The 111,030-nt window shown below is 50.1% G+C and carries 113 protein-coding genes and 8 tRNA genes (1 of these 121 cut by a window edge); 5 read left to right on the top strand and 116 right to left on the bottom strand.

Annotated features, from left to right (window positions below; all coding sequences use genetic code 11):
- Positions 1-337 precede the first annotated feature (337 nt).
- The 33 genes from rplT to ACTQ3A_RS02800 all read right to left on the bottom strand — a co-directional run bounded on the left by rplT (position 338) and on the right by ACTQ3A_RS02800 (position 29,946).
- Positions 338-691: a 50S ribosomal protein L20 gene (rplT, locus tag ACTQ3A_RS02960; RefSeq protein WP_441493959.1), complete on the bottom strand. Its 354-nt coding sequence runs from the start codon at positions 689-691 to the stop codon at positions 338-340.
- Positions 692-833: 142 nt separating this feature from the next.
- Complete coding sequence (gene rpmI, locus ACTQ3A_RS02955) at positions 834-1,031, bottom strand: 50S ribosomal protein L35 (protein WP_441098981.1); 198 nt, start codon at positions 1,029-1,031, stop codon at positions 834-836.
- Between the two features lie 21 nt (positions 1,032-1,052).
- Positions 1,053-1,550, bottom strand: a complete 498-nt coding sequence (infC, locus tag ACTQ3A_RS02950) for a translation initiation factor IF-3 (RefSeq protein WP_441099142.1) — start codon at positions 1,548-1,550, stop codon at positions 1,053-1,055.
- 416 nt (positions 1,551-1,966) lie between these two features.
- Positions 1,967-2,914 (bottom strand): hypothetical protein, encoded by a 948-nt coding sequence (locus tag ACTQ3A_RS02945; protein WP_441495235.1) that lies wholly within the window; start codon positions 2,912-2,914, stop codon positions 1,967-1,969.
- Positions 2,915-3,121: 207 nt separating this feature from the next.
- Positions 3,122-5,911, bottom strand: a complete 2,790-nt coding sequence (locus ACTQ3A_RS02940; RefSeq protein WP_441493961.1) for an ATP-dependent DNA helicase — start codon at positions 5,909-5,911, stop codon at positions 3,122-3,124.
- An 86-nt stretch (positions 5,912-5,997) separates the two neighbouring features.
- Entirely contained in the window at positions 5,998-6,831 is an 834-nt protein-coding gene (locus tag ACTQ3A_RS02935) for a P-loop NTPase (protein WP_441493962.1), read from the bottom strand.
- 138 nt (positions 6,832-6,969) lie between these two features.
- Complete coding sequence (locus ACTQ3A_RS02930) at positions 6,970-7,197, bottom strand: hypothetical protein (protein WP_441098985.1); 228 nt, start codon at positions 7,195-7,197, stop codon at positions 6,970-6,972.
- A 230-nt stretch (positions 7,198-7,427) separates the two neighbouring features.
- Entirely contained in the window at positions 7,428-7,907 is a 480-nt protein-coding gene (locus ACTQ3A_RS02925; RefSeq protein WP_441494002.1) for a DNA-deoxyinosine glycosylase, read from the bottom strand.
- A gap of 131 nt (positions 7,908-8,038) precedes the next feature.
- The gene (locus tag ACTQ3A_RS02920) at positions 8,039-8,371 is read right to left on the bottom strand and encodes a hypothetical protein (protein ID WP_441495234.1); all 333 of its coding nucleotides are present in this window, start codon (positions 8,369-8,371) and stop codon (positions 8,039-8,041) included.
- A 367-nt stretch (positions 8,372-8,738) separates the two neighbouring features.
- Positions 8,739-9,917 carry a phosphoribosylaminoimidazolecarboxamide formyltransferase gene (locus tag ACTQ3A_RS02915; protein ID WP_441493964.1) on the bottom strand — a complete coding sequence of 393 codons (1,179 nt, stop codon included), beginning with the start codon at positions 9,915-9,917 and terminating at the stop codon, positions 8,739-8,741.
- Between the two features lie 137 nt (positions 9,918-10,054).
- A complete protein-coding gene (locus ACTQ3A_RS02910; protein WP_441098988.1) occupies positions 10,055-10,771 on the bottom strand; it encodes an IMP cyclohydrolase in 717 nt (238 codons plus the stop codon).
- Positions 10,772-11,035: 264 nt separating this feature from the next.
- Positions 11,036-12,103, bottom strand: coding sequence for a M24 family metallopeptidase (locus tag ACTQ3A_RS02905; RefSeq protein ID WP_441098989.1), 1,068 nt, complete (start codon positions 12,101-12,103; stop codon positions 11,036-11,038).
- A gap of 28 nt (positions 12,104-12,131) precedes the next feature.
- Positions 12,132-13,367, bottom strand: a complete 1,236-nt coding sequence (hflX, locus tag ACTQ3A_RS02900) for a GTPase HflX (RefSeq protein WP_441098990.1) — start codon at positions 13,365-13,367, stop codon at positions 12,132-12,134.
- A 37-nt stretch (positions 13,368-13,404) separates the two neighbouring features.
- Positions 13,405-14,829, bottom strand: a complete 1,425-nt coding sequence (locus tag ACTQ3A_RS02895) for a tetratricopeptide repeat protein (RefSeq protein ID WP_441493965.1) — start codon at positions 14,827-14,829, stop codon at positions 13,405-13,407.
- Positions 14,830-14,879: 50 nt separating this feature from the next.
- Positions 14,880-15,794 carry a nucleotidyltransferase gene (locus ACTQ3A_RS02890; protein WP_441098992.1) on the bottom strand — a complete coding sequence of 305 codons (915 nt, stop codon included), beginning with the start codon at positions 15,792-15,794 and terminating at the stop codon, positions 14,880-14,882.
- A gap of 155 nt (positions 15,795-15,949) precedes the next feature.
- On the bottom strand, positions 15,950-17,026 hold the full coding sequence (gene prfA / locus ACTQ3A_RS02885; protein WP_441493966.1) for a peptide chain release factor 1: 1,077 nt from the start codon (positions 17,024-17,026) through the stop codon (positions 15,950-15,952).
- A 16-nt stretch (positions 17,027-17,042) separates the two neighbouring features.
- Positions 17,043-17,912: a peptide chain release factor N(5)-glutamine methyltransferase gene (gene prmC / locus ACTQ3A_RS02880; protein ID WP_441493967.1), complete on the bottom strand. Its 870-nt coding sequence runs from the start codon at positions 17,910-17,912 to the stop codon at positions 17,043-17,045.
- A gap of 223 nt (positions 17,913-18,135) precedes the next feature.
- Entirely contained in the window at positions 18,136-18,336 is a 201-nt protein-coding gene (rpmE, locus tag ACTQ3A_RS02875) for a 50S ribosomal protein L31 (RefSeq protein ID WP_441098995.1), read from the bottom strand.
- 318 nt (positions 18,337-18,654) lie between these two features.
- Positions 18,655-20,502, bottom strand: coding sequence for a transcription termination factor Rho (rho, locus tag ACTQ3A_RS02870; protein ID WP_441493968.1), 1,848 nt, complete (start codon positions 20,500-20,502; stop codon positions 18,655-18,657).
- A gap of 249 nt (positions 20,503-20,751) precedes the next feature.
- Positions 20,752-20,831 (bottom strand) — tRNA-Leu (locus ACTQ3A_RS02865).
- 93 nt (positions 20,832-20,924) lie between these two features.
- Positions 20,925-20,997 (bottom strand) — tRNA-Lys (locus ACTQ3A_RS02860).
- A 7-nt stretch (positions 20,998-21,004) separates the two neighbouring features.
- A tRNA-Gln gene (locus ACTQ3A_RS02855) sits at positions 21,005-21,076 on the bottom strand.
- 20 nt (positions 21,077-21,096) lie between these two features.
- Positions 21,097-21,170: transfer RNA gene (locus ACTQ3A_RS02850), tRNA-His, on the bottom strand.
- Between the two features lie 66 nt (positions 21,171-21,236).
- Positions 21,237-21,310, bottom strand: a tRNA-Arg gene (locus tag ACTQ3A_RS02845).
- Between the two features lie 26 nt (positions 21,311-21,336).
- Positions 21,337-21,407, bottom strand: a tRNA-Gly gene (locus ACTQ3A_RS02840).
- A 4-nt stretch (positions 21,408-21,411) separates the two neighbouring features.
- Positions 21,412-21,486 (bottom strand) — tRNA-Pro (locus ACTQ3A_RS02835).
- Between the two features lie 166 nt (positions 21,487-21,652).
- Positions 21,653-22,138 (bottom strand): metallophosphoesterase family protein, encoded by a 486-nt coding sequence (locus ACTQ3A_RS02830; RefSeq protein ID WP_441493969.1) that lies wholly within the window; start codon positions 22,136-22,138, stop codon positions 21,653-21,655.
- A 73-nt stretch (positions 22,139-22,211) separates the two neighbouring features.
- On the bottom strand, positions 22,212-22,823 hold the full coding sequence (gene rdgB / locus ACTQ3A_RS02825) for an RdgB/HAM1 family non-canonical purine NTP pyrophosphatase (protein WP_441476133.1): 612 nt from the start codon (positions 22,821-22,823) through the stop codon (positions 22,212-22,214).
- Positions 22,824-22,881: 58 nt separating this feature from the next.
- Positions 22,882-24,048, bottom strand: coding sequence for a THUMP domain-containing class I SAM-dependent RNA methyltransferase (locus ACTQ3A_RS02820; RefSeq protein WP_441493970.1), 1,167 nt, complete (start codon positions 24,046-24,048; stop codon positions 22,882-22,884).
- 315 nt (positions 24,049-24,363) lie between these two features.
- A complete protein-coding gene (locus ACTQ3A_RS02815) occupies positions 24,364-25,779 on the bottom strand; it encodes a UDP-N-acetylmuramoyl-tripeptide--D-alanyl-D-alanine ligase (RefSeq protein WP_441099000.1) in 1,416 nt (471 codons plus the stop codon).
- A gap of 99 nt (positions 25,780-25,878) precedes the next feature.
- Positions 25,879-26,919 carry a D-alanine--D-alanine ligase family protein gene (locus tag ACTQ3A_RS02810; protein ID WP_441493971.1) on the bottom strand — a complete coding sequence of 347 codons (1,041 nt, stop codon included), beginning with the start codon at positions 26,917-26,919 and terminating at the stop codon, positions 25,879-25,881.
- 489 nt (positions 26,920-27,408) lie between these two features.
- The gene (locus ACTQ3A_RS02805; protein ID WP_441493972.1) at positions 27,409-28,878 is read right to left on the bottom strand and encodes a L,D-transpeptidase family protein; all 1,470 of its coding nucleotides are present in this window, start codon (positions 28,876-28,878) and stop codon (positions 27,409-27,411) included.
- A gap of 141 nt (positions 28,879-29,019) precedes the next feature.
- On the bottom strand, positions 29,020-29,946 hold the full coding sequence (locus ACTQ3A_RS02800) for a class I SAM-dependent methyltransferase (protein WP_441099003.1): 927 nt from the start codon (positions 29,944-29,946) through the stop codon (positions 29,020-29,022).
- 218 nt (positions 29,947-30,164) lie between these two features.
- On the opposite strand from ACTQ3A_RS02800, the gene ACTQ3A_RS02795 reads away from it, so the two are divergent.
- Positions 30,165-30,235: transfer RNA gene (locus tag ACTQ3A_RS02795), tRNA-Gly, on the top strand.
- 221 nt (positions 30,236-30,456) lie between these two features.
- On the opposite strand, the gene ACTQ3A_RS02790 is transcribed toward ACTQ3A_RS02795, so the two are convergent.
- The gene (locus ACTQ3A_RS02790; protein WP_441486639.1) at positions 30,457-31,029 is read right to left on the bottom strand and encodes a hypothetical protein; all 573 of its coding nucleotides are present in this window, start codon (positions 31,027-31,029) and stop codon (positions 30,457-30,459) included.
- A 486-nt stretch (positions 31,030-31,515) separates the two neighbouring features.
- Here ACTQ3A_RS02790 and ACTQ3A_RS02785 point away from each other — a divergent pair, with 486 nt between their 5' ends.
- Positions 31,516-32,295, top strand: coding sequence for a MarR family winged helix-turn-helix transcriptional regulator (locus tag ACTQ3A_RS02785; RefSeq protein WP_441486640.1), 780 nt, complete (start codon positions 31,516-31,518; stop codon positions 32,293-32,295).
- Between the two features lie 223 nt (positions 32,296-32,518).
- Positions 32,519-33,223 (top strand): helix-turn-helix domain-containing protein, encoded by a 705-nt coding sequence (locus ACTQ3A_RS02780; protein ID WP_441486641.1) that lies wholly within the window; start codon positions 32,519-32,521, stop codon positions 33,221-33,223.
- Between the two features lie 50 nt (positions 33,224-33,273).
- On the opposite strand, the gene ACTQ3A_RS02775 is transcribed toward ACTQ3A_RS02780, so the two are convergent.
- On the bottom strand, positions 33,274-34,236 hold the full coding sequence (locus ACTQ3A_RS02775; RefSeq protein ID WP_441486642.1) for a hypothetical protein: 963 nt from the start codon (positions 34,234-34,236) through the stop codon (positions 33,274-33,276).
- Between the two features lie 480 nt (positions 34,237-34,716).
- Between ACTQ3A_RS02775 and ACTQ3A_RS02770 the strand changes: the two genes are divergently transcribed.
- On the top strand, positions 34,717-35,193 hold the full coding sequence (locus ACTQ3A_RS02770; RefSeq protein WP_441099008.1) for a gamma carbonic anhydrase family protein: 477 nt from the start codon (positions 34,717-34,719) through the stop codon (positions 35,191-35,193).
- Between the two features lie 165 nt (positions 35,194-35,358).
- Here ACTQ3A_RS02770 and rny read toward each other — a convergent pair whose 3' ends face one another.
- The 50 genes from rny to ACTQ3A_RS02520 all read right to left on the bottom strand — a co-directional run bounded on the left by rny (position 35,359) and on the right by ACTQ3A_RS02520 (position 77,988).
- Entirely contained in the window at positions 35,359-36,930 is a 1,572-nt protein-coding gene (gene rny, locus ACTQ3A_RS02765) for a ribonuclease Y (RefSeq protein WP_441099009.1), read from the bottom strand.
- 165 nt (positions 36,931-37,095) lie between these two features.
- Complete coding sequence (locus ACTQ3A_RS02760; protein ID WP_441099010.1) at positions 37,096-37,632, bottom strand: regulatory protein RecX; 537 nt, start codon at positions 37,630-37,632, stop codon at positions 37,096-37,098.
- A gap of 38 nt (positions 37,633-37,670) precedes the next feature.
- The gene (recA, locus tag ACTQ3A_RS02755) at positions 37,671-38,756 is read right to left on the bottom strand and encodes a recombinase RecA (RefSeq protein WP_441099011.1); all 1,086 of its coding nucleotides are present in this window, start codon (positions 38,754-38,756) and stop codon (positions 37,671-37,673) included.
- Positions 38,757-39,387: 631 nt separating this feature from the next.
- The gene (gene glgA / locus ACTQ3A_RS02750) at positions 39,388-40,833 is read right to left on the bottom strand and encodes a glycogen synthase GlgA (RefSeq protein WP_441099012.1); all 1,446 of its coding nucleotides are present in this window, start codon (positions 40,831-40,833) and stop codon (positions 39,388-39,390) included.
- A 194-nt stretch (positions 40,834-41,027) separates the two neighbouring features.
- Positions 41,028-42,677: a phosphoenolpyruvate--protein phosphotransferase gene (ptsP, locus tag ACTQ3A_RS02745; RefSeq protein ID WP_441099013.1), complete on the bottom strand. Its 1,650-nt coding sequence runs from the start codon at positions 42,675-42,677 to the stop codon at positions 41,028-41,030.
- Between the two features lie 184 nt (positions 42,678-42,861).
- Positions 42,862-43,119 carry an HPr family phosphocarrier protein gene (locus ACTQ3A_RS02740; RefSeq protein ID WP_441099014.1) on the bottom strand — a complete coding sequence of 86 codons (258 nt, stop codon included), beginning with the start codon at positions 43,117-43,119 and terminating at the stop codon, positions 42,862-42,864.
- Between the two features lie 133 nt (positions 43,120-43,252).
- The gene (locus ACTQ3A_RS02735; protein ID WP_441099015.1) at positions 43,253-44,686 is read right to left on the bottom strand and encodes a glycoside hydrolase family 32 protein; all 1,434 of its coding nucleotides are present in this window, start codon (positions 44,684-44,686) and stop codon (positions 43,253-43,255) included.
- Positions 44,680-46,590: a glucose PTS transporter subunit IIA gene (locus ACTQ3A_RS02730; RefSeq protein WP_441099016.1), complete on the bottom strand. Its 1,911-nt coding sequence runs from the start codon at positions 46,588-46,590 to the stop codon at positions 44,680-44,682. Before ACTQ3A_RS02730 ends, ACTQ3A_RS02735 begins: the two co-directional genes overlap by 7 nt.
- Positions 46,591-46,858: 268 nt before the next feature.
- Complete coding sequence (locus ACTQ3A_RS02725; protein ID WP_441099017.1) at positions 46,859-47,860, bottom strand: LacI family DNA-binding transcriptional regulator; 1,002 nt, start codon at positions 47,858-47,860, stop codon at positions 46,859-46,861.
- Between the two features lie 162 nt (positions 47,861-48,022).
- Positions 48,023-50,005 carry an excinuclease ABC subunit UvrB gene (uvrB, locus tag ACTQ3A_RS02720; RefSeq protein ID WP_441099018.1) on the bottom strand — a complete coding sequence of 661 codons (1,983 nt, stop codon included), beginning with the start codon at positions 50,003-50,005 and terminating at the stop codon, positions 48,023-48,025.
- A 119-nt stretch (positions 50,006-50,124) separates the two neighbouring features.
- Positions 50,125-51,504 carry a S41 family peptidase gene (locus tag ACTQ3A_RS02715; RefSeq protein WP_441099019.1) on the bottom strand — a complete coding sequence of 460 codons (1,380 nt, stop codon included), beginning with the start codon at positions 51,502-51,504 and terminating at the stop codon, positions 50,125-50,127.
- A gap of 148 nt (positions 51,505-51,652) precedes the next feature.
- A complete protein-coding gene (locus ACTQ3A_RS02710; RefSeq protein ID WP_441099020.1) occupies positions 51,653-52,573 on the bottom strand; it encodes a cell division protein FtsX in 921 nt (306 codons plus the stop codon).
- Positions 52,563-53,249 carry a cell division ATP-binding protein FtsE gene (gene ftsE, locus ACTQ3A_RS02705; RefSeq protein ID WP_441099021.1) on the bottom strand — a complete coding sequence of 229 codons (687 nt, stop codon included), beginning with the start codon at positions 53,247-53,249 and terminating at the stop codon, positions 52,563-52,565. Before ftsE ends, ACTQ3A_RS02710 begins: the two co-directional genes overlap by 11 nt.
- 37 nt (positions 53,250-53,286) lie before the next feature.
- Entirely contained in the window at positions 53,287-54,378 is a 1,092-nt protein-coding gene (locus ACTQ3A_RS02700) for a PucR family transcriptional regulator (RefSeq protein ID WP_441099022.1), read from the bottom strand.
- A gap of 460 nt (positions 54,379-54,838) precedes the next feature.
- The gene (locus ACTQ3A_RS02695) at positions 54,839-56,965 is read right to left on the bottom strand and encodes a glutamine synthetase III family protein (protein WP_441099023.1); all 2,127 of its coding nucleotides are present in this window, start codon (positions 56,963-56,965) and stop codon (positions 54,839-54,841) included.
- A 220-nt stretch (positions 56,966-57,185) separates the two neighbouring features.
- Positions 57,186-58,049 (bottom strand): class II fructose-1,6-bisphosphate aldolase, encoded by an 864-nt coding sequence (gene fba, locus ACTQ3A_RS02690; RefSeq protein WP_441099024.1) that lies wholly within the window; start codon positions 58,047-58,049, stop codon positions 57,186-57,188.
- 205 nt (positions 58,050-58,254) lie between these two features.
- Positions 58,255-59,193, bottom strand: a complete 939-nt coding sequence (locus tag ACTQ3A_RS02685; RefSeq protein ID WP_441099025.1) for a diacylglycerol/lipid kinase family protein — start codon at positions 59,191-59,193, stop codon at positions 58,255-58,257.
- A gap of 391 nt (positions 59,194-59,584) precedes the next feature.
- Positions 59,585-60,121, bottom strand: coding sequence for a 50S ribosomal protein L17 (gene rplQ / locus ACTQ3A_RS02680; protein WP_441099026.1), 537 nt, complete (start codon positions 60,119-60,121; stop codon positions 59,585-59,587).
- A gap of 149 nt (positions 60,122-60,270) precedes the next feature.
- Complete coding sequence (locus tag ACTQ3A_RS02675) at positions 60,271-61,233, bottom strand: DNA-directed RNA polymerase subunit alpha (RefSeq protein ID WP_441099027.1); 963 nt, start codon at positions 61,231-61,233, stop codon at positions 60,271-60,273.
- A gap of 93 nt (positions 61,234-61,326) precedes the next feature.
- Positions 61,327-61,920 (bottom strand): 30S ribosomal protein S4, encoded by a 594-nt coding sequence (gene rpsD / locus ACTQ3A_RS02670; protein WP_441099028.1) that lies wholly within the window; start codon positions 61,918-61,920, stop codon positions 61,327-61,329.
- A gap of 24 nt (positions 61,921-61,944) precedes the next feature.
- Complete coding sequence (rpsK, locus tag ACTQ3A_RS02665) at positions 61,945-62,337, bottom strand: 30S ribosomal protein S11 (protein ID WP_441099029.1); 393 nt, start codon at positions 62,335-62,337, stop codon at positions 61,945-61,947.
- Positions 62,338-62,419: 82 nt separating this feature from the next.
- Positions 62,420-62,791, bottom strand: a complete 372-nt coding sequence (gene rpsM, locus ACTQ3A_RS02660; protein ID WP_441099030.1) for a 30S ribosomal protein S13 — start codon at positions 62,789-62,791, stop codon at positions 62,420-62,422.
- Positions 62,792-63,089: 298 nt separating this feature from the next.
- Positions 63,090-63,203 (bottom strand): 50S ribosomal protein L36, encoded by a 114-nt coding sequence (rpmJ, locus tag ACTQ3A_RS02655; protein WP_003022746.1) that lies wholly within the window; start codon positions 63,201-63,203, stop codon positions 63,090-63,092.
- A gap of 391 nt (positions 63,204-63,594) precedes the next feature.
- Positions 63,595-63,813, bottom strand: coding sequence for a translation initiation factor IF-1 (infA, locus tag ACTQ3A_RS02650; RefSeq protein ID WP_441099031.1), 219 nt, complete (start codon positions 63,811-63,813; stop codon positions 63,595-63,597).
- Positions 63,813-64,079 (bottom strand): RNA-binding protein, encoded by a 267-nt coding sequence (locus tag ACTQ3A_RS02645; RefSeq protein WP_441099032.1) that lies wholly within the window; start codon positions 64,077-64,079, stop codon positions 63,813-63,815. The genes infA and ACTQ3A_RS02645 overlap by 1 nt, the downstream gene beginning before the upstream one ends.
- Before the next feature lie 10 nt (positions 64,080-64,089).
- Positions 64,090-64,851: a type I methionyl aminopeptidase gene (gene map / locus ACTQ3A_RS02640; RefSeq protein WP_441099033.1), complete on the bottom strand. Its 762-nt coding sequence runs from the start codon at positions 64,849-64,851 to the stop codon at positions 64,090-64,092.
- A 30-nt stretch (positions 64,852-64,881) separates the two neighbouring features.
- Positions 64,882-65,523 (bottom strand): adenylate kinase, encoded by a 642-nt coding sequence (locus tag ACTQ3A_RS02635; RefSeq protein ID WP_441099034.1) that lies wholly within the window; start codon positions 65,521-65,523, stop codon positions 64,882-64,884.
- 267 nt (positions 65,524-65,790) lie between these two features.
- Positions 65,791-67,101, bottom strand: coding sequence for a preprotein translocase subunit SecY (secY, locus tag ACTQ3A_RS02630; protein WP_441099035.1), 1,311 nt, complete (start codon positions 67,099-67,101; stop codon positions 65,791-65,793).
- A complete protein-coding gene (rplO, locus tag ACTQ3A_RS02625; protein ID WP_441099036.1) occupies positions 67,101-67,541 on the bottom strand; it encodes a 50S ribosomal protein L15 in 441 nt (146 codons plus the stop codon). Before rplO ends, secY begins: the two co-directional genes overlap by 1 nt.
- Positions 67,542-67,558: 17 nt before the next feature.
- Positions 67,559-67,741 (bottom strand): 50S ribosomal protein L30, encoded by a 183-nt coding sequence (gene rpmD, locus ACTQ3A_RS02620; RefSeq protein WP_441099037.1) that lies wholly within the window; start codon positions 67,739-67,741, stop codon positions 67,559-67,561.
- A 14-nt stretch (positions 67,742-67,755) separates the two neighbouring features.
- Positions 67,756-68,265, bottom strand: coding sequence for a 30S ribosomal protein S5 (gene rpsE / locus ACTQ3A_RS02615; RefSeq protein ID WP_441099038.1), 510 nt, complete (start codon positions 68,263-68,265; stop codon positions 67,756-67,758).
- 21 nt (positions 68,266-68,286) lie between these two features.
- Complete coding sequence (rplR, locus tag ACTQ3A_RS02610; protein ID WP_441099039.1) at positions 68,287-68,655, bottom strand: 50S ribosomal protein L18; 369 nt, start codon at positions 68,653-68,655, stop codon at positions 68,287-68,289.
- Between the two features lie 18 nt (positions 68,656-68,673).
- Positions 68,674-69,213: a 50S ribosomal protein L6 gene (rplF, locus tag ACTQ3A_RS02605; RefSeq protein ID WP_441099040.1), complete on the bottom strand. Its 540-nt coding sequence runs from the start codon at positions 69,211-69,213 to the stop codon at positions 68,674-68,676.
- A gap of 133 nt (positions 69,214-69,346) precedes the next feature.
- Positions 69,347-69,748, bottom strand: coding sequence for a 30S ribosomal protein S8 (gene rpsH / locus ACTQ3A_RS02600; RefSeq protein ID WP_441099041.1), 402 nt, complete (start codon positions 69,746-69,748; stop codon positions 69,347-69,349).
- A gap of 19 nt (positions 69,749-69,767) precedes the next feature.
- Positions 69,768-69,953, bottom strand: a complete 186-nt coding sequence (locus ACTQ3A_RS02595) for a type Z 30S ribosomal protein S14 (protein ID WP_441099042.1) — start codon at positions 69,951-69,953, stop codon at positions 69,768-69,770.
- Between the two features lie 19 nt (positions 69,954-69,972).
- Positions 69,973-70,512, bottom strand: coding sequence for a 50S ribosomal protein L5 (gene rplE / locus ACTQ3A_RS02590; protein WP_441099043.1), 540 nt, complete (start codon positions 70,510-70,512; stop codon positions 69,973-69,975).
- A gap of 18 nt (positions 70,513-70,530) precedes the next feature.
- Positions 70,531-70,839: a 50S ribosomal protein L24 gene (gene rplX / locus ACTQ3A_RS02585; RefSeq protein ID WP_441099044.1), complete on the bottom strand. Its 309-nt coding sequence runs from the start codon at positions 70,837-70,839 to the stop codon at positions 70,531-70,533.
- Positions 70,840-70,850: 11 nt separating this feature from the next.
- Positions 70,851-71,219, bottom strand: coding sequence for a 50S ribosomal protein L14 (rplN, locus tag ACTQ3A_RS02580; RefSeq protein ID WP_441099045.1), 369 nt, complete (start codon positions 71,217-71,219; stop codon positions 70,851-70,853).
- A gap of 28 nt (positions 71,220-71,247) precedes the next feature.
- The gene (gene rpsQ, locus ACTQ3A_RS02575; RefSeq protein WP_441099046.1) at positions 71,248-71,505 is read right to left on the bottom strand and encodes a 30S ribosomal protein S17; all 258 of its coding nucleotides are present in this window, start codon (positions 71,503-71,505) and stop codon (positions 71,248-71,250) included.
- A gap of 44 nt (positions 71,506-71,549) precedes the next feature.
- On the bottom strand, positions 71,550-71,759 hold the full coding sequence (gene rpmC, locus ACTQ3A_RS02570; protein WP_441099047.1) for a 50S ribosomal protein L29: 210 nt from the start codon (positions 71,757-71,759) through the stop codon (positions 71,550-71,552).
- Positions 71,749-72,186, bottom strand: coding sequence for a 50S ribosomal protein L16 (gene rplP / locus ACTQ3A_RS02565; protein WP_441099048.1), 438 nt, complete (start codon positions 72,184-72,186; stop codon positions 71,749-71,751). Before rplP ends, rpmC begins: the two co-directional genes overlap by 11 nt.
- Before the next feature lie 2 nt (positions 72,187-72,188).
- A complete protein-coding gene (gene rpsC, locus ACTQ3A_RS02560; protein ID WP_441099049.1) occupies positions 72,189-72,845 on the bottom strand; it encodes a 30S ribosomal protein S3 in 657 nt (218 codons plus the stop codon).
- A gap of 12 nt (positions 72,846-72,857) precedes the next feature.
- The gene (gene rplV, locus ACTQ3A_RS02555) at positions 72,858-73,244 is read right to left on the bottom strand and encodes a 50S ribosomal protein L22 (protein WP_441099050.1); all 387 of its coding nucleotides are present in this window, start codon (positions 73,242-73,244) and stop codon (positions 72,858-72,860) included.
- A gap of 27 nt (positions 73,245-73,271) precedes the next feature.
- A complete protein-coding gene (gene rpsS, locus ACTQ3A_RS02550) occupies positions 73,272-73,550 on the bottom strand; it encodes a 30S ribosomal protein S19 (protein WP_441099051.1) in 279 nt (92 codons plus the stop codon).
- A 16-nt stretch (positions 73,551-73,566) separates the two neighbouring features.
- Positions 73,567-74,406, bottom strand: a complete 840-nt coding sequence (rplB, locus tag ACTQ3A_RS02545) for a 50S ribosomal protein L2 (protein WP_441099052.1) — start codon at positions 74,404-74,406, stop codon at positions 73,567-73,569.
- A gap of 56 nt (positions 74,407-74,462) precedes the next feature.
- Positions 74,463-74,762, bottom strand: coding sequence for a 50S ribosomal protein L23 (gene rplW, locus ACTQ3A_RS02540; protein WP_441099053.1), 300 nt, complete (start codon positions 74,760-74,762; stop codon positions 74,463-74,465).
- On the bottom strand, positions 74,762-75,382 hold the full coding sequence (rplD, locus tag ACTQ3A_RS02535) for a 50S ribosomal protein L4 (RefSeq protein ID WP_441099054.1): 621 nt from the start codon (positions 75,380-75,382) through the stop codon (positions 74,762-74,764). The genes rplW and rplD overlap by 1 nt, the downstream gene beginning before the upstream one ends.
- A gap of 28 nt (positions 75,383-75,410) precedes the next feature.
- Positions 75,411-76,046, bottom strand: a complete 636-nt coding sequence (gene rplC / locus ACTQ3A_RS02530; RefSeq protein ID WP_441099055.1) for a 50S ribosomal protein L3 — start codon at positions 76,044-76,046, stop codon at positions 75,411-75,413.
- Positions 76,047-76,149: 103 nt separating this feature from the next.
- Complete coding sequence (rpsJ, locus tag ACTQ3A_RS02525) at positions 76,150-76,467, bottom strand: 30S ribosomal protein S10 (RefSeq protein ID WP_441099056.1); 318 nt, start codon at positions 76,465-76,467, stop codon at positions 76,150-76,152.
- Positions 76,468-76,950: 483 nt separating this feature from the next.
- Positions 76,951-77,988, bottom strand: a complete 1,038-nt coding sequence (locus ACTQ3A_RS02520) for a hypothetical protein (RefSeq protein ID WP_441099057.1) — start codon at positions 77,986-77,988, stop codon at positions 76,951-76,953.
- Positions 77,989-78,405: 417 nt separating this feature from the next.
- Between ACTQ3A_RS02520 and ACTQ3A_RS02515 the strand changes: the two genes are divergently transcribed.
- Positions 78,406-79,158 carry a GNAT family N-acetyltransferase gene (locus tag ACTQ3A_RS02515; RefSeq protein ID WP_441099058.1) on the top strand — a complete coding sequence of 251 codons (753 nt, stop codon included), beginning with the start codon at positions 78,406-78,408 and terminating at the stop codon, positions 79,156-79,158.
- Between the two features lie 11 nt (positions 79,159-79,169).
- On the opposite strand, the gene ACTQ3A_RS02510 is transcribed toward ACTQ3A_RS02515, so the two are convergent.
- The 31 genes from ACTQ3A_RS02510 to ACTQ3A_RS02360 form a co-directional block, all read right to left on the bottom strand.
- A complete protein-coding gene (locus ACTQ3A_RS02510) occupies positions 79,170-79,400 on the bottom strand; it encodes a DUF1858 domain-containing protein (RefSeq protein ID WP_441099059.1) in 231 nt (76 codons plus the stop codon).
- A 198-nt stretch (positions 79,401-79,598) separates the two neighbouring features.
- Positions 79,599-79,772 (bottom strand): DUF362 domain-containing protein, encoded by a 174-nt coding sequence (locus ACTQ3A_RS02505; protein WP_441099060.1) that lies wholly within the window; start codon positions 79,770-79,772, stop codon positions 79,599-79,601.
- Positions 79,773-79,988: 216 nt separating this feature from the next.
- Positions 79,989-81,341 (bottom strand): replicative DNA helicase, encoded by a 1,353-nt coding sequence (gene dnaB / locus ACTQ3A_RS02500; protein ID WP_441099061.1) that lies wholly within the window; start codon positions 81,339-81,341, stop codon positions 79,989-79,991.
- A 46-nt stretch (positions 81,342-81,387) separates the two neighbouring features.
- Positions 81,388-81,837: a 50S ribosomal protein L9 gene (rplI, locus tag ACTQ3A_RS02495; RefSeq protein WP_441099062.1), complete on the bottom strand. Its 450-nt coding sequence runs from the start codon at positions 81,835-81,837 to the stop codon at positions 81,388-81,390.
- Entirely contained in the window at positions 81,837-83,888 is a 2,052-nt protein-coding gene (locus tag ACTQ3A_RS02490) for a DHH family phosphoesterase (RefSeq protein ID WP_441099063.1), read from the bottom strand. Before ACTQ3A_RS02490 ends, rplI begins: the two co-directional genes overlap by 1 nt.
- Before the next feature lie 85 nt (positions 83,889-83,973).
- Complete coding sequence (locus ACTQ3A_RS02485; protein WP_441099064.1) at positions 83,974-84,453, bottom strand: single-stranded DNA-binding protein; 480 nt, start codon at positions 84,451-84,453, stop codon at positions 83,974-83,976.
- A gap of 385 nt (positions 84,454-84,838) precedes the next feature.
- Entirely contained in the window at positions 84,839-85,024 is a 186-nt protein-coding gene (locus tag ACTQ3A_RS02480; RefSeq protein WP_441099065.1) for a DUF951 domain-containing protein, read from the bottom strand.
- 37 nt (positions 85,025-85,061) lie between these two features.
- A complete protein-coding gene (locus ACTQ3A_RS02475; protein WP_441493973.1) occupies positions 85,062-85,931 on the bottom strand; it encodes a class B sortase in 870 nt (289 codons plus the stop codon).
- A 182-nt stretch (positions 85,932-86,113) separates the two neighbouring features.
- Positions 86,114-86,884: a type III pantothenate kinase gene (locus tag ACTQ3A_RS02470; RefSeq protein WP_441099067.1), complete on the bottom strand. Its 771-nt coding sequence runs from the start codon at positions 86,882-86,884 to the stop codon at positions 86,114-86,116.
- 107 nt (positions 86,885-86,991) lie between these two features.
- The gene (locus tag ACTQ3A_RS02465) at positions 86,992-89,805 is read right to left on the bottom strand and encodes an AAA family ATPase (protein WP_441493974.1); all 2,814 of its coding nucleotides are present in this window, start codon (positions 89,803-89,805) and stop codon (positions 86,992-86,994) included.
- Positions 89,802-91,007, bottom strand: a complete 1,206-nt coding sequence (locus tag ACTQ3A_RS02460) for a metallophosphoesterase family protein (protein WP_441493975.1) — start codon at positions 91,005-91,007, stop codon at positions 89,802-89,804. The genes ACTQ3A_RS02465 and ACTQ3A_RS02460 overlap by 4 nt, the downstream gene beginning before the upstream one ends.
- Before the next feature lie 164 nt (positions 91,008-91,171).
- Entirely contained in the window at positions 91,172-92,389 is a 1,218-nt protein-coding gene (locus ACTQ3A_RS02455) for an FAD:protein FMN transferase (RefSeq protein ID WP_441495233.1), read from the bottom strand.
- A gap of 146 nt (positions 92,390-92,535) precedes the next feature.
- Positions 92,536-93,048, bottom strand: a complete 513-nt coding sequence (locus tag ACTQ3A_RS02450; protein ID WP_441487152.1) for a Gx transporter family protein — start codon at positions 93,046-93,048, stop codon at positions 92,536-92,538.
- Between the two features lie 31 nt (positions 93,049-93,079).
- Entirely contained in the window at positions 93,080-93,637 is a 558-nt protein-coding gene (locus ACTQ3A_RS02445) for a NusG domain II-containing protein (protein ID WP_441493977.1), read from the bottom strand.
- A 223-nt stretch (positions 93,638-93,860) separates the two neighbouring features.
- Positions 93,861-94,652: an RnfABCDGE type electron transport complex subunit B gene (locus tag ACTQ3A_RS02440; RefSeq protein ID WP_441487154.1), complete on the bottom strand. Its 792-nt coding sequence runs from the start codon at positions 94,650-94,652 to the stop codon at positions 93,861-93,863.
- Positions 94,653-94,673: 21 nt separating this feature from the next.
- The gene (locus ACTQ3A_RS02435) at positions 94,674-95,246 is read right to left on the bottom strand and encodes an electron transport complex protein RnfA (RefSeq protein ID WP_441493978.1); all 573 of its coding nucleotides are present in this window, start codon (positions 95,244-95,246) and stop codon (positions 94,674-94,676) included.
- A complete protein-coding gene (gene rsxE, locus ACTQ3A_RS02430) occupies positions 95,243-96,082 on the bottom strand; it encodes an electron transport complex subunit RsxE (RefSeq protein WP_441493979.1) in 840 nt (279 codons plus the stop codon). Before rsxE ends, ACTQ3A_RS02435 begins: the two co-directional genes overlap by 4 nt.
- Positions 96,079-96,723 (bottom strand): FMN-binding protein, encoded by a 645-nt coding sequence (locus ACTQ3A_RS02425; RefSeq protein ID WP_441099076.1) that lies wholly within the window; start codon positions 96,721-96,723, stop codon positions 96,079-96,081. The genes rsxE and ACTQ3A_RS02425 overlap by 4 nt, the downstream gene beginning before the upstream one ends.
- Entirely contained in the window at positions 96,720-97,727 is a 1,008-nt protein-coding gene (locus ACTQ3A_RS02420; RefSeq protein WP_441493980.1) for an RnfABCDGE type electron transport complex subunit D, read from the bottom strand. The genes ACTQ3A_RS02425 and ACTQ3A_RS02420 overlap by 4 nt, the downstream gene beginning before the upstream one ends.
- 15 nt (positions 97,728-97,742) lie before the next feature.
- Complete coding sequence (gene rsxC / locus ACTQ3A_RS02415) at positions 97,743-99,065, bottom strand: electron transport complex subunit RsxC (RefSeq protein WP_441493981.1); 1,323 nt, start codon at positions 99,063-99,065, stop codon at positions 97,743-97,745.
- Positions 99,066-99,373: 308 nt separating this feature from the next.
- Positions 99,374-100,027 (bottom strand): V-type ATP synthase subunit D, encoded by a 654-nt coding sequence (locus ACTQ3A_RS02410; protein ID WP_441475478.1) that lies wholly within the window; start codon positions 100,025-100,027, stop codon positions 99,374-99,376.
- Positions 100,028-100,213: 186 nt separating this feature from the next.
- Positions 100,214-101,608, bottom strand: coding sequence for a V-type ATP synthase subunit B (locus tag ACTQ3A_RS02405; protein ID WP_441099080.1), 1,395 nt, complete (start codon positions 101,606-101,608; stop codon positions 100,214-100,216).
- A 5-nt stretch (positions 101,609-101,613) separates the two neighbouring features.
- A complete protein-coding gene (locus ACTQ3A_RS02400; RefSeq protein WP_441493982.1) occupies positions 101,614-103,380 on the bottom strand; it encodes a V-type ATP synthase subunit A in 1,767 nt (588 codons plus the stop codon).
- Between the two features lie 99 nt (positions 103,381-103,479).
- On the bottom strand, positions 103,480-103,803 hold the full coding sequence (locus ACTQ3A_RS02395; protein WP_441099082.1) for a V-type ATP synthase subunit F: 324 nt from the start codon (positions 103,801-103,803) through the stop codon (positions 103,480-103,482).
- Positions 103,796-104,770: a V-type ATPase subunit gene (locus ACTQ3A_RS02390; RefSeq protein ID WP_441493983.1), complete on the bottom strand. Its 975-nt coding sequence runs from the start codon at positions 104,768-104,770 to the stop codon at positions 103,796-103,798. Before ACTQ3A_RS02390 ends, ACTQ3A_RS02395 begins: the two co-directional genes overlap by 8 nt.
- Entirely contained in the window at positions 104,763-105,374 is a 612-nt protein-coding gene (locus ACTQ3A_RS02385) for a V-type ATP synthase subunit E (protein WP_441099084.1), read from the bottom strand. The genes ACTQ3A_RS02390 and ACTQ3A_RS02385 overlap by 8 nt, the downstream gene beginning before the upstream one ends.
- A gap of 153 nt (positions 105,375-105,527) precedes the next feature.
- Positions 105,528-105,992 (bottom strand): V-type ATP synthase subunit K, encoded by a 465-nt coding sequence (locus tag ACTQ3A_RS02380; RefSeq protein WP_441475483.1) that lies wholly within the window; start codon positions 105,990-105,992, stop codon positions 105,528-105,530.
- A 2-nt stretch (positions 105,993-105,994) separates the two neighbouring features.
- Entirely contained in the window at positions 105,995-108,016 is a 2,022-nt protein-coding gene (locus ACTQ3A_RS02375) for a V-type ATP synthase subunit I (RefSeq protein ID WP_441493984.1), read from the bottom strand.
- Between the two features lie 17 nt (positions 108,017-108,033).
- A complete protein-coding gene (locus tag ACTQ3A_RS02370; protein ID WP_441475485.1) occupies positions 108,034-108,348 on the bottom strand; it encodes a hypothetical protein in 315 nt (104 codons plus the stop codon).
- Between the two features lie 1,381 nt (positions 108,349-109,729).
- The gene (locus ACTQ3A_RS02365; RefSeq protein WP_441099088.1) at positions 109,730-110,761 is read right to left on the bottom strand and encodes an aldo/keto reductase; all 1,032 of its coding nucleotides are present in this window, start codon (positions 110,759-110,761) and stop codon (positions 109,730-109,732) included.
- 48 nt (positions 110,762-110,809) lie between these two features.
- On the bottom strand, positions 110,810-111,030 hold the 3' portion of the coding sequence (locus ACTQ3A_RS02360; RefSeq protein WP_441099089.1) for a LysR family transcriptional regulator. The gene runs 655 nt beyond the window's last position; the window shows 221 of its 876 coding nt (coding positions 656-876); its start codon lies beyond the right edge, outside the window; it ends in the stop codon at positions 110,810-110,812.

Genomic DNA, 111,030 nt, shown 5'->3' with positions numbered 1-111,030 from the left:
CGGCGCGGCCATTGGTTTACCACGCATACAGTCGCAGTCAATATGGCTATGACAAAAGAAAGACTGATAAACAGTGGCTTTTATGATTTAGCCACGGCCTATCAGTCTGTGCATGTCAACTATTGAAAGCGCCGTATACCGAACGGTACGTACGGTGTTGTGAGAGGACGGCGGTTAGTCACCGCCTCCTACTCGATTGCTATACAATATATGATTGCCGTGTCCCTTCTTCTCCGGGACGGCATGTGACGGCTGCGAAAGCTGAAAAGCAACTCTGGCAGCTGTCTTCATACATATTCATACATATTGCGACGCCCCGTCTGCGGGGCATGGAAGCTTACTGAGCGCTCTTTGCAAGCTCGGCGAGCTTGGTGAAGCCTTCCTTATCGGTAACCGCCATGTCAGCCAGTACCTTGCGGTTCAGATCTACGCCTGATTTCTTCAGTCCGTACATGAACTTGCTGTAGGAAAGTCCGTTCAGTCTTGCTGCGGCATTGATACGCGCGATCCACAGCTGACGGAACTGACGCTTTCTCTGCTTGCGTCCCGCGTAGGAAGAGGTCAGCGCGCGCATAACAGACTGCTTTGCGATACGATACTGTTTGCTTCTGGCTCCTCTGTAGCCCTTAGCCAGCTTTAATACTCTGTTATGTTTTTTCTTAGCGTTTAAACCGCCTTTAATTCTTGCCATTTTCGATTATCCTCCTTAACCAAATGAACCAAAATGAATCAGATTCGATGGAATCTGTCGTATATCGGCAGAATGCACTGTCTGCCTCTCGTCTGTCCTCCGAAACTTTAAATCTCGGAAAATTTCTGCGATGGAAGCCACATTACATGTAAGGCAGGCATCTCTTCATCTGACGAACGTTTGTCGCATCCAGAACGGCTGCTTTTCTCAGATTTCTTTTTCTCTTTGTGGTCTTCTTGGTCAGGATGTGGCTCTTGTAAGCCTTATGTCTTACAATCTTTCCGGTTCCTGTAACTTCAAAACGTTTTGCCGCTGCACGGCGTGTTTTCATCTTTGGCATTTCTAAAATCCTCCTTGTGTGTTATTTCCTTTTCTGTCCCAGCACGATGCTCATGTTGCGGCCTTCGATCTTGGCCGGCTTCTCGAGAACAGCAATATCCTCCACCTGTTTCGCAAAGTTGTCCAGAACAGGTCTGCTTGCGTTCATGTGAGCCATCTCACGGCCTCTGAAACGGATGGTGACTTTTACCTTGTCGCCTTTTGTAAGGAACTTGCGGGCTGCACCAACCTTGGTGTTCAGATCGTTTGCGTCGATATTCGGGGACATACGAATCTCCTTGATATCTACAATATGCTGTTTTTTGCGGGCTTCCTTCTCGCGGCGTGCCTGCTCATAACGGTATTTGCCGTAATCTACAATCTTACATACCGGCGGCTTTGCCATTGGGGCTACCTTTACCAGATCCAGTCCTGCGTCCTGAGCTTTCTGAAAAGCCTCTCTAGAGGACATGATGCCTAACTGCTCCCCGTTTTCACCGATCAGACGAACCTCGCGGTCGCGGATCTGCTCGTTGATCATCGCTTCGTTATTAATTTCCTTACCCTCCTTCATGAGATCCTACCGTTCAACTCCGGAAAAGAAAAAAGTGAATAACCAGACGGCTATCCACTCTATACGCTGAGAAAAACATCGGACTGCTCACAATCCTGCTTTCTCGTACGATATAAACCTGAGACACGCCTCCGTGATCAGGTGAGAGTGGAAGCTCTTCTTTCTTTTCAACTTCACTACCATATCATGATCATGAGGCGATGTCAATATTTATTTGCAGGATTCTTCAAAACCAATTTTCCAAAACCATTCTTCAAAACCGGAATCCTTCGAAAAATGGCGCCCCTCCTGCGGGGCATGACGGTTTCCTGTCCATGCAGCATGTATGAATGCCGGACCTTTGAAACCAGCTGTCATCGGTAACACAGGCGATGGGTATTCTGTTACTGTGCCTCGGAGGCAGATGCGACCGCGTTGCTGTCAGCGCTTTCTGCGGAGGTCTGTGCCTTCAGATAGCCGAGACTGTTCAGCTTGTCGTAAATTGCCTGCGCGATCTCCTGGTGACCGGCGTCATCAAAGGCCGGCTGATCGAGAATGTCTGAGGTCAGCGCGAGGTAATGATCGCCGAAAGCGTCCGTCATGGCCTGATCGTAGGAGGCAGTGTCGACTTCGTTGTACGGATACATGCCGACAACGACGTAGTCGTTTTTCTGTGTGTACGTATCAAGGATCTTCTGAATCTGCTCGGCAAGCTCGTTCGGATCATTGTTCCATCCGCCGTAATAGCCCATGCAGATCACCGGAATGGCGTCAAGATCATCGCGGTCCTTCTTATACTGGCTGAGATCATCGCGCACGATGTATTCGGTCGCGTCCAGTTCTGCTCCGTTCGCGTTGTTCTGATGCGCGGTGATGTAGGTATTGATGTCATTCTCGCTTACGCCGGCAAGTGCCATCTGTGAAAGGGTTCCGGAGTTGTCCCAGGTGTTGTTTTCTACCGTGTAATTGGTGTAACCGTTCTTCTCAAGCAGCTGTGACAGATAATCCGGATAGCTGGTATCTGTAGAGCCGTCTTCATCCAGAATATCTCCGCGGATACTGATCATGGTCTTTGCCGCAGGCGTCGGTGTCGGCGTCGCGGTTGCTTTCGCGACGACACTAGATCCGGTGCTGGATGACGATACGGAGGATTCTCTGACCGATTCGGCCGGAGCCACAGAGGAATCCGATTTCACGGCTTCTGCCGAGGTATCTGCCTGTGATGCGCGATACGTGGATGCTTCCTGCTGGACCCGTACGATCCGGAATCCGATGTAACCGGCTACGCCGATTGTGAGCAGAAGGCTGATTACAAATAATACGAAACGTCCCTTTTTACCCAATTTTTTCACACTCCCTTATTAAATTCTGAAACGGATATCGGTTCCGCTGCAATTCAAGGCGCAGAAGAACAAGCCTATGATAACACAATCATTCCGGATTTTTCAATATATACCCGTCAGGAAAGCGCATGTCTTCGACCGGGTGCCCTGCTGTTCCCGCACAGCGGAAAATAGTCCGGGATCATGGTTTTTCCTGCGCGGGAGAAACGCAGATGATCAGCGCATATCCAGAGAGCGCCAGAAGGTTTCGACCTTTTCTCCCGCGGTCCTGAGGGTGACTCTCTGTACATCGCTCCATTCGCGAGGAAAAAGCCTGCGGTACTCTTCCGTCAGAAACCGGTCATCGAGAAGTGCGATGATTCCGCAGTCGCGGGTGGTCCGGATCACGCGCCCGGCAGCCTGGAGGACCTTGTTCATTCCGGGATAACGGTAAGCAATATCAAAGCCGGCTTCCCTCTGCGTGCCGTCACGCTTCCGGTCGTAGTATTGCCGGAGCAGCTCTCTTTCTGTCCCGATCTGAGGAAGACCGGTTCCGACAATTATCGCGCCGATCAGCTGCTCTCCCGTGAGGTCGATTCCCTCAGAGAAGATTCCACCCAGAACGCAGAACCCGAGCAGCGTTCCGCTCCGCTGCTCCGCGAATTTTATCAGAAACTCCTCGCGCTCCTGTTCGGACATCTGCGGGGTCTGGCTGACGCAGGAGACGCCGGTTCCGCCCGTGCCGGAATTATTTCTGTCCCCTTCGCCACCTGCGCTCGAAGCAGGTTCATCTCCGATATCTGCAAATGATGTCATATAGATCTCACGAACTTCGGTCATCATCTGATAGGAAGGGAAAAAGATCATATAATTGCCGGCTTTTTTCTCGGTGATGATCCGAATGTAGGAGGCGATGCGTACATACTCATCGTGACCTCTTCGCCGGTACCGGCTGCTTACATCGGCCCCTGCGAGGATCAGGCGCTTTCGGCGGTCAAAGGGAGAAGGTATGTATACGGCATAGGTGTCATCCCTGGTGGTCAGAAGATTCCGGTAATAATTGACCGGGATCATCGTCGCAGAAAAAAAGACAGCTGAGCGGCCTCTGTCCAGGCAACGCTGCAGGTTCGAAGCCGGATTCACGCACAGGAGCTTCAGATGCAGATCCTTCGGGGCAGTGACCTCGTCATAGATCAGATAATTTTCGTCTGTCAGATCCGCGATATTGAGAAAGGAGTATATCTGAAAATAAAACTCCAGAGTATCCTTTCTTGGGCCGTCCTCGCGAAGATCCTCGAGGAGATCCTCGAGTCTTCCGGTCAGATTTATCAGCTGATTGAGAAAATCCCCCGGAAGGGAGAGAATCTCAAGATTTTCACAGGATTTTTGATATTTGAGAAGTGTTCTGATACAGGAGGACAGGCTGCGGACAGACTGCTTCAGCTTTAACGGGAGATCCTCGGAGACGCCCTTCCCGGCGGGCATAGAGGGAAGGGTATCCGCGAAATCCTTCAATTTCTTTCGCATTCCCCGGAAATCGCTCAGAAAAAGACCGGCGCTGAACATTTCTCTTCCGCGTTCTACCAGGTTGTGAGCTTCATCAATCAGAAACAGATATTCGCCTTTCCGGCTCCCGTCGCCGAAGAAGCGTTTCAGTCTGGCGTTCGGGTCGAAGACGTAGTTGTAATCACAGATCACAGCATCTGCAAAAAGTGCCAGGTCCAGCTGAAATTCGTGGGGGCAGACTGACCATTTTTCTGCCTGCTTCTCTATGTCGGAGCGCCTGTATTCCGTTTCCCTGGTCAGCATCTCAAAAATCGCGTCATTGACGCGGTCAAAGTGCCCTCTTGCGCGGGGACAGATCTCGGGTCTGCAGTCCGGCTCGTCAAGGACACAGATTTTTTCCTTCGCCGTAAGAGTCAGGGATTTGATGCGGAGACCACCGGCCTTCAGCCGCGAAAATGCATCTTCTGCGACAGTCCGGGTGATGGTCTTGGCTGTCAGATAGAAGATTTTGTCGGCAAGATGTTCTCCCAGTGCATGGACCGCGGGAAAAACCGAAGATATGGTCTTACCGATTCCGGTCGGTGCCTGAACAAAGAGCTCTTTTTTTCGGAGAATGGTGCGGTAGATATCTACAGCAAGCTCACGCTGGCCAGGGCGATATGTGTAGGGAAATTCCAGACCGTGGATGGAACCATTTCGTTCACTTTCCCATGAGATCTGAAAATCTGCCCATCTGTAATATCGTGAGAGAAGATCCTGAAACCAGTCTGCAAGATCCTGGATGGTGTATGCAAAAAGAAACTGACGGAGTTTGTCCGTTTCCAGCCGGACATAAGACATGCACACGTAGAGAACAGGCTGGGCGGAGAGATCGCGGGACTCTGGAAATAATTCCGGGTGATGAAGCGCATACAGGAAGGCATAGCATTTTGCCTGTGCCAGATGTACCGGCACAGGCCGGGTCAGATGTGCGGGATCCTGCGAGATTCCCTTGATTTCCTCAACGATAGTGATCGGTTTTGCGCCTGTCCTGGGCTTGCGCCTGCACCGGTGAGCAACCGCTTGCGCAGATCCTCCCTGTCCTGTCTCGGCCTGGGGCGCAAGGTCCTGCGCTGCGGCAGACGAAGGACTGCCATTTTGCCCTGCCCCGGATGTCAGGATTGACGCGTCGCTTTCTCTGCCGCAGAACTCAGCTCCCTGGAAATCTGCCCATCCGGAACCGTGATAGATACCATCCGCGCGGCCCTCCACGATGAGTGTGAATTTTTCGTACTCCTTCTGATAGGACAGGGGGACCTCCGCCTGATAACCGCTCCGGCGCTGCTTCTGCAGTCTGCGGTGAATCCTGCTTCCCTCCTGCATGGCTTCGCGGTCAGCAAAGCCCTCCCGTGCACCTTGAAGGTCTCCGCTTCGAAGAAGGAATTCCACGAGATTACGCACGGAGATCCGCAGAATTTTTTTCTCCGGGGCGGTTTTCTCTTCCTGTTCAGTTGTGCTGTTTTCCCTGCTTTTCTGTTTCATCTGCCGCGGATTCCATTCACAAACTTCAGCAATTCTGTTCAAAGACGGGTTTCATTATTTATCGTTTAAGGTACGCTCTGAAACGCTCAGGCCTTCTTCCCTGCGCTGCGCAGAGCAACGGCAGCTTCATCGATGCTGGTATTGTTTATAGCAGCAAAATCCCCTGCGTCAGATGCCTTTGCGTATTCCGGATTCATCGGTATCTTTCCGAGAACCGGTACGCCGAGCTCCTTCGCGATCTCATCAATGTGGCTTTCGCCGAACGGGTAGATCTTTTCTCCGCAGTGCGGGCAGTTCATATAGCTGTAGTTCTCGACGATGCCCAGAACCGGAATGTTCATCATTTTGGCCATGTTGTATGCCTTAGTGACGATCATGCGCACGAGATCCTGAGGAGAGGTCACGATGATGACGCCGTCAACAGGGAGTGACTGGAATACAGTGAGCGGCACATCGCCGGTCCCCGGAGGCATATCCACGAACAGGTAGTCGAGCTGACCCCAGACCACATCGGTATAGAATTGTTTTACAACTCCCGCAATGACCGGACCTCTCCAGATCACCGGATCCTCCTCATTGGGAAGAAGAAGGTTTGTGGACATGATTTCGATGCCGTTCGCGGCCATCTTCGGATAGATGCCGTTGCCGTCTGATTCGGCACTTCCCTTGATTCCATACATTTTCGGGATGGAGGGGCCTGTGATGTCTGCGTCGAGAATTCCTGTGCTGAATCCCTGCAGCGTCATCGCGTTTGCGAGGGATGCGGTAACCATAGATTTTCCGACACCGCCCTTTCCGCTGACAACGCCGATGATGTGATCAATGTTGGAAAATGCATTTTCCTCAATGCGGAAATCCGGCTTCTGCTCATCCCCGGAGGGCCGGGCGGATTCTGTGGATTTTACGTTTTCTTCTGCCATACTAATCTCCTTTTTTTATATTGTTTCGGTTACTATCGGGACTCCGATGCAGCTATTATATACCATGATACGCGAACGACAAAGCACACAGGTTACGGATTGCTCCGCGCCGTATATTTCGGCTGCGCTTCCGGTTTTTCAGATTTCCGTAAAGCTGTAGCGCTGCCGTATGCCGGAGGTGACGATGTCAAAGATGATGGTACCGTCTTCCTGCACGGTTTTCTCATAGGTAAAGACCTTATCCTTAAATTTGTTGCGTATGAATTCCTCCGGGTCGTCGGTCCGCACTTCATCGATGAAAACATCCCTCATCTGGTTGTTCGGGCATTTATTAAATATTTCCCAAACGGTCTCATACTCTTTCATAAATTATATCCTTTCGGCTGTTGTGGGCGGAAACCCACCTGCCCCTGGGCGGTGGGAGGAGCCTTGTAAATTCGTAGCCATTAACCCTGGTTCTTGATTTGCTTAACATCGCTGCTGTCGTTTAGAGGGGATACAGGTAATCCGCGAAACCCCGGTCGGTCCTGGTCTGCGCGGCATCCGGCTGTGTCCGTTTCGTTATGTTTTTGTATAATAATCAGATAACAATCAGGTCACACATCCTTCAGAATCTGCCATGCGTCAATCAGTCGGGGTAACGACCACGCTGCATTTGCCGGGCTGGTTGAAGGCATTTTCAAAGCTTCTCTTCCCGTCTTCGGGTAGATGTATTTCATATACAGGTTATAGGAGGCGGTCCCGTTGCAGAAGATTCTGCGGATTGGTGCAGTCTTCAGGATGCGGTCGAGATCATTCGGGACAACATCACGAATACTGCTGTCGCTGGACCCGGTAATCGTGCAGGATTGAATTGTGTCCCACATGGCAATGTGATTTTTCCGGAGAAAGACCTTTTTTTCTTCTATGGTTGTCAGGGGTTCTGAGCCGAAGATGGCGGCAACAACCATCCAGTAGCGGTTCCTGGGATGGCCGTAGAAAAAACCGGCTTCGCGGGATTTTACGGACGGAAAACTCCCGAGAACAAGCACGGTGGATTTATTGTCAAAAAATGGCGGGATCGGATGCACCTGCATCTGCGGCTGCTGCCGTCTGGTCTGCGGCTTCTGTTTTCCGGTCTGGGGCTGCTGACGCCTGGTCTGGGGCTGCTGTCGTCCGGTCTGCATTTCCTTCCGAGAATTTACAGAATGGCCGGATTTTTCTGCACTCATGAGACTTCTCCTGTCTTGCCGTCTGCCTGTTCGGCCGGTACACCGGCTGTCGATTTGTTATCTTCTCTGTCTCTCGCGAGCATCTTCTGAAAGTCCTCCTCGGTCTCGCCTTCGATGCCATCCTCATCAAAGGCGGTCACGACGTAGAAGCCGCGCGGGGTATCGCGGATGTCAACGACTCTTCCGCTTCTGGAATGAATCCGCTCATAGGGAGCATAGTTTCTGCTCATCGCGATCGCAGGGATGATTGTGTAGTAATACGAGGATGGAAGCTGACTCTCAGTGATGGTTACCTCATCGCCAACCCGGACAAGATTTTCCCGTTCCATTTTAAATTCTGAATAACGCATGTGCATGTCCTTCCCTGAATAAATCCTGTTTCAAAGAAATCCAGTTTTCTGCACGACAGACTCCCGGAATTACGGGGTAACGAGATAAAACACGCTGCGCGAGTTTTATCTCGCTATCGCGACGTTCGCCGCACACGAATACTTCGCATTCGGCTGCGGCTCACTGTTCGCGTAAACGAGATAAAACACGCTGCGCGAGTTTTATCTCGCTATCGCGACGTTCGCCGCACACGAATACTTCGCATTCGGCTGCGGCTCACTGTTCGCGTAAATACAGAACGTCTCCCGGAACTATGCAGAAGCTCCGGGAGACGTTTTTCAGAGATTCCGGAAACAGCCCCGGATATCAGTGATGGAAGAGGCGGATTCCGGTGAATGCCATCACCATATTGTACTTGTCGCAGCACTCGATGACAGCGTCGTCGCGGATGGAACCGCCGGGCTCGGCGATGTACTGAACGCCGGATTTTTTCGCTCTCTCAATGTTGTCGGAGAACGGGAAGAAGGCGTCCGAACCGAGGGTTACGCCCTCCATTTTGTCAAGCCATGCTCTCTTCTCTTCTGCGGTGAATACCGGCGGCTTTTCTGTGAATACCTTCTGCCACTCACCATCCCGAAGTACGTCCATGTATTCGTCACCGATATAGACGTCGATGGCATTGTCCCGGTCCGCCCGGCGGATGTCATCTTTGAATGGGAGGCTGAGAACCTGCGGGCTCTGCCGTTTCCACCAGTTGTCCGCCTTCTGACCGGCCAGACGGACGCAATGTACACGGGACTGCTGTCCGGCACCGACGCCGATGGCCTGTCCGTCCTTTACGAAGCAGACGGAATTGGACTGTGTGTATTTCAGCGTAATCAGCGAAATCTTCAGATCGCGAAGGGCGGATTCCGGAAGATCCTTGTTCTTTGTCACGATGTTCGAGAGAAGTTCATCGTTGATATCCAGCTCCTGACGGCCCTGCTCAAAGGTGACGCCGAAGATCTGGCGTTTCTCCAGGGGCGCCGGAACGTATTCAGGATCGATCTGAATGACAACATAATTCCCCTTCTTCTTCTGATGAAGAATCTCAAGTGCCTCGTCGGTGTAGCCCGGGGCGATGACGCCGTCGGAAACTTCACGCTTGATGACAGAAGCAGTGCTTGCGTCGCAGATATCCGACAGGGAAATGAAATCGCCAAAGGATGACATGCGGTCTGCTCCCCTTGCGCGGACATAGGCACAGGCAAGCGGAGAAAGCTCCGGCATATCATCGACAAAATAGATCTTCTTCAGCGTGTCGGAAAGCGGGAGGCCTACCGCGGCGCCGGCAGGAGATACATGCTTGAAGGAGGCTGCTGCCGGAAGACCGGTGTTCTTCTTCAGATCACGAACGAGCTGGTAGCCGTTGAAGGCATCCATGAAGTTAATGTATCCGGGTCTGCCGGAAATTACCTTGATCGGGAGCTCACTGCCGTCCTCCATATAGATGCGGGAAGGCTTCTGATTCGGGTTGCATCCGTATTTTAACTGTAATTCTTTCATCTGCTTCACCTCGTATTAATATTTGAAGATCGTGAATATGTTTCGGAAAACATCAATTCCTGCGGAAACATGTATGCGGCCTTCTGTACCGGCCGCATATGCGGTGCTCCTGTGTGTTTTCTAAAGAACGTACACGGTTACTGATTTTTGTTTACAATCCGGGTCTCGAAGCTTCCGCTCTGAATGTCAATGTAGCGCACGAAGAGAGATACCTTATTATCCTCGTTCAGGCTGCTCCAGATCATGCTGGTCCAGGCATCGATATCGTCCGGGACATCGACAGGCTTCGGCTCGCCCTCAAAGCTTGGAAGCGGATTACCGTCCGTTATATAGGTGGAAATAAAGTGGCCTTCTCCTGCCGGCGCATTCGGATAATCGAAGGTATATCGCAGACATTGGTCCGGATTTCCGCTGTCACTTTTCAGAATAGACATCGTGTAGCCAAAGACACCGTTCTCCACGGTCAGAAGTCCTGAGATCCGCGGGGTGTAGTTCGGCCCGTCAGGCTCAAATTCACGGGAACGAAGGCTCTGCTCGAAGGTAAGTCCCTTTTTCATGCCGTCGAAAATGGTGTCGGTCTGGTCACCGTTGGTAACAATGGTGTGTGCTTTGTCGAGCACGCGGACCGGCGCATAGATGATCAGACTCGGATCCTCCATTTTGGAAGGATCAAATGCCTGAGTACGGATGCCGTCCTCCTCTTTGACAAATACTCGGTTGCGGCTGTTTGCGCTTCTGCCCATGATAAAATAAGCCGTGGCTGCATATCTTCCGTTGGCTGAACGTCCGATTACAATTCCACGGCCGGGGTAGGCGTTGCTTTTCAATTCGTCTGACAGATTGATCTTCTGCATCAATAGCTTCCTCCTGTGATTCCTTGACACGACATGAATCCGCGGGATTCCGGAGGATAGCCGGGGAGCGTATGGATAACATGATGTGCCGCCTGCGTCATTTCTGACCACTATATATAGTTTTCAAGAGTCACTTTTTATATTACGTAGCAGAAAGAGAATTGTCAAGCTTTTCCGTATAAGTGCATGGCGCCTTTCCGTATAAGCACCTGACAGCCTTTCCCGCATTTGTGACACTGACACCTGCGGCACGTCTTCACGATATCAGAGCTCAATCAGTTCTCTCGGGGAATGCGAGAGATCGTCAATGCCGTCCTTTTTGATGACAACCAGATCTTCAATCCGCACGCCGCCGAATCCCGGAACATAGATGCCGGGCTCCACGGAAATCACCATGTTCTCCTGGATGATGGAGCTGTCAAGCGGAGAAAAGCGGGGCTCCTCGTGGATGTAGAGGCCGACGCCGTGCCCCAGTCCGTGTCCGAAGTTGTCTCCGTAACCGGCATTCCGGATCACGCTTCTGGCAAGCTCGTCACACTGCTGTCCGGTAAGTCCTGCGTGGATTCCGTTGAGGGCGGCGTTCTGCGCCTCAAGAACCGTTGTATAGATTTCCTTCTGCTTTTCATTTGCCTTTCCGACAACAACGGTACGTGTCATGTCTGAGCAGTAACCTTCGTAGGTGCAGCCGAAGTCCATGGTTACAAAATCTCCGCTTTCGATCTTCTTCGAGGAAGGAACTGCATGCGGCATGGAGGAGTTGATTCCGGATGCCGTGATGGTATTGAAGGAGAAGCCCTGTGCGCCGTGACGCTTCATCTGATACTCCAGCTCTGCCGCGGTTTCCAGTTCGGTGACACCGGGCTTCAGGAACTTCAGAATTTCGGTAAAGGCAGCGTCTCCGATGGATTCTGCGCGGGCAATCAGACGGAGCTCCTCGGGAGTTTTGATCTGCCGGATCAGATCGATGCTTTCATCGAGCGGAAGCCACTGCTGAATTTCCGGGAGAGCGTTCGTGAGACGGCTGAATTCATAACAGCGCATGAATTTATCTTCGTACCCGACAATTTCAGCACCATCAACCGCCAGCAGCTCACGCAGAATCTGCGTTCTCTTGTGTGTGCGGTTCTCCTCGATGATGGTGAAGCTGCTCTCCTTTCCTGCCGCTTCGGTATATCTGGAATCGGTGATCACCACCTGCTGTTTCGGAGATATGTAGACCATACCCTCGCCCCCGCGGAATCCGGATATATACATCATATTGTGAGGATCCGTGATGAAAAGAGCCTGCGCTCCGGTTTTCTTGAAAATGTCCTGTATCATTTCTCTGCTCATGTCAGAGCCTCCTTTGGATGAAATACTGTTATAGTTTTCCGTAGATTTCCTGCGGAACATATGCTTCGATACGGATCCCCTCTGGAAGATATTTTTCTTCCAGAAGTGTTCCGGACTGACGGATCAGCGCAATTTTTCCGGCGTCACCGTAAGAAAAAGTTCTCTCTATGTGAATCTGGTCCTCCCGGATGATTTTTTCCAGAATCTGTCTGAGGGAATCCAGTCCGTCCCCGAACTTGGCGGAGACCGGTATGACATAATCGGCGTGGTGATCATGCATGTGGACGCCGGGAGAGACCATGTCCTGCTTGTTGAAGAGGGTGATGATCTTTTTCCGGTCCGCGTCCAGCTCATGCAGGGTCTGGTAGACGACCTGCATCTGCTGTTCCAGATGCGGACTGGAAGCATCTGCCACATGGATGATGTAGTCGGCAAGGGCGGCTTCCTCCAATGTGCTGTGGAAGGCGTCAATAAGGGTATGCGGGAGCTTTCGGATAAATCCTACCGTATCCGTCAGGAGAATCTGTCCGCCCTCGGGCAGGCTCAGGAGTCTTGTTGTGGGGTCGAGAGTCGCAAACAGCGCGTCTTCTTCCAGTACACCTGCATTCGTGAGGGTATTGAGCAGGGTGGATTTTCCTGCGTTGGTATAGCCGACAATCGCCGCAGTCTTGATATTGGCCTTTTTTCTTCCCTGCCGGAGCACGTCCCGATGCTCCTCGACCTTCTTCAGTTCTGCCCTAAGGGCACTGATTCGCTCCGCGATCAGACGTCGGTCGATTTCCAACTTCTTTTCGCCGGGTCCACGGGTTCCGATACCGCCGCCAAGGCGGGAAAGGTAGGAACGCATTCCTACCAGATGCTGCTGACGGTAGCGGAGCTGTGCCAGCTCGACCTGAATTTTGCCTTCGCTTGTCCGGGCTCTTTGGGCAAAAATGTCCAGAATGAGCATTGTGCGGTCGTATACTCTGCAGTTTAATTCCTCTGCCAGGTTGTTCATCTGTGCTGGGGAAAGCTCGTCGTCTGTAATAATGGCGTCTGCCTGAAGCATTTCCAGCATGCCGGCGATTTCCTCGATTTTTCCCTTCCCGATGTAGGTCCCGGGATCCGGGTTTTCCCGGTTCTGGAGAACCATAGTCACCGTTTCGACGCCCGCCGTCTCTGCAAGTGCCTTAAGTTCGTTCAGGGAATCACGGGTCTCTGTCTCATCGCCGGTGTTGACGGCAACCAGGATGACTCGTTCCCTTGTCTCTGCATTGTCAAACATATCTGCTGTCCATCCATCTGTTCATTCAGGCTGCCGTTTAATACCCGGTGCTTCCGTCGTAGTAGCCGGCAGAATCGTAATTGCCATAGGTGCTGGTATCTGTGCCGTAGACCGTGCCATAGTAGACGCCGGTATTATCGTCGTAACCATCGTTGTCCGCATCGACAGTTCCCTGGTATGAACCGGAATCATCGCCGTTGCTCTGACCTTCACCTGCGGAATTGTATGACGCATTGGATTGATCCGTATCGGCGGTATCTGTCGTTTTGGATTGTGTGCTGCCGGATGCTTCGCTCTGTGTATTGCTGACGTCGGACGGGGAGGAAGAGCTGCCGGAGGAACTCGTAACGTTCTCGGACGCCGTTGCCTCTGTCTCCGTTACGCGGCTCTGCAGGAACAGATTCTCCTGTACAGCTTTCTGGTTCGTCGGATAGGATTTGAGAAAACTTTCCATCTTCGAGGCCGCGGTTTTGAAATCAAGCTTCTTCTCATAGGCGATGATTTCGTTATAGAGCAGCTCTTCCTTGTATTCCGCCTCATCGGTGTCGAGTCCTGCCTGAATCTTCTGAAGTGCATCGTCATAATTGCCTTTCATGATGGCAATCAGAGCCAGGCCGTTGTATCCCAGGGAAACGGAGGTGTCATTGTCGATACAGCTCTGATACAAATCTTCTGCGCTGTCGTAGTCTCCGGTGTCGGAGTAGACTCTTCCGAGCAGCATGACGGCACCGGGGATATTTTTTTCTATGGCTTTCTTGAGATATTTTTCTGCCTTGCCGTAATCCTTGAGTTCATAGCAGATCCGACCGAGCTGATAGTAATCATCAGATCCGGACGGCTTCTGATTTAAGGCGTCCTTTAAAAATGCGGCTCCGTCTGCCTGCCGGTTATTCTGCACATAGATGTCATAGATTTCCAGATAAATCTCATAAGAGTTATCCAGCTCCAATGCCTTCTGAAAATCCTGGCCGGCCTGGCCAAATTTGTTCTCGAGGGCGTAAAGCTTTCCCCGCAGCAGAAAGGCCTGTCCGGCGTGTTCCTCTGACTGGATCAATTCATTGTAAATCGTCATGGCATTGTCGTACTGCTGCTCCTCCACATAAGCCTGCGCCTGGTAAAAGAGAACATCTTCGCGGAAGGACTTATTCTGACGCGGATATTTTATTGCTGCCAGTGATTTGGAGAAAGCATTCACGGCATTTTCATAGTCCCCGAGGTTGAGATAAGCGATGCCCAGCCCGCGGTATCCTTCTGCCTCTCTCCCCTCGGAATCAACAGCCGACTGAAAATTCGTAATAGCGGTGTTGTAATCTTCGGATTTCAGAGCTGACATTCCGCTGGCATAGGCACTGTCAGAGGCGTTCCCGCAGCCCGGAAACAGCAGCACGGCGCCAAGCAGCAGCACAGGCAATGATATCCGGGCTTTTCTGAAAGATTTTTCTGATTTTTTATCCTTGATCATGATGTGGTTACCTCTGATTATATGGTCACCTCTGGATTGCGCAAGTGCACTCAGATAAGCTTTCCGTAAACACCCCTGCTGCAAAGGTCGGAGAAAGCCTTGCGGACGCTGTCCTTGTCTTCCTGATAGGTAACGCCAAACCAGGTGTCGTCTGTGTCCAGAACCTTTACGACAGCCTTTCCCTGGTGAAGCAGCTGATCAATATAGGTTGGAAGAAGGAATTCCTTCTTCAGATCACCATCGGGAATCTGCGCAAGGAATTCACGGAACGCGCTGTCCAGAAGATCGATGAAATCTGCCTGCAGTCCCCACATATTCATGGAAACCATAGAATTGACATCGATGGGAACGTCTCCGTCAGGAGAATGAACCGCAGCGCCACCGGGAGTACGGACAATGTTCTGGGTTTCATTGACACCGATCAGATTCCGGTCGGAGTCAAGGACGCATACTCCGCGGGTAACACCTCCGTTATCGCTGAGGGTGTTTCCAAGACGGAAACCGGCCATGCAGATCTGATGAATGCCGTTCTGTGTCGGATGATCCGCAACGAGATAGTCGTGCAAAAGAGTAAAGGCTTTTTTGCCGTAGTAGTCATCTGCGTTAATAACCGCAAACGGTGTGTCAATGAGTCCGCGACAGGCGAGAATCGCCTGGCCGGTGCCCCACGGTTTCGTCCTTCCCTCAGGCTTTGTAAATCCTGACGGAAGAGCATCCAGCTCCTGAAAAGCGTATTCGCAGGGAATCTTCTTCTCCATACGGCTGCCGATGATCTCGCGGAAATCCTTCTCCAGATCCTTCCGGATGATGAACACAACTTTGTCAAAGCCGGCCTCTATTGCATCATGAATGGAGTAATCCATGATGATTTCTCCGTTCGGGCCGAGAGGCTCCAGCTGTTTGATTCCCTTTCCAAAGCGGCTGCCGATTCCTGCCGCCATAACTGCCAGTGTAGTTTGTTTCATACTTACTCCTCCCATGATTTTCCTGTTGTTTCATGTATTTGAATGATTTGAAAAGCGGTGTCCTGCAATGCGTCGTGCCACGCACTATATAAGTTCGCACGTCACTTTGCTGCCTTCGTGCTTTAACAGGCATGAGCGTTCTCGCGCTGTTTATTTTATTGCTCCTGTAATTTCGCAAGCTTTGCCGCCTGGTCGGCAGCAATGAGGCTGTCGATCAGCTCGTCGAGGTCTCCATCCATTATGCTGTCAATTTGATGCAGGGTGAGATGTATTCTGTGGTCTGTCACACGGCCCTGAGGAAAATTATAGGTCCGGATTTTCTCGGAGCGGTCTCCGGTTCCGATCTGGCTTCTGCGCATCTCGGCTTCTTCATCGTGCCGTTTCTGCTGTTCGAGGAAGTACAGCTTGGCTCGGAGCAGAGCCCATGCCTTGGCCTTGTTCTGAAGCTGGCTTTTCTCTGTCTGTGAATAAATGACGATTCCGGTAGGCAAATGGGTGAGACGCACGGCGGAGTCTGTCGTGTTGACACACTGTCCGCCATTCCCGGACGCGCGCATGACATCGATACGGACATCCTTGTCCGGAATATCTATGCTGATGTCATCGGTGACCTCGGGCATGACCGCAACCGTGCAGGTCGATGTATGAATTCTTCCTCCGGATTCGGTTGCCGGAACCCGCTGCACCCGGTGTACACCGCTCTCGTATTTCAGGCGGGAATAGGCGCCGCGGCCGATGATCTTGAAGGTGCACTCCTTGCATCCGCCAAGACCGGTCTCTTCCAGATTGACCAGATCAGTCTTCCATCCCCTGCTGTCTGCGTACTTCATGTACATGCGGTAAATTTCTGATGCGAAAAGAGCGGCTTCCTCACCGCCCGCTCCGGCGCGGATCTCAAAGATAACATTTTTCTCGTCGTTCGGATCCTTCGGCAGGAGCAGAAGCTTCAGCTGCTGTTCGAGATCTGATTTCTGACTGCGAGCGCTTTGTAGTTCTTCCTTGAGCATCTCGCGCATTTCCGGATCGTTTTCAGATTCCAGGAGCTCAAGGCTTTCGGAGATGGCGGCCTCATTTTTCTTGTAAGCCGCATAGGTATCCGCGACCGGCTGCAGTTCTGCCTGCTCTCGCATCAGGCTTTGCAGACTTGCCGGATCGCCGGCAGTATCCGGGTCGCTGAGCCGGTTCAAAACCTCTTCCAGCCGGAGCTGCACATCTTCCAGCTTCTCAAACATAGCTTCCACCTTTCTGTCAGCGGAGGTAACAGCCGGAGGCGACACGATCGTTTCCTCCGAGATCTTTCGTGATGCAGACGTCATGATATCCGAGGCGCTGCAGAATCCTCCGCATATCCTTTCCCTGATTATATCCGATTTCCAGAAAAAGATATCCTTTCTGTCCCTTTCGGAAATGCTTCCGGGCCTCCTCTGCGATTTTTTCTTCGAAATAGAGCCCGTCTTCATGTCCGTCAAGGGCCTGATATGGCTCGTGGTCCCGCACTTCGGGATCCAGTCCGTCGATGACCCCGGTTGGAATATAAGGCGGGTTGGAGAGAATTACGTCATATTCCTCTCCGGCGGGAAGTGCCTCAAAAAGATCTCCGCAATAAAAAACAGCGCGGTCTTCCTGCACGCCCAGAGCTCTTCTGTTTTTTCGAGCGATATCGAGCGCTTCGGGCGAAAGATCGGTGCCACTTCCCGTTATCCCGGGACAGCTTTTCAGAAGGGACAGCAGGATGCATCCGCTGCCGGTGCACATGTCCAGAATATGCCAGCCACTCTCCAGAATCTTCTCTGCCTCTTCTACCAGAGTCTCGGTATCCTGTCTCGGGATCAGAACAGCCGGGCTGACGGAAAAACAATTGCCATAGAACCAGGCCTGACCGGTCAGGTACTGGAGCGGAATGCGGCGGCTGCGCTCCGTCAGAAGCCGGGAGTATTCCGCCGCAGCATCCGCGGGCATAGGCTCCTCGGCGTGCAGCAGGTACCAGCTGCGCGTAATGCCGGTTACATGCTCCATCAGAAGCCATACATCGGTTTTGGCGTCGGCAATTCCGGAAGCGGACAGCAGACGAATCCCGTAGTGATACCAATCATGGAAAGATTGTAAACGATCGGTCATTATAGATTCCCTCGCGTATATCCGCATTCTTGCAATCCGGATATTTAGTGGTCATTTTTATACAGCAGAATTATACGATAACATGACGATGGGTGCAAGAGAACTGTCTGAGACGAACCCTGCAGTTCGGCACGGACGATCTTCCGCTCGATATGTGAAAAAACGAGCCGGAACGAATGTTCCGACTCGTTTCTGTTTTCTGATAAGTGCCGCAAATTCTACGTTACTTAAGACCGTATTTCTTGTTGAATGCATCAATACGACCACGAGCCTTTGCTGCCTTCTGCTGTCCGGTGTAGAACGGATGGCATTTGGAGCAGATCTCGACGTGGATCTCCTTCTTTGTAGAACCTACCTTGAAGGTGTTCCCGCAGTTGCAGGTAACGGTAGCTTCATAATACTCTGGATGAATGCCCTGTTTCATGTTTTCACCTCTTCCAATTCATATCTGGTAAATTTATTGGTATGCTGTGTCTCAACTTTCGTATCAGATTAACAGCCTTATCATCATACCACGGGAATATCTGTTTTGCAACTGATTTTTGACATGTGTTCTGCATTTTTGACCCATTTTTGACATCTATTCTGCAACTGGTTTTTGACGTGTATTCTGATACCCACGTATTCTGATACGGTTCACGATCATCAAAGCGGCTGTTGAAAAAACGGTTGAAAAACTGTTTAGGTCCCACTGTCCATCACACGGTCTGTGACGGATGCAGTCCGCTGCCATCAGACGAGATCAGACAATTCGCTGTTTTTTCAGCATCTGAACAAGTTCCCGGTTGTTTCTCGTATGGGTGAACATGTTCAGTACATTTTCGCCTGCTTCTTCGGCGCGAAGACCGTTCAGCGCACGGCGCATGTTGTTTACCGCCTCGAGTTCATCCGAATCCAGAAGCAGGTCCTCTCTTCTGGTTCCGGACCTTGCGAGATCGATGGCCGGGAAGACACGTCGCTCCTGCAGCTTCCGGTCAAGGATCAGCTCCATGTTGCCGGTGCCCTTGAACTCCTCATATACAACGTCATCCATTTTGCTTCCGGTGTCTACGAGTGCAGTCGCGAGAATGGTGAGGCTTCCGCCCTCACGCATGTTCCGGGCGGCACCGAAGAACCGTTTCGGCATGTGAAGGGCTGCGGGATCAAGACCTCCGGAGAGGGTTCTTCCGCTCGGCGGAACGACCTGATTGTACGCTCTCGCAAGACGGGTGATGCTGTCGATAAAGATGATGACATCCTGTCTGTTCTCAACCAGGCGTTTGGCACGTTCGATTACCATTTCCGAGACTCTCTTGTGATGCTCCGGAAGCTCGTCGAAGGTGGAATAGATAACTTCGACGTTCTTTCCACGGACAGTTTCCCTGATATCAGTAACTTCCTCCGGACGTTCGTCGATCAGGAGAATGATGACATGCATCTCTGGATTATTGCGGAGGATCGATTTTGCAGCTTCCTTCAACAGTGTCGTTTTTCCGGCCTTTGGCGGAGAGACGATCATTCCTCGCTGTCCTTTGCCAATGGGGCTGACCAGGTCTACAATCCGCATCGCAACCGGTCCGCCCGGCCGCTCCAGATGAATGCGTTTATTTGGAAAAATGGGCGTCATATCTTCAAAATTCATCCGGCGCGCATTGACATAGGGGTCAAGACCGTTCACGCTTTTAACAAACAGAAGGGCGGAAAATTTCTCGTTCTGTGATTTTATTCTTGTGTTGCCGGAGAGAACATCTCCGGTTTTTAAGTGGAATTTCCGGATCTGAGAAGGAGAAACGTAAACATCGTCATCTCCCGGAAGGAAATTTTCCGAGCGGATAAAGCCGTATCCGTCAGACATGACTTCCAGTATGCCATGGGCTTCTGACCCGCTGTCGAGCTGCCCGAGTTCCTGACGCATCTGTTCGTTTTCGTTTTCGTCAAAAGCGTCATTCTGACGTTCGTCACTATTTTGAGATTCGTATCCGCTCTGGCGGTCGCTGCTGTTCGGGCGTTCATATCCGCTCTGGCGGTCGCTGTTGTTCGGGCGTTCATATCCGTTCTGGCGGTCACTGCTGTTCGGGCGCTCATATCCGCTCTGGCGGTCACTGCTGTTCGGGCGCTCATATCCGCTCTGATGCTCGCTGTTGTTCTGACGCTCGCGGGATTCGCTATGCCGGAAATCTCTCCGGCCGCCATAATCGTTTTCGCTTCCGCGGGAGGAGCTTCTCCGGCTGCCGTTCTCGTTTCTGGAATGACCGGTTTTTACTGTCTCCGTTTTCTGAGACTCTGGTTTTGAGAATTCTGGCTTCGAGGAATCTATTCTCGAGGAATCTGTTCTCTGAGAGCCTGCTCTTAAGGAACCTGCTCTCGAAGAAGATGTTCTCGAAGAATCTTTTCGAGTGTAGCCTGATCTTACGTGATCTGTTTCTGAGGCTTCTGCCCCGGAAGATTCTGTCCCCGGGACTTCTGCTTTTGCAGATTCCTTTGCGTCTTCCTCGAGCATGCGGTTAATCAGCTGTTCCTTCCGCATCGCCGTTGTTCCTTTGAGCTTTCTGGATTTCGCGATTTCCCGAAGCTCTTTTAATTGTAATGATTCGTACTGTTCTCTGGTCATATCGTCCTCTCTTTTAAAACACTCCGGGAATGTAATCCGGAATTGCTGGTGCGCTGTTATAACGCTCCGGGGATTTAACCCGGAATAATTGATGCGCTGTGCATACAGGGTACGGCCGTTTCCCTGATAAGATGCGATCTGGCGTGCCGCTCAGAAATATGCCGCGTAATCCGTTTTTTGAAGAATAAAATCAGGTCACATGGATTTATATAATCTCAAATGGGAAAAAAGATGAACGGATGTGAATGCTGCGGCTAACAGGACTCGAACCTGCATGGTTTCCCAACGGGACCTAAACCCGCCGCGTCTGCCAATTCCGCCATAGCCGCATGGTGTACAGCTTTTCATATCCGTCTGATGTAGAAACTGAATGATATAGAAAAAGAGATGACAGAACGTCATCTCTTCTGGTCATCACAAAATGAAGCATCGGGGACTCGAACCCCGGACAACTTGATTAAAAGTCAAGTGCTCTACCACCTGAGCTAATGCTCCGAATGATCTGGGCCAGCCGGATTCGAACCGGCGGATGCAGCAGTCAAAGTGCTGTGCCTTACCGCTTGGCGATAGCCCATTATGTCGCCATCACGGCAGGGTGGATAGAGGGATTCGAACCCACGATCTCCAGAGCCACAATCTGGCGCGTTAACCAACTACGCTATATCCACCATAGTAATTAAATTGAAACCGGAACCTGCGGTGCTGAATGATCCAGCGCTATATCTGGCTCCGAGCGTGCCTGAAGGGATTCGAACCCCCGACCCACGGCTTAGAAGGCCGTTGCTCTATCCAGCTGAGCTACAGACACGTATGTATTCTGATTGAGAATACAAGAGCAGGTGATGGGAATCGAACCCACGTATCCAGCTTGGAAGGCTGGTGTTCTACCATTGAACTACACCTGCGCAGTCGGGGTGACAAGATTCGAACTTGCGGCCTCCTGGTCCCAAACCAGGCGCTCTAGCCAAACTGAGCCACACCCCGAGAGACACAGGACGTACAGATCCCACAGATCCGAACTATCCGAACTCGCTCAACGCAAAAACTAGTATATTATAAGATTTTGCGGTTGTCAACAAAAATATTAATTAAATGTGTCGGAATTTTAAGGCAAATTCAGGTAAATTCCGAGAAAATTCCCTGCGGTAAGTTAATCCTCCAGCTCTTTTATGGCAAAGTGAATATCATGGTGTCTGTCTATCTCAATTACACCGAAGGTAGGTTTTCTGCCGATCTGTCTGGGATAACTGAGGGATCCGGGGTTCATCAGCGTCAGTCCGCGGCTTGTCTCAAGATAGGGCTTATGCGTATGCCCGAAGAGACAGACATCAACATTCCTGCTTTCGGCTTCCTCGCGGATCGCCGAGGGGCTTAGGGAGACTCCGTACCGGTGGCCGTGACATACCCAGAATCTGTAATCGTCGATTGTCACATTGAGATCCGCCGGCAGGCTGCTGTCCCAGTCATTATTGCCGGAAACCATATATGTCGGGCAGTCCGCGTATTCCTGAATCGTGTGTTCCTGTCCTTCAATATCGCCACAGTGGAAGACAGCGTCATAAGGTCCGGTTGTGTTCAATATTGCCTGCAGACGATCTATATTCCCATGTGTATCACTGATTACAAGTACTTTCATTCTGTGCCCCTCCGTATTTCTGATCTAGGGTTTGCCGCACTTCCGACCGGGTGGTCCGGTTCAGATTGGATGGTCAGTCCAGCTCATTTCTGAGAAGACGTTCCATTTCACGAAGAGCTTTTCCTCTATGGCTGATTTTGTTCTTTTCTTCCGGGGGAAGCTCCGCTGTGCTGCAGCTCATGTCGGGAAGCATGAAAATAGGATCATATCCGAAGCCGTTGGTTCCACGTTCCTCATAGCCGATTTTTCCTTCGATGACCCCCCGGGTCGACAGAGTCCTGCCGTCCGGGAGTACCGCTGCCATCGCACATACAAATCGGGCGGTTCTTTCCGGAACGGGAACGTCTTTCAGGTTTTCGATGATTTTTGCGTTCTTGATTCGGTAAGAAGTGTCATGACCCATCCAGCGGGCGGAATAAACGCCGGGAAGCTTATCCATGGCGTCCACCTCAAGACCGGAATCATCTGCCATCACAATAGCGCTGCGATATCTGTCCGGGAGAACCGCCGCAATGGCTCTGGCCTTGATGAGAGCATTTTCAGTGAAGGTTTTCCCGTTTTCCTCGATGTCGCAGGAGATTCCTGCATCGGCCATGGACAGAATGGTGACCGGCAAACTGCTCATGATCTCCCGGATTTCTGCCAGTTTGTCCTTATTGCCTGTTGCAAAAATGATTGTATGCATTCGTATTTCCTTTCGCTTCTCTTCTGTATCTGGAGATTCCCGCCTGCTGAGAACCGTATCAGCCTTCTGATTCCGGGTGAGGCTTGCGGCGCGGAGGCTTCGGCCCCGGGTACTGGTAAAAATATGTCTTCATCATTCCGTTGTAAATCTTCCGATTCTTTGGTGCGGTTCTGCCGATGTATCGCTCTGCGTCCGGATAGCCGCTGATGACGTACAGAGACCAGGTGTCCAGTTTCGCAAAGCGTTCCCCGAGGGTTCTGTAAAGCGCCGGAAGCGCGCTTTTCTCTTCCAGACGTTCGCCGTAAGGCGGATTCGTCACAATAAAACCGTATTTTCCCGGATGAGAAAGCTCGGAAACCGGACGCTGCTGAAAATGGATCATGTGATCGACACCGGCCAGCTTTGCATTCTCACGCGCAAATCCGACTACCTCGCGGTCAATATCATAGCCTTGAATATCGGTCTGCACATCTGTGCGTACCCTGTCCTCCGCCTCTTCTCTCACATCTGACCAGCTTCTTTCCGGAATCAGATGTTTCCATTCCTCAGACAGAAAGGACCTGTGGATACCGGGAGCCATATCCGCGGCCATCATGGCAGCCTCTATGCAGAAAGTTCCGCTTCCGCAGAACGGATCCACGAGAATTCTGTCGGCCTTCCATGGCGTCAGCATCAGAAGGGCAGATGCGAGAGTTTCTGTGATCGGGGCTTTTGCGGTGAACTGGCGGTATCCTCTTTTGTGAAGAGAGGTACCGGTCGTGTCCAGTCCGACTGTGACCACATCTTTCAGAAGGGAAACCCGAATCGGGTACGGCTCTCCGTCTTCCGGGAACCATTCGACCTTGTATTTCTCCTTCAGACGCTCCACGATCGCTTTCTTCATAATGGATTGTATGTCAGACGGGCTGAAGAGTTTGCTCTTAATGGAGTTTGCCTTGGCAACCCAGAATTTTCCATGCTGCGGGATATAGCGTTCCCACGGCAGTGACTTCGTGGCCTCGAAGAGCTCATCATAGGTTACGGCCTTGAACTGGCCCACTTTAAGAAGAACCCGTTCGGTTGTACGGAGAAACATGTTGGCATAGGCAACAGCTTCCGCGTCTCCTTCAAAGGTAACCTTTCCGTCTTCTACTTCCGTTATCTCATAACCGAGATCGATGATCTCCCGTTTCATCACTGCTTCCAGCCCGAAATGACAGGGCGCGATCAGCTCATATCTCTCCATGTAATTCTCCTGTGTAATACTGCCGGATATGTTCTCCCCATACGAATGGATTTCACGGCAACTTCCGGGTGCGGATCCATAAGCTGTGTTATCTGACGATTTTTGCGTCTGGTAAGAGAAACGCCCCGGTAGGGGAGCTACCGAGGCATTTCGAGGGGAGTATAAATAATTAATAAGGGGTTATTAATTGTAAAAAAAATTTTTTGAAGGGTAAATTCTTTTTACGTATAGAATTATATAACAGGCTTAATAAAAATGCAACAGAAATTTTCCAAATAGACGTATTATTCGTGCAATGAGGCAAATAGCTGTTGCTCATTTCTGGAGGTCGGTTACAATTCTGCCAAATTCCATATAGTGGGATGCCTTTACGAGAATCGTGTCTCCGTCCCTGAAAAGCCCTGGAACTTCTTCTAAAAATTTGTCGATGGTCTTGAAGTGCCGGATATCGGTCCTTCCGGCCGAAGTCTTACGTGCGCCCCTGCAGATTGCCTTGGAAAGCGGTCCAACGCAATATATTGCATCGAGCTTTAGTCTGCCGGCATGTGCACCGACTTCCTCATGCAGCTGCTCGGATTCATTGCCCAGTTCTCCCATATCTCCCAGAACCGCTATTCTCCTGCCGGAGCCCTCCTGCAGAATATCAAGCGAAGCCTTCATGGAGGCGGGGTTTGCGTTATAACAGTCATCTACGAGAGTAAAACGTCCGGTGTGGATGATATGAAACCTTCCGCTTAAAGACTCACAGCTTTCGATTCCGCTGCGAATCTGATCAAGGGTTAGGCCATAGGTGAGACCTGCCGCGGCGCCTGCAAGCGCGTTATAGATCATATGGGTGCCGGGAAGGGGAATCAGTACCAGGAAGCTTCCGGCCGGAGTGATAATCCTGCATTTGGTGCCGTCAAGTCCCTGCGGTTCAATCTCATCGGCGTAGAAATCATTCGGATGTGAATAACCTTCCTTCGAAAGACCAAAACGAACCGGTCTGACACCGGATTTTTCCTCAATGGTCGAAAGCTTGTCATCATCGCCGTTGAGGATGATGTGGCCGTCAGAGCTGAAGAAATCAAAGACCTCTGACTTTGCCTTCAGGATACCGTCTCGGCTTTTCAAAAATTCCAGGTGCGCCGTTCCGATATTTGTCATGATCACGGTATTTGGATGAACGATGGATGCAAGGCGGTGCATCTCACCGAAATGATTGATGCCCATCTCGATGACGCCGATTTCGTCCTCTTCTCTCATCCGGAAAACGGTCATGGGGACGCCCAGCTCATTATTGAAGTTTCCCTCTGTTTTCAGTACGCGATATTTCTGGCTGAGTACAGCGGCTGTCATCTCCTTGGTACTTGTCTTCCCGACGCTTCCTACGATGCCGACAATCGGCTTATTGAGCTGTCTGAGATAAAATTCCGCGATGTCCTTTACCGCCTGCAGCGTGGAAGAAACTGTGACAGATGTGATCTCCAGGTTTTCAGGAATTTCATATTCCTTACGGAGCGTTTCCGGATCCTTTTCAGTGAGGACCGCTGCGGCGCCTGCTTCTATAACCTGTCGGATAAACCGGTGACCGTCTGTCCGTTCGCCGCGGATCGCGACGAAAAGGCAACCCTTGGTAACCTTTCTGCTGTCTGTGACAATATCGGTCACGGTAAATTCTCTTTTATCCTCGGGTCCGTCGTATTTTCCGTCTGTTACCAGTGCAATATTGGACAGAGTAAGATTTTTCATGAATGCGCCTCCGAACAGCTTCCGGATTGAGGAAGTCTGCCGCACAGGGACAATCCGGATTTAATATTAGTGTACGCCCCGCCTGCGGGGTTGGAGTGGTTATTGCTCATATCTTTTCAGAGATACGTCGATCAGTTTCTGACAGAGATGATCAAAATCGATTCCGACAGCCGCTGCCTCCTGTGGTACGAGACTGGTTGGCGTCATGCCGGGAAGTGTGTTGACTTCCAGACAGAACACCTTCTGATCAGATTTCCGCACGAGGAAGTCCATGCGGCCGTAGCCGATCAGGCCTATGGCGTCTGCTGCCTTTATGGCCTCTTCCTGTATCTTTTTTGTGAGATCATCTGAGATGGGAGCGGGACAGAGCTCCTCGGTCGCTCCTGCGGTATATTTATTCCGGAAGTCATAGTAACCAGTTTTCGGAGTAATCATAACTACCGGATAGGCTTTGCCGTCGATGACACAGCAGGTGAATTCACCGCCCTCAATGAACTCTTCGATGACAGCAGAGCTTTCAAGGCTGAAAGCAAGATCAATCCCATTGCGTACATCCTCTTCCGTGCGGCAGATTGTGATCCCCACTGAAGAACCTCCGCAACAGGGCTTGACAATGACAGGGAGTTCCATGCCGAACTCCGATGCGCTTCTGCGGGAATCTCCGCGATATATCGTGATGCCTGACGGTGTATTTACACCGGAGGCCTGAAATACCTGCTTGGTTCTGGATTTGTCCATTGCGATTGCGCTGCTGATATAATCCGTGCCAGTGTACCTGATGCCGAGCAGGTCAAATGCTGCCTGTACTCTTCCGTCTTCGCCGTTTGATCCGTGAAGCGCAAGGAAAACAATATCAGCTTCTTCACAAAGCGCAATTACATTGGGGCCGAAAAAGCTCCGGCGGCTCTTTCTGGCTTCTTCCAGCTGCGGATTGAAGCCTTTGATGTATTCTGCGGCTGCGTCCGTGTCGTATTCACCATCGAATGCTGTAGCCGGGTCTGCCTCCTTCCAGCCGAAAAAAACATCCAGAAGGATGGACTGGTGGCCAAGCCTGCGTAAAGCCTTGCAGATTCCGGTTCCCGATACGATGGAAACTTCTCTTTCGGTACTTGTTCCTGCTGCGAGCACTACAATTTTCATATTCGACTTCCTTTTTTCTTAATTTAAGACTTGTATTTTGTCTTCTGTAGTAAAACATGTATTTTGTCTTCTGTGTAGGACTTGTGTTTTGCCTTCTGTAGTAAGACCTGTATTTTGTCTTCTGTGTAGGACTTGTGTTTTGTTTTCTGTGTAAAACTTTGTTGTCTATGTTAGACTTTTTATCTTCTCGCCTGGTATACGACGGATATTATGCTTGTTTTTCTTCCCCGCTGCGACCGGAAAAGGGCATCCGCCGGACGCGCATGTTAATCGCATATCACGCGCGGATGTCATGCGGAACTTTTTGCGTGGACAGGACACATGCGCTGGTCAGACCAACAGGTTCATTGTAGCAGTATCCGGAAAATTTGCAATCCCGAAATCAGAGACCGCCTGAAGTTCCGAGATCAGAAATCAGAGACCGCCTGAAGTTCCCACTGGGAAATAAGCGGTCTGTGCGGTCATTGTCCGGAATCCGGGGTATCCCGGTTACTGATTCGAAAGCGCAACGTTTGCGGATGCATCGGCACTGGTGGGCTGCGGGCCTACCGGCTGGTCCTCCGAATAGTACACGACAACGGGATATCCGACATCCATCACATCGAAGATCTTTGCCGCGGCATCCTTCGGTGTGTTGATGCAGCCGTTTGATCCGTTGGTCAGATAGGTATTCTTGTTCTCAAACTGGGCTTCGGTTCTCCAGTAGGCATCGTGAATTCCACAGGAGTCGACAAAGGGAAGCCAGTAGCTGATCTTTACGTTGTGAGCCTCGGGGAAGGTGGTGTTGCTCTCTTTTCCGTCGATGGCATATACACTTCCGGACGGAGTATCCTGGCCCAGCGAATGGTTTCCGGTGATCACCGGGGTGTCTACGATCAGGGTGCCGTCCTTATAGCACCACATCTCCTGTTTGGTGATGCAGATTTCCACATAGGTGCCTCCGATATCATTGGCACCGCGGTCGAGTGCGCTGTACAGATAGATGGGATCACGCTGCCCGCTGTCACCGTTCAGGATGGCGTTATATAGATCGTTGGTGGTTTCTTCCTGATAAATACACCAGCCGTAGTCCCCGCCGCCCTCGAGCTGAATCTCCTTGCCGCTCGTTGTGCGGAATTTGCGGGAGAGACCGTAGGTATCGGTCTCATAGGCCATGTTTTTTACCCATTCGGCAAGCTTGTCCTTGCTGAGGGTATATCCCTCCTTGTCATCCTCGACCAGAAAATCACGGATGTTGGAGCTGTTAATGGTAAATTCCTGATCGGCCAGGTTATAGGTGATATTGATGTTCAGCAGCTTGTTGATGTCAGCTGCCTTCTCCTGGATATCCGAAGAGCTCTCATTTTCGGTTGGCTTCTCATAGAGGTCCAGATCCTCAAAATTAATTTCCGTTTTGTGATTTTCAATTGCGTTGATAATGGCTGCCTTTGTCTTTTCGTAATTCAGAGTGTTGCCCTGAACGCTTTCGGAAACGGTAAAGTCACTGCCATTATCGACAATTTTCGCATTTTCCGGCGCCTGAATATCGGGAGCGGAGAAGGCGTTCATCTTATTCATTACATCTTCGATAGAACTGGAATCATAGGTGTACCCAAGAGGAATGTGGTATTTTTTTCCGAGAGTGATGTGGAAAATCCAGAATCTGGAATCTTGATCATCCAGGAGTTTATCTACAGTGCCGTCGTCCTGATACGTCAGGTAGATCTGATCTCCGGTGATCTTGTCTGTGACATTGTTTCGCTCTTTGCAGGTAAGCGTGTACTTGCGCATCTGATTCTGGATGGCATACCGCGCCTGGTCAGCGGTCATCTCGCCGACATTGATGCCGTTTATGGTTGAATTGTTGTAAAAGTGTGTCTTGAAATGGTAGATGCCAAAGGCATAAATACCAATCAGAATAAGAATCAGAAGTACCAGAAGAAACAGCATACTTACCAGATTCTTGGAAAGTTTCTTCATATATCTAAAGTCCTTTCTGCAGTTTTTCTTTTATAAAATTCTTTATTCGCTGACCTTTCGGTAATTCTTCTCTAAAGAATCCCTTGTGGAATGATCTCCCTGCTGCCTTTTATAAGGCCCGCGTTGGGTTTTCTGAAATTATTACATTCCGTCAGGTTCGCCTGTTCGCATCCAACGTCCTGTTGATCCGCACGGAAGTACGAGGCCGGTGGAGGTGACCGGAAGCCCGATTTCCGAGGATTCGATCTTTCCCCCACGGTCCGCAAGTGCGACAGAGAGCATATAGGTGAGTACGGAGGGCGCCAGGCCGGTTGTATAGGAATTGATCAGGCAGAAAATCGCATCGTCGCTTAGAAGCTTTGCGCAGAGTTCAAGAAACGGATAGATGTTTTCCTCCATCTTCCAGATCTCTCCTTTCGGACCTCTTCCGTACGAGGGGGGATCCATAATGATCCCGTCATAATGATGGCCTCTCCGGATCTCCCGTTCGATGAACTTCGTACAATCATCCACGAGCCAGCGGATCGGGCGGCCTGACAGACCGGATGATTCCGCGTTTTCCCTTGCCCATGTTACCATTCCTTTGGAAGCATCGACGTGTGTGACCTGCGCACCGGCTGCCGCTGCCGAAAGTGTTGCGCCTCCGGTATAGGCAAAGAGATTCAGGATACGGACCGGTCTTGTCATCCCGGTCTCAGGATCCAGGTCACCGGAATTTTCGCGCCGTTTTATTTCATCTCTTATCTTTGCCGAGCACCAATCCCAGTTGACAGCCTGCTCCGGAAACAGTCCGGTGTGCTTAAAACTGAATGGCTTGAGATTAAAGGTGAGATTGCGATAGCGGATCTGCCATTGTTTCGGAAGATCGAAGAACTCCCATTCGCCGCCGCCCCTTGTGCTTCTATGATAATGGCCACTGCACTTTCTCCAGCCGCGCGCCTTCTTTTCTGTATTCCAGATGACCTGAGGATCCGGGCGGATCAGAAGATAATCACCCCATCGTTCCAGCTTTTCACCGGATGAGGTATCCAGTACTTCATAATCGTTCCAGTTATCTGCTAACCACATTTTTATAACCTCACATATTAGAAATGTATCAGAATGGGCTTATTATACGTTATTTCATTTATTAATTCAATGTGTAACCCTACGTATAAGATCAACGGTAAGGGCGAAACGGTAAAAGCACCGGAAAGATCAAGTAAGGGCGAAACGGTAAAAGCACCGGTCAAAAAACAACATTGATTTTGACATCGGGTTGTGTTATAGTAATCTTTGTAGTTGATGCAGGTGTAGTTCATCGGTAGAACACCAGCTTCCCAAGCTGGGGAGGCGGGTTCGATTCCCGTCACTTGCTTTTGAAAGCCCCTGAGACCTTTGTTTATTTCATGGTTTCAGGGGCTTCGTCTGTTATTGTGTTATGGAAGCGGGCGAACTTCCGGGCTCAGATGTCTCGGCATCGAAGATCACCGCGTCCGAAAGCGTATCAAGTATCTGAAGGAGTATTTCGCGTCCGAAGGCGTATCGTATACGGGTCGTGTGCACAATGAAAAAGCGGATTTGTGAAAGACCCGATTTTCATAAACGAATCGTCTGCATAGACGCAGACAGCAGAGTCTGATACTCTTTCACCAGATGATAAAATGTACCTTTGCGTACCCCTGCTTCTTTCATGAATTCGACGGCAGTGATCCTTTTCGCTGTCCACTTCGGGTATAGTTCATACCAGTTTTCAGGGAAGCTGATCTTTTTTCTCCCTCCCTTAGCGTTGGAACCGGATCGAATCTCGAATGCAGGATCATTCATCAGATCTTCAAAGACATTGATCAGCGTCTTCAATGCGATCGTGTTTGTCATGCTGTCGATCTGACAGGTGACGGGATATCGGGCAATGGCGAGCGTGACGTGATGACGCAGCATCCATTTCAGTTCTTTCAGAATCTCTGCCTTGTTCCTTCCGAAATTGCTGACGGTTGAGGTGATCACCAGTCCCTTTTCTGCGGAAAGATTCTGCTTCATCATCCGGTAAGCCAGATTATCTCTTTCGGAGTCCCGGTAAAGATCATAGGAGTCGTAGATTCCGCCGCAGATCCGTCGAATCAGATCCTCGTCTGTTGTTTCATCGCCGTAATTATATACACAAACCGCCATATATATTGCTCCCTCAATTCCGGTGCTCTTCTGCTGTCTCGATTCGTTTCTTGTTCAAGATTACCACAAATCTAAAAAATCTGAAATATGATCCTGTTTTCTTTTTTCATATATCGTCATTGATGTTCCGGTGAATAGCTGGTCTGATCGTTGATATGGTGAACTACTTGGCAAGAAGCTGCCAGGCAGCTCACCATGCCAGGTTTCATTTACGCGAACAGTGAGCCGCAGCCGAATGCGAAGTATTCGTGTGCGGCGAGCGTCGCGATAGCGAGATAAAACTCGCACAGCGTGTTTTATCTCGTTGTGAACAATTTATGAAATTGGTTATGTACCTTGACAGTTCGTCGAATATCAGATATTATTTAGGCACCTAATTAAAAGAAACCAAAACAATGTGTCCTCCAAGTGGGGCACCACATAGTGTATAAGCTACGGATTGCTCCGTGCTTCGCACTCTCGCGATCCTGAAAGAGGGAATATAATATGAATAATCAGATTAATGCAGATACAAATACAATATTAAGAAACCAAGATGTGGCAGATACCATCCCGGATGCTAATGTTTGCAGCGGATGCGGAAAACACTGCTCTCTAAAGAATCCGTCCTGTGGGAAGGGAGCGGCACTCGCCAGGGAGCGCGGAATAACAGTGAGTGGGGGCGAGACCGGATTTTCCGGTCGCCCGAGCCAATCTGTGCATTCCGTCCGTACCGGTCATCCCGGTCAGTCCCGCCATTTCGATTCTTCTGGCCGTACCGGTCATCCCGGTCATTTCAGCCATCTTGATCGCTCCGGTCATTTTGACCACGAAGGGTCAGATGGCAGAGATGGTCATAAGAATTATCACAGACATTCCCGTCACGAGAATTATGATTTCGAGAACTGTGAGGATCTTGATCTTCTCTTTCGAAGCTGCGCGCATATGCTTCACCACAAGGAACGGCGAAGCGGTTCGCGGGAGCAGATTCTGACATATCTCATGGAGAATGGCAGTGCTTTTCAGAAAGATATTCAGGAAGAGCTTCGGGTTCAGCCTGGATCGGTTTCAGAGCTTCTGTCGAAACTTGAGAAGAATGATTTGATTGTCAGAAAAAAAAGCAGGTTGGATAAACGTGCTGTCATTATCAGTCTTACCCAAAAAGGAGCAGCGGAGACGAAGGTACGGCTGCAGAAAGAAGAGAATTCTCCGTTTGATGTGCTGACTGACGAGGAACAGGAGACACTTCGAACTATTCTCAGAAAGTTATTGTCCCCTGAAGACTGAAAATGTATTGTAAAGGCAGTCTCGGCATGGTTCTCTTTTCTGATATTATCGGGTATAATAATAAAGAAAAATAATCAGGTTATAAATTTCAGACGACAAGCCTCTCTTCAGTATGTTCGAACGGTTGAAAGCGGAAACGATGATAAGATCCGTGTGCTATGAACCCGCACGGCCGTGTGAAAACAGTCAGGTCGGGCAATCTGAGCAGGTATCGGAGGATTCAATGGATTTAGATAAAGCAATTGATCTGCTGATAAAGAATAAATACCTGTTTTGGGTATCGGAAAACCATACTGACAGTGAATTCAGTATCATCAGATATAAGGTTCTGCGTGGAGAACATCGCGGTATGATTCAGATTCATTACCGCTCGGGAAAGGTATTTATGATAGACGCCGACGCGGAAATGATGGAAAAAAATTCGGACCTTTCCGGGATCAGTCGTAATCTGTCCGGATGCGGCAGGACCATTAAAGATGAACTCCTTCGTGAGCTTTTTATTCAGGGAAACGTGATGGAGTTTCTTGCCAGAGTTCTGAGCGGTTCATCTGAGGACGAAAGCGTCGGCGAAAAAACGGTTATCCGTTCGATCCCGAAATATGATCGCGAAGTTGTGGACCGCTTTATCAGGTACCTTGAGGAAAACCCTGATGATAATTCCAATATCCGGGAACTGGCACAGCAATTCGCGATGAGTGCCGGAAAATTGCAGAATCTCTTCCACTATTACACCGGTATCACAGTTAAGGATTACCGTGACAGGGTTCGAATTGAAAAAGCCATTCACCTGCTGAGCGAGACCGATCTTCCGCTCTTTGCCATTGCAAAAGAAGTCGGTTTTCGCAATTCCAGCAGCTTCAGTGTTTTTTTTAAGAATAATACAGGAAAAACGCCCGGGGAAATACGCACAGCGGCTGCATATCAGTGATATGCAGCCGCTGTTCACGCCTGTGCATGTTGAAAAACAAATTCAAATAGTTATTCCGGCTGCCAGAAGGTTGCCGTGACAGATGTCCAGTCATCGTTACAGGTGTACATGATGATACCTCCTGCATTGATATTGCTTGCGCTTCTGCCGTCGGCGGTAACGAGATCATAGCCTGTATTAGTCGCCTGAGCTGTTTCTGTGCAGATATAGGTGGTGATTGTCCCGTCGGTGTTCTTGATATAAGCTTCCGTTCCCGGCACCACGGATTTGATGGCGTCAAACCCCTGAAAATTGTGGTCGCCAATCCATACTTCATCAGAATTGGAGAAGACCATGTATGCTGCACTGTCCTCTGCGTCACAGATGGCCTGGGCTGCCTCGTCTCCGGTATTGTCATCGACATAATTCAACGCGACATTGATGCCTGCCGATGGGATGAACAGACGTCCGACATTCCCTGTTGTGCCGTTGAAAGAATACTCGATTCCATCCGCGTTGTAATAATTTCCGTCAATCCATCCGGTCTGCATTACGCCGTCTTCATTAAAATAATAATTTTCACCGTCAATGGAAGCATTTCCGGTTGTAAGAGTACCGTCCGAGCCAAGGTAATAGGTACTGCCGTTTTCGGAATACCATCCGGTCACCTCATTTCCTGCTGCGTCAAAACGGTAGGTGTGACCATCGATGACTTTCCAGGAATTCGTGACCGGTATATTCTCAATAAAATATTTTCCATCGGACCATCCGTTCAGGTAAACGGGTTCTTCTGCTTCTGAAGAATAACTGGTTTGTGATCCGGTTGCGGCAGAGGTAATGGTTTTGGCAGTCTTCGCGTCAGAACTGGTGCGGTCAGCGGAAGATGCAGTTGCCATTGTTTCTGGAGAAGATGTCTCCTGTATGGTCTGAGCAGCGTATGCTCTTGCCGGGGCTTGTGCCTGAAATGCTGCCGCTGCGCTGCCTGCGATGATGGTTCCTGAAATGATTCCGATTAATAATTTTGATGCTGCCATCTGAATCTGCCTTTCTTGTGTTTCGGGTTACCCTGCTGCTTTTAAAATGTGTGTGGCGAAGGCCGATCAATATGAGGACGGGTGGACAGGACCACAGCTCGTATCTCGGTTTGCGCAGTGGTATCGCAGTGCTTGTTCTGCCTTGTTCAGCGGTAGCTCCGATTATATTTTGCTTTGCTCTTATCCAGTATAGATTGTATCGCTGTTGTTACAAGAGGTCTGGAGTTTTTATGTTTGAATTCGAAAGAACCTGATTTAAATTCAAAAGATAAATAGACGGATTCGAAATAAAAATGAACAGATTCAAAATATCTGATAGATGGATCAGGCATTGTTACCGCCGGTCCGTAAGAAGATTCAAAAAAGCAGAAAGTGGTATTCCGGTCCATGCGTCCCTGTGATACTATGAGACAGGAGGCTCTCTGGAAGACGCCTTCATAGAACAGATAAATGATTTTTATCAGGGAAAGAAGGATGGGAATGAGAAAAATAGACGAATCCGTTTTTCAGGCGGACGGCAGCCGTATTGTCGGCGAAGTTGAGATCGGGAAAGACTCGGGGGTATGGTATAATGCAGTGATTCGCGGCGTCCCTTCCCAGATTAAGATTGGTGAGAGAACAAATGTGCAGGACAATGTAGTTATTCACGGTGATCCGGAGTGCCCGGTTGAAATCGGAGATAATGTTACGATCGGACATTCTGCGATCGTGCACGGGTGCACGGTCCGGGACAATACACTGATCGGAATGGGAGCAATTATTCTGAACAGAGCAGTGATCGGAAGTAACTGTATCATTGGCGCCGGGGCTCTTGTAACGCAGGGATGTGTGATACCGGATAATTCGCTTGCATTCGGAAGTCCGGCGAGAGTAATCCGCATGCTGACGGATGAGGAAATCGAGGGAAATCGTATCAGTGCACAGCATTATGTGGACTTTGCGAAAGAATTGATGTAACTGGTCTTTGCGACGCAAAAAGATATGTATGAATGATGTAATCGTTCGATATCGGAGAAACAGTTCAGGGCTTGCTTCGCAGCATTCAGAAAAGGCTGCCGTATCATTCTCTATTTGAGAACAATACGACAGCCTTAAGTTTTCACTGGCTGAATTTGTGCCGGGTTATTTCGCGTAATCGGTTACGCGGCTTTCACGAATTACATTGACCTTGATCTGCCCCGGATACTGCATACTGTCCTCAATCTTCTTGGCAATATCGCGAGCAAGCAATACCATGTCGGCATCGCTTACCTGATCCGGAACAACCATAACACGTACTTCTCTTCCTGCCTGAATTGCAAAAGACTTCTCTACACCCTTGAAGGAATTGGTAATATCCTCCAGGTCCTTTAATCTGTTGGTATAAGCCTCCAGGGTCTCGCGGCGAGCTCCTGGTCTGGCTGCGGAAATAGCGTCTGCTGCCTGAACGATGCAGGCGATCAAAGACTGCGGCTCGACATCTCCATGGTGAGATTCTACCGCATTAACGACAATGGCGGGTTCCTTGTATTTCCGGCAAAGATCCGCCCCGATCTGTACATGAGATCCTTCGACCTCATGGTCTATGGATTTGCCGATGTCGTGAAGAAGACCGGCTCTCTTGGCCATACGGATATCCAATCCGATCTCGCCGGCGAGAAGGCCGGAAAGCTGAGCAACTTCAATTGAATGCTTCAGGGCATTCTGCCCATAGCTTGTACGGAAAGTCATGCGGCCGAGGAGCTTTACAAGCTCCGGATGGATGCCGTGAACTCCAACCTCAAGGAGCGCGGCTTCACCCTCCTCACGGATCCGGTTGTCAACTTCTTTCTTGGCTTTTTCGACGGTCTCTTCGATGCGTGCCGGATGAATGCGTCCGTCAACGATCAGCTTTTCCAGAGCGATCCGGGCTACTTCCCTCCGGATCGGATCAAAGGATGAAAGCACGACAGCCTCCGGGGTATCGTCGATAATGAGATCTACACCGGTAGCCTGTTCGAGGGCACGGATGTTTCTTCCCTCACGGCCTATGATACGTCCCTTCATTTCATCGCTAGGAAGCTCAACCACAGAAATCGTAGATTCAGATACATGATCCACAGCGCATTTTTCAATCGCTGTCACTACATATTCCTGTGCTTTCCTGTCCGCGTCTTCCTTCGCTTTGTCTACATAATCCTTGTAGAGCTTTGCCGCATCAATCTTTACTTCGTCTTCAACAGATTTTAACAGAAATTCTTTTGCTTCTTCGGAGGTCATGCCGGAGATTCTCTCCAGCTCCTGTACGCGTTGGTTCTGTAATTCATCAACCCTTTTCTCTTTTTCGAGTAATTTCGCTTCCTTTGCTGAAAGATTTCCCTCGCGCCGCTCAAGATTGTCTGCCTTTTTCTCGACAGATTCCTCTTTCGCGAGCACTCGTTTTTCATACTTCTGCAATTCCGCGCGGCGTTCGCGATTTTCCTTCTCTCTTTCGTTTTTCAGCTTCAGGTTTTCCTCCTGAGCTTCGAGAAGGGCTTCGCGTTTTTTGGTTTCAGCAGTTTTCAGTGCCTCATCTATGATGCCTCGAGCCTGTTCCTCGGCAGTGCCTATTTTGGTCTGATCTTCGCGGACCTTTTTTGCGACTGCCAGCTTGCTGACTAGCGGAACTGCAATAAGCAGAGTAACAATCACAGCAATGACCGCGACAATCACATGGATGATTATCGGGTTAATCATTACAAATGTACCTCCTTATTTTGTTGTCACAGTTCAATACCAGTATTCATTTTATACATTTTTCACAATATTGTCAACGCTGTGATAGACGAATTGTCAAAAACTGACTGAATGGAATTGTCAGAAAGACGCGCGGTGAGACTTGAAACTGATGAGTAATTGAAGCTATCTTTCGGCTGCTTCCTGAAAGGTTCGGAGAGACTTCCAGATTTCAGACGAAGAAAATCCCTTCCGTGCCAGAAAACCATAGGTCCTGCGGAGCTCTTTATCATCCATTTCATGAGGCTCGCCAGCCTTTTTCCGGATGAGCTGTTCTATCAGCTCTTGCTCATCGTATGGCACTTCCTCAAATGCCTGACGGATCTCCTCTTCCGTGACGCCTCTGTCCTCAAGTTCGCGCCGGATCATATTCCGGCTTTTGCGAAATTTCATGGATGAGATATAATTCTCCGCGTATTTCTCATCATTAACATATCCGAATGACTGACAGTATTCGATCGCTTTGCTGGTCTGCTCCTCCGGAAAGCCTTCTTCCAGCAGCCGGTTTCGAAGCTCCTGCCTGGTTCTGCCCTTATAAAGCAGAAGCTTCATTGCTCTTGCTGCTGCTTTTCTGGAATCATCGGTCAGCACAGGAGGCTTCGGGGAGTCCGGAAACTCTCCATTTCGATTGCTCGCAAATGATGCAGCATTCCATTCTTTCATAAGTCCTCTCTGCCTCCTGACAATGCGATTGGATCGGCTTACTGTTCTTCAGTATCGGTCGTTGCCGGCGCAATGTCGGCGGGAGCTGCCTCTGAGGCTGCCCTGTCTGTCGGAAGACCATATGCCTCACGAACCTTGCTCTCGACTTCTGACATTACCTCGGGGTTCTGAGCCAGAAATTGCTTCGCATTTTCACGTCCCTGCCCGATCTTTTCACCAAGATAAGAATACCATGCTCCACTCTTGTTGATAATTCCGAGATTGGCGGCAAGATCCAGGATATCTGCCTCTCTGGATATGCCCTTTCCGAACATGATATCGAACTCTGCTTCCTTGAAAGGCGGAGCCACCTTATTCTTCACCACTCTGACACGGGTATGGTTGCCGATTACCTCGCCGCCCTGCTTCAGAGATTCAATTCTGCGCACATCAAGACGAACCGAAGCATAAAACTTCAGCGCGCGGCCGCCGGTGGTTGTCTCTGGGTTTCCGAACATAACGCCGACCTTTTCGCGCAGCTGGTTGATAAACACAACGACACAGTTTGTCTTGCTGATCGCCGCCGTAAGCTTACGGCACGCCTGAGACATCATTCTCGCCTGCAGACCCACGTGAGAGTCGCCCATTTCCCCGTCGATCTCAGCCTTCGGGACGAGGGCGGCAACCGAATCGACGATGATAATGTCGATGGCGCCGGAACGAACCATTGTCTCGGTGATCTCAAGTGCCTGCTCGCCGGAATCCGGCTGAGAAATGTACAGATTATCGATATCTACGCCGATGTTCTTCGCGTAAACAGGGTCGAGGGCATGCTCAGCATCGATAAATCCTGCGATCCCGCCCCTCTTCTGCACCTCTGCGACCATATGAAGAGCTACCGTGGTCTTACCGGAAGATTCCGGCCCGTAGATCTCCACGATTCTTCCTCTCGGAATACCGCCGACGCCGAGAGCGATATCAAGGCTCAGGGACCCTGTCGGAATCGCTTCGATATTCAGATTCGCGCCCTGGTCGCCGAGCTTCATAACCGCACCCTTTCCAAACTGCTTTTCGATCTGACCGAGAGCGGCGTCAAGCGCACGCTGCTTGTCCTGATTCTGATTTGAACTATTATTAGATGCCATGATAAAATCGTCACTGATAACGCAGAAAAAGGATGAATCCCGGGTCAGCCGGGCCGTCCTGTATCTGCCGTTTTCGAGTGGACTCTCCTTTCCTGTGAGATCATGTCCTGAGGGAATCAAACGTCAAAAACGAACATTTGTTCGCAAACCGGTTATTATACTACACTACTTTCAAAACGTTGTCAATGCATTTAATTGTACAATGGAGTGCTAACGGGGCGTTAATAATACTAAGAAGAGAAAATGAAAGGTATGGACAGCTTAAGAGAAACAGGGATGCTGGATAACAAATGGAGATGAAGAAAAGAAAGCATAAATAAGATCATGCGGTTCGAGATGTGATTTTATTATATCTTTAGAAAACAACTTCGTCAATGTAAAAAATAAGCTCTTCGAAAACGCTTTCCAGGCTCGTCGCACGCGAAGCGCGCGAAAGAGCCTGGAAGCGATTTCGAAGGCAACAAGTATGAGGACGAAGTGACGCGAAAGCGGCACGGGAGTACTCATACTTGTTGAGGATTGCGGGAGTGCGAAGCACGGAGCAATCCGGAGCTTATGGAGCGAACAAGAAGGAAAACGCTTTCCAGGCTCGTCGCACGCGAAGCGCGCGAAAGAGCCTGGAAGCGATTTATCAGTAGCCGATCAGCCAGTCATAGAGCTCCTGATACTCCAGTGCGGAACGATACCAGGAGAAATCAGCAGCCATTGCCCGGTCGATGATTTTGTTCCACTCTCTTCTCTTATCATAGTAGATCCGTTCTGCATACCGGATAGTTCCCAGCATTTCATGTGCATTGTAGTTTGCGAAGGAAAAGCCGGTTCCTGTGCCTTCATATTCATTATACGGCTCTACGGTGTCCTTGAGACCTCCTGTCTCGCGGACGATCGGTACCGTTCCGTAGCGCAGAGCCATCAGCTGGCTGAGACCGCACGGCTCAAAGAGCGACGGCATGAGAAAGGCATCACAGGAAGCATAGATCTTGTGTGAGAGGTCATTCGAATAATAAATGTTCGCGGATACCTTCTTGTCATACTTCCATGCAAAATGACGGAACATGTTCTCATATTTCGGATCACCGGTTCCGAGAACGACAAGCTGAATGGCATCCTGGCAGATCTCGTCCATCATGTAAGCGATCAGGTCGAGACCCTTCTGGTCGGTCAGGCGGGATACAATTCCGATCATCATCACCTTCGGATCAATCTCGAGTCCAAGCTCTTCCTGAAGCGCGGTTTTATTCTTCTGTTTTTCCTTTCGGAAATTCTTTGCGTTATAATTCTGAACGATAAGCGAATCTGTTTCCGGGTTGTAAACGTCATAATCAATGCCGTTGACGATACCCCGCAGATCGTGCGCGCGGGCGCGCATCAGGCCGTCAAGGCCCTCTCCGTAAAACGGTGTCTTGATTTCCTCTGCGTAGGTCTTGCTCACGGTGGTGATGGCGTCTGCATAGACGAGCCCGCCCTTCAGATAGCTTCCGTCCTTGTTGTATTCCATCTTGTCCGGTGTGAAATAGTAGTCCGAAAGGCCCGTGATGCTCTTCATCGTCGCGGTATCCCAGATGCCCTGGAACTTCAGGTTGTGAATGGTCATCACGCTCTTTATCCCACGGAAAAATTCGTTGCCCTGGAACCGTTCATGCAGATAGACGGGAATCAGTCCGGTCTGCCAGTCATGACAGTGAATAACATCCGGGCGGAAATCGATGATCGGGAGGATTGACAGAACAGCCTTGGAAAAAAACGCAAACTTTTCAAGATCCCAGGGCATGCCACCATAGATCTGATCACCTGCAAAATGCTCCTCATTATCAATGAAATAATAGGTGATGCCCTCGTATTCCATCTTGAAGATACCTACGTACTGCTGTCTCCAGTTGAGATCCATGTAGAAATTGGTGACATATTCCATCTGGCTGGAATATTTCTCGGCGATCTTTGTGTATTTCGGGATTACCACCCTGCAGTCGTAATATTCCTTGTTCAGACATTTCGGAAGAGAACCGACAACGTCCGCAAGTCCTCCGGTTTTGATAAACGGGACACACTCAGATGCTGCAAATAGTATTTTCTTCATCGCTTCTGAAAAACCTCCTCGGGCAAATTGAATAATTTCCGGAATTCTCCTCTCGTCTGAGGGAAAATTCCGGATTCTGGGACGCGGCTATAAACAAAAAATGCGTCTGAACCAGAGCCTGCAGGAAAAATCATCATTATGCATGATATAATGCCGTGCAGTATAAAAAGATTTGTATATTTTTATTATATCTGTTATTCCTGTGAAAAACAACAGGACTTTGTGTCCTTTCCGGCATAGCTCTTCCGAATGGCTTCTCTTACGGGAAGTATCATGGACGGAGATACCGAAAGTTCATCGACGCCCATCTGCAGGAATGTTTCGGTCAGGGAGGTGTCTGCACCGAGTTCACCGCAGATGCCGACCCAGGCGCCGCCGGCATGACCATTCTCGATGACCTTCTGGATCAGCCTGAGTACTGCCGGATGATGCGGGTTATAGAAGCGGTCCAGTTTGTCATTCTGACGGTCCATGGCAAGTGTATACTGTGTGAGGTCATTGGTTCCGATGCTGAAGAAGTCCACCATCCTGCCGAGCTCATCGGAGATAATCGCCGCGGCAGGGGTCTCAATCATGATGCCTTCCTCCACATTGCCGAAGGGAACTCCATCTGCGGACAGCTCTGCGCGTACAGCTGCCGAGATTTTCTTGATCTCTTCAACCTCCTCCGTGGAGGTGATCATCGGATACATCACGGAGATGGTTCCGTAGGCGCTCGCCCGATAGATGGCACGGAGCTGAGTCTTAAAAATCTCCGGACGGGTCAGGCAGATGCGAATAGCACGGAAGCCGAGCGCGGGGTTGTCTTCCTTGTCGAGATGGAGATAATCCGCCTGCTTGTCGGCACCAATGTCGAGCGTGCGGATAATAACCTTTTTGCCTGCCAGTGTCTGCGCAACGGCCTTGTAGGCCTGAAACTGCTCTTCTTCCGTGGGTATGCTGTCTCGTCCGATGTAGAGGAATTCGCTTCGGAACAGGCCGACACCGCCTCCGTCATTTGCCAGAACAGAGGCAAGATCCTTAAGACCACCGATATTGGCGTACAGGTTGATCTTCCTGCCGTCAACAGATACGTTATCCTTTCCCTTCAGTTCCTGGAGAAGACGCCGTTCCTCCAGATCCTTGTCCTGTTTTGCTGTCATCTCATGGATAATTTCCTCATCCGGATCCAGGTAGAAGGTACCAGTATGTCCGTCAACGACGGCCATTCTTCCGTCCCAGGAAGGATCAACCGGAATATTGATGAGCGCGGGAATATTCATGGTCCTTGCAAGGATTGCAGTGTGGGAGTTCGCGGAGCCGAATTTTGTTACAAACGCGAGAACCTTATCCTTGTCCAGCTGAACGGTTTCACTGGGCATGAGATCGTCGGCGGCTATGATCACAGGCTGATCGAAGGTGGCCGTCGTATCCTTGCCGGAAAGCACGGAGATCACCCGTTCGGAGATGTCCTTCATATCTGCGGAGCGAGCCTTGAAGTATTCATCTTCCATTTCAGCAAACATTTTGGAGAAATTCTCGCCGGTAACTGCGGTCGCGTATTCGGCATTTACTTCTTCGTTTTCTATCATGTTGTGCACGGAATCGTTGAAGTCATCATCCTCAAGCAGCATCGCGTGAACTTCAAAAATAGCGGCATTCTCTTCTCCAACTTTCTTCACTGCGTCATCGTGAAGCTTTTTGAGCTGCTCGATGGCTTCCTTTCTCGCCTTATCATATCGCTCAATTTCCGCTGCGGTGTCCTCGATTTTGAAGCGTTTCACGATATTTTCCTTTTTTCCGTAAAACATGATTCTTCCGATTGCGACACCCTTGAAAATGGCTTTTCCCTCAAATTTTTCCATATGCCCCTATATCCTTTCTAAAACAAACCGGTCTTATGTCTGTTGAAGGTCATACCACACCACAGGCTGTATTCGTCTGTGACACAATATGGATAAAGCCAGCTGCACTCGTTGCATGGCAACTCTCGCAGCTGGCTTTATACATACTTATGAATTCCCGGGCAGACCTCTGCGAAGAGGAAGATTAAAGATTGTCCTTAAGGAATGCTTCCAGTCCGGAAGCAGCAGTTTCTTCATCCGCGCCTTCAACGATCACTTCGATTTCATCACCCTGCTTCACACCGAGCCCCATCAGCTGGATCAGTTTCTTTGCTCCTGCCTGTTTTCCGTGTGCTTTGATGGTGATATCAGAGCTGTATTTCTTTGCTGCGGCAACCAGATCACCTGCCGGTCTCGCGTGAATTCCAACAGGATCCGTGATGACATATTTAAAACTTTTCATGGTATTTGAACCTCCTGAACGAATAATGAATAATAAAAATATGAAACAGCCTCGGGTAATTTCTTTCATTATAACCTAAGACAGGATTATCGTTAAGCACTTTATTAAAAGATTATCGGGCAACTTAAGGCAGTTATACCAGATTCATATTGGTTTCCATCGTTTTCATCTTCCACCCGGTGACTGCGGCAAGATCGCAGCTGAACCTTACCTCGAGATTCTGATTGTCTCCCGTGTATGCAGGGTAGAATCTCGATGTAATGACATACTCGCCATCGTTGACGTAGATTTCAAGCAGTGAGGAATCTACAAGAATTCTCAGGAATTCAATGTCCGGAATGATCACCTTGCGTTCCTTCCGCCCGAATCCTGCGGAATCGCTGATAGTGAGACGCAGCACATCCTCCTGGTATGACAGCACTGCTCCGTCCCCGAAACAGATGCTCCAGTCCAGATCCCCGGTTCCTTCGAGAAAAGAAATCTCGAAATCTCCGGCTCCGTCAGGAAGAATCATGCTTCCGTGCGGCATTACCGGCGTCTCATCATACCGCAGATCCTTCAGCTCTTCGACGGGGTTCTGGTGAATGATTCCATTCTCAAGGTAGAGCTCTCTTGGAACGGTGAGGCAGTTCTCCCATCCTTTGCCCGCCGGCTCGGCGGTCGGATTGGTGTAAGGAGCATCCGGCATTCCTACCCAGCCGATAAAGAGGCGGCGTCCCCGTTCATCGACAAAGCTCTGGGGCGCATAGAAGTCAAAGCCATAATCCCATTCACGGAAATCATGAAGGTATTGGGCGTCATTGAGGGAACCTTCTACGGTGAAGTAACCGGACTGATAAATGTTCTGATACCGGTATTCTTCTTCCGGAAGCCCCTGGGGACAGAGTGAGAGGAAGGTCTTGCCGCCGAGTCGGAAGTAATCCGGACATTCCCACATGTATCCAAAACGCTTCTCCGATGTGAGCGCTTTCAGAAAGTTCCAGTGCACACCGTCGTCACTCTGATAGAACAGCACCTCTCCGAAGTCGGTGTCGGCGGAGAGATCCGGCCCCTTGACTCTGGCGCCGAGGATCATATAGTATGTGTCCCCCTCTTTCCAGACCTTGGGGTCACGTACGTGACAGCTGCAGTTTTTCGGGTAGTCACGATTCGTCAGCAGACAGTTCTTCTCGCCGAAATTATTGCCGTCGGTTTCAACCAGAATCTCGTTGGCCTGTCTTCCGCTGTATGTATAATCGTGATCTCCCGGTTCTTTTACATTACCCGTGTAGTAGAGGCGGATGTGATCTCCTTCCGTGAGAGCGGATCCGGAATAACATCCGTTGCGGTCTATCGGGTCAGTCGGCCAGAACGGAACTCCTGCGTATTTCAGATGAAGCAGATCTCTTCCGGCATAATGCCCCCAAGTTCTGGCAAATCTGCCATCCGGTCCGGGGGTATTTGGTGAATACTGGAAGAAAATGTGATAAATTCCCTGAAACTGACACAGGCCGTTCGGATCATTCAGCCAGCCGTCCGGAGGCATCAGGTGATACTGAAGCCTCCAGCCTTTTCTGTCTTTCAGCATACCTTGAGGACCTCATCTCCAGGCTTTACGGGACCGGTCTTCATAGCCTTCACATCATTGTAATCGTCGCTGTTTGTGACAATAACAGGAATTGTGGTCTTGTATCCGGCAGCGCGGATCTTGTCCATGTCAAATTCGAGAAGAAGGTCGCCTTTCTTCACGGAATCTCCGGAGTTCACATGAGCTGTGAAGCCCTCTCCTTTCATATTCACGGTGTCGATGCCGACGTGAATCAGAACCTCGACGCCGCTATCAGACGAAACGGCAACGGCATGTTTTGTGTCGAATACCATATCGACGGTTCCATCAAAGGGCGCAAAGATTTTACCGGAAGACGGGCGGATCGCCATGCCCTTTCCGAGAGCCTCAGATGCAAAAGTCGGATCCTCTACCTCTGAGGATGGAATGGCTTCGCCTTCTGCTGGAGCATAGATAATGGTCTCCTTGACCGGAGATTCTACTGCCTGCTGCACATCCTTTTCCAGCGGATCGGCAGCCTTTGCGGCTTCAGGAGCAGCTTTTGCAACCGTCTCCGGGTCTTTATACAGAATGAAGGATATAATGAACGCTACCGCAAAGGATGCGATCATGACAATGGCATACTGCAGCCAGAAATCCGTGGTGATCAGGAACCCGAACAGACCTGTGATTCCGTATGCGGTTGCCTTGATTCCGAACAGAGATGCAATCATGCCTCCGATCGCGCCTCCGAAGCAGCCGGCAATAAATGGTGTGCGGTAACGGATGTTTACACCGAAGATTGCAGGCTCTGTAATTCCCAGAAACGCGGAAAGAGAAGCCGGGAGTGCCAGCGATTTTGTTTTTTCGCTTTTGGTCTTGAATGCGACAGCCATGGCTGCTGCTCCCTGTCCGACGTTAGCGGCGGTGGCAACGGGCATCCAGATATTTGCCGGAGGATCCTGGCTGACCATCTGTGCCTCAATCATATTGTACATATGATGGAAGCCGGCTACAACGGTGAACGCGTAGAAGAAGCCGATCAGCAGGCCGCCGATTCCGAACGGAAGGCCAATCAGTGTCTGCGCTGCAAGAAGGATCCAGTCCTCGACCACCTTGAAGATCGGTCCGATGATTGTCATGGTCAGAACGCCGGTAACCAGTACGGTAACAAGCGGGGTTACGAAGAGATCGATGATCTCGGGCACATGCTTGTGAAGCCACTTCTCAAGCGTACTCATGAACAGGATGGCGATGATGACGGGGATGACATGTCCCTGATATCCGGTCTGCTGTATAGTCAGGCCAAATACCTTCCACACCGGGATATCAGCGGCCTTCATTGTAGCAACGCTCCATGCGTTAATCAGATTCGGGTGAATCATGATGAAGCCGATAACTGCGGCAAGATACGGATTGCCGCCGAACTTCTTCGCCGCGCTGACAGCAATCAGGATCGGAAGCATGGACAGAGCCGCGCCTGCGAACAGGTTGATCATGTTGTAATAATCGCTGCCCGCAAGGTTCGGGAATGCATTCGCGAGGCCGCCGAGAATACCGTTCAGAAGTCCGGATGCAACGATTGCGGGAATGATCGGAACGAAGACATCACCGAGAGTCTTGATCGCGCGCATGAACGGGTTCTGCTTCTGAGCAGCTGCCTCCTTCGCGGTCTCCTTCGTTCCTGCTTCAACGCCGGAGATGCTGATAAATTCATCGAATACCTTGTTTACGGTTCCTGTGCCGAAAATGACCTGAAGCTGACCGGACGCCTCAAAGCATCCCTTCACGCCTTCTACATTCTCAACGGCTTCCTTGTTGACCTTGCTGTTGTCCTTGATGACAAGTCTCAGCCTCGTAGCACAATGAGCGGCGGAGGCGACGTTGGATGCGCCGCCGATATTGTCCAGAACGCCCTGCGCTGCTTTTCTGTAATCCAGTGCCATTCTTCTTTCCTCCTTCTTGGTAGTGTGCGCCAGATCTGAGGCGGTGCAGCCGGCTAAACGTGTGTCCGGTTGGGTAATCTCCTGACATATTCTGCCGCCGTTAACAGACAGAATACCGAAAGCGAAGCGCCCTGCCGCAGAGACTGTGCACAAATGTGGAATCGTTCTCACATTCTTTCATTATATGGCTTTCTAAATTTTTTGTAAACTAAAACGGGAAAGAATTAATACATGAAAATCAAGGGACATTTTGGTGCAACTTTCACAGTCAGCAGCCGGTATTCGGGAGGCGAATGGATTCTCCGCTGGTGAGCTTGCATCCCATCCGGACAGCTCTGTTGTCCTTTCTGCTGCCTGAGAGAAGACCCAGGAGGAGTCGGGCGGTCTCCTTTCCGCTTGTCTTATAGTAATAGTGGACGGTGGAAAGGCGTGGTGTGACGACCTGTCCCTTCTCTGAATCGCCGATTCCGGTGATTTGAATATCTTCTGGAATGCGGTATCCTCTTTCACGGAGCCAGACCATGGCGCCGACCGCTATGCTGTCCGTGGCGCAGAAGATGGAATCCGGGTTCGGATAACGGCTGAGCAGTTCCTCGGCAGCCTCATAGCCGGATTGAATACGAAAGCCGGTTACAACCATCGCTTCAGGCGGAACAGCGATTCCAGCCTCGCTCATGGCGTCGAGAAATCCCGCTTTGCGGTTGTGTCCCGCTGCCTCATCCAGTTCGGTTACCCCGATGTATCCGATCCGTTTTCCCGTTCTGGCCAGAATCTCCGCCTGCTGCTTTGCGGCTTTGTAATCATCAAAATAGACACACGAGCATGTGCTGCAGTGCTGTCCGAGAACAACTACGGGGAGCGGATACTCCCTGAGGATGTCGTCATGCTCCTTTGTTAATATCGTACCGATGAGTATGACCGCATCGACACTGCCGTTAGCGGCAAAAAGCTTCAGATATTTGATCTCCTCTTGTTCCTGGTTATTCGTATTGGCCAGAAGTACCTCATAACCTGCTTTTGCGAGGACAGTCGTAATGCCGTCGATTTCCCGGCTGATCGAATCGGAATTCAGTTTTGGGAGAATCACACCGATCAGATTTGTGCGCTTGGTTCTGAGCATCTGAGCCTGTCTGGAAGGCTGATATCCGGTCGATTCGATGACGGCCCGGATCCGGTCTGCCTTCTCCTGGCTTACATATCCGTCATTCAGGTATCTTGATACAGTGGTTCTTGAAACACCGGCCATTTTTGCAATTTCATTGATTGTCATAAGCTTCATCCTTTAGGTAAGAGTAAGACGTGGAATCCATTCCACAGAAAGATTATACCTTTAACTGCGTGTGGTATGCAATCGGGAAGCGAATAAATCTGAAATTCTTCTGCCTGCTGCATGTCCGGACAGTGCAGGGATCAGGAATTCTGCTGGATATGATTATTCGCCATTCAGAAGTTTTCGGAGTTCAACAATCCGGTCGCGCAGCTCTGCAGCCATTTCAAAGTTGAGCTCCGCTGCTGCCGCCTTCATCTGCTTCTCCAGTTTCCGGATGAGTTTCTCGATTTCAGAAGGAGACATGGATTCCGGATCCTTCTCCAGCTTTTTCTCATCGGCGGCTACATCTCTGGCAATGCTGATCAGGTCGCTTACCTTTTTGTGAATGGTCTTCGGCGTAATGTGATGTTCTTCGTTGTACTTCTGCTGAATTGCTCTTCTTCGTCTGGTTTCATCGATGGCACTTCGCATGGAATCGGTGATCGTGTCGGCATACATGATGACATGTCCATCTGCGTTGCGGGCCGCGCGGCCGATCGTCTGAATCAGGGAGGTTTCCGAGCGAAGGAACCCCTCCTTATCGGCGTCCAGGATTGCGACCAGTGTGATTTCTGGGATGTCAAGCCCCTCGCGAAGAAGATTGATGCCGACGAGAACGTCAAAAACATCCAGACGCATGTCACGGATTATCTTGGTCCGCTCCAGGGCATCGATGTCAGAGTGCAGGTAGTTTGCCCGTATGCCTGCCTCCTTCAGGTAAGTCGTCAGATCTTCCGCCATCCGTTTGGTAAGAGCGGTTACCAGGACCTTGTGGTGGCCGCTGACCTCTTTTTTGACCTCGCTGATCAGATCATCGATCTGTCCCTCAACCGGCCGTACCTCGACCTCGGGATCCAGAAGACCGGTGGGACGGATGATCTGTTCCGCACGCAGCATCTCATGATTTGCTTCATATTCTCCGGGGGTTGCGGAGACAAACAGGATCTGATCAATTTTATTCTCAAATTCTTCAAAACTGAGAGGACGGTTGTCCAGGGCAGACGGAAGCCGGAATCCGTAATCGACGAGTGTTGTCTTCCTGGAACGGTCTCCGGCATACATGGCTCCGATCTGGGGGATGGTCCGGTGGGACTCATCGATGATGATCAGAAAATCATCCGGGAAGAAATCCATGAGTGTATAGGGCGGTTCTCCCGGCTTCAGATTCGACATATGGCGGGAGTAATTCTCGATTCCAGAGCAGACACCGGTTTCACGAAGCATTTCAATGTCGAAATTTGTCCGCTCCTCGATCCTCTGTGCTTCCAGGAGCTTATCCTCGCTCTTAAAATAGCGGACCCTTTCTTCGAGCTCCTTCTCGATCGCCTTTGTCGCGCGGTTGATTGTCTCCTGGGGCATCACGTAGTGAGAGGCCGGAGCTATTGAGACAAAATTGAGCTCCTGCTTTACCTGTCCGGTGAGCAGGTCAAAACGTTTGATCGAATCAATTTCATCACCGAAGAATTCGACGCGGATACCGATATCGCTTTCGTCTGCGGGGACAATGTCAAGGACGTCCCCATGTACCCGGAAGGTGCCGCGGTGAAAATCGATTTCATTTCGTTCATACTGAATGTCGATCAGTTTCCGGATGACGTCATCGCGGTCGATTTCCATGCCCGGGCGAAGGGGAATAATCATCTTCTCATAATCCGCAGGGCTTCCCAGACCGTATATACAGGAAACGGAAGAAACCACAATGACATCTCTGCGCTCGATCAGTGAGGAGGTAGCGGAGAGACGCAGCTTATCGATCTCCTCATTTCGGGAGGAATCTTTCGCGATATAGGTGTCAGAGGACGGGACGTAGGCTTCCGGCTGATAATAGTCGTAATAGGATACAAAGTATTCCACGGCGTTTTCAGGGAAAAATTCTTTGAACTCGCTGTAAAGCTGCGCGGCAAGTGTCTTGTTGTGCGCAATGATCAGTGTCGGTTTCTGAAGCTTTTCGATGACATTTGCCATCGTGAAGGTTTTTCCGGATCCGGTGGCGCCAAGAAGCGTCTCGCACTGATTTCCCTCCCGGAATCCTTTCACCAGCTCGTCAATCGCCTGCGGCTGGTCACCGGTGGGCTTGTATTCAGAATGTAGCTTGAACTCGGGCATACGTATTTCCTTTCTGCAGTTCCTGCTTTCTTAATTCTTTTCAAAATACTGTGCTATTTTCGCATATTTAGCCGGGAGTCGAATATTTTTCATGCCTCTGCTATATTTTCAAGACCTCTTTATGAGCGGGATGAGGTATCCGGGGCATTCCCGTCCGCCGTACCGGATACGGAGGAGACATCTCCCGCCTCCGCGTTTTCCGAATCGGAGCTGCTGTAGTTGTCACTTGTTCCTCCGTTTTCCTTTATGACCTGATCTGCTGTCTTTCCGGAGAGCTCTTCTCTGATTACGGCGGATGCCTTCTCGAGCTGAATATCTGAGGAGTTGTCTTTATCCGCTTCAACGGTGATGTTCGGCGTGATGCCGCTGCCGTTGACGTCATGGTGGTCCGGCGTGTAGTAATGAGTTGTCGTGATTTTCAAAACGCTTCCGTCAGAGAGGGTATAGGAATCCTGTTCGATTCCCTTTCCATAGGTGACGGTGCCGACGGCAATGCCGACATTGTAATCCAGTACGGCTCCGGCAAACATTTCGGATGCGCTGGCGGTGTTTCCGTTGACCAGAAGAACAACGGGAAGACTCGTCCGGTGGTCCGTGTCATTGTCCCGCTGCCGCTCTTCTCCATTGCGATCCTGTTCATAGACCAGCGGTCCCTCCGGCATGAAGATTCGAAGTGTGTCGCAGCACGCGCTGACCAGTCCGCCGAGATTGTCCCGAAGATCGATGATCAGTCCCTTCATGCCCTGCTGATTGAGGCTGTCGAAGACATTCTGAAACTGGTCGGAAGTAAGGCGGTTAAAGCTTGTGATCTGAATGTATCCGATATCGCCGTCCAGCATGCTGCCGGTCACGACATCGCGGGTCAGCGTTTCCTTCGTCAGAGTGACTTCTCTGGGATCCCCGCCTGAGGCAGATACGACGGTCATAGTGACCTGATCGCTGTCACTGTTCTGGATCAGCGAGACCGCGTCCGATGAGGTCATATCCTCCGTGCCTTTTCCGTTCAGCACGGTGATAAGATCTCCCTCTTGAAGTCCTGCCTTTTCAGCAGGAGAATTTTTCATCACAGATTCAATCTTTAAAGCTTTGTCCTCTTCACTTTTTGAAATTGTAATTCCGATTCCTTCCATCTTGCCATCATTCGACATTTTTATTTTGCTGTATTGCTCCGCCGTGTAGTAGGTGGAGTATTTATCTCCGAGTCCGGTTACGAGCCCGAGATACATGGTGTCTGTCTCAGCCTGCTCGTCAATATCATTCAGATAATATCGCCGGATGATGTCCTGGATCTGACGCGTTTTCCGGTAGGCGGAAAGGCTCGTGGGACTGGAAGGAGCGGCAAGTGGTCCGAGATTGAGATAAACGGAAAAGAAGACTGCTCCCGAGAGGACCGTTACCAGGACGCCTGCGAGGAAAGGCTTCCAATTTCTGTATAATTTTTTTAGAAGACGAGTTAAAAAAGAATTTGTATCCGAATGATTGCTGTTATTTTCTGCCATTTGTAAACCTGCCTGAATTTTTGGATTGCGTGTGATAGGAAAACCCCGTCTTTTTCCGTCCGGATTAATGAAAAATCAGATGGAAAAAGGCGGGGTGATATTGTGGCGGTCCGACTCTGCCTGAGATAGCGGCAGGGTCCGGGCATGATTATACCTTCAGATGCTTGTGGATCGCTGCCAGGGATCCGATCAGGGCGATTCCGACGCCCAGGATAATTCCGACCGGAAGGAGAATGCGGTAAACGGAATTAACCGGAAGCAGTCCGTTCATAAAGCTGCTCAGTACGCTGAAACGTGAGAGTATGTAGCTCACCGCCTTATTGTATACAAAATATATAATCACAAGCGGAATGGCAGCGCCGATCAGCCCGATCAGGATACCTTCAAGAATAAACGGAAGCCGGACAAACGCGTTCGTCGCTCCGATCAGCTTCTGTATGGCGATCTCCTCTTTTCTGACATTGATACCGACGGTGACGGTATTATTAATCAGGAATGCAGAGACAACAAGAAGCACAAGGATGATGATGATGGATATTGTAGCAATGAGACGGTTCATCGTTGACAAGGTCGTGGATGCCTGCTCACTCTGGTTGACCTGACGGACACCGTCCAGTCCCTTGATGTAGCTGACCAGCTTGTCCTGCTGCTCGATATTATTCGGGTAAACCTCGAAATGAGCGGAGTTCGCCAGAGGATTGTCGTTATTATTTCTCCATCCCTCTGCAGCCTCCTCGTTGCCGCTGAAGTATCTGGCGGAAAAGCTTTCCCAGGCTTCATCCGCGGATACATAGCGCATTTCCTTGATCATATCTGTCTGGCTGCTGATCTCGGCGCCGATACGGTCAATTCCTGCCTGGTCCACATCCTCATTAAAGAAGACGGTGATGCCGACATTTGTCTCTACATTCCGGAGAATATAGGAGAAGTTCAGGACGATCGAGAAAAATACGCCGAATATGAATATACATGCTGCCATAGTTGCAATGGAGGCCAGGGAGAACATTTTGTTCCTGACAATGTTCTTGGCACCCTGTCCTGCATTGTAAAAGATACTTCTAATCTTCAATATAACCACCTTCCTGTTCGTCGCTTACAATGACGCCTTTTCTCAATCGGATTACTCGTTTCTTCATTTTGTTAACGATTTCCCGGTTATGAGTAACTACTACAACGGTGGTTCCGCGCATGTTAATTTCTTCAAGAAGCTCCATAATCTCAGCGGAATTCTTCGGATCAAGGTTACCGGTCGGTTCGTCCGCGAGAAGGATATCAGGACGATTGACAAGAGCCCGGGCGAGCGCAACTCTCTGCTGCTCTCCTCCGGAGAGCTCATTTGGATAGGAACGGTACTTGGTGGCAAGACCGACCAGAGTGAGAACCTCTGGCACACGCTTCTTGATGATGCGGTTCGGTTTCTCGATCACACGCTGGGCAAAAGCGACATTCTCATATACATTTCTGTCCTTGAGAAGACGGAAATCCTGGAATACAACGCCGATCCCGCGGCGATATTTCGCAATTCTGCTGCTTCTCATCCGGTTCAGATTGTGTCCGTTAATGGTAATCTTTCCGGATGTCGGACTGAGTTCCTTCAGCATCAGCTCGATCAGGGTTGTTTTTCCGGATCCGCTGTTGCCGACAATGAATACGAACTCTCCCTTTTCGATGTTCAGAGATATATGATCAATCGCAGGGTTTTGTCCTTTTTCATATATCTTTGTAACATTATCGAATGTTATCATTTATACTCCTCCTGCTGTGTGGCCGGAGAGCCGGGCATTAATAGTCCAGTGTCTCCATATACTTCATATACTTCACGACCATGAGAGCAATCTTGAATGTGATGGCATCCTCAAATACTCTCAGGTCAAGACCGGTGCTCTTCTGCAGCTTGTCCAGCCGGTATACAAGGGTGTTTCTGTGAATATAAAGCTGTCTGGATGTCTCTGACACATTCAGATTGTTCTCAAAGAACTTATTGATCGTGGTCAGGGTCTCCTCATCAAAATCATCCGGGGATTTATTCGCGAAGATCTCCCGAATAAACATCTTGCACAGAGGGATGGGAAGCTGATAGATCAGACGCCCGATTCCAAGCTGATTATATGCGTATACATCCTTTCCATCGGAGAAGATCTTTCCCACATCCATGGCCATCTTGGCTTCCTTGTAGGATCTGGATACTTCCTTCAGTTCTCTGACGATGGTGCCAAACGCGATATGAACCTCTCCATCCGGATCCCTTCCCACAGCGTCCAGAATGGAATTCGCGAACTTCTCCGCCTCCGAATAGTCATCATCCTCTTCCAGCTCCTTGACGATAATGATGCTCTTCTCATCGATAGCCGTGATAAAATCAGAATTTTTGCCATTTATGGTGTTCCTGATATTTTCAAGATTTCCCGGATGGTCTTTCTCCTGAGAAGCCTCAAGAATGTATACCACTCTTCTGGCGTCCGGGGTGATGTGCAGCTTTTTGGCGCGGTTATAGATATCGACAAGGAGAAGATTGTCCAGAAGAAGATTCTTGATGAAGTTGTCCTTGTCGAAGCGCTCTTTATATGCGGTCAGCAGACTTTGAAGCTGAAATACGGCCATTTTTCCGACCAGAAGGTTCTCGTCGCCGGATCCCTGGGCAAGCAGAATATATTCGAGCTGATGTTCATCGTACACCTTGAAAAACTGTACGCCGCGGATCGTCTGGGAATCTGCCTGTGACTGGGCAAAATCAAGCAGATCATCTTTTGCCGCGTCCGCCTGGGAGGATGTAGAGACCAAGAGCTTTCCGGCAGTATCATATACACCGAAATCCATCTTGGAGATGTTTTTGAGTCCCTCAATCGTGCTCTGCAGAATTTGGTTCGAAATCATTTTGCTACCCTCTTTCATTTTAAGCTGCCGGAAACCGCGCTTCTACTCATTTAATCTGATCAAAACGCAATTAAACAAGTACATTCTATAATAAATGACACAAAAATGGAAGCATATTTGTGCATTATTTTGGATAACGCGATTTTCAAGGTCCGACGGCCTAAAACCAACGCTCGAATTGTAACACTTTCGTAAATATATTGCAACCTTTACATGCAGAAGACAAAATATAGCGGGGCTGATGGTTCGCACAGATGGTCATGCGTGATTTCCCCGCCTCGCAACAGGTATAAAGCCAGCTGCTGCCGCGCGGTTATGCGGAGGCAGCAGCTTTTATCCTGACAGTCATATGAAATTCAAATTCAGACTTATGTCGGAAAGAAATCATAAAATTTCAGACAAATATCTGAAACAATAATGGATGCAGGCTTACTCCTCGAAAATTTTATGATAGTCCTGCTCAAACCTCGAAGAGCAGGTCTCCGTAAGAGGGCATCGGCCAGAGAGACTTATCAACAATCTGTTCCAACTCATCGATGGGCCTGCGGAGCGCATCCATTGCCGGAGTCACCTTGTCATGGCAGAACTTCGCCTGCTCTCTTCCTCTTGCCATTGTATTCGCCTGTCCGTCCACTTCAGAAAGAGCCCGGAGCGCATTCATGCTCTCCCGAAGAAGAGTGCTGGTCTTCTGAAGCAGTTCGGTCTGCACAGAAACCTCATCGACACCGGCAGCACGCACTGCATTGATGGAATCCGCAAGGACGGTGGTATACCGTACGACAGCCGGAATCAGACGCTTGCTGGCGATGTTGATCATTGCCTTCGCCTCGATATTGATTGTCTTTGCGTAGTTCTCGTATTTGATTTCAGCACGGGACTCAAGTTCGGTCCTGGTGAAGACATGGAACTTTTCGTACATGCGGATCGTCTGCTCTGTGACGAGCTCCGGTATCGCGTCTACTTCGCAGGTGATATTGGGAAGACCTCTTCTGGCAGCTTCCTTCACCCACTCGTCAGAGTAGCCGTCGCCGTTGAAGATGATGCGCTCGTGCTCCGTGAAATTCTTCTTGATCAGATCGTGAACCGCCAGCTGGAACTGATCCGCTTTCTCCAGGATATCACAGGCGTCGGAAAAAGCCTCCGCTACGATCGTATTCAGTACGACATTCGGCTCTGCAATGGAATCCTGAGAACCAACCATGCGGAATTCAAATTTATTTCCGGTAAAGGCGAAGGGTGAGGTGCGGTTCCGGTCGGTCGCGTCTTTGTACAGGTCCGGCAGACTGGATACGCCTGTGGAGAGCCGTTCGCCTTTCAGACTTCGTTTTGCGTCTCCGGTGCTGATCAGCTGCTCCACGACATCCTCGAGCTGTTCACCGAGGAAAATAGACAGAATAGCCGGCGGTGCTTCATTCGCGCCGAGTCTGTGGTCGTTTCCGGGATCTGCCGCGGATTCTCTGAGAAGACCTGCATGTTCGTCTACAGCCTTTACGATACAGGAAAGAATCAACAGAAACTGGATGTTTTCATGAGGGGTTTTGCCCGGATCCAGCAGGTTGATTCCGTCATCGGTGGTCAGAGACCAGTTGTCGTGCTTTCCGGATCCGTTGACTCCCTCAAAAGGCTTCTCGTGCAGAAGACATTTCAGACCATGTTTTCTGGCAACCCGTTTCAGCGTCTGCATCACAAGGTGGTTGTCGTCCGTCGCTACGTTAGCCTCGGAATAAATGACGGCAAGTTCATGCTGTCCCGGCGCTACCTCATTATGTTCTGTTTTTGCTGTCACGCCCATTTTCCAGAGTTCAATATCGACGTCCTTCATGAAAGAAGCGATTCGGGGCTGAATGATTCCGAAATAATGATCATCCATCTCCTGCCCCTTCGCAGGCATGGTTCCGAACAGAGTGCGGCCGGTATAGATCAGATCTTTTCTCTGCAGATATTTTTTCTCATCGACAATGAAATACTCCTGCTCTGCGCCGATGGAAGGAGTCACCTTTTTGGAGGTCGTATTGCCGAACAGTTTCAGCAGACGGAGCGATTCCCGATTGATCACTTCCATGGATCGAAGCAGCGGCGTCTTCTGATCCAGAGCTTCTCCGGTATAGGAACAGAATGCGGTCGGAATGCAAAGAGTGGCTCCACCTGCATCCTGACGGATAAAGGCCGGAGAGGTGCAGTCCCACGCCGTATATCCCCTTGCCTCGAAGGTCGCGCGCAGTCCTCCGGAAGGGAAGGAGGAAGCATCCGGCTCTCCCTTAATCAGCTCCTTTCCGGAGAAGCTCATCAGGGTTTTCCCGGAAGGAAGCGGCGAAGTGATAAAAGAATCATGTTTTTCGGCAGTGAGTCCGTTCAGGGGCTGGAACCAGTGGGTGTAGTGTGTAGCGCCCTTCTCGATCGCCCACTCTTTCATTTCGTGTGCGATGACATCTGCGGTATCCAGATCCAGATCGCCACCCTCATTGATGATTTTCTTCAGTTTTGCGTAAACCTTTTTCGGCAGACGCTCCTGCATGGTTTCATCATTGAATACGAGTTCGCCGAAGATGTCGGCCGGGTTTACATAGGGATTATAATCGTCTGTCATGACTTCCTCCTGCTTGTCTGGAAATTGTTTCTGTCAGCTGCAGCCCGGGCAGTTACAGAAAATGATGACTGCAAAAAGACTGCCGCACTAATGCGGCTAGTGCGGCAGTCTTCATATTTACGCGAACAGTGAGCCGCAGCCGGCCGCAAAGCGGTCGGGTGAGTCAGATATCGCGATAAAGAGAGAAAAACCCGTGCAGCGAGCTTTTCTCTCATTTTACTCAGGCTTTGTCTACGGAACCGAAGAGTCTGATCTTTTCTTCTACCTTTGCGCAGATTGCTTCAGCGCCAGGCTTCAGGAGCTTTCTGGGATCGAATCCCTTACCCTGCTGATCCTTGCCGGCCTCAATGTATTTGCGGGTTGCTTCTGCGAATACAATCTGGCACTCGGTATTTACATTGATCTTGGAAACACCAAGAGAGATTGCCTTTGTGATCTGGTCATCCGGAATACCTGTGCCTCCGTGAAGTACAAGCGGCATATCACCGGTCTTGGCCTTGATCGCTGCCAGAGTGTCGAAGGAAAGTCCCGGCCAGTTTGCGGGATATACGCCGTGGATGTTGCCGATGCCTGCAGCCAGGAAGTCTACGCCGAGATCCGCGATTTTCTTGCACTCTTCAGGATCTGCGCATTCGCCCATACCTACGACACCATCTTCCTCTCCGCCGATTGCTCCGACCTCAGCCTCAATGGAAAGTCCGAGCTTATGAGATACAGATACCAGCTCGGTTGTCTTCGCGTAGTTCTCGTCAAACGGAAGGTGAGAGCCATCAAACATGATGGAAGTAAATCCGGCCTTGATGCAGGCGTAGCAGGCATCATAGTCGCCGTGATCCAGATGAAGCGCAACCGGAACCGTAATTCCGAGAGATTCATCCATTGCCTTAACCATAGCAGCAACTGTCTTATAGCCTGTCATGTACTTTCCGGCTCCCATGGAGACACCGAGAATAACCGGGGAGTTCAGCTTCTGCGCTGTCTCGAGGATTGACTTTGTCCATTCCAGATTGTTGATATTGAACTGGCCTACTGCGTAGTGACCGGCCTGTGCCTTTTTAAGCATCTCAGCTGCGTTAACTAACATATCTTATCCTCCTTAGGATTACTGCGTACATTGTTACCGTGTACCGTTTTGATAGAAGAAGTACCGCCGTGCCGACTCTGATTCTGTATGAGATTCGTATTACCGACGGAAACTGATCTTCTGACGCACCCATTATATACTAAATAGTTTGGCTATTGCAATAGCTTGTGAATTATATGTCAAAAAATGGCGACAGTTTTGCGGTTCAATGCTTCTCCACCGAATTGTTCTGGTCCGGATAGCTCTTGTTTCTGCGGTTCAGGAACAGGTTTAGCTTTTTATAGCAGTTTTCAATGTTGACATGGTTATGAGCGTCTCCGTATTCACCGTCCAGTGTCCACGCGATCTCCTCGGATGAATCAATCACAATCCGGTGTGCCTTAAGCTTGTCCACAAGGGGCGAGCTGTTCTCATTGATATTCAGAAGGTTCTGGACGATCTCATTGACCTCGATGGGGTTTGTCGGTGTGCGCACAAGTGTCACCTCGAAGAGGCCGTCATTCATGTCGACCGATGTGCCGGTCAGATTCCGCATGCCGCCGACGACACGTGTGTTTGTGATCATTCCGTAGGTGTAGTTGCCCTCGATCCGGCGCCCATCTGCCTGAATGACCAGGTGATAGCTGGGAATGCGGAAAACCTCCTTCCCTGCCTGCAGAAGATATGCGAGGTGGCCGAGATTGTTCTTCAGCGTCTGATCGGTCTCGTAGGATACATTTGTAAACATACCGAAAGCCGCGACATAAGTGAAAAACTTGTCGTTGAAGGCCCCAACGTCGCATTGATACAAGTCGCCGAGAACAATGTCGCGGGCGGCCTGGAGCATGTCACGCGGAATGGCAAGGCTGTTGGCAAAGTCATTTGTGCTGCCGGCCGGGATATATCCCACGGGGAGTTCAGGAATGGTGTCCATTACACCGTCTACCACCTCGTCAAGCGTTCCGTCTCCGCCACTGCAGACCACACAGTCACTCATAGCGGCGTAATCCCTCACAAATCGTGTGGCGTCCCCCACCGCCTGCGTGGGGTGAGCAATTACATCATAACCACCCTGCGTGAAAATATCGATGATATCCGCAAGTCGGTCCTTGATCATTCCTTTACCGGAATGCATATTGTAAACGAACAGGAGTTTCTTACCCATAAATAGTCCTTCAATAAAATATTCCTTGATAAATGATAACAGCAGGTTTTTAGTGACAGAACAATAGACAGCAGATCCATAAGAAGCGGAACGGAAACAGAAAGCTGACTGTAATGATCAGAACAAAACTGACAGCTGTATAGATCAGAATAATACTGACTGCTGTAAAGATCAGAATAAAACTGACAGCTGTAATGATCAGAATTAAGCAGACATTTAAACAGACATCTGTAATTTTCTGGGAGAGATATTACTGTAAATTATGATAATAGGTATTTTACATCAAGAGGATTTCTGTTTCAATCAGTCATAAACAGGGAAAAATTAAAAAACTATAAAAAGACCGCATTCACAAGGAATGCGGTCAAAACAGCTGTTACGACGCAGCGTATTATACAAGCTCGATCAAAACTTCCATTGCTCCGTCGCCCTTGCGCTGACCGATCTTGATGATTCTGGTATAACCACCATTGCGGTCTGCATACTTCGGAGCGATTTCATCGAACATTTTTGCTGCCATGTCGACAGTCTTTGTATTGGCCTTTCTGCCCTTCGCCTCTGCCGGAACTTCAGTAATCGGATAGAATACCTTGTTCATCTGACGACGTGCATGAAGTCTGGAAGGAAGATCTTTCTTGAGTTCTTTCTGAACCTCAGTATAAACGGTAACCTTCTTTCCGTTCTCTACCTTCTTCACACGCTTGCCATCGGCGTCCTTCTGCGGAACCTTTGCGGTGACGGTAACGGTCTCAAAATTGTCCTTCTCACGAACTGCAAGAGCGATGAGGCTCTCCGCGATCTTGCGGATCTCACCGGCCTTGGTCTCAGTTGTGCGGATCTTTCCGTGATAAAGCAGGTTTGTAACCTGGTTTCTGAGAAGAGCTTTTCTCTGAGATGATGTTCTGCCAAGCTTTCTGTATTTAGCCATTTCTGTAATTCCTCCGTTATTTGTGGAACGGATGCTCACGCTGCTTTGGACTTACTGAACATCCGCTTTAATCTACAAATAGAACACGTTCACCCTGCACTTCCGGTCTTACGGGTTAACTGTATATCTGTAAAATAATAAATTGATTCTTACTGTTCTTCACTCGGGGCAAGGGACAGTCCGAGCTCATTCAGCTTCGCGAGAACCTCTTCAAGGGATTTACGTCCAAGATTCCGGACCTTCATCATATCCTCTGAGGTCTTGCTGCAGAGCTCCTCTACGGTATTGATACCGGCACGTTTCAGACAGTTATAGGAACGAACGGAAAGCTCAAGCTCGTCGATGTTCATCTCAAGAACTTTCTCTTTCTCGTTGCTCTCTTTTTCAATCATGACTTCTGCCGTCTTTGCATTCTCAGAGAGGTCGATGAAAAGCTTCAGGTGCTCACTGAGAACCTTTGCGGCAAGACTGACAGCCTCATCCGGACCGAGTGTTCCATCCGTGTAAACATCCAGTGTCAGCTTGTCATAATCGGTCACCTGCCCGACACGGGTATTTTCAACCGTCATGTTGACACGCTCAACCGGTGTGTAAATCGCGTCAACCGCAATTACTCCGATCGGCATATCATCGGTCTTGCCCTTGTCAGCGCCTACATATCCGCGGCCGTTTGTGATTGTGAGCTCCATGTAGAGCTTGCAGTCAGCACCGCCATTGAGATGCGCAATCACCTGATCCGGGTTCATGATCTCAATATCCTGGTCAACCTGAATATCAGAAGCGCGTACGACGCCTTCGCCTTCATACTCGATGTATGCGACCTTCGGCTCGTCGGAACTGCTGTTATTCTTGATGGAAAGGCTCTTAAGGTTCATGATGATTTCAGTTACATCCTCTTTTACGCCCGGAATGGAACTAAACTCATGCAGTACACCTTCGATCTTTACCTGGCTGACAGCAGCTCCCGGCAGGGACGAAAGCATGATTCTGCGAAGAGAGTTTCCAAGGGTCGTGCCGTATCCGCGCTCCAGAGGTTCAACGACAAATCTGCCGAATTTCTTATCTTCTGAAATCTCGCTAATTTCAATTTTGGGTTTGTTAAAATCAAACACCTTCAAGTCCCTCCTTCTTATACACGGTCGTCCGATTTCCTGCAAATAACTCTGTATTCATCAAGTGCATGTGTGATCAGTGAATTTCAGAGATTACTTGGAGTACAGCTCGACGATCTGCATCTCGTTAACCGGAACATCGATCAGATCACGTGCCGGAACCTGAGCGACTGTGCCCTGCAGAGACTCTGCATTTACAGTCAGCCAGGACGGTACAACGCGTCCGGATGTCGCATCAGCGATATCTTTCATCCGCTGGGTGGATTTCTTGCTTTCCTTGATTTCGATAACGTCTCCCGGCTTTACCTCATAAGAAGGGATATTTACAACCTTGCCGTTAACGGTTACGAACTTGTGATCTACCATCTGTCTTGCTTCTTTTCTTGTTCTTGCGAATGCAAGACGGAAAAGAACGTTGTCAAGACGAAGCTCAAGCAGAGCCATCAGGTTCTCACCTGTCTGACCCTTCATGCGGTCAGCCTTTGCATAGTAGTTACGGAAAGGCTTCTCAAGCACTCCGTAAATGAATTTTGCTTTCTGCTTTTCACGCAGCTGTGCGCCGTACTCGGAAATCTTGCGGCGGTTATTTCTCAGCTGACGATTGGATTTCTTATCAATTCCAAGATATGTCGGATCAAGTCCAAGGGATCTGCATCTCTTCAGGACCGGTGTTCTATCTACTGCCATTTATATATGACCTCCTGTTGTCAATCAGACTCTTCTACGTTTCGGCGGACGGCATCCGTTGTGCGGTACCGGGGTAACATCACAGATACTTGTAACTTCAAGTCCTGCTGCAGCCAGTGCGCGGATTGCCGCCTCACGGCCTGAACCAGGTCCCTTTACGAATACGTCAACACTCTTTAATCCATGAATAAGAGCTGCCTTTGTGGCAGTCTCTGCAGCCATCTGTGCCGCATATGGAGTAGATTTCCTTGAACCTTTAAAGCCAAGCCCGCCGGCACTTGCCCAAGACAGCGCGTTACCTGCAGTATCGGTCAGAGTAACGATTGTGTTGTTGAAAGATGCCTGAATATGAGCCTGTCCACGTTCAACGTTTTTCTTAACGCGACGCTTTGTCGCTTTCTTTACTGCTTTTGGCATAATAAAAACTAACCTACCTTTTCCAAATTAATCGCTTTATCTTCTGATTGTCAAAATGTTCTATCGGAACTGTCAGCAACAATTATTTCTTCTTGTTGGCAACTGTTCTTCTCGGACCCTTGCGTGTTCTTGCATTGGTCTTTGTCTTCTGTCCGCGAACAGGAAGTCCCTGTCTGTGACGTTTTCCACGATAGCAGCCGATCTCCTGAAGACGCTTGATATCCATTGCTGTCTGACGTCTCAGATCACCCTCAACGGTAACCTGAAGCTCTTCGATTGCTGCAGCAAGGTTCTTGACTTCTTCGTCTGTCAGATCTCTTACACGTGTATCCGGATTAACTCCAGCCTGCGCAAGGATACGATTGGAAGTTGTTCTTCCAATTCCATAGATATAGGTAAGACCTATCTCTACACGTTTGTCTCTTGGTAAATCTACACCAGCTATACGAGCCATGTGCGTTTTCCTCCTTTGATTCTGACCAGTCATGATTTGCTGAATATCAGCTGGTCTGGTTAATACCATCTTAAATGGGATGTCGGTATGATACATCCAGCTGCCCAGACGTCGGCAGCCTTTCCTTTCCCGGTCACGACGGCGCCGGCAAGGTTTTAAGCGATATTATAAGGGATCAGTCCCGGAGCAAATACCATGTTCCGGTGATGTCCGCCGGAGGTATCCTGACGCAGCCAGTCAGGTCTCACTTTATAATATCAGTTCCGCATAAGCAGAAGGTCAGATTGATTAAAGGGAATCAACCCTGTCTCTGCTTATGCTTTGGATTCTCACAAATGATACGAATACTGCCTTTTCTCTTGATAACCTTGCATTTCTCGCAGATCGGTTTCACAGAAGATCTTACCTTCATGAGTATCCTCCTTTCCTTTGATGAAAGCATAATTGATATTGCCTGTACCTCTTCAGCCGTCTTATGGTGGGTTAGTCCTTATTACGGCACAAAAAGATACGTATAGCATTGTATCATTGAGGTTCGATTTATGCAAGAGAAAATTACTGAAATTTAAAGGATTTTTTCGTATGAAATGACAATAGACAGGAAGCTGATGGAGTACTTTGCAATGCTGCTGAAAAAGGCAATCGTAATGGCACAGCGCAAATAAATGGGATAACAGGGGTACTGCAGATAAGAAGATATTCCGAATCGAGGGTGTAAGCTGAAGCTGTCTTGAACGAAAAGCAGGGCTTTCTGCCGTGACATCCATTTGGACTGCTCCGGAAGAAAAGCCCCGCGGGGTCAATTATTTATCTCTCCAGATAATTCTGCCCTTATCAAGATCATAAGGGGACAGTTCCAGTGTCACCTTGTCACCGGGAAGGATACGGATAAAATTCATCCGCAGCTTGCCGCTGATATGAGCAAGTACTACATGCTTGTTCTCAAGTTCAACACGGAACATCGCGTTCGGAAGTTTTTCGAGCACGACGCCTTCTACTTCAATTACATCTGCTTTTGACATTAAAGTTCCTCCTTGCATTTAAGTGCATCTCTGATATCGGTGTCGGTCAGGGTCTGCTGTCTCAGGATCATGGACTCCAGAGACGTCGCGGTTTGAAAACATGGCTGGATGTGTATCCGTTTCTTCTTTTTCGGATGAGCCAGATTCCTGCACGCTCCGTCCGTCAGCCAGATGTCGCCGCCTGATACTTTTGCTACGATGTACAGCTTTCCCTTGTCGTGTCCTGCAAGGCTTCTGGCATACATTCCTTCCTTCAGCTGTCTCATAAATTACCCCTTACTCATTTGATGAGAGAGTCAGAATCTCAGGCTCCCCCTCTGTAATGAGGATAGTATTCTCGTAGTGAGCCGCAAGTGATCTGTCTTTTGTTACAACGGTCCAGCCATCGTCGAGCCATTCAACCTCATAAGACCCGGTGGAAATCATCGGCTCGATCGCGAGAGTCATGCCCGGCTGAAGACGAATTCCACGTGTCTTCTGTGCAAAGTTCGGAATCTGAGGATCTTCATGCATCTCTCTGCCGATGCCGTGTCCGCAGAGATCCCTGATGACTCCGTATCCTTTGCTCTCCGCATAAGCTCCGATGGCAGTACAGATATCATTCAGGTGAAGACCTGCTCTGGCATAACGGATGCCCTCGAAAAAAGATTGTCGTGTGACATCTATCAGATCCCTGGCCTCCCTGCTGATTTCTCCGACCGCGTATGTTCTGGCTGCATCCGAATGGTATCCGTCATAGATCAGACCGGCATCCAGACTGATAATATCTCCCTCCCTGAGGATTCGTTCTCTGCTTGGTATCCCGTGAACAACCTCTTCGTTGATTGAGGTGCAGACGGATGCCGGATAGCCGGAATAATTCAGAAAGTTCGGAACTCCTCCCAGATCCCGGATCAGTTTCTCACCTGCCTCGTTGATCTCCCAGGTAGAAACGCCCGGCCGGATCATCTCCCTCAGCCCTGCGAAGACGTCCTGCAAAAGACGGTTTGACTTGCGCATTGCCTTAATTTCAATTGAATTCTTGATGGTTACTGACATAATCTGCCTCAACTGCTTTATTATACAGAATCAGCCCAGTTTTGCAACGATATCGGCAAAAACTTTGTCAATATCCTGTGTGCCGTCTACAGAGAACAGAACGCCGGTTTTTGAATAGTAATCAATCAGGGGCTGTGTCTGTGCATGATAGACGTTCAGACGTTTCTGAACCGTTTCCGGTTTGTCGTCGTCGCGAAGTACGAGTTCTGCTCCGCAGTTGTCACAGACCCCTTCCTTCTTCGGCGGATTGTAGACAAGATGATAGGTGGCTCCGCACTTCAGGCATGCACGTCTTCCCGACATACGGCTGACGATGTTCTCATCCGGCACAGTGACATCAATTGCATAATCGATTTTCTCTCCGCGGGCCTCCAGAGCCTTGGTGAGAGCTTCTGCCTGAGGAATAGTCCTCGGGAAACCATCCAGAACGTATCCATTGGAAGCATCCGGCTGTGAGATTCTGTCCACAACGAGATCGCAGGTGAGCTCATCCGGTACCAGAAGTCCCTGATCCATGTACTCCTTTGCTTTTCTGCCCAGCTCTGTTCCCTCTTTGATGTTCGCACGGAAGATATCTCCCGTGGAAATATGCGGAATTCCATATTTTGCGGCGATTTTCTTGGCTTGTGTTCCCTTACCTGCGCCAGGTGCGCCCAACATGATGATTTTCATTACGTGTACCTCCCGGATATGATGGTTTTATCTGAATTCTGTCTTTCTGCGCAGAAATCAGCGCAGACCGACCATTATTTTATTATTGTATACATTTTGCGAGAAGGCGTCAAGACAACGAGATAAAACACGCTGCGCGAGTTTTAACTCGCTATCGCGACGCTCGCCGCACACGAGTACTTCGCATTCGGCTGCGGCTCACTGTTCGCGTAAGTAAAAGGAGCCGCAGATATCTGCAGCTCCTCCGAAAACTATTTTATGATTTCATTATTCTGAAAGGAATCCCTTGTAATTGCGAACAAGCATCATAGATTCCACCTGTGTCAGTGTCTCCAGAATGACGGATACAATAATGATCAGAGAAGTTCCGCCGAAAGATACATCTGCGTTGAACAGGCCATTAAATACGTAAGGAATCACACAAACGATAATCAGACCGACAGCGCCGATGAAGATTACATATTTAAGAACGGAATTCAGATAGTCTTCGGTAGCCTTTCCCGGCCGGATACCCGGGATGAAACCGCCCTGTTTCTTCATGTTGTCTGCAACTTCAATCGGATTAAAGGTAATTGAAGTATAGAAGTAGGCAAAGAAGATGACAAGCAGGACATAGAGCACAAGCCCCAGAGTAGAGAACCAGTCTGAAGTATCAAACCAGTTGCTTGAACTGAGCATCTTTATGATTTTTCCGCCCCATCCTGCAGGGGATTTTCCAGTAAAGGCAACGATGATTCCCGGGAAAGACATAATGGATGATGCAAAGATAATCGGAATTACACCACCAGTGTTTACTTTCAGGGGAATACTTGAAGACTGACCGCCAATAAGACGCCGACCGACCATTTTCTGAGAATACTGTACCGGTATTCTCCTTTCTGCCCCGTTCAGGATAAGCGTAAGAACGACAATTGCCAGGATAATAACCGCAATTACTACCCAGGCAACCGCTGCTTTCGCAATGGTCTTGCCCTTTACAAAGTTATCGTAAAGAGTGATCATATCCTGCGGAACGCGGGACAGGATGTTGATCAGAAGTACGATGGAGATACCATTTCCAACGCCTTTGTCATTGATCTGTTCACCGATCCACATCAGGAAACAGGAGCCTGCCGTAAGGCTGGCAACAACGACAATGACGTTTACGGCATTAAGATCGAGGATCAGCTCATTGCCGAATCCGATACACATTGCGACAGATTCAAATAAGGAAAGAGCCACGGTAAGGTATCTGGTGATGCGGTCAAGCTTTTTCCTGCCCTCTTCGCCGTCCCTTGTCATCTCCTCCAGCGCGGGAAACGCGATGGTCAGAAGCTGTACAATAATGGAAGCAGTGATGTAAGGCGTAATACTTAACGCGAGGATGGAAAAGTTGGTAAATCCACCACCCGTGAATGCGTTCAGAAAGTTGAACGCATCCGTCGAGTTGCTGCTGAAATAGTTTGCAAAAAACTTGGTGTCCACACCGGGAACCGGAACCTGAGAAGCCAATCGTATGATGACAAGCATGAGAAACACATAAAAAAGTCTCCGCCGTATTTCCTTGATTCGGAATGCATCACGCAATGTCTTTAACATCAGATCACCTCAATTGTTCCACCGGCTGCTTCGATTTTTTCTTTTGCACTTGCGCTGGCTGCGGTAACCTTGACATTGAGCTTCTTTGTAAGCTCGCCGTTTCCAAGGATCTTAACACCATCGCGCGGATTGGAGACAATACCGCTCTCAACGAGTGAGGAGATTGTCACTTCTGAACCGTCTTCGAATCTGTTGAGAACATCTACATTAACGGCAACGATATCCTTGCTGTTTCTGCAGGTGAAGCCTCTCTTCGGGAGACGTCTGTATAAAGGCATCTGACCGCCTTCAAAACCCGGTCTCGGTGCTCCGGAACGAGCCTTCTGTCCCTTGTGTCCCTTACCGGCAGTTTTACCATTTCCTGAACCATGTCCACGGCCTCTGCGGAAGTTGTCGCTCTGTCTGGAGCCCTCAGCAGGGCTTAAATTTGATAAGTCCATTTGGTACCTCCTTCCAATTACTCTTCAACCTTGAGCAGATAGCCGACCTGACGAATGATGCCGCGAGTGGACTCGTTGTCAGGCAGCTCTACTGAGTGGTTTAATTTTCTGAGTCCGATTCCCTCTACGATCTTTCTGTGTTTCGGAACACAACCGATTGTAGAGCGAACCAGTGTAACTTTGATTTTCTTATCCGCCATCTTAACTGTCCTCCTTATGCCTGAATCTCATCAACAGATTTTCCGCGGAGTCTTGCAACTTCTTCAGGAGTCTTCAGAGCCTTCAGTCCCTCAAGCGTAGCAAGAACTACGTTCTGCTTGTTGTTGGAACCAAGACATTTGGTACGGATGTTCTGAATTCCGGCAAGCTCAACGACAGCACGGGCTGTGCCGCCTGCGATGATACCGGTACCTTCGGGAGCTCTCTTCAGAAGAACGGAAGCGCTTCCGTAATTTCCGATAAAGTCATGAGTGATACTGTTGTTCTCATCTCTTGCGACAGAGATCAGATGCTTTACAGCGTCCTCTCTTCCCTTGCGGATTGCCTCGGGAATCTCAACTGCTTTTCCAAGGCCTGCACCTACATGACCATTGCGATCACCTACGATTACAAGTGCGGTAAAGCGGGAGTTACGACCACCTTTTACAGTCTTGGAGACTCTCTTGATGGATACTACATTATCTTCCAGCTCGAGCTGGCTGGGATCAATGATTACGTGTCTCATATTCTGTGTTCTTCTCCTTCCTTAGAATTTCAGTCCTGCTTCTCTTGCACCGTCAGCAAGGGCCTGTACTTTACCGTGATAAATATAACCGCCACGATCAAATACTACCTCGGTGATGCCGGCTTCGATTGCCTTCTTGCCGATCACTGTACCAAGATATTTTGCTGCAGCTACATCGTTTGTCTTCTCAAGCTCGCTCTTGACATCCTTCTGAAGTGTAGAAGCAGATACAAGAGTTTTGCCCTGACTATCGTCAATGATCTGTGCATACATGTTCTCATTGCTGCGGAAGACAGAAAGACGCGGTCTCTCGGAGGTTCCTGCGATGTGATTGCGCAATCTTCTATGTTTTTTCTGGCGAACCTGTGCTCTGGATACTTTACTAATCATAATCACACTCTCCTTTAATTATTTCTTACCGGTCTTGCCGACTTTACGTCTGATTACTTCATCCGCATATTTGATTCCCTTGCCCTTGTAAGGTTCAGGTGCTCTCTTGCCTCTGATCTCAGCAGCGTACTGTCCGACTTTCTCTTTGGAGATACCCTTAACGGTGATATTGTTGCCGTCAACAACGGTCTCAATACCATCCGGGTCTTCCATCTCTACCGGGTGAGAGTAACCCAGGTTCAGAACCAGTTTCTTACCCTGTTTTGCAGCACGATAACCAACACCGTTAATCTCAAGCTTCTTCTCAAATCCTTCGCTGACGCCAACAACCATATTGTGGATCAGGGAACGGGTCAGTCCGTGAAGAGCCTTTGTTGATTTCTCATCGTTAGGTCTTGTTACTACAACTGCATCATCTTTTACTTCAATTGTCAGAATCGGTGCCATAGTTCTTACAAGCTCACCCTTAGCGCCCTTGACTGTAACTACATTGCCCTCTCCGACATTTACCGTTACCCCTGCAGGTACCGGCACTGGCATTCTACCAATACGTGACATTGCCAATTTCCTCCATTAACTTAGATTTTCGGGAAGCTCTGTGCGAGCCCCCTGTTTTCAGTTACATTTCGTAAAAGGTGTGTATAACCTGCTTACAAACATAATTCAATGCGGCAGAATGCCGCGTCCTGCATTACCATACGAATGCAAGAACCTCACCGCCGACTTTAAGCTTTCTGGCTTCCTTGTCGGTGATCACTCCCTGGTTGGTGGAAAGGATTGCAATACCCAGTCCGCCGAGAACCTTCGGAAGCTCATCCTTATTGACGTAAACACGAAGACCTGGTTTGGAGATTCTCTTCATACCAGTGATGATCTTCTCGTTCTTATCAGCACCGTATTTCAGTGTAATGTGGATGTTTTTGAACGCACCCTCGTCAACAAGATCATATTTCTCGATATATCCTTCGTTAACAAGAATATCAGCGATGGAAATCTTCATTTTAGATGCAGGAACATCAACAGTATCATGTTTTGCTGCGTTTGCGTTACGAATTCTCGTAAGCATATCTGCAATCGGATCGCTTATTGACATTTTACATTTCCTCCTTTCTTTACCAGCTTGCTTTCTTTACGCCCGGGATCTCTCCCTTATATGCTAACTCACGGAAACAGATACGGCAGATGCCGTATTTTCTTAATACAGAGTGCGGACGTCCGCAGATTCTGCAGCGTGTGTATGCTCTTGTGGAGAATTTCGGTTTCCGTGCCTGTTTGATTTTCATTGACTTTTTAGCCATGAATTCGATTCCTCCTCAATTACTTTGCGAATGGCATGCCAAACTGTGCCAGTAACTCACGTGCTTCTTCATCTGTCTTTGCGGTAGTAACAAAGATGATGTCCATTCCTCTTACCTTATCGATCTTGTCATAATCGATTTCAGGGAAGATCAGCTGCTCTTTGATTCCCAGAGCGTAGTTTCCTCTGCCGTCAAAGGCATTCGGATTTACGCCGCGGAAGTCACGTACACGGGGAAGTGAGAGGTTGATCAGACGATCAGCGAACTCATACATACGCTCTCCGCGAAGAGTAACCTTGCATCCGATCGGCATTCCCTCACGGATCTTGAAGTTTGCAACGGATTTTTTCGCTTTTGTAACAACAGGTTTCTGGCCGGAAATCTTCTCCAGATCGGATACGGCAGAGTCAAGGAGCTTAGCGTTCTCCTTGGCCTCACCGACACCCATGTTGATGACGATTTTGGCGAGTTTCGGCACTTCCATGACGTTCTTGTAACCGAACTTCTTTGTCATGGCATCAACAATCGTATTACTGTATAACTCTTTATATCTGCTCATGTTTTATGCCTCCTCTCCTTAATCAATCACTTCGCCGGTCTTCTTGGCTACGCGTACCTTCTTGTCTCCGTCGAACTTATATCCGATACGTGTTGTCTTGCCGTCTTTCAGGTAAGCAACGTTGGAAATATCGATCGGAGCCTCTTTGTTGATGATGCCGCCCTGCTGGTTTGCAGCATTCGGTTTTACGCTCTTTGTGATCATGTTGATGCCTTCAACAAGCACGCGATGATTCTTTGCGTCAACAGAGAGAACTTTTCCTTCTTTGTCTTTATCTTTTCCGGCGATTACGCGGACGGTATCGCCTTTTCTAATCTTAACTGACATCGACGTCCTCCTTATAATACTTCCGGAGCTAAGGAAACAATCTTCATAAACTGTTTTTCACGAAGCTCTCTGGCAACCGGTCCGAAAATACGTGTACCTGTTGGAGTTTTGTCATCCTTGATAATTACTGCAGCGTTCTCATCGAACTTGATGTAGGAACCGTCCTTGCGGTGTACGCCCTTTACGGTACGTACGACAACGGCTTTCACTACATCACCCTTTTTAACAACGCCGCCTGGTGTTGCATCTTTGACCGAAGCAACGATGATATCACCAATATTTGCATATCTTCTGGTAGAACCGCCCATAACACGGATGCAAAGGATCTCTTTGGCACCGGTATTATCAGCAACTCTTAATCTGGTTTCCTGCTGAACCATTCTGGTAAACCTCCTTTAGCAATCCTGATTATTTCGCTCTCTCAATAATTTCAACCAGTCTCCATCTCTTGTCCTTGGACAGCGGTCTGGTCTCCATTACACGCACGGTATCGCCGATTTTGCACTCGTTATTCTCGTCGTGTGCTTTCAGCTTGTATGTCTTTTTTACAATCTTGTGGTAAAGCGGATGCTCAACGTGATCCTCGATTGCAACTGTGATGGTCTTGTCCATCTTATCGCTGACAACCTTGCCGACACGTGTTTTTCTTAAATTACGTTCTTCCACGATCTGTCTCCTTTCAATCGTTACGAATTTCTGACCTGAAAAAATCAGTCAGCGGACTTCGCATTCTGCGCGATGATAGTTGAAATTCTGGCAATGTTTCTGCGAACTTCGGTAATACGTGCGGTATTATCGAGCTGATTTGTAGCATTCTGGAATCTCAGGTTGAAAAGCTCTTTCTTCGCTGCAACAAGCTCGTCATTCAGCTCGGCTGCGGATTTTGTTCTTAAATCTTCTACGTACTTTTTACTCTTCACTTGTTTCACCGCCTTCTACTTTCTCACGGGCAACAATCTTGCAGGTGCAAGGTAATTTATGCATAGCAAGACGAAGCGCCTCACGAGCAGCTTCTTCCGGAACACCAGCAATCTCGAAGATAACGCGACCCGGCTTAACAACAGCTACCCAGTACTCTACAGAACCTTTTCCGGATCCCATTCGGGTTTCAGCAGGTTTTGCTGTGACTGGCTTATCCGGGAATACCTTGATCCAAACCTTACCGCCACGTTTTACGTATCTGGTCATAGCTACACGGGCAGCCTCAATCTGATTTGACTTAATCCAGCAGGGCTCGGTAGCGACAAGTCCATACTCACCCTGTGTTACAGCATTGCCTCTCAGGGCTTTGCCTTTCATAGAACCACGGAACTGCTTTCTATGTTTTACTCTCTTTGGCATTAACATAATTATTTATCGCTCCCTTCCTTATGATTCTTGGTTGGAAGTACTTCACCGTTGTAGATCCATGCTTTTACGCCGACTTTTCCGTATGTGGTATCTGCCTCAGCAAAACCGTAATCAATGTCTGCGCGAAGGGTCTGAAGCGGGATCGTTCCATCACTGTAGAACTCTCTGCGGGCGATATCAGCGCCGCCGATACGTCCGGAGATGCTGGTTTTGATTCCCTTTGCTCCTGCGCGCATTGTTCTCTGCATAGCGGATTTCATCGCGCGTCTGTAGGACATACGGTTCTCAAGCTGAAGAGCAATGTTCTCAGCAACGAGCTGAGCGTCGCGGTCCGGTCTCTTTACCTCTTTGATATCAACGACAAGCTTCTTGTCTGTGAACTGCTTGAGCTCTTTCTTAACTTTCTCGATCTCAGCGCCGCCTTTTCCGATTACCACACCAGGCTTGGAGGTGTAAACGGTGATTTTAACGCGGTCAGATGCTCTTTCGATCTCGATCTTGGACACACCGGAGGTGTACAGTCTCTTCTTCAGGTATGTGCGGATCTTGTAATCCTCTGCCAGGTTGTCTGCAAAATCAGCTTCTGCATACCACTTGGAATTCCAGTCTCTAATAATTCCGACTCTTAATCCGTTTGGATTTACTTTCTGTCCCATGCTTTCCTCCTCTTATCGCTCATCAAGGATAACAGAGATATGGCTTGTACGTTTTTCAATTCTGTACGCACGTCCCTGTGCTCTTGGCTGAATTCTCTTCATTGTCGGTGCCTTGTTTGCATAGCACTCAGCTACATAAAGATTTGTTCTGGAAAGACCGTTGTTGTTCTCTGCGTTCGCAACAGCGGACTCCAGCAGTTTCTTGATAACAGAGGAAGCGTATCTCGGGCTGTAAGTCAGAATGCCAAGAGCGGTCTCGACATCCTTGCCGCGGATTGCGTCCAGTACGAAGCAGGCCTTCTGAACAGACATTCTTGCGTAAGAAAGCTTTGCGGACGGTCTGGTTTCTTTATTTTCATTTCTTTCACGTTTAATCTGGCTTCTATGTCCCTTTGCCATTTCAAATAACCTCCTTTCGATCTACAATTACGCGCCGGTTCTCTTCTCAGTCTTCTCATGTCCTCTGTAGGTTCTGGTTGCTACGAACTCTCCGAGCTTGTGGCCTACCATATCCTCGGTGATATATACCGGAACATGCTTTCTTCCGTCGTGAACCGCAATTGTAAGTCCAACGAAGTTAGGGAATATTGTAGAGCGACGAGACCATGTTTTAATGACTGTTTTGTCGCCGGACTCGACAGCCTTATTAACGGCTTTCAGTAAGCTCTCATCAGCAAACGGGCCTTTTTTTAATGAACGAGCCATCGTTTATCCTCCTTAATTATAACGTCTTACCGTTTCTTCTGCGAACGATCAGTTTGTTAGATGCTTTGTTTTTCTTTCTGGTCTTAAGACCCATAGCAGGCTTGCCCCAAGGTGTGCAGGGACCCGGACGTCCGACCGGAGCCTTACCTTCACCACCACCGTGCGGATGGTCGTTCGGGTTCATGACAGATCCACGGACATGAGGACGAATGCCCATGTGGCGGGATCTTCCGGCTTTACCGATATTTACCAGGTTGTGGTCACCGTTTCCGATGATACCGATTGTTGCACGGCACTCAAGGGATACCATACGCATCTCACCTGACGGAAGTCGAAGGGTGGCATAGCCGCCTTCCTTTGCCATCAGCTGCGCTCCTACTCCGGCAGAACGAACAAGCTGTCCGCCTTTGCCTTTGTGCAGCTCAACGTTATGTACCATAGTACCAACCGGGATGTCCTTCAGCGGCAGGCAGTTTCCGGGACGAACTTCAGCGTTGCTTCCGTTCATGACCTTCATGCCGACCTTAAGGCCTTCCGGTGCGAGGATATATGCTTTTTCACCGTCTGCATAGCAGATCAGAGCGATGTTTGCGGTACGGTTCGGATCGTACTCGATCGCTTTTACAACTGCGGGAACATCATCCTTGAATCTCTTGAAATCGATGATTCTGTATTTTCTTCTGTTTCCGCCGCCGTGATGTCTTACGGTGATTTTTCCCTGATTGTTACGGCCAGAAGTCTTCTTCAGTGATACGGTGAGGGATTTCTCCGGGACGGTCTTTGTGATCTCCGCGAAATCCGATCCGGTCATATGTCTTCTGGAAGGTGTATATGGGTTATAAGATTTGATTCCCATTACAGTATCTCCTTTCGATGTTTGTTATCGCGCGTCGCCGCGCATAAACTGTATATTTACAGGCCCTCGAAGATCTCTATTTCCTTGCTGTCTTCGGTGAGTGTCACAACGGCCTTCTTGGTGGCAGCTGTCTTGCCGACATTCGCGCCGCGGCGTTTTGTCTTGCCCGCGTAGTTAACGGTGTTGACCTTCGCAACCTTAACTCCGTCGAACATTTTCTCAACAGCTTCCTTAACCTGAGATTTTGTAGCGTCCGGATGAACAAGGAAGGAATATCTCTTGTCACTCATCTGGCTCATGCTCTTCTCGGTGATTACCGGACGGATGATAACGTCATAGTACTGAACGGATGCCATTATGCGTACACCTCCTCAATTGCTGCTACACTGCTCTTTGTAGCAATTACGGTGCTGTATTTCAGAAGATCGAATACGTTGATGGTCTCAGGTGAAGCGGTAGCAACGCCTGCAATGTTTCTTGCGGAGATAACTGCGTTATCACTGTCATTTCCGACGATGATGAGAGCCTTCTCAACTTTGAGAGCATCCAGAACCTTCTTCATATCTTTGGTCTTCGGAGCGTCAAACTTCAGCTCATCCAGAACCAGGAATTTGTTCTCCTGAACTTTATCGGTAAGAACGGACTTCAGAGCCGCTCTCTTCTCCTTCTTGTTCATCTTGAAGGAATAGTCACGCGGAACCGGAGCGAATACCATTCCGCCGCCAGTCCACTGCGGAGCTCTTGTGGATCCCTGTCTTGCATGACCGGTTCCCTTCTGTCTCCAGGGCTTTGCGCCGCCGCCGCTTACCTCTGAGCGGGTCTTCGCTTTCTGTGTTCCCTGACGGTTGTTTGCAAGATACTGAACAACTGCCTGATGAACAAGATTTTCTTTTATTTCAACGCCGAAAACGGCATCGGAAAGCTCAAGTGTTCCCACTTCGCTGCCTTCCATATTGTAAACAGATACGTTTGCCATCTGTAAGTTCCTCCTTTCTCGTTAGAGATTACTGAACTGTCTTGACAGACTCTTTGATTGTTACAAGAGACTTCTTCGGTCCCGGAACAGAGCCCTTGATAAGAAGCAGATTGTTTTCAGCATCTACCTTTACGACTTCCAGATTCTGAACGGTAACCTTTACATGTCCCATATGTCCGGGCATGTGTTTTCCCTTGAATACCCTTGACGGATCAGAAGAGGTACCGTTGGAACCTGCATGACGATGATATTTGGAACCATGAGCCATGGGTCCTCTGGACTGTCCATGTCTTCTGATGGCACCCTGGAATCCTTTACCTTTGCTGATTGCGGACGCATCAATATGGTCTCCCGCAGCAAAGATATCGGCTTTGATTTCCTGCTTTACTTCGTAGTCTTCCGCATTGTCAAAACGGAACTCCTGAAGATATCTCTTTACCGGAGTCTCGGCCTTGTCAAACAGACCTTTTTTCGGCTTGTTGACGAGTTTCTCGCGAATATCGCCGAATCCTACCTGTACGGCACTGTAGCCGTCGTTCTCCCGGGTCTTTACCTGTGTGACAACACAGGGGCCTGCCTGAAGAACAGTTACCGGAATAGCCAGACCATTCTCATCGAAGATCTGAGTCATTCCAACTTTTGTAGCCAAAATAGCCTTCTTCATGATAAACCTCATTTCTACAGCGGAGCCTGATTCCTGTTCAAGCTCATGTCAGCCTACAGCGGAGCATCCTGTATGGGGAAGCTCATTATAGAGTTACGTGGTGTTACTTTGTCTTCATCTTGATATCGATGTAGACACCAGCCGGCATTTCAAGACGAGACAGCGCATCTACTGTCTTCTGTGTCGGTGTTATGATATCAATCAGTCTCTTGTGGGTTCTCTGCTCAAACTGCTCACGGGAGTCTTTGTACTTATGTACGGCTCTCAGGATGGTTACTACTTCCTTCTTGGTTGGAAGCGGAACCGGTCCGCTGACAACTGCTCCGGTTTTCTTCACAGTGTCGATGATTTTTGCGGCAGATGCATCAACCAACTGATGATCATACGCTTTCAGGGTGATTCTCATTACTTGACTTGCCATAAAAAAAGTCGCCTCCTTATCGTACTTTTGATAGCACGGCGGTGGTGACTGTACACATTTCCGGGTGTGTCCTTAAACTGACATCCGGCGTTTCCGCTCTATGGCGGACTTTTCGATTGTACAGTGACGTTTCGCCTGTATCATGACTAGACATTTGCTCCGCATAAGTTACCAGCCGGGAATGCTGCAATCTTATGTTTCATCGCTTTTATGTCACAACAATGATGATTATACGAGCATGTAAGAAAAAATGCAAGAACTTTCTTTTGAAATTTTGTATAAATCTACCTGTGGGCAATATGAGTCGGGCAAAAGTGTACAGCGCAGATAAGAAGCTGTGTGCAGTCTGTATCCGGAAGCTGTGTACTGTTTTTATTAGAAGGGAATATCTAGGCACCAACCGTCCGGATAAAGACAAAAAAACCGTCTTACGGTGATTCTGTTATAAAATCACCGTAAGACGGAACAAATTCATCTCCGTTCTTACAGACAATCGGAGTAGTCAACAAGAGTCACCCCGGTAATCTCATCATCCCTTACCTTCGGATCGAGACCGTCACTGTACGCTTTGGAGAGAAGCTCATCTGCCGTGTGAACAGGCATTGCAAGTTCGATCTCTCCTGTCGGCGCTGTTCCTGTGGCATCGGAATCCGAAGCGGTTTCCTCAACCGGAATATTGATTCTGGATGTTTCCGCTGTGTGATTCAAGGGCTGGCTTTCCAGCGCAGCTTCCAGTGCAGCCTGAACATCCGGGAGAGAATCTGTTCCGAGATCTTTTTCCTCCGGAACTGCACGCGGAATATCGTATGATGGTTCTGTGTCGGAACCGGAGATCTCGGTCATCCCATTCGTGTTGTCGAAAGAGGAGGATGCAGGCTCTTCCTTTGCCGAACCACTTTTTGCCTGCTGCTTTTTCATCTGTGCAGCCTGACGATGTGCTGCGTTTCTGTTTAACTCCGCAGACACATCGGATTCTGCGTCACGCTTCTTCTTACGTGCTGCGAGTGTCTGGTAGAATTCGTCTTCCTCCGGATCCTGGTCTTCCTCATCTTCCTCCATTTCCTCTCCCCTCCGTATGGCCTCGGCTGAGATGAAAAGGAATATGACAAGCGCAAGAACAAGTGCCAGAGCAATGATTCCACCAAGTGACTGTGTGGCGATCATCAGAAATCCAATAAGCGGAACGGTAAACATTACCTTGAGGTATTTCGCTGACACCTGGAAGGTCTGCTCATTCGTGCCATCGCTCACAAGAACTGTCCCGTCTGAGGAACTGTATTTCTCAACCGTGTAGATATTCAGTGAGTCCGTGCCGATTCCCAGAATTTTCTCGCCGGCTGAAATAGAGGAGGAATCGAGTTCCTTCGAGTAAACAGCACTTCCGACGGGAATATTCCCTGTCGTCTGCTGCTGTACAACTCTCATGTCATATCCGGCGAACGGAGGAATAATAAGAGCCGCTCCAGATGCTATAAATAGCGCAAGAATAATTCCCACAATGATCTTAAGTGTTTTTGACATATTGTACTCCCCTTGTAACATGCATACAAAACATGCTTTTTCTGCTCCGTAACGGGATAAAAGGTTGATAGTCCCGTACATACAGCGTAATTATAACCCAACAGAATTTTGAATGCAAGAAATTGTATATTATATAGAAGAAATGCCGGACAGATCATTGAAGTCCGTGCATCATCTATGCTATGCTCATATGGATGAAGCCGCAGGTGCGCGGTATAAGGCCATCCCGCAGCGTGTTTTCGCATGGGGCTTATTGTGATCTCTGCGGGACCGCAGATGCGCACAGTGAAAGGCGGGTTTTCGATGATAATGCAGGATGAATATCGTAAATTTCGCTATGTAAATGCTTACAGGATCATCGCGCGGGAAAGGTGCGGAAAAGATCGGGCGCGTTTACACTGATTCCGGAGGTTGCAAATGAATCCGTTGGTCAAAACTATTGAAGATTTATCACTGAACGCCTGGCCGTCTCATCAGATTGAGATCTATGACGGCTGGCTTCTGCGATTTTCCTATTTTTATACTCACAGAACAAACTGCGTGGAACAGATCGGCATATCGGAAATTCCGCTGGAAGAGAAGCTCCGATATACCGAAAGTGTTTACCGGAAGTGGGGAACCCCCTGTATCTTCAAGATCTCACCGCTTCTTGACGCCTCGTTTGACTCATTTCTGGAAGATAACGGATATGTGAGGGAACACGTAAACTATAACATGGTGATGAACTTTCCGGAACGGATGAATCTGAAGCCGGGCATCCGGGCGGATGTCTCGCGCTTTATTCCTTCCTCCTGGATAGAAGGACTCTTTGCCCTGAAGGGAACGACAAACGTCATGCACCGGCAGGTCGTTCCCTCCATGTACCGCGCAATCCCGAAGGAGACGGTATGCGTTTCGATTCATGACGGTGAATCTATCATCGGAACGGGGCTTGGGATTCTGGACAGAGACTATATCGGGGTCTACGCTATTCATGTCCGCCAGGATTTTCGAAGAAGGGGACTTGCTCGCGCCATTGTGAGCACGATTCTGATGAACGGGAAGGAAATGGGCGCGTCTCACGCATATCTGCAGGTAGTGGAAGGAAACACGGCAGCAATTCGCCTGTATGAGTCCCTTGGATTCCGTTATCTCTATACCGATTCGTTTCGGGTGAAAAAGTTATGCTGACCCTCCGCTGATCAGCAGGGTTCATCTGCGTTTTCCGGTCCGCCGATAAAATCATTGATCTGCGCGACCATAAGATCCACCTGATCTGCAGGGATTCCGTGAACACGGCAGGCCTGTTCCAGGGTCTCATGGACGGCGGCGCCGCAAAAGAGACAGCTCATGCCGTGTCCGGTAAGAATGTTGCTGATCATCGGGTCTACGTTCAGAATTTCAGTAACGGTCATATTCTTATTTATCTTCATTTCTGTCCTCCACAGCCTGTGCGGCTTATGATCATGTATAAAGCCAGCTGCTCTATAACTCTCGCAGCTTTTGAACCGCTAATGATCCTGGTCCACCGGCGGGCAGACTCCCCCCGAGGGCGAGGAACATGCGGCCGGATTTATACAGAAAAACGCCGACGCAGGAGCGCCGGCGTTTCTCGTCATGTGTTATCCGGATTATTCAGCTTCGCTGATTGCTCCGGTCGGGCATGCAGCTTCGCAGGCACCGCAGTCAACGCAGGTATCTGCATCGATTACATAATGCTCATCGCCCTGAGAAATTGCTCCAACCGGGCACTCACCCTCACATGTTCCACAGGATACACAATCATCAGAAATAACACGTGCCATCTTAAAAATCCTCCTTAAATGAAAACTTTAATATCAAATAGAGAACTCGGCGGAACCCATCATCCGCCTTGTCAAGTTGTATTCTATACTATCTTCTCATTTAAAACAAGTACAAAATCAAGAACATCCGATGACCCATCTGACACATATGCTCACACGCTGATGTGCCTGACTGTCCAAATCATGCGAATAAATTTAACCTTTGCGCGGCGGCAATCAGTTTCCATATTGATCCCGCGGCGCCGCATTTTCGAACTTTGTGAAATCCGGCAGCCAGACCAGATTGATTGTTCCGATCGGGCCGTTTCGCTGCTTCGCGATGATTATTTCGCAGATGCCTTTGTTCTCTGAATCTTTATGATAGTAGTCATCCCGGTAAAGGAACATGACGACGTCGGCGTCCTGCTCAATCGCTCCGGATTCCCGGAGGTCCGACAGCATGGGCCGGTGATCCGGGCGGCTCTCAACGGCACGGCTGAGCTGGGAAAGAGCAACGACCGGTACATTTAGTTCACGGGCAAGTGCCTTCAGTGACCGGGAAATATCGGAAATTTCCTGCTGGCGGGAATCGGATTTTCTGACACCGCTTCCGCTCATAAGCTGCAGGTAATCGATCATTACTATATCGAGCCCGTGCTCCAGCTTATATTTTCTGCATTTGGTGCGAAGCTCGCGGACGGTAATACCGGGCGTGTCATCGATGATGAGATTTGACTTGCCGATCACATTCGCGCTCTCGATCAGTTTTTTCCATTCATCGTCCTTCAGATTTCCGTTCCGGATGTTCTGTGATCCGACATGAGATTCCATCGACAGAAGACGGTTCACAAGCTGTTCCTTTGACATCTCGAGAGAAAAAATTGCAACGTGCTTGTCATGACGGAAAGCCATGTACTCTGCGATATTCAGTACAAAGGCTGTTTTTCCCATGGAAGGCCGGGCGGCCACAAGAATGAGATCCGAGTTCTGGAGGCCGGAGGTCTTGTAGTCCAGATCGGTAAAGCCGGTCGCGAGACCGGTGACATTTCCTGTCGTCCGTGATGCCTTTTCTATTGTATTCAGAGCGTTCAGCACAACCTGTTTGATGGGGACAAAATCCGATGCGGTTTTCTGCTGAAACAGCTGAAACATCTTCTTTTCGGACTCGTCCAGGAGCTGCTCTATGGGAAGATCGTCCTGATAGCAGCTGTTTTCCACTTCCTCTGAGGCGCGGATGAGCCGCCGCAGGAGTGCCTTCTCGGCTACGATTCCTGCGTAGTGCCGGATATTTGCGGATGTTGGAACTGCCTTCAGGAGATCTCTCACATATTCCATATCCGAGATCTCCGGGGGAACTTTTTTCTCCCGCAGGCGGTTCTGCAGGGTGACGACATCAACGGCGACGCCCTCGTTATTCAGTTCTACCATTGTGTCAAAAATAATGCCGTACTGCTGCTGGTAAAAATCGGCACCGGTCAATGTCTCCGATGCCGCGGCGATCGCCTCCCGGCTCATGAGCATGGAGCCGATGACCGATTGTTCCGCTTCTTCGCTGTGCGGCAGTATTCTTTTAATTACGGATTCATCCATAAATCGTCACCCATTCTGTTCCAAATCACATATCAGGGAAAAATGCTTACTTCTCTTCTGTTACATTGACGGCAAGCTTTGCGATTACCTGCGGATGGAGGCGGACATCAACCTTAGTGGTCCCAAGCTCTTTCAGCGGTCCGTCCATGGAGATTTTCTTCTTGTCAATCTCATATCCCAACTGGTCTTTTGCGGCGTCCGCGATTTCCTTGGCAGAGATGGAGCCGAAAACCCGTCCGCCTTCTCCGGTGCGGATTTTCAGGGAAATGGATTTCTTTTCGATCTGTTCCTTCAGCTCTTTGGCAGCCTCAAGAGCCTCCGCGGCGAGCTTTTCCGCGTGTTTGTTCTGCAGCTTCAGGGTGTTGAGATTGGCGGGTGTCGCCTCAACGCCCTTCTTCTTCGGAAGCAGCATGTTGCGCGCGTAGCCGTCGCTTACATTTACAAGGTCGCCCTTTTTTCCAAGGGATTTTACGTCTTCAAGCAAAATAACTTTCATCAGATTTCTCCTCCGTCAAGCATGTTGTCCAGAACGTTCTTCAGTCTTGTCTTCGCCTCATCAACAGTCACCCTCGGTATCTGGGCTCCGGCCATGTTCAGATGGCCGCCTCCGCCGAGACGTTCCATGATGATCTGAACATTGACCTCATCAATCGCTCTGGCACTGATATAGACAATATTTTTGTAGCTTGTGAGGACAAAGGATGCCCTCACGTTTTTGATATTCAGCAGCTGGTTTGCAGCCTGAGAACCGACAATTGTCGGACTCTCAACATTTTCACTCGGACATTCTGCGATTACGAAGTGCTCGCGGTAAATCTCCGCGTTGCTAAAGGTCTCTCCCTTTGCACGGTAATCACCGAGATCCTCGCGGAACATCTTCCTTACGCGGGTGACATCAGCGCCGCTTCGACGCAGATAGGCAGCGGCCTCAAAGGTCCGCACGCCAGTCTTCGACATAAAGTTGTCGGTATCCACCATAATTCCGGCATAAAGAGAATCCGCCTCGATATTTTTCAGTTTTACGCCTTCTGCGAAATACTGTAGAATCTCTGCAACCATTTCGCAGGTCGAGGACGCATACGGTTCTATATATGAAAGAACTGCGTTCCGGATATAATTGTTGCCCTGGCGATGATGATCGAGCACGACGATGGTTTTTGTCTGGTGGAGCAGTTCTTCGCATTCGGTGTAATCCGGCTTATTGGTATCCACCACGACGAGAAGGGTATTTTCGTCGACCATTTCCTTTGCGTCATGTATATTCAGGAGCATTTTCGGATCATAATCCGGATTGTCCTCGAATTCCTGAATAAAAGGACTTGTGGAAGAAGTGGGACTGTCGATGACCACATAAGCCTTCTTGTTCAGAGTGCGGCAGGCGCGGTAAATACCGATCGAGGCGCCAAAGGAATCGATGTCCAGCAGCTTGTGGCCCATAACGACGACCTTTTCCTTGCTCTCGATAAATTCCTGAAGCGCGTGCGCCTTTACACGGGCCTTCACGCGTGTGCTCTTCTCTACTGCCTGCGACTTTCCGCCGAAATAGGTAATGCTGTCACCGTCCTTCAGCACGACCTGGTCTCCTCCTCTTCCGAGGGCGAGATCAATCGCCATCCTGGCGCAGTCGGCGTTTCGGTTGTAGGAACCGTTATTGGCGCCGATGCCGATGCTGAGGGTTACGGCCATGTCATTTCCGATATTTACGGTCTTCACATCTTCAAGGATGTTGAATTTCATGGCCTTGAGCTCGCTGAGCGTGCTGCTTCGCATCAGGACGATATATTTGTCCTTTTCATATTTCTTTACGATTCCGTCGAGATCCTGAAAATATTTGTTGATTTTCCGGTCGATCAGAGCCGTCAGAAGGGAACGGCGGACCTCCTCGACACTTTCGAGCGCCTCATCGTAGTTGTCCAGATAGATCATGCCGCAGACCATCGTCTCATCTTCGTATTTCTGGATATACTCGTTCAGCTCCGTATCATCGTACAAAAGGAATGCGTAAATATAGCTGCTTTTTTCCCTGGTCTCCCTGTCAATGAGACCGGAATCGTCGATCAGAGAATCGAGTACAACGCTTTTGATCTGGATTCGATAGTCACGTTTATTGTAAATGATCTCATAATCAGCTTCCTGATCTCTCGCCGGAAACTTGTCCGGGGAAAGGCCGTTGAAGATGCTGGCAATGGATTTGTAGAAATTCTTCCGGCTCTTCCCGGTCAGATCAGCAAAGGCGTCGTTGAACCACAGCAGCCTTCCGTGGTCATCGGTGATGGCATAGGGAAGAGAGAGATCCATCATCAGCTGGCGCTGGATCTGTCCGTACTGGGTGGCAAAGGTGACAAGTTCATTTGTGATCCCTGAACGCTGTCTCGCGTACACAACAGCGACAAAAACCACATAAATTGCGAGCCCGGCACTTGCCAGAAGACCGGCTTTCACATTGATGAAATAGATGGCAATGTTGAAGACGGCCAGAAGAATCAGCAGCACCTGAGGGAAAAACAGAAATCTTCTCAGCTGGCCGGTCATTTTTACTCTGCTCATATTTGATCCTCTTTACATACAGGGGCGGCCAGTGAAGAAGTTCAAAGGCCGCCCTTCCGGAATGCTGGTTTGTAACGATGTCCGATTACTTGAACGGAAGCTCCTCGTCAATTCCGTCCGGAATATTCATGAATCCGTCACCGGCCGCTTCGCTTCCCGCGTCTGAGCCGGCCTGCGGAGCAGCAGGAGCCGCGGATCTGTTGTACTGCTGAGAAGCAGCTGCCGCATTCTGCTGGCTTGCCGCCTTGCTCTCGGCAAATTCCTGCTCTTCCACGACGACGTCTGTCGTATAAACCTTGGTTCCGTCCTGTCTTGTGTAGCTTCCGGTCTGAATCCGGCCGGTGATGGCAATCTTGATTCCCTGATGGAGATACTTCTCCGCGAATTCCGCCTGGCGGCCGAAGGCAACACAGCCGATAAAGTCGGCAGTCTGCTCGCTCCCTTCTCTTCTGAACCGCCGGTCTACTGCCAGCGTATATCTCGCGATCGCCTGTGAGTTCTCGCCCTGTGAATAACGAATATCGGGATCTCTTGTTAATCTTCCCATTAGAATGACTTTGTTCATCTCTTTACCTCTTGTTCTGAAAAAAATGTGTCTGTACTGTCTGTGATGCCCCGTCACGGGAGCATAACCTGTACTGCGGCAGCATTTCCCGCGAAGGGAAACAGCCTGTATGCCCCGTCATCGCCGGCAACAGATGAGGAGCACGGCCGGAGGCCGTCTGAACATAATATTTCGACCCATTTATTTTAGCATATCTGCTAATTAAAGGGAACACCGGATTCTCTCACAGTTTCCGATGGAAACCGCAGATGCTTCTGGTTTATCGCCTGCATCGTAAGGTAACCTGGATCTAAATGACGCCTGGATCTAAATGACGTCTGGATCTAAATGATGCCTGGACCGGAATTCGGATGGAATCATTGCAAGCGTCAGACAGCAGGGATGTTTATTTACCGGGATCTCTGAGGCCGCGTGTATTTTTCTCTACCATCTTTCGGGGAACCATAATCTGATGCCCGCAGCCCAAGCATTTCAGCCGGAAATCTGCGCCGACCCTGAGAATCTCCCACTCTTCGGAACCGCAGGGATGTTTTTTTCTGAGTCTGACAATCTGACCGACCTTATATTCCATAGTCAAATCCTCCTGTGTCGTGGCCTTCTGTGATCTGTTAAGATCCGCTGCGATCTGTGTCCGCTATACGCTGCGCCTGAACAACAAAACGATGTCCACTGTCTGTCGTGCAGGTGGAAAGGGTCAGGATTTTGCTTTCTGTTGTAAAGGAAAAATCACCGGTATCGATATCTGAAGATGATTTCATCTTATTACACCAGTCCGTGAAGGTGTCGTCTGTTCCCATGAAAAGTGTATATGTCTCATCCGAGATTGCAGCCTTTTTCATGCTGAAGATGCGGTAACAGTAATTTCCGTTTGGAGTCAGCATCCAGATATAGGGATCCTCTGCATATTTTTCCTCCAGATGAGAAAGTGTTCCAAACATAGACCCGTTTTTCATGTTGTGGCCGTAGATGATGGTATTCGGATCGCTGAAATCCGTGCTGTTCTGATACTCTTCAAAGATGGAGCCCGCAAAATTGTCATTCTTTTCAAAGGTCCGGTGCAGATAGAAATCGTTATCTGTGTAATGCGTTACCGGATAGCTCAGTTTGAGCGCACCGATGTAGATCCAGCCGACAATGTCCTGGTTAATGGATTTCAGAGAATTCCAGTCGACAGAGATCGGTGCCTTGAGCGTTTCCTCTTCCGGGTCACCGGAGACAGAGACTGCGCTCAAACTTTTCGCAACTGTGGGAGCCGAAGATCCGGAGACGCTTTCCCCGCCGTCTCCGCCGGAATCCTGCTGTGCGGTGGTGTATTGCCGCAGCTGGTTGTATTCTTCCTCTCCCTCACGGTACGCCATGGCTGTTTTTATGATCTGATAAAGGGAAAATGCCATTACTGCAAGACAGAGAACAATGCCGAAAATCAGCACCTTGTCGCTTATTTTTTTCTTTTTCTTATCAGGCTGTATCTGTGCCATTTCTGATTCTCCGTATCCTTATTATTCGAACTGCCGGCTGCGTCCGGCAACGCGCGCGTATGATCTTGTGAGATCACCTGTAAAAAACCTGGACATTGGCGTCCGGTAATGCGCGTGTATGATCTTGTGATTCCGCTGCCGGCTTTGCCTGCCGCAGATGATCATCGTATGCGAGAATGCTCTCAGCGGCGATTTTTCAGGTAGATGATGCGAAGGCCCTTCAGCAGCAGGTATTTGTCCAGAATGATCTTCTGCCTGCAGTAGGGAATGATAGCCTCGGAGAGGCTTCCGGTCGCGATCACAGACGGCTTTTCTCCGAGTTCCTCTGTGATGCGGTCAATGACCCCGTCAAGCATCGCCGCTGTGCCGAAGATGACGCCGCTTCTCATGCAGTCAACCGTATTCGTTCCGATCAGATGTTCCGGATGCTCCGTCAGGTCAATCTGCGGCAGCTGACTTGTTCTTTCGGTCAGCGCGTCCAGACTGATCAGGGTGCCCGGCATGATCATGCCTCCGATGTAATTGCCGTCGCGGCTGATGACCGAGAAGGTGTTCGCCGTTCCCATGTCAAAAATAACGATCGGAGCCGGATACAGATTAATGGCAGCGACGCCCTCTGCGACCCTGTCGCTGCCGAGCTGAGCGGGGTTGTCGATACGGATTTTCAGGCCATTTTTCAGGCCGGGTCCGACGATCCTGCATTTTCTTCCGGTAATTGCGAGAACTGCGTCATACAGTTTTTTCTTAAGGGACGGGACGACGGTAGAGATGATTCCGCCTTCTACATCGCCGGTAGAAATGTGGTGGATGTGCAGAAGCTCCCGAAAGAAAACCGCGTACTCATCACTCGTCTTGTGGCGGTCGGCTCTGAGCTGGCTGGCGAAGCAGACCGTTTCCTCATCCATTACGCTGAAGACGATATTGGTATTTCCTGCGTCAATTGCAATAAACATCTGTGTCCTCTCTATCTGTTGTTTCGGTATGTCTCTGTCTGATACGGATCCCGGGACTCGGACGGAAGAGATCACGGACGAATGGCTTCCTTATAATTCCGGGCAGATCACGGACGAATAGTTTCACTGTAGTTCCGGGCATTCTGACAGGTCAGGTAGATGATCTGATAATTTTCGGCAATCCTTGTCAGAAAATCCCGGGCGCCGGTCAGTTTCTGGTCGTCCAGGTTGACAAAGGGATCATCGAAGAGCAGGAACGGCTTCTCGTTCCTGTACATGATATCGATCATTGCCATTCTTCGGCAGAGTCCGATCAGGTCCTGATAGCCTTCGCTCAGATAACCGACATCCCTCGAGGCACCTGCCTCCCGTACCCGGATGTTCAGGTCCGCATCGAGGGTGTATTCCTTTCCGTCGCCCGGTGAAAGAAGCTGGTAGTATTTCATGTATTCCTTACGGACCGGCTCCATGAATTTCGCGGAAAAACGGGCTCTGGCCTCTTCAAGGTACCGGCGAGTTGCCATGAGAACCTGATAACGGTGCTCAAGCTTTTTCAGCTTTTGTTCGCCGAGGTCATGTGCATTTTCTGCGTCCGCGATTTCCTCGAGCCGGCCGTTGATTCGTTCGGAATCTCTCTGACAGGACTGGATTTTCGATTCCAGATCTGAGATTCTTTCGTGAATTTCCTCCTGACGGGCAGAAATGGCTTCCAGCGTCTGTCCCTGCCTTCCGGAATTATAGCCTACGCCTGTTCCGGAGGCTCCCGCCAGAATCTGTCCCATGTTGTGACGATCCTCGAACTGCTCGCGCGCTGTCTTACGGTTCTGATAGATTTCCTCGAGAGAGGAAAGCCGTCTCAGCTGATCCCGAATGCGGCTGAGCTGCTTCGCCATATCGCGTTCCGGCAGATAGCCGATGCTCCGCAGATATTCCCGAAGATCATTTTCCTTCCGGCTTCTGCGGTCGTCCGCGAGCCGCTGTTTTTCCCTGCGGTCGAGGAATTCACGGTATCGCCTGACATCATACTTCAGTTCCTGAAGCGACTGGCTCATGTCGGTGTCCTCATCGAGAGCGGGATAAAAGGCGGTCAGGAACTGGTACAGCTGATCTTCCATCTCTTTGATGTTCCGGTTTTCCTCGCCGGACCGGAACCTCTCGTCCCGGCGCTCAAGTTCCTGATACTCTCTCACCTTTCCGCGAAGGTCATAGAGCGTCTGATAGGTGTCTTCAGGCGGCACATCGATGCCGATTCGGTCAAAAACAGCCCGGGTCGTCTGTTCGATCTCGTCGATTTCTGCTTCATCTGCCCGGATTTCATAGGAAAGCTGTCGAAGCTCTTCCTCTGATGATTCCGTAAGAGAACTGTGCTGCGCACCGGAAGATACGGACGGGGAAGCAGAAGAGGCAGTGTCATCGGAATCTGTGGCTGTCTGTCGGGCAGGACGTCCTTTGGATCTCCCGCCTCCGCCGTTTACGAATTCCAGACCAGAGCCGATGAGCAGACTGAGAATTCCGGCGCCCATCAGCGCGACAACAGGGATTCCGAAGCCTCCGGACGGACTGCGGCTGATGAAAAATCCCGCAGCAATCATCGCGATACCGCAGAAAATCAGAAAGATACCGGCAAAGGAATGCGCAGGCCGTCGCGGCGATTCTTCTCCGGAGTTACGGTCCAGCATATTTTTCAGAAGACGCGCGTTTGCTTTTTTCTGCGGCAGCGCGCTCACAATGGCATTTCTCCGGTTCCAGCTCCGGATTGCCTCCGAGAGCTCATCACTTTCCGGAAGGTAACTTGAGAAAAAGTCCGCGTCCTCCTGACGCTTTTTCTCCTCTTCCGGGGAGAGACGGCTTCTGGACGCGCGATGAACAGCGATCTGAAGATTGCGGTTCAGCTCCTCCGCACGGGCAATCGCGGATTCCCCGGGAACCTCATTCCGGAAGGTGGAACGCAGATGGATATATTCCTGCTGCTGCTCCGGGGAAAGATCATCGTTTGGATCCGAAGCTGTAACACGGTCCAGCGAACTGGCAGTCTCCAGCCACTCATCAACATCCGCGGGATCCGGAACCTCATCCGGAAACTGATTCCGCATGTCATCGCGATCCTTCAGTGCCGCAGCCTCCTCACGCCGGAAATTTTCATAGATTTCTCTTCTGGCGCCCAGATCCTTATCACGACTCAGCGCACGCTGATCATTCTGCAGCTGCTCCAGCTGAGAGAGGAGATCCCGCTTCTCTTCCTGAAGAGAAGCGATCCGGAGATTATTCTGGTGATAAGCGGCTTCTTCTCCGGATTTTCCGGAAATTGTGGCGGAAAGCTCCGCCAGATGAGTCTTCAGCTGATGAATTTCACCCGTTTTTCTGGAGGGAGTCAGCCGGTCGGTCTCTGTCTTAAGGCGTTTCTGCACTTCATCGTACATGCTCATATCGGCCTGTTCTCCGGTCAGATCTCCGATTTTCGCATGAATGCCGGCGGTTACATCTGTGTGAACGGACTGCTGTCCGATAAAGATCGTTCGTTCAAAGGATGGCCTGTCGAGAGAAAAAATATCCTCGCCGGGAACGGCAGAGAAGTCGCGGCAGACAAGGCCTGTGTCTGCATCGTACTGTGCCAGAGCGTCTTCTTTTCCGTCCCTCGGACCGAAGGTCCGCTCCAGACGGTATTTCCGGTCGCGCCAGATGAAGGTGATGCTTCCTCCGTACACACCGTTCTGCCACGGAGCAAACCGCCTTCTTTCGTTCTCCAGGTCATTTTTCTTGCGCTCGTTTGCAAATCCATAGAACATGACCAGCAGAAAATGCGCAAAAGTGCTTTTTCCCCAGCCGTTTTCCCGGAGAATCGGATTGAGTCCGTCGTGAAATTCAAGGTCAAGATTATTGAGGCGGCCGAAATTTTCAATGTGGCAGCTGATTAATTTCATAGATCTGTATCCTCCCCCGCAAGCGCAAGGATTCCGCAGCGGATGATTTCTGCCTTTCTCTCCTCCGGGAGGTCCGGGTCCTCTTCTACGGTCCGCACGAATTCTCCCTTCAGTGAAGCGTCGAGCGCATAGGCGTTATAGTCCACCGCGGGTCTGGTCTGGTCCTCCAGGCGGAAGACAAAAAATCTGGCGTTAAAATAATTCTGAATCTGTACCAGATTTTTCTCACCGCTCACATCGGGAGTTCCGGTCAATATTGCCTTTACCAGATCTTCTGCCGGAAAATCAAGCTGCCGCTCCATCTTCGAGATGATCACCGGCGTGCTGGCGCAGTCCGTAATGTCTACGGATTCCTCATGAAAATGACGCTGGGGCACCGGCACAAAGCTTCCATTCAGGACAAATCCGTTCCCGGAAGGTTTGCGGCTGTGCGGTTCCGGAACCTCCTGCTGCCGTGAATCGCTCCTGTCCTCAATATCAAGAAGAACATAGCCGTGTTCCCCGCACTCATCAAAGCCTCTTCCCTCAAGGCAGCCGGGGTAGCACCATGCGCCGCCGGGAGGAAGGACATCCTGATGATACCGGTGAACATGCCCAAGAGCCAGATAATCGATATTTCTGTTTGCGTACTGATGCAGGCCAATGATTTCCGGTCTTCCCTTAACGGGATAATCTGCCACCTGACCGTGCAGCATGACAATATTGAAATCCTCCGGAGAGAGATGAAGACCTGCTGCAGCGACCGGCGCATTTGCCTCATTCAGTTCCAGACCACTGATCGTAATCCTTCCCCCGGCAGGATCCTCCTCCTCTGCGGGCTCCGCGTGCGGTCTTCCGGCGCGGTCTAAACGGATCGTATAGGTTCTCCATCCCGGTCCGAACGTGAGCAGATTGTCCGGCCGGCGCGAAAGCCTGTTGAGAAAACCGTCGCGCTCATGGTTGCCCGTGAGATAGAAGAAAAGAATTCCGGGATGCGTAAGGATCGTCTCGAATACCGTGTTTCTCGCGTTCGCGGATATATGCTCGGAGTCAAACAGATCTCCGCTGATCAGAATTGCCTTTACGGAGCTTTCGCTTGCGCTCCGGACCATGTTCATAAACGTCTTCAACAGATCCGCTCTTCTCTCCCGCGCCTCTGACGCGCTTAAAATAGAGGTCATTCTGGAATCAAGATGCAGATCCGCACAATGTATGATCTTCAATACTTTTTATCTCCTGTGATTATCCATGGACGCAGCCGTCCGGCATAAAGAAATGCCGAATAAGTGAGTGTCTTTTCTGTCAAATGCTGACATCGGAAAAGGGTGCGTCAGGAGCGTCAGCCTGTCCGCTGATGACGGAGGATATCCTTTCATTCATCGGTCTGTCAGGGTGATGAGACGGATGAAGCCGAGTCAGACGCGTCAGAGAGCGGCTCCGGATACCAGCTCATCTGATTGTCGGTATCTGTAAACAGTACGGTGACATCCAGGCTGTTTTTGCGGATCAGTTCTTCCGCCCTGTCCCGGCCGAGCAGGATGCAGATGGTGGAAAGAGCGTCCCCGAGTACATCATCGGTTCCGATGATCGTGGCCTGGTTCAGGCCGGTATCTGCCGGATACCCGGTTTTCGGATCCAGAATGTGATGATAGAGCCTGCCGTTTTTCCGGAAATATCTCTCATACACGCCGGAGGATATCACACTGTCATCTGTGGCATTAATGGTGGTCAGAACACTTCCCCGGTCAGCGAACGGCTTCTGGATTCCGACGACGAACGGGCTGCCATCCGGCTTTTCGCCGAGGACGCTCACGTTGCCGCCCAGATTGATCAGAGCGGAGGTACAGCCGTTATTCTTCAGATAGTTCTTTAATTTCAGTGAGATGTACCCTTTGGCGATTCCGCCGAGGTCGATCTTCGTATCTGGAGAATCAAAGGTTACCGTATTGCCATCGATGTGAACCTTTCGATAGTCCACAAACTTAAGAGCCTTCTGAATATCTGCGTCGTCCGGAACCTCCGGATCATCGGTGTCTCCCTCAAAATCCCACAGCTCTTTTACCGGATAGATCGTGATGTCAAACGCGCCGTCGGACATCTCACCGTACTGGAGTCCTCTGCGGATGCATTCCGCAAGGTCGTCCGAGACCTCAACGGTGGTGGCAGAGCGGTGGTTCAGCTTGTACAGCTCACTGGTCTCCTTCTGTGCGGAAAGGGTATTCTCCATCTCTTCACAGATGGAAAAGCAGCCCTTCAGCAGCTTTTCAGCCTGTTTCCCGTATACCCGGATGTCAATTACCGTGTCAAAGTATGTCCCGGCATCCTCAGCCATCTCCGCATCCGCGGAAGTTCCCCGGGCCGCTGAAGCTCCGGAGGGTATGCCGCATCCGGCGGATAAGCTGCCCAGAATGAGCGCGGCGCAGAGGACACAGGGGACGATCCGGGGATATAGCCGCCGACGTCGTTTCGCATGCGCGGTATATGACTGAATGCTCTGAAATTTTCTCATAATCGGTTTCTCCGTTGCCTTCATCTTCTGTCCGAATCGGAAGTCCGCGCGAACAGCGAGTTGCCGGTATCCGTGGAACTGATAAAAATGTTCCATCGAAGGCCCGCGCAAACAGCGGGCTGCTTTTTCATAAGTTCAGGGCTTTATTATACACTCTCTTATAATCAAGCGCAAATCTGCGCATCCGGGAGCCTTTCACACGGCGGCTTTAAACGAGTCCGGGAAATAAACGCAGCAGAATCTCAGATTTGCTTTGGAAAAGACGGAACTCTCAGGAGAACTGCCCAGACCGCAATGCCTATCAGGATTCCGGTAATGAGGCCGGCAATCATCAGAATCGGGAGATACCAGAGAAGGGGAAGATCGGGGGTGACAAGATATGCGACCAGAATCTGGCCGATGTTGTGAGCGGCTCCGCCGGCTGCGCTGATGCCGGTTTCGTGAAATTTTCCAGTGCGGATGAGCAGAACCATGACGAGAATGCTGAGCATGGCTCCGCCCATGCTGTACGCGATACTGAACAGATTACCGAAGAGAAAACCGATCACCACGACTCTGGCAGCGGATACGAGCACGGCTTCCCTCCAGCCGAACAGCAAAAGCACGATCAGGATGACCACGTTGCAGAGCCCGAGCTTGATGCCGGGTATTCCGAAGCTGAAGGGAATAAGGCTTTCGATGTATCCGCAGAGAATGGCAAGTGCGGTCATAAGGCCAAGATATGCTGCTCTTTTCGATTTGTTTCTCTGATCCATGATGCGTTCTGCCTTTCTTGTCCCGACGTGGTTATTCTGCCAGTGTATCAATTTCCGGAGAGGACGGCTCAGAATCTGTATCTTCTGTGGAAGAATCGGAGTGATCGGTCTCCTGTCCGGATACAGAGCTGTTTTTATCTGTTCCCTGACCGGATGAGGAATGGATGCCGGCGGTATCCTGCCCGGAGGAGATGTCTTTGCCTTCGGTGCCCGTACTCCGGGAAGCGTGCGAAGAGCCGGAACTATCAGCGTTTATAATTTTAAGAACCACTCGGTTCGGGAGGCAGACAATGCTGCCTCCATTCGCGGTGATCGGCACGGAATGGACACAGATCTGATCCGGACAGTCTGCAGAGATCATTCGCACGGCACCATCTCTGATTTCGCAGACATTTGTGTCATTAATTTTTATGACAGTGTCATGCTTCAGATCGTAAGTGCCGAATACTCTGTTGTCAACGGTGATCTCGAGCATAGGGGTATCGGCATGACTCATATACCGGGAATATGCAGCAAGCATCAGAACCGCGGCGGTGAAAATGCAGAGAATCAGGAGTAAATCATTTCGTCCGAAGTTTTTTCTGTTCATAAATAAACCTCTTGTCTGCACCGGAACAGGGGGATTGATGTGTCTCACTGTTCGGGTAAAAAGAGGCCGCCGTATGTGCGGCGGCCTCTGAAAGATATCTGAATATCACAAATATTTACAGATGCAACGGTTCTGTGCGAAATTTACGGTACAATCGCAACGATTCTACCCGAAATTTACGGTACAGCACAATGGTTCTGTTCGAAATTCCGGAGCGGACGTATCAGACAATGCACTTGCGCGGGCAGTTTGCTTTGCATTCTCCGCAGTTTGTGCATTTGCCGTAATCGATGACCGGGAATCCGCCTGCCATCTCGATTGCCTGCTGCGGGCATGTCTTCACACATTTCTGGCAGGAGATACAGCCGATCTTGCAGTTGTTCATGACCGGCTTTCCCTTCTCCGGATTGACGCATCCGATATGCGATACGTAATGATACGGAACCTCTATGATCAGTCCCTTCGGGCAGGCTGCCATACATTTTTTGCAGTCCTTGCAGAGCTCCTCGTCCACATGGGCGACTCCCTTCTGAATGGAGAGCGCGCCAAATTCACACGCCTGGACGCATTCGCCGAACCCCGTGCAGCCGAACCGGCAGGACTTCGGGCCTCCCGTGGGCGCAAATTTTACGACATTACAGGACTTTGGTCCCGTGTAAACATAGTTCTCCGTTGTTTTCTCGCAGTCCCCGACACAGCGGACAAAGGCGACCTTCCGCTCATCGCTTCCGGCAGAAGTTCCCATGATCTCCGCGATCTTATCGGCAACGGGTTTCTGTCCCACCACGCAGGAATTGACAGGCGCGTTTCCTGACGCGATTGCAGCCGCCAGAGCGGCGCAACCCGAAAATCCGCAGCCGCCGCAGTTCGCCCCGGGCAGGACCTCTGCGATTGCCTGTTCCTTCTCATCAACAGGAACGGCAAAGACCTTACTGGCAAAGCTGAGGAAGATGCCGACGAATAAACCGACGCCGCCGACCATCAGCGTTGCCGCCAGTATAGTACTTACGCTCATAACCATAACCTCCTTTACGCTTTACTTCAGTGCTGAGAATCCGAAGAATGCGATCGACATCAGAGCGGCAGTGATCATTACGATCGGGAATCCACGGAAGGATTCGGGAACATCGTTGTTTACCATCTTATCACGGATGTTTGCGAGAATAATGATTGCAATCGTGTAGCCGATCGCTGTGGCAAAGCCGTAAACGGTACCTGTGAGGATGCTGTAATCCTTCTGCACATTGATCAGCGCGACTCCCAGTACCGCACAGTTTGTGGTGATCAGCGGAAGATAAATCCCGAGTGCGTCATAGAGTGCCTTTGCGAATTTTTTCAGGAACATCTCCACGAACTGAACCAGGGCCGCAACAATCAGTATAAATACAATGGTCTTCAGATATTCCAGCCCGAAGGGAACCAGAAGAAAATGGTACAGAATTCCGCAGACGAGACTGGAAAGAGTCAGTACGAAGGTCAGCGCCATTCCCATGCCGGCCGCGGTATCGGGCTTCTTGGACACGCCAAGGAACGAACAGATGCCGAGGAACTGGCTGAGGACGACGTTATTGATCAGGCAGGCATTTACAGCCAGCAGAAGTAATGTCATGACTTAGTCGCCTCCTTTTTCTCAGATGAGGGAGCTGCCGTCTGTGCGGCAGACTTTTCGGCGGCAGGTGCCGCAATTGCATCCGCGACGGTTCCCTTGCTGCGCGCGATGGTCTGTGCGGGTGTTTCGGAGCAGGACTCCGGTTTTTCGTCACAGATTCCGAGCTTCATGCAGCTCAGACAATCGCCGCAGATTTTCTCGGTGGGATCCCAGTCCTTTTTCGGACGGCGGCCTGCGCCGATCTTCAGCTTGTTCATCACGGCGACAAGGAAGGCGTAAACCAGAAATGCGCCGGGAGCGAGGACGAAGATATTTACCGGAACGTATCCGGAAGGCATAACCTGCATGCCGAACCAGGTGCCGGCACCGATGATCTCACGGATCGAGGCAATACAGAAAATTGCCACGGTGAAACCGATTCCCATTCCGAGACCGTCGAAGAAGGATGGGATCATTGGCTCCTTGCCGGCATACGCTTCGGCACGGCCCATGATAATGCAGTTCACGACGATCAGAGGGATATAGATGCCCAGTGATGCGTAAAGCGCAGGTGTGAATCCCTCCATCAGGAAGTCGACCATGGTTACAAAGGAAGCAATTACGACGATATACGCCGGCATCCGCATCCGCTCGGGAATGATCTTGCGGAGCGCAGAAATAATCAGGTTTGACAGCGCCAGAATCACGGTGGTAGAAAGTCCCATGCCGATCGCGTTCATTGCGGAAGTCGTCGTCGCAAGGGTCGGGCAGGTTCCGAGAACCAGAACAAATACCGGATTTTCGACGAACAGTCCGTTCCAGAGCCGTTCTGCCGGAGAGTTTTTCTTCAATTTCATGATGCACTGCCTCCCTCCAGATATTCCACTGCAGCCAGAGCACCGTTGACGGCCTTGGTTACAGCGTTTGTCGTTACTGTGCAGCCGCTGATCGCATCGATCTGGTTGTCCGCACTTTTTCCGGTCTTGGTATATTCAATCTCCGTGTTGTCGCCAAGGCTCAGATTGTTGAACTGATTTTTGAACTCGTCGTTTTTCGCTTTCATGCCCATGCCGGCGGTCTCTGAGATGGAGAGGAAGGAGATTCCGTTTATGGTAAGGCTTCCGGATTCATCTGTTGTGATGCCTACCATCAGCTCAATCGCGCCGCCGTAGCCCTCATTATTGGTCGCGTCTACAACATATCCGAGCTTGTTTCCGTTCTGATCATCGGCCTCGCTGATGTCGCTGACCGAGGTCTTGTCCAGTCCGGCCTTGTCGAGATATGACTGGAAATCGCTCTGGTCAAAATCCGATATGGTCTTGAAGCTGTCCGCGTTTTCAAAAACTTCTTTCTGGGAAGCGGCTTTCTCGGATGCCTCCTGGGCAGCAATCGGTCCCGCAGTCACTCCGTGTACAGCGCCGAGGAGAAGACCTGCTGCCACGGTGATCACAGTAATGATGATTGTGTCATGAACGACAGATGTCTGTTTCTTGCTCATGCCTTTCCTGCCTCCTTCTGTTTCTTGTCTTTCTGGATGCCGAAGGCTCTCGGACGTGTATAACGCTCAATGAGCGGAACAATGCAGTTCGCGAGGATGATCGCGTAGGAAACACCTTCGGAGCTGTTGCCGATCATGCGATAGAGCCAGGTCATGACACCAAGGAACACCGCGTAAATTGCCTGGCCTTTCGGCGTGATCGGTGATGTGACATAATCCGTCGCCATAAACCATGCGCCAAGCATAATGCCTCCGGCGCAGAGCTCTTCCGCAGTGAATTCAAGCGGATTGCTGTAGCCTCTGGCTGCCGCTGTAATCAGCACCAGAACCGCAAAGCTGCCCAGATAGATGACCGGAATCTTCCAGTCAATGATCTGCATCACCAGAAGGAAAATTCCTCCGGCGAGAAGGGCAATTGCGGAGGTCTCACCGATAACACCCTGAACATTTCCCAGGAAAAGTGCGCTGAGATCAAAATGAGCGCCGGTCTTGAGGTACGCAAGCGGGGTTGCTCCGGAGAGCGCGTCCGTGGTGGAAGCCACCTTTGTCACCAGCGAGGTGATTCCGTGGCCGGCTGCATAGTTCGTCATTTCACTGGAGAAGGAAATGAGAAGAAAGCATCTGGCTCCGAGTGCGGGATTCATGAAGTTCTGTCCAAGTCCTCCGAAAACCTGCTTTACAACAATAATCGCGAATACTGATCCGATGACCGGGATCCACCACGGAATCTGCGGCGGCATATTCATACCGATCAGAAGCCCGGTGACGACTGCGGAGAGATCTCCGGTGGTGACAGGTTTCTTCAGGATCCGTTCGTAGCAGTACTCGGCAGCGACCGAGGACGCCACGGAAAGGCACAGAATCAACAGGGCATACGGCCCGAAATTCAGGACTCCCACGATGCTGGCGGGGAGCAGTGCAATGATCACGAAAAGCATGATCTTCCGTGTAGAAATACTGTCTCTTACATGAGGTGAGACAGAAACCTGATATTTTTCATTCATTCTCCTGAACCTCCCTCATTTTTTCTTCCTTTTATTGGCAAGTACCGTCTGGCGCATCATATTGATCTCCGCGGCAAGCGGGCGCTTTGCCGGGCAGGAATAGCTGCAGGAACCGCAGTTCACACATTCCAGTCCGTAGTATTCTTCAAAGGATTTTGCGTCATTATGCTCCGCAAAGTCTGCCAGCCTGCAGGGAAGCAGTCTTGCGGGACAGCCCTTTACACAGCGGCCGCAGTTGATACAGGCGGAAGGCGTCGAACGCGAAACCTCATCCTGCAGGAAAGCGGTAATCGCGCCTGAGGTCTTCGTAACCGGGATGTTCAGGTCGTAGAGAGCGAATCCCATCATGGGACCGCCGGAAATTACCTTTTCGGGCGTGGACTTGAAACCGCCCTCCGCCTCAATGATTTCCGCGTAATTCATGCCGACAGGAACGCGGAAATTCCTCGGATTCACAGGCGCATCGCCAGAGACGGTGAAGACGCGGTCGATGACAGGCCTTCCGTATTTTACCGCCTCATACACGGCAATGACGGTATCGATGTTATCGACGACACATCCGGCGTCTGCCGGGAGCATTCTGGAATTGACATAGCGGCCGGTAATCGCGTTGATCAGGCATCGCTCCGCTCCCTCCGGATATTTTGTCTTCATGACGGCAACGCTGATCCGGCTTTTGCCCGCTGCTGCCTTTCGCATGACCTCTATTGCCTTCGGCTTGTTGTCCTCAATGCAGATGACTCCCTTGCATTCCGGCTTGAACAGCTTCAGAATGATCTCCAGGCCTCCGACAATTTTCTCCGGGAACTCGAGCATGCATCTGTAATCCGAGGTCAGGTAAGGCTCACATTCCGAACCGTTCACGAGGATATGATCCACGACGGACGGATCCTTCGGAGAGAGCTTAACGGCTGTCGGGAAGCCTGCGCCGCCCATCCCGACGACTCCTCCCTCCCGGATTCTGTTCAGGATTTCTTCCCTGGACAAAGCTTCCGGGTCAGCCTCCTCAAAGCTGACGCTTTCGTACAGGTCATCATTTTCGATGACGATAGCATCGACATAACCGCCGGTGGCATTCTTCCTCTTTTCGATTCTGCTTACCGTACCGGATACGGATGCATGAATCGGCGCAGAGACGAAGCCGCCCGCCTCGGCGATTTTCTGCCCGACAAGAACCCGGTCTCCCTTTGCAACGATCGGTTTCGCCGGAGCACCAATGTGCTGTGACAGCAGATAGACTAATTCTTTTCCGGGTTTTATGGCTTCAACCGGTTTCTCCGCTGACAATTCCTTGCCTTCATACGGATGAACGCCACCCTTAAAGGTAAATAATCCCATCTACCCATCCTCCTTCCTTTGCTTACAAATAACATAGATATTATAATACACCGTTTCGAAAAGTGACATTCAATTTCCTGCTAAATCGATATATGTTTCAAAAAAAATGCATGGCGGAAGCCCGTTATATTGAAATTTTCCGGGATCAAACGAGATAAAACACGCTGCGCGAGTTTTATCTCGCTATCGCGACGCTCGCCGCACACGAATACTTCGCATTCGGCTGCGGCTCACTGTTCGCGTAAAAAAGACAGGCTCCCTTGTCGCCGGGCGGCCTGTCTGAAATATCGTCAAAATCTTTTGCTTTCTTATTTCTCGTAATGATGTGCTTCCTCGAGCATCATATCCTTAACCTTCATCAGGCGGACTTGCGTGCTCCTCTCGTTCTCGTCGAGTTTCATCGTAATGTACCGGATCCCCTCTCTGGTTTCCGGGATAATCACATGCTCCAGAGCGTTCACTCTCCGCCGTGTCTTTTCGATCTCCGATGCCATCAGCTGACAGGATTTTTCAACCTCCGCAAGGCGCAGCATGTCCGGCAGTATATCAGAAAGCGACTGCACGGCTCCATCCAGGTCACTGGAGGTATAAGCAAATCCGTAGGAGAAAATGTCGTTCTGATCGGCGGTGCGTGTACGGGCACTGAAAACCGGAAGGTTCACACTCATGACATTTCTGGTGGTTTCTTCGAGAAAAACCTCCTGACGCGGAACCAGCATGGCTGTACGGAGTGTCTGTTCGGACATACCGGCCTTCGCCAGAACAAATTCGGCATTTGCGTTTCGGATGCCTTTTTCCACCTTTATGCGAAGATCCATATCCTCGCGGACCAGGTCAAGAAACTGACGCATCAGTTCATCCCGTTTATCCTTCAGGAGACGGTGTCCCTTCGTTGCAGTCACCAGCTTCTTCTTCAGGCGGGTCAGCTCCATTCTTGTTGGATTTACATGTGCTCCGGACAATCCGCATCCTCCTCTCAGATTAATATTCGAACGGCGGCGGGCCAGAAACTGTTTCTGACAACGATCGATTCGACGCTCCAGACAACCGTTTCTATCCGGACAGCGGCGGGGCAGAAACCGCTGCCTGCAAGCTGCGGGTACCCGTCAGGCTTCGCGCACGGATTCCCTGCAGCCGGGCAGTTTTCGTCAGGCAAGGTTTTCAGAACCCGTTTCACCCTTGTAATATTCGTCAAGCACAGCATCGGGAATCCGCTTCAGCTCGGATCTCGGGAGCAGGCGAAGCAGCTTCCAGCCAATTTCAAGTGTTTCCTCGATGCTGCGGTTTGTGGTGTATCCCTGGGATACATATTGCTTTTCAAACGCATCCGCAAATTGTGCGTAGAGCAGATCAATATCCGTGAGCGCTGCGGCTCCGAGAATGGTCATCAGCTCTTTGGCGTCCTTACCGCGCGCATAAGCGGCGAACAGCTGGTTCATGGTGGCAGCGTGATCCCCTCGGGTCTTTCCCTCTCCGATTCCCTTGTCCTTCAGACGGGACAGGGACGGTAGAACGTCAACGGGAGGTTTGATGCCTTTCCGGTACAGCTCCCTGGACAGGATGATCTGCCCCTCTGTGATATATCCCGTAAGGTCGGGGATGGGATGTGTCTTGTCATCCTCGGGCATTGTCAGGATCGGAATCAGGGTGATGGATCCGCTCTTCCCTCTCTGACGTCCGGCGCGCTCGTAAAGCTGGGCGAGGTCGGTGTACATATAACCGGGATACCCGCGGCGGCCCGGGACCTCCTTTCTTGCCGCAGATACCTCACGCAGTGCATCCGCGTAGTTTGTGATATCGGTCATGATCACGAGGACATGCATGTCTTTTTCAAAGGCAAGGTATTCCGCAGCAGTCAGAGCCATTCGTGGTGTGGAAATCCGCTCTACCGCGGGATCATTCGCAAGGTTGATGAAAAGGACGGTCCGGTCAATGGCGCCGGTTTCCCGGAAGGATTCCTCGAAAAAATGCGCCTCCTCGAAGGTGATTCCCATTGCGGCGAAAACAACGGCGAATGGCTCGCCGGTTCCGCGGACCTTTGCCTGTCTGGCAATCTGTGCGGCAAGCTGCGAATGCGGAAGACCTGAGGCGGAAAAAATAGGGAGCTTCTGTCCCCTGACCAGCGTGTTCAGCCCGTCGATGGCAGATACGCCGGTCTGTATGAATTCTGACGGATAGGCACGGGCTGCCGGATTCATGGGAAGCCCGTTGATATCCATCCGCCTGTCGGGCAGAATCTCAGGACCGTCATCGATGGTGCGGCCCATCCCGTCAAATACTCTTCCCAGCATATCTTCAGAGACACCGAGTTCCATTGATCTTCCGAGGAATCGCACCTTGCTGTTCGAGAGATTGATTCCGGTTGAATTCTCAAAGAGCTGTACCAGTACATTCGGGCCGTCCACCTCCAGAACACGGCATCTCCGCGTTTCTCCGTCCGCAAGGATGATTTCGCCCATTTCGTTGTATTTTACGCCTTCGACACCCTTTACCAGCATCAGAGGACCGGCAACTTCCTGAATTGTGCGATATTCTACTGCCATTCCGATCACTCCTCCTTTGCTGCCGCTTCCGCGGTTTCGGAAGCAAGTTCCGCAAGTGTGTCTTCGTACGCGCGGCCGATGGCCTTCTCGTCGATGTATTTGTAACGGCCGATCTGTTCCCGGACAGGCATACGGACAAGGTCATTGATATCCGCGCCCTCCTTCAGGGCTCTGACGCTGTAGTCATAGTAGGCATATACCAGTTTCATCATGTAGTACTGTTTTTTCAGAGAGGTATAAGTATCTGTCTCATCAAAGGAATTCTGATGCAGGAAGTCCTCACGGATAGATCTCGCCGCCTCCATTTTCAGGCGGTCTTCCGGAGAGAGCGCATCCATGCCCACCATTTTTACAATTTCATTCAGAGATGCCTCATCCTGAAGCAGGCTCATCAGGTTCTGCCGGATATCCATCCAGTCCGGTTCTACCTTGCGATCGAACCATTTTCCCATGGTTTCGAGGTAGAGACTGTAACTCGTCAGCCAGTTGATGGCCGGAAAATGGCGCTGGTATGCGAGATCCGCGTCCAGTGCCCAGAACACCTTGACAATCCGCAGCGTGGCCTGTGACACCGGCTCGGAAATATCGCCGCCTGGCGGAGAAACGGCGCCGATTGCGGAAAGCGCGCCCTCTCTTCCGTCCTTTCCGAGTGCGATGACGTGGCCCGCGCGCTCATAGAACTGTGCCAGACGAGAACCGAGGTAAGCGGGGTAGCCCTCCTCACCGGGCATTTCCTCGAGCCGGCCGGACATTTCACGGAGCGCCTCTGCCCATCTGGATGTGGAATCGGCCATCAGCGCAACGGAATATCCCATGTCCCGGAAGTATTCAGCGATGGTAATTCCGGTATAGATCGACGCTTCACGCGCCGCCACCGGCATATCCGATGTATTTGCAATCAGGATAGTCCGCTGCATCAGGGACTCACCCGTCCGGGGGTCTGTAAGCTCCGGAAATTCATTCAGAACATCGGTCATTTCATTTCCGCGCTCGCCGCAGCCGATATAGACAACGATATCCGCGTCAGCCCATTTGGCCAGCTGATGCTGAATTACTGTTTTGCCGGAGCCGAAAGGGCCCGGAACTGCAGCGACGCCGCCCTTCGCGATTGGAAAGAAAGCATCGATTACGCGCTGGCCCGTGATCAGCGGCATCTCCGGCGGCAGTTTCCTGGCATAGGGGCGTTCTCTTCGCACCGGCCATTTCTGCATCAGTGTGAGGTTTACATCGCCGGAGACTGTCTCTACTGTGGCGACTGCGTCGTCGATACGGAAGGATCCGGACCGGATATCCCGTATTCTGCCGCTGATTCCATTGGGAACCATGATCCGGTGCGTGACGACCGTGGTTTCCTGAACGGTGCCGATGATGTCGCCTGCGGAAACCTCGTCCCCCGCCCTGACGGATGCAGCAAATTCCCATGTCCTTTCATGATCGAGCGCGGGGACTTCTACTCCTCTGGAAAGCAGATTGCTCCCGGTGATCTCCATGATCTTGTTCAGGGGGCGCTGAATTCCGTCGTAGATGGAACCGATCAGTCCGGGACCCAGTTCCACAGACAGCGGCTCTCCGGTAGATTCCACCGGCTCGCCCGGACCAAGGCCCTGTGTCTCCTCATAAACCTGTATGGAAGCCCTGTCACCGTGCATCTCGATAATTTCACCGATCAGTCTTTCTCTGCTTACACGCACGACATCATACATATTCGCATCACGCATGCCTTCGGCGATCACAAGAGGGCCGGCAACTTTTCTGATTGTACCTGTGCTCATTCGATATGCTCTCCTTCTGTTTCCTGTTTCATCGGTCCTGCGGGACGTGCGCGGACCATGGGCATGCGATCCGCTGAATCATCATACCGGGTAAAGACTTCAGCCGGAAAACAATATGTCGCTTCCAACCGCCTGTTCCACGGATTTCTTCACTGAGGATACGCCTTCGCCGGTATTTCCCCGGATCCCCGGTATCAGGATGATTGCGGGGAACAGTCTGTCCCGGTATCTGCTGATTTCGCCGGCGAGGACGCCGGCCAGCTCTTCTGTGATATAAATGACGCCGAAACCGTTCTCCGCGAGATTTTTCAGGATTTTTGACCCTTCTGCGGCATTGTTGTTCCGAATCGGAAATGTGGACAGCCCGATGGCCGCAAAGCCGTAGATGCTGTCATAATCGCCCATGACTGCTACTTTAACCATACATCTTCCTTATCCGTTTACGTATATTCTCTACGGAAAAGCCATTGGCCTTCGCCGTCAGAAGAATCCGTACCATTCGTATTTCATTCTCTCTGGCCAGATAATAGGCGATCAGAGGTCCGACTGACACACTGTTTCTCTTTTGTGGAAGAATAGCTTCAATAATACGGTTGTCGCACCAGCATTCAAAGGCGGAAGGGGAATCCTTCAGCGCCTCACAAGCCTCCGCGAATCCATGACTGTTGAGATAATCGTTGAGGGAAGCTTCTCCCGAGACAGCCGCTGCTGCCAGAATATCGATATTCAGAGTGCTGCACGGGGAGAGCGCCTCCTTCAGAAATTCCAGATCCTTACCGGTTCTCTGTGCGCGCACAGCTATTTTGATGTCTGTGACAGCTACTGAAGATTCTTCGTAATCCTTCAGAAGCCGGTTTTTGGACCGGCGTCCGGCTCTCCCGCAGGCATCCAGACATCCCCGATCGATGATCAGATCGCATTTCTGACCATTCTGGGTGCGGATCATCGTCTCCAGCGCCCGCTGTGCCGGCTTTCGCATATGCTCCGGGAGCGCACCGTAATCTTTTTCTCTGAGAATTCTGCGGATTTCCTCTTTTCCAAAACCCTCGATGTCATAATACAGATGATTCGGGTGATCCGTTGTGCAGAGCTCCCGGATTCCGGCCTTCAGATTGTGATACAGCCGTGGGTAGGAAAGCACCCGGAAAATACCGGGATCCGCCTTGAGCTCCTTCATCAGATCCGCAGTTTTCTTCTCTTCTGCTTCCAGTATCTGTACACCGTCATCCTCTGGGGGTGAACCGTCACCCCATCCCCGGTCAGACAGGAACTGCAGGATCTCCCTGCAGTCCTTCATTTCGGACATTCTCCGGATATCCTCGTCCGAGAGCAGAAGCTTCTCTTTCACCCGGATTCTGGCAACCGCGTATATGTAGTCCAGGTCACTCATATCGTTTCTCCTGTCGGAACAGCATCTCATGAACCGCATCCTGAAGCAGATCCATCTTCTCCTCAAAGAGCGCTTTCAGAGTACAGTTCTCGTCAATTCCTCCGTATCGAAGCAGAAATCCGTTTTCGATATCCGCCGGATTCCTGGAAATCTGAAGCGATCCACCGGCGTCCCCTGCGATCCGGTCAAGCCGGTCTTCAAAGCCGGAGGGAAGTCTGTGCAGATCTCTCTGTCCAAACAGGATCTCTCCGTTTTCCGCCCGGATATATCTGCGTACAAGGTCCTCAATCATCCTGAAATACTGGCTGTCGTCTCTGTCTGCCAGTTCATGGCAGGCTTTCTGTATGGTCTTATGGATGATTGCCTGCTTTTCCGAGAGAAGTGCCTCCCGCGTTTCTCGCGCAGCCCGGGAGGCAATCGATGCCGCATAGGTCTCCGCGTCGCGTTCTGCCTTCTGTCTGGTCCGGACAAGCAGGTCTGTGCGTTCATTCTCTGCCCTCTTCAATATTTCTTCCGCGTCGTCCTGTGCCTTTCGGAGAATGGCGGAAGCCTTCTCCCCGGCCTCCTGAAGGATACTCCCGGTAATCTTTTCTAATCCTTCCATATCTGTCTCCCTGTCATTCCTGTTTTCTGTTTATCCGCCAACATGTTTCCGGCTGTGGGCAGCGGATCTGTTCGGGGGTTCCTGCCTGTCCACATGTGTACGGCGGTTTTGCTGTCTATCCGCTGACGTATTTTTGGCAGACGCGGATGTTCATCAGATTCCGCTCACTGAAAGGATGGAAATCAGAAGCGCCAGGATAGCGTAAGTCTCAACCATCGCGGGGAACAGCATGGCTTTTCCGAACTGATCAGGCTTCTTTGCGATAAGTCCGATGGAGGCCACAGAGGTTCTTCCCTGATGATAGGCGGAGATCAACCCTACGAGGGCAATCGGCAGGCAGGCGAACAGATAAAGCATGCCGGTCGCGGTATCTGTTACAGGGCTGCCGCCGAGAATCCCGATGCTGGAGAGTGTGATAAAGGCTACCAGCAATCCGTAGATACCCTGTGTGCCCGGGAGAAGCTGAAGCAGAAGAACCTTTGCGAACTGCTCCGGATCCTCCGACACAACTCCCGCGGCAGCCTGACCGGCGATTCCGACTCCCCAGGCAGATCCGATGCCCGGCAGTGCTGTCGCCAGTGCAGCGCCCATGAGTGCAAAAACCATTCCCATATTCATAGTTACTTTTCCTCCTTGATCTGGATGTATTTTGTCATTGTATGGAAAGGAGCGAAGGGTCTGCCCCCTGCCTCATAGAACTTGCCGAAGAATTCTACGTACTGAAGCCGGTTTGTATGAACATATGCCCCAAGTGCGTTGATCGCGATATTCAGGGTATGCCCCAGCAGAAATACCACGATGAAAATGATTATTTTCGCGGGCCCTGAACCGAACATGGAGCCCATCATATTGATAACATTCGCGATGACGCCTGTTGCCAGCCCTAGAGCCAGAAGCCTTGAATAAGACAGAACATCGGACAGCCAGCTGGTTACTCCGTAGAGATCATAGGCGCCGAGCGCGATACGGATCGCCCAGTTCTTTCTGGAACGTCCCGACATCAGAAGGATCATCAGAGCGCCCGCTGCCGCACAAGCCCTTGCCGAAACGGAGACTCCGTCAGAAAACACAAAGGTCATTCCCGAGATGGAATGGAACAGATCCGTCGGCAGGAGCATCAGGATCAATCCCGTCAGAAACAGGTACCAGGACACCACATCAGAGAAAAAACCAGTAATGTCGCGATCCCTCAGCATCTCAAAACCCTTGATGCCGAGACCGGTGTACAGGTGTATGATACCGAAGAAAAGACACCAGATCAGAAGCCGCATCGGATTGTTGAGCGGGGCAAACCACAGAGGCTTAAGAACAACGGTATCCGCCGGAACTCCCATCCATGTATGAGCGACGACATCAATCACGTCCCCAAAGAATCCGCCGTACATGAACCCCCAGAAGGCTGTGGATATTCCGCAGAAGAAAAAAAGCTTCAGAAAGCGCTTCAGCCCGCGGTCCAGATTTCTGTGTTTCAAAAGAAGGATGCTGCAGATGAGTGCCATGACGATCCCGTACCCGGCGTCTGAGAGCATCATCCCGAAGAAAAACACATAAAACACGGACATGACTGCCGTCGGATCCACCTTGCCATGCTGGGGCAGGCCGTAAGATTCCAGAACTCCCTCTGCCGATTCGGCAAAACGGTTATTTTTCAGAAGTGTCGGCTCGATTTCGTCCTCCCGCTTCTCTTCGGTCTCCACAAAGGCGCCATACTTCTCGGACAGAAACTGCCCGATACGTTCAGCCTGGGCGGCAGGAACCCATCCTTCCAGAAAGAACACGTTTCTGCTCATGGGAATCTGACCGAGAAGCCGGTACTTCTCCGCGCGGGTGCGGTAATAATCCGCCATGATCCGGAAGTTTTCCCTCTCACCCGCATAGGAAGCGATCCGATCCTTCAGATTCTCAATCTGCTGCTTCTGCTCACGAATTTCGTTCTCGCATCCGGCAATCACCTCTGCCGGGATTCCGGTCACCGGAAGCGACGGACGGACAAAACCCGCTGACCGGAGGCTTTCCTCCACAGAGCGCTCCTCATCGGCAAGACAAAGCACCCAGATGCAGGTCATTTCATTTTCGGAGGACAAAATCTCACAGATGACCGCGGCTGGTTCCGAAAGGCTGCCGGAAGCGGTCGCGAGAATCTTTTCCGTGCTCCAGATTCCCGGAAGCGTCCCGATCAGAACAGATGTTTTCCTGGTTCCGGTCATGCTCATCGGTATGTCGAGATTCCTCCACGGGGTAAGACTTTCTTTCAGATTTTCGTCCTTCTGTATGATAACGCCGCATTCCTGGATTTTTCTCTCCGCTGACAGAAGGTCTGCGACCTCGACATTGAATTGATGACGGTTCCGGATGGCTTCCTGGTAGACGGAGCGTTCCAAAGCCTCCTTTCCTGAAAAAAGTCCGCCGGTCTTTCCTCCGGGGTACTGTTTCAGGAGGGTGAGTGCATCCTCAAAGCAGGCAGCGCGCTTCTCATATTTGGATCTGGCTGCCTGTGTGTCTTTCTCCGACAAATCGGAGGTTTCGCCCAGATCCTCAAGACGCATCTCCATGATCCCCATCGACTGCAATGTCTCAAGAATGGCCTTTCTGTTGCGGTTCAATGCGCAGATGCCAAGCTTCTGCATTTTTACAATTGCCATTCAGATTCCACCTTTATTTATCCGCCAAGTACAAGGCGTATCACGTTCTCTATTGCCGCCGGTTCCTGTTCCGCTGCCTTCTGCCTGAGCCTTGCGCATTCCTGCCCGGCTGCTGCAGAGGCTTCCCTCAGCAGCTGCTCTCCGGCTTCCTTCGCAGCTTCCATCGCCTCTGAATAATCTGCGGCGGCTTCCTGCTCCGCATCTTTCCGGATCCGGTCCGCATCCATGCCTGCCTGTTTTACGATGGATGCGGCGCGGTTCTTTGCTTCAATGATCCGGGCTTCGGCCTCCGCTTCCGCGTCTTTCACAGTCTGAATCGCATCGGACAGCATACTGTCACCACCTCTTTTCTGCAAAAATAAAAAATCACCGGCATTACGGTCACGAATATAGGTCAAGAATATAGGTGCGTTGTCAGTGATATACGTTTGAGATGTTATCCGGCTTCTCTCCGCCGGCCTGTGCAATTGGCTGGTATTCCACTTATGAAACGCAACGTTCTGCATATCGAAGAAGCGACAAATCGCGACGGATTGCGTGTCATAAAAGATCTGTGTGGATTCATCCGTTGTCTGAAACTGATGATAACAATATTATAGACATCTGTTCCGCGTTTTTCAATCATTTGTGTATAAAATTCGCAGGATTACGATAAAATATCTTTAGACCATGATTATTCGCAAACCATATGGCAGAAAGATATATTACGCATACATTTGCACAAAATCAGAAAATCCGGATTATGAATAATAGCGAAAGTCATCTGTGGATCCGGCTTATCGTTCGCAGGATCTGAAAATTAGATGGAAATATTGATTTAGATCGAGAAGAGAGAATAAGAACGGAGAGAAAAAAGAAGGATGGTCAACTGCACACAGCATGACATGATCGCAGAGAGCTCCCGCGTTCAGCAGACGAAAGGTTTGTATTTCAGGAAGAGAGGACAAGGAAGAGGAAAAGAGAAACAGGAAAGAGGACAAAAAAATGGGCTGTTCCGCTTTCTCGTCACGAAACAGCCCTTTTAATGAATTTCTAGAAGCTTCACTTTATAACCTCCTTTTCTATATTCTGTTATTTCATCAAGATTCCTTCCTGTCTCCTGAATTTGAAAAGCCTTTCACCCTGGGGTTCCAGATCTTATTCCTGAGATTCCGCCGTTGTTTCCGAATTCTGTATTCAGTGCTGACTTTTGAATTCTCTCTTCCTTTGAATCACTCATCTTCTGTCTTCAGAAGCATTTCGCGTTCCTGGAATCGTCATTTCTGCAACCTGCTGCGCAGGTTCACCATAAGCATCTGCTCTCTCGAATTCATTCTCTTCCGAGAACCATCCACTGACAGTTCCGGGAAGGTTTCTCTTCTGTGGAGTTTCTGCACTATCTTCTGTCAGGAACTCTTCAAAGGGAAGAAAAGAGGAAACTTCCGGTTCGGAAAGATATCTTGTTGTTACTTATATAATACTGATATATCTTCACTTTGTCAAGCGTTATTTGATAATAATTTATGAATATAATTATATTCAGAATATTGTGCAAGGCCACGAGATAAAACACTCTGCGCGAGTTTTATCTCGCTATCGCGACGCTCGCCGTACACGAATACTTCGCATTCGGCTGCGGCTCACTGTTCGCGTAAATAAAATACCGGTACAATTTTTGCGGAAGGATAAACAACTTCGTCGTATTGTACCGGTAAAAGGAAATTCTTTTTAAGGTTAGAAAGGCCTGTGGTTTTCATCGTAATTGATGCCGCAGATCTGGTCTATCCGGATCAGCTCCTCATCACTGAAATCGGTGTGACCGATAATTTTTACATTTTCCGCAATCTGCTCCGGTCTTGAGGCACCGATCAGAACTGAGCAGACATGATCATCCTTGAGGATCCACGCAAGCGCCATCTCGGCAAGCGTCTGTCCTCTCTCGCCGGCGAGCTTATCGAGTGCCCTGATCTGACGCAGCCTGTTCTCGGTGAGGTCGGAGGCATGGAGAAATCTTCCGTCCTTCGCGATCCGGCTGTCATCCGGAATCCCGTTGATGTACCGGTTCGAGAGCAACCCCTGCGCGAGAGGGCTGAAGGCGATGATGCCCATTCCGTTTTCGTAGCAGAAATCCTTCACGCCGTCTTCTTCGATGGTACGGTCAAAAATGGAATAACGCCGCTGATTAACAATCAGCGGGAGATGAATCTCTGCTGCAATCTCAATCGCGCGTTCGGTGTGCTCTCTGTCGTAATTTGAGATTCCGGCATAGAGCGCCTTGCCACTTCTGACGATCTGATTCAGCGCGTCCATTGTCTCTTCCAGAGGCGTTTCGGGATCCATTCTGTGATGATAAAAAATGTCAACATATTCCAGTCCCAGACGCTTCAGGCTCTGATCAATGCTGGCAGTAAGATATTTTTTGCTTCCCCAGTTTCCATACGGGCCTTCCCACATATCATAGCCCGCTTTAGTTGTAATGACGAGTTCATCCCGGTACGGCATGAAATCCTCGCGCAGGATTCTTCCCGCATTTGCCTCGGCGCTTCCGTACACAGGGCCGTAATTATTTGCGAGATCAAACTGGGTGATGCCAAGATCGAAGGCGGTCCGGCACATTGCCTTCATGTTGTCGTAATTGCCGTTGCTGCCGAAGTTGTGCCAGAAGCCGAGAGAAACCGCGGGGAATTTCAGCCCGCTGGCTCCGACGTGGTTGTAAGTCATACCGGAGTATCTTCCCGGATCTGCAATGTAAACGTCCTTTTCCATTCCTGTCTTCTTACCCCTTTCCTTTTGGGTGATGCATAAAATCTGCGCTCAGATATTCCGGCAGGTATCAAGAATGTACTGATACAGGGTTCGTACAGCTGGAGCCATTAACGCAGGATTCAGACACGCCAGGCCGATCTCCCGGTATGCGTCCGGATCCATGCGATATCGTCTGACATTATAGGGAATGTCGTTCATGACGAGTTCAGGCATGATACAGATTCCAAATCCCTTTGCGACCATGATGACCGTAGAAAGGTCATCCAGTA

Source organism: Bilifractor sp. LCP21S3_F8 (assembly GCF_052117805.1).
Taxonomy (GTDB): Bacteria; Bacillota; Clostridia; order Lachnospirales; family Lachnospiraceae; genus Bilifractor.
The sequence above is the reverse complement of the archived record's forward strand: the minus strand, read 5'-3'. Positions and strand labels throughout refer to the sequence as shown.

Excerpts from the sequence above, each read along its gene's own strand:
- rplT (WP_441493959.1), bottom strand. The coding sequence starts at position 691 with ATGGCAAGAATTAAAGGCGGTTTAAACGCTAAGAAAAAACATAACAGA.
- rpmI (WP_441098981.1), bottom strand. The coding sequence starts at position 1,031 with ATGCCAAAGATGAAAACACGCCGTGCAGCGGCAAAACGTTTTGAAGTT.
- infC (WP_441099142.1), bottom strand. The coding sequence starts at position 1,550 with ATGATCAACGAGCAGATCCGCGACCGCGAGGTTCGTCTGATCGGTGAA.
- ACTQ3A_RS02940 (WP_441493961.1), bottom strand. The coding sequence starts at position 5,911 with ATGAAACAGAAAAGCAGGGAAAACAGCACAACTGAACAGGAAGAGAAA.
- ACTQ3A_RS02935 (WP_441493962.1), bottom strand. The coding sequence starts at position 6,831 with ATGGCAGAAGAAAACGTAAAATCCACAGAATCCGCCCGGCCCTCCGGG.
- ACTQ3A_RS02930 (WP_441098985.1), bottom strand. The coding sequence starts at position 7,197 with ATGAAAGAGTATGAGACCGTTTGGGAAATATTTAATAAATGCCCGAAC.
- ACTQ3A_RS02925 (WP_441494002.1), bottom strand. The coding sequence starts at position 7,907 with ATGCAGGTGCATCCGATCCCGCCATTTTTTGACAATAAATCCACCGTG.
- ACTQ3A_RS02920 (WP_441495234.1), bottom strand. The coding sequence starts at position 8,371 with ATGGAACGGGAAAATCTTGTCCGGGTTGGCGATGAGGTAACCATCACT.
- ACTQ3A_RS02915 (WP_441493964.1), bottom strand. The coding sequence starts at position 9,917 with ATGAAAGAATTACAGTTAAAATACGGATGCAACCCGAATCAGAAGCCT.
- ACTQ3A_RS02910 (WP_441098988.1), bottom strand. The coding sequence starts at position 10,771 with ATGCAGAAGATCAATCTGTCAGACGAATTGAAAAGCAACGCCTACCCC.
- ACTQ3A_RS02905 (WP_441098989.1), bottom strand. The coding sequence starts at position 12,103 with ATGAGCAGAGAAATGATACAGGACATTTTCAAGAAAACCGGAGCGCAG.
- hflX (WP_441098990.1), bottom strand. The coding sequence starts at position 13,367 with ATGTTTGACAATGCAGAGACAAGGGAACGAGTCATCCTGGTTGCCGTC.
- ACTQ3A_RS02895 (WP_441493965.1), bottom strand. The coding sequence starts at position 14,829 with ATGATCAAGGATAAAAAATCAGAAAAATCTTTCAGAAAAGCCCGGATA.
- ACTQ3A_RS02890 (WP_441098992.1), bottom strand. The coding sequence starts at position 15,794 with ATGAAACAAACTACACTGGCAGTTATGGCGGCAGGAATCGGCAGCCGC.
- prfA (WP_441493966.1), bottom strand. The coding sequence starts at position 17,026 with ATGTTTGAGAAGCTGGAAGATGTGCAGCTCCGGCTGGAAGAGGTTTTG.
- prmC (WP_441493967.1), bottom strand. The coding sequence starts at position 17,912 with ATGACCGATCGTTTACAATCTTTCCATGATTGGTATCACTACGGGATT.
- rpmE (WP_441098995.1), bottom strand. The coding sequence starts at position 18,336 with ATGAAACAGGGCATTCATCCAGAGTATTATGAAGCTACCGTTACCTGC.
- rho (WP_441493968.1), bottom strand. The coding sequence starts at position 20,502 with ATGACCAGAGAACAGTACGAATCATTACAATTAAAAGAGCTTCGGGAA.
- ACTQ3A_RS02830 (WP_441493969.1), bottom strand. The coding sequence starts at position 22,138 with ATGAAAGTACTTGTAATCAGTGATACACATGGGAATATAGATCGTCTG.
- rdgB (WP_441476133.1), bottom strand. The coding sequence starts at position 22,823 with ATGCATACAATCATTTTTGCAACAGGCAATAAGGACAAACTGGCAGAA.
- ACTQ3A_RS02820 (WP_441493970.1), bottom strand. The coding sequence starts at position 24,048 with ATGGAGAGATATGAGCTGATCGCGCCCTGTCATTTCGGGCTGGAAGCA.
- ACTQ3A_RS02815 (WP_441099000.1), bottom strand. The coding sequence starts at position 25,779 with ATGAAAAATCTTACTCTGTCCAATATTGCACTGGTAACAGACGGAAAA.
- ACTQ3A_RS02810 (WP_441493971.1), bottom strand. The coding sequence starts at position 26,919 with ATGAAAATTGTAGTGCTCGCAGCAGGAACAAGTACCGAAAGAGAAGTT.
- ACTQ3A_RS02805 (WP_441493972.1), bottom strand. The coding sequence starts at position 28,878 with ATGAAGAAACTTTCCAAGAATCTGGTAAGTATGCTGTTTCTTCTGGTA.
- ACTQ3A_RS02800 (WP_441099003.1), bottom strand. The coding sequence starts at position 29,946 with ATGTGGTTAGCAGATAACTGGAACGATTATGAAGTACTGGATACCTCA.
- ACTQ3A_RS02790 (WP_441486639.1), bottom strand. The coding sequence starts at position 31,029 with ATGGCGGTTTGTGTATATAATTACGGCGATGAAACAACAGACGAGGAT.
- ACTQ3A_RS02785 (WP_441486640.1), top strand. The coding sequence starts at position 31,516 with ATGAATAATCAGATTAATGCAGATACAAATACAATATTAAGAAACCAA.
- ACTQ3A_RS02780 (WP_441486641.1), top strand. The coding sequence starts at position 32,519 with ATGGATTTAGATAAAGCAATTGATCTGCTGATAAAGAATAAATACCTG.
- ACTQ3A_RS02775 (WP_441486642.1), bottom strand. The coding sequence starts at position 34,236 with ATGGCAGCATCAAAATTATTAATCGGAATCATTTCAGGAACCATCATC.
- ACTQ3A_RS02770 (WP_441099008.1), top strand. The coding sequence starts at position 34,717 with ATGAGAAAAATAGACGAATCCGTTTTTCAGGCGGACGGCAGCCGTATT.
- rny (WP_441099009.1), bottom strand. The coding sequence starts at position 36,930 with ATGATTAACCCGATAATCATCCATGTGATTGTCGCGGTCATTGCTGTG.
- ACTQ3A_RS02760 (WP_441099010.1), bottom strand. The coding sequence starts at position 37,632 with ATGAAAGAATGGAATGCTGCATCATTTGCGAGCAATCGAAATGGAGAG.
- recA (WP_441099011.1), bottom strand. The coding sequence starts at position 38,756 with ATGGCATCTAATAATAGTTCAAATCAGAATCAGGACAAGCAGCGTGCG.
- glgA (WP_441099012.1), bottom strand. The coding sequence starts at position 40,833 with ATGAAGAAAATACTATTTGCAGCATCTGAGTGTGTCCCGTTTATCAAA.
- ptsP (WP_441099013.1), bottom strand. The coding sequence starts at position 42,677 with ATGGAAAAATTTGAGGGAAAAGCCATTTTCAAGGGTGTCGCAATCGGA.
- ACTQ3A_RS02740 (WP_441099014.1), bottom strand. The coding sequence starts at position 43,119 with ATGAAAAGTTTTAAATATGTCATCACGGATCCTGTTGGAATTCACGCG.
- ACTQ3A_RS02735 (WP_441099015.1), bottom strand. The coding sequence starts at position 44,686 with ATGCTGAAAGACAGAAAAGGCTGGAGGCTTCAGTATCACCTGATGCCT.
- ACTQ3A_RS02730 (WP_441099016.1), bottom strand. The coding sequence starts at position 46,590 with ATGGCACTGGATTACAGAAAAGCAGCGCAGGGCGTTCTGGACAATATC.
- ACTQ3A_RS02725 (WP_441099017.1), bottom strand. The coding sequence starts at position 47,860 with ATGACAATCAATGAAATTGCAAAAATGGCCGGTGTTTCAAGAACCACT.
- uvrB (WP_441099018.1), bottom strand. The coding sequence starts at position 50,005 with ATGCCCGAGTTCAAGCTACATTCTGAATACAAGCCCACCGGTGACCAG.
- ACTQ3A_RS02715 (WP_441099019.1), bottom strand. The coding sequence starts at position 51,504 with ATGGCAGAAAATAACAGCAATCATTCGGATACAAATTCTTTTTTAACT.
- ftsE (WP_441099021.1), bottom strand. The coding sequence starts at position 53,249 with ATGATAACATTCGATAATGTTACAAAGATATATGAAAAAGGACAAAAC.
- ACTQ3A_RS02700 (WP_441099022.1), bottom strand. The coding sequence starts at position 54,378 with ATGATTTCGAACCAAATTCTGCAGAGCACGATTGAGGGACTCAAAAAC.
- ACTQ3A_RS02695 (WP_441099023.1), bottom strand. The coding sequence starts at position 56,965 with ATGACAGACGATTATAATCCCTATGTAAACCCGGCCGACATCTTCGGC.
- fba (WP_441099024.1), bottom strand. The coding sequence starts at position 58,049 with ATGTTAGTTAACGCAGCTGAGATGCTTAAAAAGGCACAGGCCGGTCAC.
- ACTQ3A_RS02685 (WP_441099025.1), bottom strand. The coding sequence starts at position 59,193 with ATGGGTAAGAAACTCCTGTTCGTTTACAATATGCATTCCGGTAAAGGA.
- rplQ (WP_441099026.1), bottom strand. The coding sequence starts at position 60,121 with ATGGCTAAATACAGAAAGCTTGGCAGAACATCATCTCAGAGAAAAGCT.
- rpsD (WP_441099028.1), bottom strand. The coding sequence starts at position 61,920 with ATGGCAGTAGATAGAACACCGGTCCTGAAGAGATGCAGATCCCTTGGA.
- rpsK (WP_441099029.1), bottom strand. The coding sequence starts at position 62,337 with ATGCCAAAAGCAGTAAAGAAAGCGACAAAGCGTCGCGTTAAGAAAAAC.
- rpsM (WP_441099030.1), bottom strand. The coding sequence starts at position 62,791 with ATGGCTCGTATAGCTGGTGTAGATTTACCAAGAGACAAACGTGTAGAG.
- rpmJ (WP_003022746.1), bottom strand. The coding sequence starts at position 63,203 with ATGAAGGTAAGATCTTCTGTGAAACCGATCTGCGAGAAATGCAAGGTT.
- infA (WP_441099031.1), bottom strand. The coding sequence starts at position 63,813 with ATGTCAAAAGCAGATGTAATTGAAGTAGAAGGCGTCGTGCTCGAAAAA.
- ACTQ3A_RS02645 (WP_441099032.1), bottom strand. The coding sequence starts at position 64,079 with ATGAGACAGCTGAAGGAAGGAATGTATGCCAGAAGCCTTGCAGGACAC.
- map (WP_441099033.1), bottom strand. The coding sequence starts at position 64,851 with ATGTCAGTAACCATCAAGAATTCAATTGAAATTAAGGCAATGCGCAAG.
- ACTQ3A_RS02635 (WP_441099034.1), bottom strand. The coding sequence starts at position 65,523 with ATGAAAATCATCATGTTGGGCGCACCTGGCGCAGGTAAGGGAACACAA.
- secY (WP_441099035.1), bottom strand. The coding sequence starts at position 67,101 with ATGTTAAAGACATTGCGTGATGCATTCCGAATCAAGGAAATACGGCGG.
- rplO (WP_441099036.1), bottom strand. The coding sequence starts at position 67,541 with ATGGACTTATCAAATTTAAGCCCTGCTGAGGGCTCCAGACAGAGCGAC.
- rpmD (WP_441099037.1), bottom strand. The coding sequence starts at position 67,741 with ATGGCGGATAAGAAAATCAAAGTTACACTGGTTCGCTCTACAATCGGT.
- rpsE (WP_441099038.1), bottom strand. The coding sequence starts at position 68,265 with ATGAGACACGTAATCATTGATCCCAGCCAGCTCGAGCTGGAAGATAAT.
- rplR (WP_441099039.1), bottom strand. The coding sequence starts at position 68,655 with ATGATTAGTAAAGTATCCAGAGCACAGGTTCGCCAGAAAAAACATAGA.
- rplF (WP_441099040.1), bottom strand. The coding sequence starts at position 69,213 with ATGTCACGTATTGGTAGAATGCCAGTGCCGGTACCTGCAGGGGTAACG.
- rpsH (WP_441099041.1), bottom strand. The coding sequence starts at position 69,748 with ATGTCAATAAGCGATCCGATTGCAGATATGCTTACGAGAATTCGTAAC.
- ACTQ3A_RS02595 (WP_441099042.1), bottom strand. The coding sequence starts at position 69,953 with ATGGCTAAAAAGTCAATGAAAATCAAACAGGCACGGAAACCGAAATTC.
- rplE (WP_441099043.1), bottom strand. The coding sequence starts at position 70,512 with ATGAGCAGATATAAAGAGTTATACAGTAATACGATTGTTGATGCCATG.
- rplX (WP_441099044.1), bottom strand. The coding sequence starts at position 70,839 with ATGTCAGTTAAGATTAGAAAAGGCGATACCGTCCGCGTAATCGCCGGA.
- rplN (WP_441099045.1), bottom strand. The coding sequence starts at position 71,219 with ATGGTTCAGCAGGAAACCAGATTAAGAGTTGCTGATAATACCGGTGCC.
- rplP (WP_441099048.1), bottom strand. The coding sequence starts at position 72,186 with ATGTTAATGCCAAAGAGAGTAAAACATAGAAAGCAGTTCCGTGGTTCT.
- rpsC (WP_441099049.1), bottom strand. The coding sequence starts at position 72,845 with ATGGGACAGAAAGTAAATCCAAACGGATTAAGAGTCGGAATTATTAGA.
- rplV (WP_441099050.1), bottom strand. The coding sequence starts at position 73,244 with ATGGCAAAGGGACATAGAAGCCAGATTAAACGTGAAAGAAATGAAAAT.
- rpsS (WP_441099051.1), bottom strand. The coding sequence starts at position 73,550 with ATGGCTCGTTCATTAAAAAAAGGCCCGTTTGCTGATGAGAGCTTACTG.
- rplB (WP_441099052.1), bottom strand. The coding sequence starts at position 74,406 with ATGGGAATCAAATCTTATAACCCATATACACCTTCCAGAAGACATATG.
- rplW (WP_441099053.1), bottom strand. The coding sequence starts at position 74,762 with ATGGCATCCGTTCAGTACTATGACGTTATCATCCGTCCGGTAATCACC.
- rplD (WP_441099054.1), bottom strand. The coding sequence starts at position 75,382 with ATGGCAAACGTATCTGTTTACAATATGGAAGGCAGCGAAGTGGGAACA.
- rplC (WP_441099055.1), bottom strand. The coding sequence starts at position 76,046 with ATGAAGAAGGCTATTTTGGCTACAAAAGTTGGAATGACTCAGATCTTC.
- rpsJ (WP_441099056.1), bottom strand. The coding sequence starts at position 76,467 with ATGGCAAGTCAAGTAATGAGAATCACCCTGAAAGCGTATGATCATCAG.
- ACTQ3A_RS02520 (WP_441099057.1), bottom strand. The coding sequence starts at position 77,988 with ATGTCAAAAACACTTAAGATCATTGTGGGAATTATTCTTGCGCTATTT.
- ACTQ3A_RS02515 (WP_441099058.1), top strand. The coding sequence starts at position 78,406 with ATGAATCCGTTGGTCAAAACTATTGAAGATTTATCACTGAACGCCTGG.
- ACTQ3A_RS02510 (WP_441099059.1), bottom strand. The coding sequence starts at position 79,400 with ATGAAGATAAATAAGAATATGACCGTTACTGAAATTCTGAACGTAGAC.
- ACTQ3A_RS02505 (WP_441099060.1), bottom strand. The coding sequence starts at position 79,772 with ATGGCACGTGTTATTTCTGATGATTGTGTATCCTGTGGAACATGTGAG.
- dnaB (WP_441099061.1), bottom strand. The coding sequence starts at position 81,341 with ATGGATGAATCCGTAATTAAAAGAATACTGCCGCACAGCGAAGAAGCG.
- rplI (WP_441099062.1), bottom strand. The coding sequence starts at position 81,837 with ATGAAAGTTATTTTGCTTGAAGACGTAAAATCCCTTGGAAAAAAGGGC.
- ACTQ3A_RS02490 (WP_441099063.1), bottom strand. The coding sequence starts at position 83,888 with ATGAGCAGAGTAAAAATGACCGGCCAGCTGAGAAGATTTCTGTTTTTC.
- ACTQ3A_RS02485 (WP_441099064.1), bottom strand. The coding sequence starts at position 84,453 with ATGAACAAAGTCATTCTAATGGGAAGATTAACAAGAGATCCCGATATT.
- ACTQ3A_RS02480 (WP_441099065.1), bottom strand. The coding sequence starts at position 85,024 with ATGGAATATAAGGTCGGTCAGATTGTCAGACTCAGAAAAAAACATCCC.
- ACTQ3A_RS02475 (WP_441493973.1), bottom strand. The coding sequence starts at position 85,931 with ATGGCACAGATACAGCCTGATAAGAAAAAGAAAAAAATAAGCGACAAG.
- ACTQ3A_RS02470 (WP_441099067.1), bottom strand. The coding sequence starts at position 86,884 with ATGTTTATTGCAATTGACGCAGGAAATACCAATATCGTCTTCAGCGTA.
- ACTQ3A_RS02465 (WP_441493974.1), bottom strand. The coding sequence starts at position 89,805 with ATGAAATTAATCAGCTGCCACATTGAAAATTTCGGCCGCCTCAATAAT.
- ACTQ3A_RS02455 (WP_441495233.1), bottom strand. The coding sequence starts at position 92,389 with ATGGAACATTTTTATCAGTTCCACGGATACCGGCAACTCGCTGTTCGC.
- ACTQ3A_RS02450 (WP_441487152.1), bottom strand. The coding sequence starts at position 93,048 with ATGGATCAGAGAAACAAATCGAAAAGAGCAGCATATCTTGGCCTTATG.
- ACTQ3A_RS02445 (WP_441493977.1), bottom strand. The coding sequence starts at position 93,637 with ATGAACAGAAAAAACTTCGGACGAAATGATTTACTCCTGATTCTCTGC.
- ACTQ3A_RS02440 (WP_441487154.1), bottom strand. The coding sequence starts at position 94,652 with ATGAGCGTAAGTACTATACTGGCGGCAACGCTGATGGTCGGCGGCGTC.
- ACTQ3A_RS02435 (WP_441493978.1), bottom strand. The coding sequence starts at position 95,246 with ATGACATTACTTCTGCTGGCTGTAAATGCCTGCCTGATCAATAACGTC.
- rsxE (WP_441493979.1), bottom strand. The coding sequence starts at position 96,082 with ATGAAATTGAAGAAAAACTCTCCGGCAGAACGGCTCTGGAACGGACTG.
- ACTQ3A_RS02425 (WP_441099076.1), bottom strand. The coding sequence starts at position 96,723 with ATGAGCAAGAAACAGACATCTGTCGTTCATGACACAATCATCATTACT.
- ACTQ3A_RS02420 (WP_441493980.1), bottom strand. The coding sequence starts at position 97,727 with ATGAATGAAAAATATCAGGTTTCTGTCTCACCTCATGTAAGAGACAGT.
- rsxC (WP_441493981.1), bottom strand. The coding sequence starts at position 99,065 with ATGGGATTATTTACCTTTAAGGGTGGCGTTCATCCGTATGAAGGCAAG.
- ACTQ3A_RS02405 (WP_441099080.1), bottom strand. The coding sequence starts at position 101,608 with ATGGCAGTAGAATATCGCACAATTCAGGAAGTTGCCGGTCCTCTGATG.
- ACTQ3A_RS02400 (WP_441493982.1), bottom strand. The coding sequence starts at position 103,380 with ATGAGCACAGGTACAATCAGAAAAGTTGCCGGCCCTCTTGTGATCGCC.
- ACTQ3A_RS02395 (WP_441099082.1), bottom strand. The coding sequence starts at position 103,803 with ATGGTTAAAGTAGCAGTCATGGGCGATTATGACAGCATCTACGGCTTT.
- ACTQ3A_RS02390 (WP_441493983.1), bottom strand. The coding sequence starts at position 104,770 with ATGAGTGACCTGGACTACATATACGCGGTTGCCAGAATCCGGGTGAAA.
- ACTQ3A_RS02385 (WP_441099084.1), bottom strand. The coding sequence starts at position 105,374 with ATGGAAGGATTAGAAAAGATTACCGGGAGTATCCTTCAGGAGGCCGGG.
- ACTQ3A_RS02380 (WP_441475483.1), bottom strand. The coding sequence starts at position 105,992 with ATGAATATGGGAATGGTTTTTGCACTCATGGGCGCTGCACTGGCGACA.
- ACTQ3A_RS02375 (WP_441493984.1), bottom strand. The coding sequence starts at position 108,016 with ATGGCAATTGTAAAAATGCAGAAGCTTGGCATCTGCGCATTGAACCGC.
- ACTQ3A_RS02370 (WP_441475485.1), bottom strand. The coding sequence starts at position 108,348 with ATGCTGTCCGATGCGATTCAGACTGTGAAAGACGCGGAAGCGGAGGCC.
- ACTQ3A_RS02365 (WP_441099088.1), bottom strand. The coding sequence starts at position 110,761 with ATGGAAAAGGACGTTTACATTGCAGATCCGGGAAGATACTCCGGTATG.